The sequence below is a fragment of the Xanthobacter aminoxidans genome, assembly GCF_023571765.1.
GTDB lineage: Bacteria > Pseudomonadota > Alphaproteobacteria > Rhizobiales > Xanthobacteraceae > Xanthobacter > Xanthobacter aminoxidans.
Map to the genome: position 1 here is coordinate 393,442 of NZ_JAMJXC010000002.1, position 113,600 is coordinate 507,041.

Below are 113,600 nucleotides of genomic sequence, written 5' to 3' on the forward strand. Positions count from 1 at the left end.
TGCCCGGCTTTCCCACCTGGCAGCAGTTCCTCGACCGCCGCATGGCGCCGGCCATGCGCACCTGCTTCACGCTGGAGGAGCGGCAGGACAAGATCGCCCAGAAGCTCGCCAACGCCGCCGACCTGCTGCGCACCCGCGTGGACGTGGAGCTGGAGCAGCAGAACCGCGACCTGCTCACCTCCATGAACGACCGCACCCGCCTGCAGCTGCGCCTTCAGCGGACGGTCGAGGGCCTGTCCGTCGCGGCGATTTCCTATTATGTCGTCAGCCTCGTGCACCACCTCGCCGAGGGCATCCACGAGAGCGGCGTCGACGCCAGGATGCTCGGCATCCACATCGACGTGGGGCTGGTGACGGCGGCCGCCGTACCGCTGGCGCTCCTGGGCGTGTGGTCCGTGGTGCGACGCATCCGCAGCGCCCACGGCGACGGGGATTGAACGACGGGGATCCAAAAGAGTTTAGGGGGAGGGCTGATGGACCACGAGGTCGAATACAACAACCGTGCCCGCGTGCCGGACCATCCCGCCATCTTCGAGCGCTGGGCGCACAGCTCGGCCGCCATGCGCGGGGCAGCGGTGGCGGCGGACCTCGGCGTACCCTACGGCTCCGGCCCGCGGCAGATCCTCGACATCATCTGGCCGGGTACCGACCGGCAGGCGCCGGTGGTGCTGTTCCTCCACGGCGGCTACTTCCAGTCCCTGCACCCGCGCGATTTCACCTTTGCCGCGGCCGGGTGCCTCGCCCATGGCGTCGCCATGGCATTCGCCGGCTATGACCTCGCGCCGCTGGTGCCGGTGGGCACCATCCTCGCGCAGGCGCGGGCGGCGGCGATCACGCTCTACCGCCTCGTCGGCCGTCCGCTGGTGGTGTGCGGCCATTCCGCCGGCGGCCACCTTGCCGCAGCGCTGGCCGCCACCTCCTGGCGGGAGATCGATGTGGATACGCCGGACAATCTGATCCCGTCCGGTCTCGGCATCTCCGGCGTCTATGAGCTTGAGCCGCTCGTCCCCACCTCCATGAACAAGGCGCTGCGCCTCGATGCGGAGGAGGCCCGGCGCCTCTCCCCCGCCTCCTGGCCGGTGCCGGCGGGACGCAGCTTCGATGCCTTCGTCGGCGGCGCGGAGAGCGCGGAATTCCTGCGGCAGGCCCATGACCTCGCCGCGAGCTGGCGCGCCAAGGGCGTGGCCGCGCAGGCCTTCGACGTGCCGGGCGCGAACCACTTCACGGTGGTGGATACGCTCGCTGATCCCTCCTCGCACATGGTGCGCCGGCTGGTGGAGATGGCCCGCGCCATCTCCCAGTGACCGGCACACGACACGCCAGAACGGACCTTTCATGCAGCCCATCCAGATTGCCGTCGTACCCGTCACGCCGTTCGAGCAGAACTGCTCCATCCTGTGGTGCACCAAGACCATGAAGGGCGCGGTGATCGACCCCGGTGGCGATCTCGACCGGATCCGCGCCGCCATCGCCGAGACCGGCGTGACCATCGAGAAGATCCTGCTCACCCACGGACATGTGGATCACGCCGCCGGCGCTGCTGAACTGGCGGAAAGCCTCGGCGTGAAGGTGGAAGGCCCGGGCGCGGCGGACCAGTTCATCATCGATGACATCCCGCGCATGGCCGAGAAATACGGCATCGAGGGCGCCCGTTCGGTGACGCCGGATCTCTATCTGAACGAAGGCGACACGGTGAGCGTGGGCGACGTGTCGCTGGAGGTGCTGCACGTGCCGGGGCATACGCCGGGGCACATGGTGTTTGTCCACCGCCCGGTGGGCCTCGCCATCGTCGGCGATACCTTGTTCCGGGGCTCGGTGGGGCGCACGGACTTCCCCTATGGCGATCCCGATCTGCTCATCAAGGGCATCAAGGAAAAGCTGCTGCCCCTCGGCGACAACATGGTCTGCCTTCCCGGTCATGGTCCTGTCACGAGCATCGGCGACGAGAAGGCGCATAATCCCTTCCTGCGCTGACCATCCCAGCGCCCACTCTTCAGGAGACCGCCCGTGACTGCCGCCCGGCGCTACGCCGTCTACCTCGCCCCGCCCTCCGATGGCGCCCTCTGGCGCTTCGGCTCGGCGGCGCTCGGCTATGACGCGGAGACAGGCGCCGCGCTGGCTGCTCCCGACATCGCCGGCTTCGACGCGGCGGCCTGGCATCAGGCGACCGCCGAGCCCCGCCGCTACGGCTTCCACGGCACGCTGAAGGCGCCGTTCCGGCTCGCGGACGGCGCGTCCGAGGACGATCTGGCGCAGCTCATGGCCCGCTGCGCCGCCGGCCATCATGCCTTCGAGATGCCGCCGCTGGAGGTCCGCGCCATCGGGCCGTTCGTGGCGCTGGTGCCGGCGGTTCCATCGCCCAAGCTCGAAGACCTCGCGCGCTCGGCGGTGCTGGAGCTGGATGGCCTGCGCGCCCCGCTCTCGGCCTCGGAGATCGCGCGGCGCAAGCCCGACCGGCTCTCGGCTCGCCAGCTCGGCTATCTGGAAACCTATGGCTACCCTTACGTGCTCGACGAGTTCCGCTTCCACATGACGCTGACCGGTCCGCTGCCGGAGCCGGAGCGGGTTCAGGCGCTGAACGCGCTCACCGCCGCCTTCGCCGCCAGCGGCGCGGACGTGCCCGCGACGATCACGGACATGGCGCTCTACGTGCAGGAGCCCGGGGCGCCGCAGTTCCGGCTCCTGCGGCGGTTTCCGCTGGGAGCCACCCAATGAAGCAGCTCGGCGAGACGCCGCTCATCGATCCCACGGCGCAGGTCCGCGCCTCCACCCTCGGCCGCTACACCGAGGTGGGTCCGCGCACCAAGCTGCTCGAAGTGGAGATGGGCGATTACTCCTACGTGGTGAACGATTCCGACATCGCCTATGCGCGCATCGGCAAGTTCTGCTCCATCGCCGCCATGACCCGCCTCAATCCCGGCAACCACCCGACGTGGCGGGCCTCCCAATCCCATTTCCTCTATCGCGCCTCCGCCTATTTCCCCGGCGAGGAAGACGAGACGGATTTCTTCCAGTGGCGGCGCGACCAGCAGCTGACCATGGGCCATGACGTGTGGATCGGCCACGGCGCGGTGGTGCTGGCCGGCCGCAGCATCGGCACCGGGGCCGTGGTGGCGGCGGGCGCGGTGGTGTCAAAGGACGTGCCCGCTTATGCCATCGTCGCCGGCGTGCCGGCGCGCCTCGTGAAGTGGCGGTTTCCCGAGGAGATCGCCGCGCGCCTCCAGGCGCTCGGCTGGTGGGACTGGACCCACGCGCAGCTCCGCGCGGCCTTGCCGGACTTCCGCAGCCTCCCCATCGAGGCCTTCCTCGAGAAATACGAGGGCTGAAGGCCTCGCCTTCGGCCAACCCGATACCGCCGCCGCCCCACCGCTCCCCTTCGGCGCGGAAGGGTGCTAATCATCGCCGATGATGCGTTCTCCGGTGAACAAGACTCCCGCCGACGGCGATCCCGAGGGTCCCGGCGGTTCCGACATGCCGTCCGTCCCCCATATCCATCCCGCGTCCGTGGTCTCGGCGCTGGCGACCCTCGATGCGGAAAAGGCCGGGCTCGAGGCCCTGGCCAAGGCCATGGCCGGCCCGCTCGGCGCCGCCTTCGACGTGGCGGTGGCGACCATCCAGAACTCCCATGGCCGGGTCATCATCACCGGCATGGGCAAGAGCGGGCACGTGGCGCGCAAGATCGCCGCGACGCTCGCCTCCACCGGCACGCCGGCCCACTATGTTCATCCCGCCGAGGCAAGCCACGGCGACCTCGGCATGATCACCACCGACGACGTGATCGTCGCTTTGTCGTGGTCCGGCGAGACGGTGGAACTGCGCGACCTCGTGGAATATTCGCGCCGCTTCGACGTGCCGCTGATCGCCTTCACCTCCAATCCCACCAGCGCCCTCGCCTCCTCGGCCAGCGTGGTGCTGAACCTGCCGGTGGCGCAGGAGGCTTGCCCGCACGGGCTCGCCCCCACCACCTCCACCCTGATGCAGCTCGCGCTGGGCGATGCGCTGGCGGTGGCGCTGTTGCAGAGCCGCGGCTTCACCGCGCTCGATTTCCGCCAGCTCCATCCCGGCGGCAAGCTGGGCGCCAGCCTGAAGTTCGTGCGCGACGTGATGCGCGCGGGCGAGGCCCTGCCGCTCGTGCAGAGCGGCACCAAGATGGGCGCGGCGCTGGTGGAGATGAGCGCCAAGGGTCTCGGCTGCGTCGGCGTGGTGGCTCAGGACGGGGCGCTCGCCGGCATCGTCACCGACGGCGACCTGCGCCGCCACATGGCCAACGACCTCGCCGCCCGCACGGTGGACGAGATCATGACCCCCGCCCCGCGCACAGTGCGGCCGGACCAGCTCGCCTCCGAGGCGCTGAACATCCTGAACGCGCGCAAGATCACCGCGCTGCTGGTGGTGGAGGACAGGGCGCCCGTGGGCGTGCTGCATATCCACGATCTGCTGCTCACCGGCATCGCCTGACCGAACGGGCACGCGCCCGTTCAAGCCCGCGCGGCGATTGAGCGAAGCGACACGGCACCCCGCATCGTCTCAGGCGACCGGGATCGCCTTGTCCGGCCGGGTGGCGATCAGGTTGCGAAGGGTGAGCAGGGTCGAGGCATCGGCCACCCCATCCACCTGCGAGGGGCGGAAATGGCGCTGGAAGGCGGCCACCACCTCGGCCGTCGCCGCGTCATACGCGTCATCGAGAGCAATGCCGTAGCCATACCACGCCAGCATGGCTTTCAGCGCCGCCACTGGCTCCCCCGCATCGCCCGGCATGAAGAACCGCCCCCCGGTGATGTGCGCCTCCGGCACCAGATGGCCGACGCCCGCCGCGTGGAGGACGCCCCACGGAAACCGCTCGCCGGGATCGCGCTTGCGCGCCGGGGCGATGTCCGAATGGGCGAGCACCCGGTCGGCGCGGATGGCGTGGCGGGCGATGATGTCCTGGGACAGGGCGATCACCCGCGCGATCTGCACGTCCGGGAAGGGCGGCATGCCGAAATCGTGACCGCCATTGACGATCTCGATGCCGATGGAGCGGGAATTGGTATCAGTGATGCCTTCCCACGAGGACAGCCCCGCGTGCCACGCCCGCGCGCCTTCCGCCACCATCTGCACGATGCTGCCATCCTCCCGGATGACATAATGGCAGGAGACCTCGGCCGCTGGCGTGCGCAGCAATTCGATGGCAGCGTCGGCGCTTCCCATGCCGGTGTAGTGCAGGACCAGCATGTCGATGCTTGAGCGGCGCTCGCCGAAGTTCGGGGAGGGAACAAGCCTATCCACCAGCGCCGAATCGGGGGCGGAAAGGGCGGGCGCGTCCATCACAGGCCCCTCTGTCGGGCAATGGTGGAATAGGCGGCATTGAGCGCCGCCACCCGATCGTTGGCGAGCTTGATGGCGGCGGGTGGCAGGCCGCGGCCGGCGAGCCGGTCGGGATGGTGGGTCGAGACCAGCGCGCGCCAGTGCGCCTTCACCTCGTCGTCGCTGGCGCCGGGGTCGAGATCGAGCACGGCATAGGGATCGCCCGGGCGCCGCACATGGCGCGCCTCGATGCGCTCATAGGCCAGCCCCTCGAAGCCGAGGATGCGGGCGACCTCGGCGAGGAAGACGAGCTCTTTCTCGTGCAGGGCATGGTCCGCCTTCGCCACGTGGAACAGCGCGTCCATGAGGTCTTCCCGCGTGTCCGGCGCGTCGGCGAACAGGTCCGCGACCTGATGGGCGTAGGCCTCGAAGCCGGCGGTATCCTGCTTGGCGAGATTGTAGAGGCGCGCCACCGCGTCGAGATCCTCGGGCGGGATGTCGAACACCTCGCGGAAGGCCTCCACCTCGGCCGGCACCACCACGCCGTCGGCCTTAGCCATCTTGGCGGACAGCGCAATGAGGGCGATGGAAAAGGCGGCAGGCTTGGGCGCGGGAGCGAGCAGCACGCGGTCGATCACATGGCCCGCTAATGCCCCGAGCAGGGCGCCGAGCGGCCCCCCCAGCGCAAATCCCACACCTGCCCCGCCGATGAGACCGTAAGCCACCTGATCCTCCGCATCCGCTCCGGCGGAGCTAGAGCAGGGATGCGGCGCCGGCAAGGCGTGGGACGGAATGAGGAGGCGAAGGATGCCCTAAAGCGTCGGGGCTCAGCTCCCGTTGCCCGGGAAGGTCCGGGCGAAGATCTTGCCCTCCGTGTCCTCGGCGCGGACCGAGACGGGGGCTGCGGAGGGGGTGAAACTGAAGCGGAAGGTGGGGTCCTCGCTGATGGAGATGCCGCCCTCCATGGCGAAGATGAGCTTGGCGCCCTGCTTCACCTGAACCTCGCGCACGAACCAGGCCGGCGTGTAGCCGCGCGTCGCCTCGTCCATCTGCAGGCCGGAGAAATTGGGATGGCGGATCTGCACCTGCGCCTCCGCGCGGCCGGAATCGGCGAAGGAGCGGAATCGGATCTCGCCGAGCTTGGCGATGCTCTCCGCCGTGTCCTTGGTCGCCGGCGCGGAGCAGCCGCCCGCCGCCTTCACATAGGCCTTTGTCATGATGAGGGCGCCGTCGCTGGTCTCGGCCACGGCGCGCACCCAGCTGTAGGAATTCACCCGCACCCGCACGGAGAGCGAGAAAGTGCGGATGCCGTCGCCGAAGGCGAATCGGCCGGCCACAGGCGACGGGTTCTCGTCGATGATGAGCGTCACCGCCTTCAGCGTGCGCGGATCGTCCTTGGGCAGTTCGAGCGCGAGGGTGAGGGGCACGAGGGCGGCATCCTCCGCCCGCCCCGGCGCGTCGATCCGCACCGCATTGCCGGCATCGGCGATCTTGGCCGAAGGGAAGATGTCGCCGCGGATGGACGACCATGTGGCTTCCGGTCTGTCCGGGTCGGCCTGCGCGGCCTCGGCGGCGGCGGGGCTAGCCAGCATCCCGGCCAGCGGCATTGCCGAGAGCAGAGCCGCGAGCACGGCCCCCGTGGTGCCGGCGGAACAGCGCAGGGATAAGCGCTTCATGGCATTGCCTCCCAAGAGTCGGTCATGGCCGTGTCGGCCTTATTGTCCGCGCCGCGTCTGCCGGCGACGCACGGGTCGGGTTCCGCCCTAGGGGCGCGGCTGCGCCGCTTCCAGCGGAAGCCCGGCTTCGCCCCAGCCGTCCACGCCGGTGGGAAACCAGGATACGTCCGTGTAGCCATAGGCGAGGGCGCGCTTGGCGGCGTTCCACGACATCCAGCAATCACGCTGGCAGAAAATCACCAGCGGCGCATTCACATCGCCGCTGGTGACGGCGGAAAGGCCGGCGCGGAAATAGCTTTCGGTCTCCGCATTGAGCGCGCCGAAGCCCACATTGGGCAGCCACATGGCACCCGGAATGGTGGAATGGGGCTGGTCCCGCCACAGCGTTCCCGCCGGCAGGCCCGCCGGCTTGGGCGGGCGCGGCAGCACGTCCACGAAGGCGACTCCGCCCTTGCGCCACAGCTCGGCCGCAGCGGAGGCATCGAGCACGCGGGCGCCGTGGAGCGTTGCCGGCACCGGCGCACGATAGGCGTCCAGCCGGTAGCCCTCGGGCTCTGCCGGTGGAGCCGCGGTCGGGGCGGAAGGCGCCGAAGGTGCGGCGACGGGCTGAGCAAGGGTCGGCATCGCCAGCAGGCAGAGCCCGCCCAGCACAGCGATCGCAATGCGGCTGCTCCGGCCCGCTCCCTGCGTCGTCCGGCTCACTGGCCCGGCGTCCCGGCGTGCGGCGCGATGGGCTGGCCGTCCTCGTCCAGAAGCGGGACGTGATAGGCAACGAGCACCTTCTCGATGTCGTCGGCGCGCTTGCGCAGCACCGTGTTCAGCGTCTGCTTCCAGATGTGGTCGGTGGGGCGGACACCCATGGTGATTCGGTAGGCCAGCGCCGGGCGCGGCGCCTCCTTCACCAGCGGGATCACCTTGAGCGGCGTCGCTGACCGCGCCGCGAAATAGCCGGCCGAGGGCCCCCAGAGCAGGCCGCCGTCGATCTCGCCGGCATTGAGGCTCGCGAGCATCTCCTCGGCCGGGGAGGCATAGCGCCGGTCCACGAGGAGCGAATAGGTGCGGGCATTGCCGATGAGCCCGAGTTCGAGAAGGTGGTCGGCCGGCGGGGTCGCGGCGATGACGCCGAGCTTCGCCGTCTTGAGCTTCGGATCGGACAACTGGGTCACGCCGTCGAGCGGACCGCCGGCCTTCACCACCAGCACGAACACCGATTCGTAATAGGGGTTGGTGTGCAGGACGAGGTCGGCACCGGCCACATAGCCGATAATGACGTCGCACAGGCGACGGCCGAGCGAATTGCGCACGAAACCGGGGCCCTGCGGCATCAGATAATAGCGCAGGGGCAGCTTGAGCTCGTCGGCGACGATGGCCGCGATCTTGTTCTCGAATCCCTCACCGGCGGAATTCGAGAACGGCATGTTGGCGGGATCGGCGCACACCCGGAGGGCATCCGCCGAGACCTGGTCTGGAATCTGCTGCCCACCGGCCCCCGAAGGGCTGAGCAGCAGGATGGCGGCGAGGGCTGCCGTCGCGAGCGACGCCAGCAGGGGCGCGAACCGTTCCCTACTCGCCGAGGCAGGCCTTCTCGGCATCGGCAATCTCCTTCGACTTGTCGTCCCGCTTGGCGGGGCGGACGCGGCCCAGAGCGTCGGTGGAGCGTGCGCGCAGATAGACGTAGAGGTCGTCGAGGTAGCACATCACGTTCTTGTTCAGGCCAAACGACGGCATCACCCGGTCGTTGCCGTTGCTCAGGTTCTGGCGGCCGCCGACGACCACTTCGCTGAACTGGTCGAAGTTCATCGTCTTCAGCGAGTCGGCGAGGGCCGGGGCGTAGGTGGAGCCCATGCCGTCCGGGCCGTGGCAGACGTGGCACTCGGCGTGGTAGCGGCGGTAGCCGGAATAGGTCAGCCAGTCCACCTGACCATCGGGCTTGATGTTGTAGGTGGGCGCGCCGTCGACGTCGTAATAGCGGCCGCCTTCCTCCTTCACCGGCTTGGGGTCCGCCGGCTTGGTGGTCTCGGCGCGCGAGGCGGTGCTGCCGAGGGCGAGCGAGAAGGCGGCGAGGAAGAATGCGCCGGCGCGGGTCAGGGTGAGCGAGGAAACCACACGATCTCTCCAAAACGACTGACGAAGGGCGAAGACGGGCCCCGGGGGCTGGGGCGCATCCGTCTCCGGTTTCGCAAGGGGCCGGGCCGCGAAAATCCCGCATCGGCGGGCGCGAGCGCCGGGCGCAGGTGTCCGTTCCGGCTCTGGCCGGCGGGGCATTGCCTGCTGTGAAAAGGATCGGGCCGGCGGGGGTCTCCCCAAGCCGGCCCGACTGCGCATACGAGATGCGCCTGGCCTTAACGCCGCCCGATCATTGCGGGATGGCGAAGACCGTCAGCTGACCGCCGAGGGCGGTGTAGTTGCTGAGGGCCGCATAGCCACCCACCGCGCCGAGGCCGGCGTTCGGGTCGGTCAGTCCGGCCGCGAGGCCGATGCCGGCCCAGCCACCGACACCCGAGAGCACAGCCACGTACTGCTTGCCCTTGTGGGTGTAGGTCATGACGTTGCCGATGATGCCGGACGGGGTCTTGAACTTGTAAAGTTCCTTGCCCGTCTTGGCGTCGACCGCCTTCAGGTAGCCTTCGAGGGTGCCGTAGAACACCACGCCGCCGGCGGTGGAGAGAGCGCCGGACCACACGGAGAACTGCTCCGGGTTGGACCACACGATCTTGCCCTGCTTGGCGTCCCACGCGATGAAGTTGCCCATGCCGCCATGGCTGCCGGGAGCCGGGAACATGGAGAGCGTGGCACCCACATAGGGCTGGCCGGGGGTGTAGCTGACGCGGAACGGCTCGTAGTCCATGCACACATGGTTGGTGGGCACGTAGAACAGGCCGGTGTCAGGCGAGTAGGACGCAGGCTGCTGGTCCTTGGTGCCGAGCGCCGCCGGGCAGATGCCGGTGGAGTTCACATCTTCGCCGTTCTGCTCGGTGGAATACTTGGCCACGACCAGCGGACGACCATAGGTCGGGCTGTTCTTGTCCATGTCCACCTTCGAAGCCCAGTTCACCGCCGGGTCGAACTTCTCGGCCACGAGCAGCTCGCCGGTCTTGCGATCCAGCGTGTAGCCGAAGCCGTTGCGGTCGAAGTGCACCAGCGTCGGGCGGGTCTGTCCGCCGATCTGCTGGTCGGCGAGGATCATCTCGTTGATGCCGTCATAGTCCCACTGGTCGTGGGGCGTCATCTGATAGACCCACTTGGCGACACCGGTGTCGGCGTCACGGGCGAAGATGGTCATGGACCACTTGTTGTCGCCCGGGCGCTGCTTCGGGTTCCAGGTCGAGGGGTTGCCCGAGCCGTAATAGATCAGGTTGAGCTGCGGGTCGTAAGAATACCAGCCCCAGGTGCAGCCGCCGCCGGTCTTCCACTGGTCGCCCTGCCAGGTGGCGAGGGACGAATCCTTGCCCACGGGCTTGCCGAGCGCAGTGGTCTTCTCGTCGAACAGGATCTGGCTGTCCGGGCCGACGGAATAGGCGCGCCACGCCTGCTTGCCGGTGTTGATGTCGTAGGCGGTGACGTGGCACTGCACGCCGAACTCGCCGCCGGAGATGCCCACGAGGACCTTGTCCTTCACCGGCATCACGGTGGCAGTGTTGGTCTCACCCTTCTTGGGATCGCCGTTCACCACCGACCAGGCCACCTTGCCGGTCTTGGCGTCAAGCGCCACGACCTTGGTGTCGGCCTGATGCAGGAACACCTTGCCGTCGGCATAGGCGAGACCGCGGTTCACCGTATCGCAGCACATCACCGGAATGACGGTGGGATCCTGCTTCGGCTCGTACTTCCAGATGATCTTGCCTTCGTTGTTGAGGTCGAGGGCATAGACGATGTTCGGGAAGGGCGTGTGGACATACATGATGTCGCCCACGACCAGCGGAGAGCCCTCATGGCCGCGCAGCACGCCCGTGGAGAAGGTCCAGGAGACCTGGAGCTTGTTCACGTTGTCGGTCGTGATCTGCTTGAGCTTGGAATGGCGGGTGTTGGCGTAGTCGCCGGTCTGGAGAACCCACTGGTTGGGGTCCTGGGTAAGCTTGAGAACACTGTCATTCGCGCTGGCGGGCGCGCCGAAAAATACGGTTGCCGCCGCCGTGGCGGTCAAAACCAAAAGACGTCTCATCCGGGCTTCCTCCGATGGATGCGGGTCCGCCTCCACGCGCATGTGGAGCGGGAAACGCACTGAGCGTTTGTTTTCGCCTTGGGGGACTCCATCTACTTCGGCAGCGTGTCACGACCGGCGTGATGCCCTGAAGCCTTGCGGTGACAAGTGCGTCCCGCAGGCCTGCGAACCAACCCCGCGTTCCCCGCACGGAGCTGTTGAAGCCGAAGCTGTGAGGAACGTAAGCAATGTTTTCGCCCAAGGCAATACGCCAAATGTCCGGTTGACGAGGCGATTTATACTGCAAGCGCGAAGTTGCCCTACGTAATTTTGCAATGCAGCAATATTCGCGTTCGGCAGCGGCTGCGCGGCTCTATTCCCATTCCAGCTCGTGATAGGCCGACGTCGCGTTGCGGGCGTTGAAGTCGTCGAACAGCTTCCAGTCCGGCGCCTCCTCGCGACCAGCCGCGCGGGCCGCCTCGGCCATGGTGCCGCCGGCCTTGACCGTGGCACGCACGCCGGCGACGAGGCGTTTGAGATAGCGCTCGGTGGGCGCCGCAGCGTCCGGCCAGGGGGCGGAGGCGGGCCCGTGGCCCGGCACCACGCGGGCCGCAGGCCGGCGCTTCATCTCCTCCAGGAGGGCGATCCAGCCCAGCGCCTTGCCGTCGAGGGCGGGGACATGCCCCAGGAAGAGAAGATCGCCAAGGAACCAGGTGCTCGTCTTTTCGTCGAATACCGTGAGGTCGGTGGCGGTATGGGCGGTCGGCCACGCCTCGAGACGCAGCGGACGCTCCCCGAGATCGATGCTGCGCACCTTGTCCACGGTCTCGTCGGGCAGAATCACCTGCGTCCCCTCCGCCGCCTCCGGCCCGATGAGGCGCTCGGTGGCGGAAAGGTAGGAAGAGGCGCGGGCGGAGAGCGCCTCCGGCAGGTTGTGATGGCCGATGAAGGTCACGCCCGGCCCCACGAACGCAGCATCGCCGAGCACGTGATCGGGGTGCATGTGGGTGTTGATGACATAGCGGATCGGCAGCGCCGTCCGAGCCCGGATGGCCGCCTTCAGCGCCTCCCCCGCCGCCTTGCTGCCGCCGGTGTCGATCACCGCCACGGCATCCTTGCCGACGACGAAGCCGGCATTGCCGACGAAGCCGAGATTCTTCGGCAATGCAAGGGCATAGGGCGCCTGATGGACAAAGACGCCGGGGGCAATCTCGCTCACCGCGAACGGCTCCGGCTGCGCTTGCGCTGCAGTTGGAATCGCGCCCACCAGCAGCGCCGCGAGCGCCGCGCCTGCGGCCACGCGCGGCACCGTCTGGGGCTTGCAGCCATGGGCTCCGGAACGCTCCATCTCACCCCTCCCGCAGCAGAGGAAAGCGCGCAGCCAGCGCCGCCCGCTCAGCCTCGATCCATGGACCATCGCGCATGGCTCGCGGCAAGGCGAGACACACCTCCTCGACGACGTGGGTGGGCCGTGGCGCCAGCATAACCACGCGGTCGGCCAGTTCCAGCGCCTCGCGCACATTGTGCGTCACCATGAGCACGCTGGTCCCGCCGTCCGCTGCCAGCGCCACGTAGCGGCGCAGGTCTGCGGCGGCCTGGGCATCGAGGGAGACGAAGGGCTCGTCGAGCACCAGAAGGTCCGGCTCCAGCGCCATGGCGCGCGCCAGCGAGACCCGCCGGGCGAGGCCCAGCGACAGTTCGCCGGGATAGCGCGCCGCATGGGCCGAGAGGCCGAAGCGCGCGATCAGCCGAGCGAGGTCCATGGCCCGGCGCGCTTTCGGCAGCACGAGGCGGATGTTCTCCTCCACCGTGCGCCACGGCAGAAGACGCGGTTCCTGGAAGGCGACACCGATGGACAGGGTCGCGGGATCGGGCCTCACCTCGCCCTCGAAGGCGCGGTCGAGCCCGGCGAGGATGCGCAGCGTCGTCGTCTTGCCGCAGCCCGAGGGGCCGATGAGGCAGACGAATTCGCCCCTGCGCAGAGCGAGCGTGATGCCGCGCACAGCCTCCATCCCGGTGCCGTCGGGCCGCCGGTAGGTCTTGGCGCGGATGACCGCCTCAATGAGCGGAGAGGCGCCAGCGTCGGACATGGGCTTCATAGGGCTGCAGCACGCCGTATTCGATGGCCAGCATGACCGCCATGAAGGCCAGCGAATAGCCGAGCACGGCGGTCACGTCGAACAGCTGGAAACAGACCGAGATGGCGTAGCCGACGCCGTTGGGGCGCCCCAGCAACTCCACCACGAGCACGATCTTCCACACCAGCGCGAGACCCGAGCGCGCCGCCCCCGCGAGATGCGGCTGCAACTGCGGGATCAGCACGTGGCGCAGCCGGTCCATGGGCGACAGGCGGAAGGCGCTCGCCATCTCGTCGAGTTCCGGGGAGAGCGCGCGAGTGCCCTCGCGCATCAGCACCGCCACGGTCGGAATCTTGTTGAGCGCCACGGCGAGCACCGCCGCCGCCTCGGTGAGGCCGAGCCAGATGTAGCAGAGCACGGTGATGACGAGGGCGGGCGTGTTGAGCAGCACGATCACCCAGGTGTCGAAGGCCGTGTCGAGCCTGCGCGAGCGGCCGAGCGCGACGCCGATGGCGCAGCCCAGCGCCATGGCCACCACGAAGGAGACGACGACCCGCCCGAGCGTGATGGCGATGTTGGAGACAAGATCGCCCCCCGTCGCCTCCCGCGCGATGAAGGCGAACACCGCATGCGGCGCCGGAAGGGACCGGCTGTGCGCCAGGGTCGCCGTAATCTCCCATGCCAGCAGCAGCAGGACGAGCGAGGCCGCCCGCGCCGCGGTGCCCGAAGAAAGCAGCTTCATCGCGCCGCCGGCGCCTGGAAATAGAGGTCCGCCGGCAGGCGCGTGGCGCTGCCCACCAGCTTCGTTCCGCCGAGCTTCACCAGAACAGCATAAAGCTGCGCGGCAAGCGTCTGCTCCTCGGCAAGCGACAGCCGGGGGATGCCGGCGAGGAAGCCGCGGCGCAAGGCCTCGAAGGTGGCTTCGTCGCCCGCCTGCATCTGCGCCCGCGCCGCCGCCCAGCCGGGCCCGGAGCGGGCGGGATCAGGATCGGCCAGCGCCGTCTTGGTGGCGCGGGACGCGGCGGCGAAGGCGGCGACGGTGGCGGGGTTCGCGCGGGCGAAGGCACCGTCGAACACATAGCCCACCAGCGTCGGCTCATGGGCGAGGCCGAAGCCCTTCACCATCTCCTCCACGGTGAGCATCTGCCGGAAGCCTTTGGGCTCCAGACGCGCGGCGAAAGTCCAGTAGATCAGCGCGGCGTCGAGATGGCCTGCCTCCAGCTCGGCCGCGAGCAGGGGTGGCGCGGCGAACACCGGCTGTGCGGCGGTCTGGAGATCGAGACCGGCCTTCTCCTGCGCCGTCGCCTTGAGCATGAGCCAGCTTTTGTCGAGCGGGCCGCCGGCGACCCCCAGCCTCTTGCCGGCGAGGTCCGCGAGGGAGCGGATGGGGGAGCCCTTGGGCACCATCACCGCCCCTTCCGAGGAGGAGAAGGGGATGTAGACGAGATCGCGCCCGTCCGCCTTTACCCGCGCCGCCCAGAGCAGGTCGCTGACGATGGCATCAGCCGCCCCCGCCATGAAGGCGACGCGGCCGGCGTCATTGTTGGCATAGCGGGTGACATCGAGCGTCACGCCATTGGCCGCATCGAGCCCCAGCGCGCCCATGGCCGCGATTTCCCAGGCGGCCGAGCCGAATTGCAGGATGCCGAGGCGGATGGGCGGCAGCGCGGCACGCGCGGGAGAGAGCGGCCCGCCGGCAAGCGCGACGGCAGCGCCGGACAGCGCGGCGCCCGAGAGCGCCAGCAGGCGGCGGCGCGTGAGCATGGCCTTCCTCCCGAAATCCTCCGGCCGGCGCCGCGCCCGCGACCCCGCCCGATGCGCCGCCACTGTGGCGACGCCGGGAAGAAGTGTCCATAACGATCTGAAACAAAAGGGCTTTTCTGAGAGGAATTTAAGAAAACAGGAGAGGGAAGAGTTCCCGCCTCACACCGGACGACGGTCCTCGATGGTCTTGGCGTCGGCGGGCAGGGTGCCGGGCGAGAGCACGACGAGCCGGCCGCGCAGCTTGGTGGCGGAGCGGATGTCCTCCAGCAATGCATCCTGCGAGAGCGCGGCGACGTCGGCCACCTCGATCTCCAGCGCCATGTCGTCCTGGTCGCCCGCGCGATCCACCACGAGACGGGCCTTCGCCACGGCCGGATGCTTCTTCACCGCCGCCTGAACCTGCACGGGATGCACGAACATGCCGCGGATCTTCGTGGTCTGATCGGCGCGGCCCATCCAGCCTTTCAGGCGGATGTTGGTGCGCCCGCAGGGGCTGGTGCCCGGCATCACGGCGGAGAGGTCGCCGGTGGCGAAGCGCACGAGGGGATAGTCAGGCTCGAACAGGGTGACGACCACCTCGCCCACCTCGCCCACGGCCTCCACCGGATCGCCGGTGCCGGGGCGCAGGATTTCCACGAGGCAGCCCTCGTCGACGATCATGCCGTCCTCGGCCTCGCTCTCATAGGCGACGAGGCCGAGGTCGGCCGTGCCGTAGCACTGGCGGGCGGTGATGCCGGCGGCCTTCAGCTCGGCCCGATGGACCGGCAGGAAGGCCTCGCCCGACACCAATGCCTTGGTGAGGCAGGAGATGTCGGTGCCTGTCTCCCGCGCCTTGTCCACGAGGATCTTCAGGAAGGAGGGTGTACCGCCGTAGCCCTGCGGGCGGATGTCGGCGATGGCGCGCAATTGCAGGTCGGTCTGGCCGACGCCGGCCGGCACCACGGCGCAGCCCAGCGCATTGGCGCCGCTCTCGATCATCGAGCCGGCGGGGGTCAGGTGATAGGAGAAGGAATTGTGCACGATGTCCCCGGCGCGGAAGCCGGCCGCGAACAGGCCGCGGGCGAAGCGCCAGAAATCGGGGCCGTGGCCCTCCACGTCATAGATGGGGCCGGGCGACATGAAGATGCGCGCCAGCCTGCCGGGCGGCGTGGCGTTGAGCCCGCCAAAGGGATAGCTCCGCGGCTGGATCTCAAGCAGGTCCGACTTGCGGGTGACGGGCAATTGCGCCAGCGCGGCCCGCGTGGTGATGGCGGCCGGATCCACATCCTTGAACAGCGCGGCGAAATAGGGCGCCTTCGCCTTGGCGTGGGCGACCTGCGCGGCGAGCGCCTGCATCAGCGCCTGCTCGCGCGCTTCAGGGTCGCGGGTCTCGCTGGCGTCGTAGTGGCGGTTCGGATCGGTCATGGTGTCTTCCTGTCCCGCGCCCTGTCCCTTTTGGTGCCGTCATGGCCGGGCTTGTCCCGGCCATCCACATCGGGCCGCCGGAGAAATGGTTGGTGGTGTTCCCAGCCGCTCCACGTGGATGGCCGGGACAAGCCCGGCCATGACGCCGTGCTGTTCAGATCGCGGCGCCCCCGCTTGCCTCAGAGCCACCTCTTGCGGCGCTTGAAGCTCTTCAGGTTCTTGAAGCTCTTGCGCTCGTCGCCGCCGCCCTGGCCGAGGTAGAATTCCTTCACGTCCTCGTTGGTCGCCAGCATCTCGGCACTGCCATCGAGCACGATCTTGCCCTGCTCCATGATGTAGCCGTAGTCCGCCACGGAGAGCGCCACGCGCGCGTTCTGCTCCACCAGCAGGATGGTGACGCCGAGGTCCTGGTTCAGCTTCTTGATGATGGAGAACACCTCCTTCACCAGAAGCGGCGACAGGCCCATGGAGGGCTCGTCCATGAGGATGAGCTTGGGGCGGGACATGATGGCGCGGCCGATGGCCAGCATCTGCTGCTCGCCGCCGGAGAGATAGCCGGCGAGGCCGGTGCGCTCCTTGAGGCGGGGGAAGTATTCGTAGACGCGCTCGATGTCGCTCTTCACCTCGTTGTCGCGCCGGGTGAAGGCGCCGAGGCGAAGGTTCTCGAGGCAGGTCATGTCGGCGATGATGCGGCGGCCTTCCATCACCTGGAAGATGCCGCGGCGGACGATCCTGTCCGGCTCGATGCCGTTGATGCGCTCGCCCATGAAGGTTACGTCGCCACGGGTGATCTCGCCGTCCTCGGTCTTCAGGAGGCCGGAGATCGCCTTCAGCGTGGTGGACTTGCCGGCGCCGTTGGAGCCGAGCAAAGCGACGATCTGGCCCTTCGGCACCTTCAGGGAAAGGCCGCGCAGGACGAGGATGACGTCGTTGTAGACCACCTCGATGTTGTCCACCGACAGGAGCGGGGGCGCGGTCTCGGCGGCGGGTTCGAACTTCAGTGCGGCCTCGGCCATGGCGGTCTCCGATCTAACCCCTCTCCCCTTGCGGGAGAGGGTGGATCGCGGCGGGGCCGCGAGACGGGTGAGGGGGTGGCGCCGTTCGCGGTGCCTGACCCGGCGACGAGGGCCGGTACCACCCCTCACCCCCGGCCCCTCTCCCGCAAGGGGAGAGGGGAGGAGTGTTCACATCACCAGCCCTGCAGTTCCGTCTTGCGCGGCAGGTCGATGGTGGCGACCTTTTCGAGCTTGATGGTGCCGGCCTTCACGAGGTCGGCCACGGAGGCGTCGGTGGCGCCCGTCACCACGGAGCGGTAGAGGTCCACGCGGGTGGTGGGGCGGTGGTCGGTGGCGGTCCAGGTGGAGGGATTGCACACGCCGTCCATGCCCTTGGGCACCCAGTCCTTCTTCTGGTACATGCCGTCGCGGATCTTCACGCCGGTCACGCCGCCGTTCTTGTCCGCCCACTCCATGGCTTCCTTCATGTAGAGAGCGGTGCAGATGGCCGCGAGATAATGCACCGGGCGATAGGCCGCGCCCGAGGCATCGGACATCTTGGAAATCTCCTTGGCGGTGGCCAGGCCGGGCGCCGAGCCGTTCCAGGTCACGGCGGTGCGCACCGGGAAGACGACGCCGTTGGCAGCTTCGCCCGCGGCCTTCATGGCGTTCTCGTCCATGCCCCACACGTTGCCGAGGAACTGCACGTCCACGCCGGCGGTCTTGCACGCCTTCAGCACCGAGATGTTGGAGCCGGCGGTGTTGCCGAGATACGCGTAGTTGGCGCCAGACTGCTTCAGCGTCAGGCACTGGGGGGTGTAGTCACCCGGCGTGAGGGCGAAGGTGATCGGATCGAGCACCTCGAAGCCGAGCGACTTGGCATATTCCGCCGCTGCTTCCTTGGGCGAGTTCGGATAGGGGTGGTTCGCACCCATGTGCACCCACTTGGGCTTGCCGGGCTTGCCCTTCTTCTTCCAGTCGTCGGCGGCCCACTGCACCATGGCGCGGGCGGCGTCCGAATAGGACGGGCCGTAGAAGAAGTTGAACGGCGCGGCGCGCTCGCTCTTGGCGTTCACCTTGCCCACGGGATCGGTGAGGGAGGCGGAGTAGGAGCCCGAGTAATAGGGGATCTCCTCCTTCGTCACCATACCCACGAGGGCTTCGGTATCGGCGGTGCCCCAGCCCTGGATGGCGACCACCTTGTCGGTGCCCACCCACTTCTTGAAGGCGGCCAGCGCGCGGGGCACCTGGTAGCCGTATTCGTTGAAGTCGGAATTGATCTTCTTGCCGTTGACGCCGCCATTGGCGTTGATCCAGGCGATGGTGTCCTGGATGCCCTGACCGTAGGGCTGGCCCACGTCCGAGGTGCCGCCGGAATAGTCGGCGAGATGGCCGATGTTGATCGACTGCGCGAGCGCGGGCGTCGCTGCGGCAATCGCCAGCGCAGAGACGAGGGAAAGGGTCAGTCGCTTCATCTGTGGCTCCTTGGGTTTCCTCTTGCGCCGGGCGGTCTGCGCCGCCTCGGCTCGGGTTTCGTCGGGACCTGAACGCGTCAATAGGAGAAGGGATAGAGCTTCCAGTAGGCCTTGATAAGGCGCCAGCGGTGGGCGAGGCCGTCCGGCTCGAAGATGAGGAAGAGGATGATGGTGAGGCCGATCAGCATCTCGCGCATGTAGGTGATGCCGTCTTTGAGGTGCAGCGCCTGGTCGATGGCCGAGCCCTGCAGCGCGGATGCGAGCCAGCCGGTGGCCTCGGGCAGCAGCACCATGAACACGGTGCCCATCAGCGAGCCCATGATGGAGCCGAGCCCGCCGATGATGATCATGCCGAGGAACTGGATGGAGAAGAGGATGTCGAGCCCCTCCACCGACATGAAGCCCACATAGTGCGCATAGAGCGCCCCGCCGATGCCGGCGTAGAAGGACGAGATGCCGAACGCCATGGTGCGATACTTGGTGAGGTTCACGCCCATCATCTCGGCGGAGAGATAATGGTCGCGCACCGCGATCAGCGCCCGCCCATCGCGGCTGCGCATGAGGTTGGTGGCACCGATGTATCCGATGACCACGAAGAACAGCACCACGTAGAAATAGCGCGCATCGCCCGACATGTCGTAGCCGAACAGGGTGAAGGGCGCGGCGATGGCGCCGTGGGTGCCGCCGGTGAACCATTCGGCGCGCACGAAGAAGTCCTGCAGGATGAACTGGGCGGCGAGCGTCGCGATGGCGAGGTAGAGCCCCTTCACCCGTGCCGCCGGCAGGCCGAAGATGAGGCCCACCACAGTGGTCCACAGCCCCGCCAGCACGATGGCGAAGAGCACCGGCACGCCCTTGTTGGCAAGATAAGCGGAGGCGAAACCGCCGAAGCCGAAGAACACCGCGTGGCCGATGGAGATCTGCCCGGAAAATCCGACCAGGATGTTCAGCCCCAGCGCGGCGATGCCGAGATAGCCGATCTGGATCATCAGGCTCAGCACGTAGCGCGAGGCGAACAGCGGCGTGCAGCACAGGGCCACGACGGCGAGGATGACGAAGATCAGCGTCAGCCGCGTCTGGAAGATGGTCTGGTCGGCCTTGTAGCTGGTGCGATAGTCGCCGCACGGCCGCAGGGAGGTGAGCGCCATGACCTCAGACCCTCTCGATGTCGCGGGTGCCGAACAGCCCGTAGGGCTTGATCATCAGGATGATGATCAGGGCGTAGAAGGGGATGATCTCGTAGAGGTTGCCCCACTTCAGATACTGGCTGTCCACGTACTGCCCGAGGTTTTCCAGGAGGCCGACGATGAGGCCGCCCACCACCGCGCCGAACACGCTGTCGAGGCCGCCGAGGATCACCGCCGGAAACACCTTGATGCCGAAGTAGGAGAGGGCCGACGACACGCCGTTGACGATGCCCACCACCACGCCGGCCACCGCTGAAACCGCCGCCGAGATACCCCAGGAGAGCGCGAACACCTGGCGCACCGAGATGCCGAGGGACTGTGCCACCTGCTGGGAGAAGGCGGTGGCCCGCATGGCGAGGCCGAGCCGCGAATACTTAAAGAACCAGGCGAAGCCCGCCATGATCGCGAGACTGACGCCCGTGGACATGAGATAGGCCGTCTGCACTTGCAGCCCCAGGATGTTCACCTGTGCCACCGGGAAAATGGGCGGGAACGGCTGCGCGAAGGTGCCGAACATCCACTTCATCAGCGCCTGGAAGAAGATGGAGAGGCCGATCGTCACCATGATGACGGAGATGATCGGCTCGCCGATGAGCGGGCGCAGCACGATCATTTGCACGGCGATGCCGAACACCATCATGAAGCAGACGGCGATGAGGAAGCCCCAGAAGAAGGGGATGTTCCAGGCGGTCAGCAGCCACCAGCAGGTCCAGGCGCCGATGAGCAGGAACTCGCCCTGGGCGAAGTTCACCACCTGCGAGGCCTTGTAGATGAGCACGAAACACATGCCGACCACACCATAGAGCGTGCCGATGATGAGCCCGTTGATGATGAGCTGAAGCAGGAGCTGGGATTGCATCACGCCGCCCTCCTTTTTCCGTCATCCTTCACCGGCGGCGGGGCGCCGAGGTCGATGACGTCTAGCTTGGTCTTGATCCGCTGGCGGGTGCCGTCCTGGAAGGTGATGGTGGTGTCCACGTCGATCACCTTCTGCCCCTCGTACATGGCATCGATGATGGTGCCGTAGCGCTCGTTGATGACGCCGCGGCGCACCTTGCGGGTGCGGGTCAGCTCGCCGTCGTCGGCGTCCAGCTCCTTGTAGAGCAGGAGGAAACGGCCGATGCGCTGCTTCTCGGCGAGCGTCCGGTTCACCCCCTCCACTTCCTTCTTCAGAAGCGCGATGACTTCGGGCCGTGCCGAGAGGTCCGTATAGGTGGTGAACGAGATGCGGTTCTTCTCCGCCCACTTGGAGACGATGGAGAAGCGGATGCAGATGAGCGCCGCCAGGCTGTCGCGCCCGTCGCCCAGCACGACCGCCTCGGCCACGTAGGGCGAGAACTTCAGCTTGTTCTCGATATATTGGGGCGAGAAGCGATCATTGTGCGAGGTCTTCGCCATGTCGCGGATGCGGTCGATGACGACGAGATGGCCCTTGCCGTTGAAGAAGCCGGCATCACCCGTGCGCATCCAGCCTTCCTCGGCGAAGGACTTTTTCGTTTCCTCGTCGTTGCGGAAGTAGCCGGTGAACATGTTGGCGTGCCGCGTGACCACCTCGCCCAGACCGTTGGGATCGGGATCGTCGATGCGGATCTCGACGCCCTCGAACGGCACGCCCACCGTGTCGAAATCCACGTCCTTTTCCTTGTGCAGCGTGTAGGCGCCGAGCAGCTCGGTCTGGCCGTAGAGCTGGCGCATGGGCACGCCCAACGCGAGGAAGAAGCGGAAGGTGTCCGGCCCCAATGCCGCGCCGCCGGTGGCAGCGGATTTCAGGTGCGAGAAGCCGAGCCGGTCCCTGAGCGCGCGGAACAGGATGAAGTCGGCGAGCGGCGAGCGCCGCCCCTCGTCCAGCGCCTTGAGGCCGAGCTTCATGCCGAGGTCAAACATGCCGCGCTTCAGGGCGGAGGAATCCATCATGCGCGAGCGCACGTCGGCGGCGATCTGCTCCCACACGCGGGGGGCGAACAGCACGAAGGAGGGGCCGATCTCCCGCATGTCGGCCATCAGCGTCTCCTGCTCCTCCACGAAGTTCACCTTCATGCGGGAGATGAGCGCCTGACCGAAGGCGTAGATCTGCTCCATGATCCACGGCATCTGCAGAACACTGACATATTCGTCGGTGGGCAGGCGCGGGTCCATGTCCAGATAGGCCCGGCAATGCCTCAGCAGCGCGCCACCGGTGAGCATGGCGAGCTTGGGGTGGGAGGTGGTGCCCGAGGTGGTGCAGAGGATGGCCACATCCTCGCCCTTGCCGGCATCGACGAGGCGGTCGTAGGCGCCGGCATCGCGGGCAGCCACCTCGGCGCCGCGCTTCTCCAGCTCCTTCAGCGAGATGAGGCGTGGATCGTCATATTTGCGGATGCCGCGCGGGTCGGAATAGACAATGTGCCGGACGGTGGGGATCTTCTCGTCGAGCGAGAGCAGCTTGTCGACCTGCTCCTCGTCCTCGGCGAAGACCACCGCAACATCTGCATAGGTGACGAGATAGGCCACCTCGTCGCCCAGCGCATCGCGATAGATGCCGAGGCTCATGCCGCCGATGGCATGGGCGGCGATCTCGCCCATCAGCCATTCCGGTCGGTTGTCGCCGATGAGGCCGATCACGTCACCGCGGGAAACGCCGAGCGTGGTGAGGCCCAGGGTCATGTCGCGCACGCGGGTCGCGACCTCGCCCCAGGTGTAGGAAATCCAGATGCCGAGGTCCTTCTCGCGCAGCCACGTCTCGCCGGCGTGGGCTTTCGCGTTCAGCCGCAGCAGCTTCGGCAGGGTGTCGTGGACCGTGACGTCGGGATAGGCGGGAATGGGAGCCATGGTGCGCCTCAGCCTTGCCGCATCATGCGGACACGGCGGCGGGCGCCGCCTCTTCGATCTCAAGATCCTCCTCGCCGAGGTAGGCCTTGCGAACGTGCGGATCAGCCAGAACGGCGGCGGGCTCGCCCTCCACCAGCTTGCGGCCGAAATCGAGCACCATCACCCGGTGGGAGATGTCCATCACCACGCCCATGTCATGCTCGATCATGATGATCGTCATGCCCCATTCCTCGTTGAGATCGACGATGTAGCGGGCCATGTCCTCCTTCTCCTCGAGGTTCATGCCCGCCATGGGCTCGTCGAGGAGAATGAGCTTGGGCTCCAGCGCCACCGCGCGAGCGAGTTCCACGCGCTTGCGCAGCCCGTAGGAGAGGGTGCCGGCGGTGGCCTTGCGCACATGCTGGATATCGAGGAAGTCGATGACCTCCTCCACCTTGCGGCGATGCTCCAGCTCTTCCTTCTGCGCGCCGCCGATCCAGTAGAGCGCGCCGGTGAAGAAGTTGTTCTTCAGGAGGTGATGACGGCCGACCATGATGTTGTCGAGCACGCTCATGTGGCTGAACAGCGCGAGGTTCTGGAAGGTGCGGCCGATGCCGATCTCGGCGCGGCGATTGGGCTTCAGCTTGGTCACGTCGGCGCCGTCGAACACCACGCGTCCGTCGCTCGGCGTGTAGCGGCCGGAGATGCAGTTCAGCATGGATGTCTTGCCGGCGCCGTTCGGGCCGATGATGGAGAACAGCTCGCCGGGGCGCACATGGAAGCTCACATCGGACAGCGCCTTGAGGCCCCCGAAGCGGAGCGAGATGTTCTGCACATCAAGCAGGGCAGACACGCCCGTGGCAGCCCCGGCCGAAGCGGCAGGTAGCGACATGGTCCCCTCCCTATCCCGCATCGCGGGTTGGCTTCTATGAGCCGCTATCTCATATTATGAGATGCTGATTGATTTCATTATCGAGCGACCGTTTGAATCTTTCAAGCGAGACTTAAGGCGATCGCGAAAAATATTGCGGTCGATTTGAATTCGTCTCACATAATAAGACATGCTTGCGTCTTCCGATCCGGACTCGGGCCCCAAGGGCGCCCAAAGCTTGTCCCGGGCCATTTCGGTCCTGAGGGCCGTGGCCGGTGCGCCGTCCCATGGCGCGCGCCTGGCGGAACTCGTCGAGGGCACCGGGCTTTCCAAGGCCACCGCCCATCGTCTTGCCGCGGCGCTCGTTCACGAGGGCTTGCTGGCCTATGACGCGGCGAGCCGGTTCTATACCTTCGGCGAATTCTTCCTGGAGATGAGCAATCGGGCCGGGAAACCTCCGGCCGCGTCGGACACGCCGCAGCCTGATCCTGCGCCCAATCCGAGCCTGTACCAGAGGCCCGAATACTGCGGAAACGCCATCTCTCTCGCCCACCTGCTCTGCGACCGGCACCTGCCGGGCAAGCGCGCCCTTCCGGCCATGATCCACGAATCGGTGTCGGGCCAGACCTCGGAACTGAGCTTCGGCAGGCTGTCGGACTATTCATCGCGGTTTGCCCGTGTCCTGACGTCGGTCGGGATCAGGAAGGGCGACCGCGTCGCCGTGATGCTGCCCAAGGGCGTTGAACTGATCATTGCGGCCCTCGCAATCTGGCGGGTCGGCGCGGTCTACATGCCGCTCTTTTCCACCTATTCCGCATCGGCGGTGAATGCCCGCCTGGAGGCGGGCGGCGCGAAGGCGATCGTCGCAGATCGCGTGCTGGTCGAACGCGCCCGCAAGTACATCACGCCATCAACTCCGGTCTTTCTCGTGGAGGGAGACCATATCAACCGCATAGAAGGGCGCCTCACCCAGTTCTGGTCGTCGATCTACGAGGCGGAGCCGCTGGCCGAAGCCGCCACCTATGGCGAAAACGACCCGTTCATCATGACCTATTCGGCCAAGGTGGTGGAACCGAGATACGGCATCCTGACCCCCGTCCGCGCCCTGGCCGAAATCGAGCAGTACATGCGCCACGGGCTCGACGTCCGTGACGAGGACGTGTTCTGGAACATGACCGACCAGGGTTGGGAGTACGGCGTTTTCTACGGTCTCGTTGGCCCGCTCCTGATCGGCAAGTCCATCCTGTTCTGCGACGGGCCCTACGATGTCTCGCAGGGCTACCGCGTCCTGTCGAAGTTCCGCGTCACCAACCTCACCGCCGCCCCGTCACAGATCCGGGCCTGGCGCCGCGGCGATCCTGTCGCGGCATCGCATCGCCTCGCGCTGCGCATCGTCACCGTGGGCGGCGAGCCCTTGCCCCAGGACATCATCTCCTGGGTCACGCAGAAGCTCGGCGTGCCGCTGGTGAACCAGTACGGCCACCGCGAAGCGGGCATGATCGTCGGCATGAAGCATGACCCGCATGATCCCCGCTCCCTCGATCGTGTGTCCGTCGGCCGGGTCGCGCCCGGATTTTCCCTCGTCGTCCTCGACGAGACGGGCTCCGAGCTGGGCGTGGGCGCGGAGGGAATACTGGCGATCCACGTTCCGCGCTCGCCGCTTTTCTGGTTTCGCGCCTACAGCCAGGACGAAACGGCGACGGAGGCCAGATTTCGGTTCGGCCGTGACTATTACATCACCGGGGATACCGGCCACGTGGATGCGGACGGCTGCGTCCACTACGCCGGAGAAGCATCCCACGCCATTTCGATGCACAAGGATTGAGAGGTCACGCCCGCAGGGTGGCCATGTCGTCATCTCCCTATCCGGCACCCCGCGCTGTGCGGCGGACCGGGTGCCTTGTCCGATTTCTCGGCCCGGTCGTTTCGCCGGGTTGGTTAAACAATCAAGCGTTCTTTTTTATTGTGGTCAAGCGGCATTTCGTGTCGCAAGATGATCTTGCATCGCGGGGGCTGGGCTCGCACTCTGCCACGCGGATCGCAGCCGGATCGCGCGTTCGCGCAGTCCGCCCGCTCAATGAAGACACCCGGGCCGGACCTTTGAAGGGCCGGGACATCGAACGTTAAAAGGCAATGGCGCGCACCATCGGTTCCAACGGCGCACGCACCGCCGAAGCCATCCGGCAGGCGGGCGTCAAGCTTATCTACAAGCATGGCTACGAGGCCATGAGCCTGCGGCAGCTGGCGGCCGAGGTGGGCCTGCAGTCCGGCTCGCTCTACAAATATTTCGACAACAAGCAGACCCTGCTGTTCGACATCGTGCGCGACCACATGGAGGATCTGCTCGGCAAGGCCGAGGCGGACCTCGCCGGCATCGAAGACCCGCTGGCGCGTCTCAGGGTCTTCTGCGCCTTCCACCTGCGCTATCACATGACGCGGCTCGCCCACGTCTTCATCGCCAACATGGAGATCCGCAGCCTCGACGAGGCGCATCGCGCGGTCGTGGTCGGCCTGCGCCGGCGCTATGAGGGGCTGCTGGAGGGCATCCTGCGCCAAGGTGCGGCGCAAGGCGTGTTCGAGGTGCGCGAGCCCAAGGTCGCCACCTACGCCATCATCTCCATGCTCACCGGCATCTGCATGTGGTACCTGCCGGGCGGCCGATTGAGCCAGGACGAGATCGTGGACACCTACACCGCGCTCGTCATCGGCGGCGTCACCGGAGGGGCCCCGCTTCAGCCCCTCGCAGCCCCCACAGAGCTGCCGGTGCATGAGAAGCCGACGCGCCGACCCGCCTCGGTCCCCAAGGCCGCGCGGACGTGATGGGACGGCACGCCGTTCCTCGAAAATGACCGCGCGAAAGCCCTTGCGCCTCCAATAAAAAAACGTACGATCGTTTCCAAGCCGGCATCGACCGGCGCCGAGGGAGACGCCCGAGCCGCCTTGCGCCCAGCTGCGCGGGCATCGGCGCGCTTTGCCTCCGGCTGCCCCGCTGCCGGTTCGCGAGAGCCGGGCTCCTCGAGGATCGTCGGTCCTTGTGGAGATCGTTTCTCTTGAGGCGAAAGGGCGTGTGCTCCGGCCGATCATCGGTCCGGTCGGCCACGCGCCCGGGCATTGGGGGCGAGAGCGCTCATGGCGATCATCGAGGATGCGGTCGACCGCCGCTCCGACGCATTCCGCCGCAACCGGGAGGCGCTGGAAGCCTCCGTTGCGGAGCTTCGGTCCGTGGTGGAGAAGGTGGCGGAGGGTGGCGGCGCCGTCGCCCGCGAGCGCCACCTGAAGCGCGGCAAGCTGCTGCCGCGGGATCGCATCCGCACGCTGCTGGACACCGGCTCGCCCTTCCTGGAATTCAGCCAGCTCGCCGGCTACGGCATGTATGACGACGAGGTGCCCGCCGCCGGCATCATCACCGGCATCGGCCGCGTCTCGGGCCGCGAATGCGTCATCGTCGCCAACGACGCGACGGTGAAGGGCGGCACCTATTTCCCCATGACGGTGAAGAAGCATCTGCGCGCCCAGCGCGTCGCGCAGGAAAACCACCTGCCGTGCATCTACCTCGTGGATTCCGGCGGCGCCAACCTGCCGAACCAGGACGAGGTCTTCCCCGACCGCGAGCATTTCGGCCGCATCTTCTTCAATCAGGCCAACATGTCCGCCGCCGGCATCCCGCAGATCGCGGTGGTGATGGGATCCTGCACCGCCGGCGGCGCCTATGTGCCGGCCATGGCCGACCAGTCCATCATGGTGAAGAACCAGGCCACCATTTTCCTCGGCGGCCCGCCGCTGGTGAAGGCGGCCACCGGCGAGGTCGTCACCGCCGAGGAGCTGGGCGGTGCGGAGGTCCACACCCGCACCTCCGGCGTCGCCGACCACATGGCGGAGAACGACGCCCATGCGCTGGGCATCGCCCGCTCCATCGTCGCCGACCTCAACACCACGAAGGCCCATTCCCTCGACATCCGCGAGCCGCGCGCGCCGCTCTACGATGCGAAGGAGATTTACGGCGTCGTCTCGGCCGACCCCAAGCAGCCGTTCGACGTGAGGCAGATCATCGCCCGCATCGTGGACGGCTCCGAGTTCGACGAGTTCAAGCCGCTCTATGGGCCGACGCTGGTGACAGGCTTCGCCCGCATCTTCGGCTATCCCGTGGGCATCATCGCCAACAACGGCATCCTCTTCTCCGAAAGCGCGCTGAAGGGCGCGCACTTCGTGGAATTGTGCTGCCAGCGCAATATTCCCCTCGTCTTCCTGCAGAACATCACCGGCTTCATGGTGGGGCGGAAATATGAGGCGGGCGGCATCGCCAAGGATGGCGCGAAATTCGTCACCGCCGTATCCTGCGCATCCGTGCCCAAGTTCACGGTGGTGATCGGCAATTCCTTCGGCGCCGGAAACTACGGCATGTGCGGGCGCGCTTTCGATCCGCGCTTCCTGTGGATGTGGCCCAATGCCCGCATCTCGGTGATGGGCGGCGAGCAGGCGGCGGGGGTGCTGGCGCAGGTGAAGCGCGACGGCATCGAGGGGCGCGGCGGCACGTGGCCGGCGGCGGAGGAGGAAGCCTTCAAGGCGCCCATCCGCCACCAGTACGAGGTGCAGGGCCATCCCTATTATTCCTCGGCCCGGCTGTGGGACGATGGTGTGATCGACCCCGCCGACACCCGCATGGTGCTGGCCCTCGCGCTCTCCGCCGCCCTCAACGCCCCCGAGCAGGAGACACGCTTCGGCGTGTTCCGCATGTGATGGGGCGGATCGCAATTGTCGGGCTGCTCCCCTCTCCCGTCGAAGTCGGCTGTTGCCGACTTCGACCCTCACGAACCGAACTCGGCAACAGTCGAGTTCGGGCGGGAGAGGGTGGATCGCGGCGCAGCCGCGAGACGGGTGAGGGGTATGGCTCGGCCAGAGCCGTTCCTGGTGGCGACACCCCCCTCACCCCCAACCCCTCTCCCGCGAGGGGAGAGGGGAGTGCCGACCTCCTGCATGAGAGGCGGATGTCATGAGCAACAGCACCGGCCTCACCCGCACCCTTGAAGATGGCGTCGCCATCCTCACCCTCGACCGGCCCGAGGTGCGCAACGCCTTCGACGACGCGCTGATTGCCGCGCTGACGCAGGCCTATGAGGCGGCCATCGCGGACCCGTCGGCCGTCGCCATCCTGCTACGCGCCAACGGGCCGGTCTTCTGCTCCGGCGGCGATCTCAACTGGATGCGCCGCATGGCCTCCTATTCGCAGGAGGAGAACCTCGCCGATGCGCTGGGCCTCGCGAAGCTCATGCGCACCATCGATCTCTCGCCGAAGCCCACCCTCGTGCGCATCCACGGTTCGGCCTTCGCCGGGGCCACCGGCCTCATCGCGGCGAGCGACATCGCCGTGGCGGTGCCGGAGGCGGAATTCGCCGTCACGGAAGTGCGCATCGGCCTCATCCCGGCGGTCATCAGCCCCTATCTGGTGCGGGCCATGGGGGCGCGGCAGGCGCGGCGCTATTTCCTCACCGCCGAGCGGTTTTCCGCCGCGACGGCGCTGGGGCTGGGCCTCGTTCATGAGGTGGTGCCGGCGGAGGAGCTGGACGCCGCCATCGCCCGCCATCTGAAAGCGCTGAAGGCGGCGAGCCCCGCCGCGCTTGCCGCCACCAAGGCGCTCGTCGCCGCCGTGGACAAGCCCCTCGACGACCACGTCATCACCGACACCGCCCATCGCATCGCCGACCAGCGCGCCAGCGCCGACGGCCGCGAGGGCGTCACCGCCTTCCTCGAAAAGAGAAAACCCAATTGGGGGGCCGCATGATCAGTCCCATCCGCACCCTGCTCGTCGCCAATCGCGGCGAGATCGCCGTGCGCGTGATGCGCACCGCCAAGGCTCTGGGCCTGCGCACCGTCGCCGTCTATTCGGAGGCGGACGCGGACGCGCTGCATGTGGCGGTGGCGGACGAGGCCTATCCCATCGGCCCGGCGCCGGCGCGCGAGAGCTATCTCAGGATCGACGCCATTCTCGACGCCGCGAAGAAAAGCGGGGCGGATGCCATCCATCCCGGCTACGGCTTCCTCTCCGAAAATGCCGCCTTCGCCGATGCCTGCGAACAGGCCGGCATCGTCTTCGTCGGCCCGCCGGCTTCGGCCATCCGCGCCATGGGCTCCAAGAGCGCCGCCAAGGCGCTGATGGAGAAGGCGGGCGTGCCGCTTGTGCCCGGCTATCACGGTGAGGATCAGGATGCGGGCCTGCTCGCCCGCGAGGCGGAGCGCATCGGCTTCCCGGTGCTCATCAAGGCCTCGGCCGGCGGCGGCGGCAAGGGCATGAAGGTGGTGCGCTCGGCGGAAGACTTCCCCGAAGCTCTCGCCTCCGCCCAGCGCGAGGCGAAGAGCGCCTTCGGCGACGACAAGGTGCTGGTGGAGAAATATCTCACCACCCCGCGCCACATCGAGGTGCAGGTCTTCGCCGACAGCCACGGCAATTGCGTCTATCTCCACGAGCGCGACTGCTCCATCCAGCGTCGCCACCAGAAGGTGGTGGAGGAAGCACCCGCCCCCGGCATGACGCCGGAGCGCCGCGCCGCCATGGGCCAGGCGGCGGTGGATGCGGCCAAGGCGGTGGGCTATCGCGGTGCCGGCACGGTGGAGTTCATCGCCGAGGGCGAGCATTTCTACTTCATGGAGATGAACACCCGCCTTCAGGTGGAGCATCCGGTGACGGAAGCCATCACCGGGCAGGATCTGGTGCAATGGCAGATCCGCGTCGCGCAGGGCGAGACCCTGCCGCTGACGCAGGAGGAAATTCCCCTCGAGGGCCACGCCATCGAGGTGCGGCTCTATGCGGAGGACCCGGCGCGGGACTTCCTGCCCCAGGTGGGCCGGCTCGATCACCTCGTGCTGCCGTCCCACCTCGATCACACGCGGGTGGATACCGGCGTGCGGGCCGGGGATACGGTCTCCATCCATTACGATCCGATGATCGCCAAGATCATCGTCTCCGGCGCCGACCGGCTCGAAGCCGTGCGACGACTGGAAGCGGCGCTTGCGGCCACCGAGGTGGTGGGGCTCGCCACCAACCGGGTGTTCCTGAAGGCCATCGCCGCTCATCCGGCGTTTGCTGCGGCCGAACTCGACACCAATTTCATCGCCCGCCATCAGGACGTGCTGCTGCCCGCCCCGGCGCCGGTGGACGACATGGTGCTGGCCCTCGCCGCCCTCTCCATCCTGAAGGAGGAGGCGCGCCAGTCGGCCGAGACGGTGGATGCGGCCGATCCGTGGTCGCCCTGGGGCCTCGCGCCCGGCTGGCGGCTCAACCGCGACGCCCATGTGGACCTGACCTTTGCCGACCGCGAACGGCGCATCGACATCCGCGCCCATTTCCGCCCCCACGGCTTCATCCTGGCCTTGCCCGGCGGCGACATGGCGGTGGAGGGCGAGGCGGAAGCGGACGGCAGCCTGCGTGCCCGCCTCGACGGGGTGGCCCTTTCGGCGCGGGTGATCCGCACCGGCAACCGCCTCACCGTGTTCGTGCGCGGCGGAGAATATGCGGTGGACTTCATCGATCCCCGCCTCGCCTCGCAGGCCGCCACCGGCACCGCCGGCCGGCTCGTCGCGCCCATGCCCGGCACCATCATCCGCATCGCGGTGGAGGAAGGGCAGGAGGTGACGAAGGGCGCCGCTTTGGTGGTGGTCGAGGCGATGAAGATGGAGCATACCGTCGCCGCGCCGCGCGATGGCAAGGTGAAGGCGCTGAAATTCGCCGTGGGCGACCTCGTGGACGAGGGCGCCGAGCTTCTGGTTCTGGAGGACGCCTGATGGCCCGCCCCGCTTCCGTCCGCATCGTCGAGGTCGGCCCCCGCGACGGGCTGCAGAACGAACCGGGCATCGTGCCTCTCGATGCCAAGGTGGCGCTCATCGACGCCCTCGCCGACGCCGGGCTGAAGATGATCGAGGCCGGTTCGTTCGTTTCGCCGAAATGGGTGCCGCAGATGGCCGACACCGCCGAGGTGCTGGGCGCCATCAATCGCCAGGCCGGCGTGCGCTACACCGTGCTGGCGCCCAACCTGAAAGGGCTGGAGCTGGCGCTCGCCTGCGGCATCGAGGAGGTGGCGGTGTTCACCGCGGCCTCGGAGGCGTTCACGCAGAAAAACATCAACTGCACCATCGCCGAGAGCCTGGAGCGCTTCACCCCGCTCATCGATCTCGCCCGCGCGCGGGGTGTCGCGGTGCGCGGCTATGTGAGCTGCGCGCTCGGCTGCCCCTATCAGGGCGAGGTGCCGGTGGCGAAGGTGGTGGAGGTGTCGGAAGCCCTCACCGCCATGGGCTGCTACGAGGTCTCGGTGAGCGACACCATCGGCGTCGGCACGCCCGACCAGGCGCAGGCGGTGACCGAGGCCGTCGCCGAACGCATCGGCCTTGAGCGCACCGCCATCCATTTCCACGACACCTACGGGCAGGCGCTGGCCAACGTGCTGGCCTGCCTCGATATCGGTGTCGCCAGCGTGGATTCGGCCGTGGCGGGGCTCGGCGGCTGTCCCTATGCCAAGGGCGCGTCCGGCAATCTCGCCACCGAGGATCTCGTCTACATGCTCAACGGCCTCGGCATCGAGACCGGCGTCGATCTCGACCGCCTCGCCGCCGCCGGCCGCGCGATCACCGCAGCGCTCGGCCGCACGCCGGCCTCCAAGGTCGCGCAGGCGCTGGCGGCCAAATGTGCGTGACGCCCGGCTGAGGTGGAGCCGGTGGCGTCGGGCGCCCTTATCCCGTAACCTTAACGGCAGTTGAAGGGGGCGCTCCGTTGCCTTGACGGGATGCAACCCCTAACTGTCGCCAAGTGAAACCGGCGCAGGGTCTGCCGGTCAGTTCGGGATCGCGCTCATGCCCGCGTCCAATGCCGCTTTGACCGTTTCGGGCCGCGCCATGCGGCGGTTCGCGCTGGCGACCTTTGCGCTTGCCGCTCTTGCTGCTCCCGCGGCTGCGCAGGAGCTGACGCGTCTTTATGCGCCGAAGCCGCCCACCGGCTCCGCTTATGTCCGGGTGGTGGACCTTGCCGCGAGCGGCGCGCCCATCTCAATCGGCAGCGCGGCGGCTGCGGCCGTTCCCGCCGGAGACACCGCCACCATCTACCGCATCGTGAAGGGCGGCACCCCGCTCGCCGTCAGCATTGCCGGCAAGCCGGCCGAGGGCGGCATCGTGCCCCCCGCCGATGCCTTCTCCACCGTCATCGTCCCGACCACCGGCCCGGCGGTGGTGATTGCCGACCCCACCGAGGGCCGCAACGACCTCAAGGCGCAGCTGCGCGTCTACAATCTGGTGCCCGGCTGTGCGGCAAGCGTGGCGGTGGCCGATGGCGGCCCCGTCGTGTTCGAGGGCGTTGCCACCAACGACACCCGCCAGCGCGCCATCAACCCCATCGAGGCGGTTCTGGCGGCAAGCTGCGGAACGGCTGTGTCGCAGCCGCTGAAGCTGCCGCAGCTGAAGGCGGGCGACCATTACAGCCTGTTCCTCCTGCCCGGTGCCAACGGGCCGAAGCTGACGGGCCAGCGCGACGAGACGGAGCCCTATCGCGGGCCTGGCAACTGATCCGGCCCCATGGTTTTCGCTTCCGACAGCTTCCTCTTCCTGTTCCTCCCGGTCTTCCTCATCGTCTATGCGCTGACGCCGGGCATGGCGCGCAATGTCGCCATCCTCGCCTTTTCCTGGCTGTTCTACGCATGGTGGCGGGCGGACTTCCTGCCGCTCATCGTCTCCATCGCCATCTGGTCGTGGGCGACGGGCCTGTGGATTTCCCGTGCCGAAGGGCGGGCGCGGGGTTGGGCGTTGTTCATCGGCATCGTCTGGCCGCTCGCGTCGCTGATCTGGTTCAAATACGCCAACATGCTGGTGCATTCGACCGAGGTGCTCACCGCCTCGGTCTGGGGCTGGCCGGACGTGCTGCTGCCCATCGGCCTGTCCTTCTTCGTGTTCGGCGCCATCTCCTATTCCACCGACGTGTTCCGCGGCACGGTGAAGGCCGAGCCCTCGTTCGTGAACTATGCCACCTACCAGTCCATGTTCGGCCACCTCGTGGCGGGCCCGGTGGTGCGCTATGAATGGGTGGCGCAGCGCCTGAAGGAGCGCACCTTCCACCGCGCCGAATTCATGTTCGGCGTCGAGCGCTTCATGCTCGGCTTCGCCCAGAAGGTGCTGATCGCCGATACGCTCGCGCCCATGGTGGATGCCGGCTACGCCATCGCCCATCCCACCACGGCGGATGTGCTGCTCTCCGTCACCGGCTACACGCTCCAGCTCTATTTCGACTTCTCCGGCTACAGCGCCATGGCCATCGGCCTCGGCCTGATGGTGGGGCTGAAATTCCCGGAGAATTTCGACAACCCGTATCTCTCCACCTCGCTGGCCGAATTCTGGCGGCGCTGGCACATCTCCCTGTCGAGCTGGCTGCGGGACTATCTCTACATTCCCCTGGGCGGCAATCGCGGGTCCACGGGCCGCGTGTCCACCAACCTCCTCATCACCATGGGTCTCGGCGGCCTCTGGCACGGGGCGAGCTGGACTTTCCTCGTCTGGGGCCTCTGGCATGGGTTCGGGCTCATGGTCGGACGGGTGTGGAAGAATCTCGGCCTGCCGGGAACGGGGGCGCTTGCGGGGCACGTCCTCACGCTCGCCTTCGTCATGGTCGGCTGGGCGCTGTTCCGCGCGCAGAGCTGGGTCGAGGCGGGGGTGATCTTTTCCGGCCTCGCCGGTACCAACGGCATCCCGCTGAGCCCGGCCATGGGCGCGGCCATTCGGCCGGTGGAGATCGCGACGGTCGTGCTTGGCATCGGCCTCGTCTATTTGCCGAAGCTCATGCGCATCGATCCCTCCGCGCCCAATCCCGGCCATTGGCTGCGCGCCTGGACGGCTCTGCCTTTGTTCCTGTTCGCCGTGCTGGTGCTGCAGGGGCGGATGGTGGTGCCCTTCCTCTATTTCCAGTTCTGAGGGGGGGACGATGCCGCATCTCGCCCGCGCCCTCGCAACCCTCGCCTTCCTGGCGCTGATGCTGACCGGCCTCGGCTTCGTCGCCGTGCACCTGAAAGGCGAGGAGGCGCGCACGGCGCTCGCGGCGGCGGCCACCCCCGAAAACGTCCTGACCGGCCGCTTCACCGCGGTGCTCGACAAGCAGATCACCGCGGCACTGCCCAAGCTGACGGGGCTTGAGGATGTGGTCTCCGGCCTCGGCTACAAGGTGCTGGGAGATGCCGGTGATCTTGTGCGCGCCGGCTGCCCCGGCTGGCTGTTCTACCGCGAGGAAATGATCGAGACGCCGCAGGCGCGGGCCAATTTCGAAACCCGGCTGAAGATCGCGGCGAAGATCCGCGACCAGTTCGCGGCGCGAAACGTCGCCCTCGTGGTGCTCCCCGTTCCGGACAAGGCGCTTCTGGCGGCCGATCATCTGTGCGGCGCCTCGGTCTCCGGCGAGGCGCGCTGGCGGTTTGATGCATGGTGGGCGCAGAGCCGTGCGCTCGGGCTCGATCAAGTGGAGATCGCGCCCGGCTTCCCCGGCGCAGACGGTTTCCTGCGCACCGACACCCATTGGAACGTCGCCGGCGCGAAGCTCGCCGCCGGGCGGGTGGCAGAGGCGGTGCGCAAGCGCATCGGTGCGGGCACGCAGAAGATCACCCTTTCGGAGAGCCCGCCCCAGCCGCGCATGGGCGACCTCATGCGTCTCGCTGGGCTTGAGCGCACCTGGCGCTGGTCCGGCCCCGAGCCAGACCACGAGCCGGAGGTGTCCGCCTCCATCACCCGCACCGGTGGGCTGCTGGATGACGTACCGGGACCGCAGGTGGTGCTCGCCGGCTCATCCTTCTCGCGCAATTCCGGCTTCCTCGACTTTCTCCAGACCGCCTCAGGCTATGAGGCGGCACAGAAGAGCCGCGACGGCTCCGGCTTTGCCGGCCAGCTTCTCCAACTTCTGATGGACGAGCCGCAGATTTTGACTGAAACGCGCCTCGTGGTGTGGGAATTCCCCATGCGGGCGCTCACCCGGCCGCTGACGGATGTCGAGCGCCGCTTTCTGGGAGATGCGAAATGACGAAGGTCGCCGGTGCTGGACGCGCATTCACCCGCCGCCGCTTCCTGGCTGGAACCATGCTGGCGGGCGGCCTGCTGGCGGCGGGCATTGCCGGCCTGCCCACCCCGGCGGCGGCGCAGAACAGCGGCATCATCTCGGGCAAGGACGGCTGGTTGTTTCCCGGCTGGGAGAGCATCACCGTCCTCAACCGCGCCGGCATCACCGCCAACGTCGCGCTGCTGCAGGAGGCAAAGGCGGCGCTTGCGACGCGCAACGTGACGCTGATGGTCATGGTCGTGCCCATGAAGGCGCCCTTCTACAAGGAAAAGCTGCCGGACGGGACGACGGTTTCCGCCGACGTCGCCGGCCAGTACGACTTCATCATCGACCAGCTGAGGAAGGCCGGCATCGACACCGTGGACCTGCGCCCGGCCTTGAAGTCGGTACAGACGGGCAAGCAGACCAGCTTCTACCGCGCCGATTACCACTGGACCTCCTGGGCCTCCGAGGCGGCGGCGGATGCGGTGGCGCAGGCCATCAAGGCGAAGGTCGGCAAGCTCGCCGGCAGCCCGCCCGGCGACAAGCTTGGCGAATGGGTCACGCAGCGCCATCTCGGTGACCTTGCCCAGCGTTTCCTCACACCGGACCAGCAGAAGCAGATCGGGCCGGACCTCTACACTGTGCGCACGCCGGCGCCGGCCAAGACCTCGCTAGTGGATTCGGCTCCCGCGCCGGTGCACATCATCGGCAACAGTTTCGTCCAGCCCTATCTCGGCTTCCCGCAGAAGCTGTCGAACGCCCTCGACCGGCCGGTGTCACTCACCTGGAACCCGGGCAATGTCGGCCCGTGGGCGACCTTCCTGCAATACGTGACCTCGCCCGACTTCGCGAAGAGCCCGCCGCAGGTGCTGCTCTGGCAGTTCAACGAGGGACCGTTCCACAGCGGCCCGCAGGCGACGGACCAGTGGGACGTGCCCTCCATCATGCCGCCCCAGACCTGGCGCGACCGGATGCTGGCAGCGGTTCGCCGATAGAGATTTCGTTAAGGTCTCCTGCCGAAGTGTTAACGGCGCGCGAGGAACGCCTCCTCGCGCGCCGTTTTCGTTTACGCTTTGGCAACAAACGCGCCATCAAAGTAAATGATCCCTTTACGGCATCTGATTATTAACCCTGCCTGTTAAGGTTAACTGCCATTTAAGTAATCGATGCCAAGGTGGCCCCATGACCACCGCCATTCACTTCCGCACCTCCCCTGCGCTCACCCTCGACCGGGATCGGAAGAGGCTCCTGCGCGACATCGCTCTCGGCCACGTGCTGGCGACATCGATCGCGGCGCTGACGCTCGCGGCGGGACCGGCATGGGCGCAGTCGCCCCAGCCGTCGCAAGCACCGCAGACCCAGCAAGCGCCGCAGGCCCAGCCAGTGCCGCAGGCTCAGCAGGCGCCGCAGACCCGGCAAGCCACTCCGGCGCCGCAGCCGCCGGAACTGACCGGAGCGGCGTGGGCGGCAGCGGATCGCGCCTATGCGGCCCAACGCGAGAAGAGATATGCGGACGTTGTGACCAATGCCCGCGAGGCGCTCAAGCTGCGCCCCGACGTGCCGCGGCTCTGGCTGCTGCTGATGGATGCGCTGGATGCCCAGGGCAAGACCGCCGAAGCGGTCGTCGCCGGCAACGCGGCCATCGCCGCCGGCATCACCGACCAGGCGCTCACGGCCCGGGTTCGCGCGCAGAGCCGCGTGCTGGCGCAGGAGCCCTCTGTCGCCGCGAACAAGGCGCTGGAGGCATCCAATCCGAAGGCCGCCATCGAGCAGGCCCGCAAGGCCGTCGCGCTGGTGCCCGACGACCTCAGCTATCGCGTGCTGCTCGTCTACACGCTGCTCGCCGATGGCCAGCTGGAGGCGGCCGACAAGGCGGCGAGCGAAGCCATCCAGGTGGATCCGCAGTCTTTCCTGCCGCGCACGCTGCGCGGCTATGTCCGGCTGCGCCTCGGCAAGGTGGCGGAGGCGGAACAGGATTTCGACACGGCATTGAAGGACGAGGTGCTCACCGGGCCCACCGCCCACGATGCGCGCCTCGTGATGGCGGATGCCGCCATCGCCGCCGGCCACCCCCAGCGGGCGATCAAGCTTCTGGAACCGGTGGAGCCCGATGCGGCGGTGCAGGCGCGCCTGCGTGTCGCCCGCGCGCAGGAGCGCAATCCGAAGATCGTTCCCGCCAACGCCACCCAGACGCTGCCGGTGCCGTTCCAGAAGTGCACCGACACGCCCTATGGCCCGTCCTGCAGCCTCATCCCGGCGACCACGCCGCCCGGGGGCGGGGTCAGCGACACCCCCGGCTACGATGCCGCGCTCGAAGCCTTCGGCGCCTATCGCGAGGGTAATGACAACCTCTCCGAGGCGCGGATCCGGGAAGCGCTGAAGGAAAATCCGGGCAATGCCCAGTGGCGGCGCCTGCTGATCGATTCGCTCGATCGCTCCAAGAAGTACAAGGAGCTGGACGTCGCCATCCGCGACGCCATCAGCCAGGGCGACAACGACCCCTCCCTGATCGCCCTGCGCGCGGCCAACGACAAGCGCCTCGCCGAGCCGATGGCCGTGCAGGCCATCAAGGACATCGGCCGCGGCAAGGCCTCGACCGCCGTCACCTCGGCGCGGCAGGCGGTGGAGCGGGCGCCGGACGCGCTCATCTTCCGCATCGTCCTCATCGATGCGCTGATGGCCGCCGGCCAGTTCAAGGACGCGGAGACGGCGGCCTCGGGCGCCGTCGCGGACAATCCGAACGAGCCACTGCCCCACATCCTGCGCGCGTGGCTGCTGCAGAAGACCGGCCAGCGCGACGAGGCGGCGCGCGAATTCGACACCGTGCTCAACAGCAACCTGCTGACCGACCTCGAGGAGCTGAACTACCGGCTCATCGCCGCGAACGCCGCCATGGCGGCCGGCAAGCCCGAGGAGGCGCTGAAGGCGCTCGAAGCCCTCGACGCCGACAAGAACAAGGAGGTCGGCGTCCTGCGCAAGCAGGCGGAGGCGCAGGTGAAGGCGCCGAACGCGACCAAGCCGTCCCTCCAGCAGCCCGCCGTGCTGTGCCAGCCGACCAGCTACGGCGTCATCTGCTCGGTGTTCGCCAATCCGCAGATGCAGGCGCCGGGCGTCGCCGGCCTCAATCCGGGCTCCCCCGGCTATGCCGCCGCCAGTGCCGCCTATGCCGCGTTCGGCCGCAAGGACTATGCGACCGCCATCGCCGAGGCGCGCCGCGCGGTGAATGCCGAGCCCGGCAACCGCAATTACCAGACCCTGCTCCTCAACGCCCTGTCGTCGGCCGGCCGCTACGGCGAGGCCGAGGCGGTGGCGAGCCGGCTGCTCGCGACAAGCCCGCGCGATGCCACCCTGCTGGTGCAGCGGGCCAACCTGCGCATGCAGGCCAAGGACTTCTCCGGTGCCGTCGCCGACTACAAGGCGGCGCTGGGCTCCCCCAATCTGCCGCCGGCCCAGGTGCGCATCGTGCGCCTCGGCCTCGCCGACGCGGCGCTGTCCGCCAAGCAGCCGGAAATCGCGATCTGGGCGCTTGAGCCCTACGCCAACGAGGACAGCTACGAAGTCCAGGCGCGCATCGGCTTCGCCTCCCTCGCACTCGACGACAAGGAAGGGGCGCTCGCGGCCTTCACCCGGGCCGCGGCCCGGGCGCGCACCCCGCAGGAACGGATGGCGATGCTCTCCGCCCGCATCGGCGTGCTGTCCCAGCTCGGCCGCAAGGACGAGGCGCGCGCGCTGTTCCAGAACGCCTACAACAGCGGTGCCCTGCGCGGCCTGAAGGCGGTGGACCTCGCGGTGCTGGCGAGCCAGGCGGGCGAGGACGAGCTTGCCTACGAATATTTCTCCGAGGCGAACAGCCGCTGGCGGCTGCGCGGCACCAACCTCATCAATGCCGCCTACAATGCCCGCCGCACCTATCACAATGCGGAGGCGGTCGATTACTTCAAGTCGGCCATCGACGAGGCGCGCGAAGGCAAGCTTCAGCTGGACCCGCAATATCTCTTCGGCCTGAGGCGCGAGGTGGCCGAGCTGACGCGCACCTGGGGCGCCTACGCTTCGGTGAGCTACGGCCCGGTGGGCGTGGCGCCCGGTTCCTTTCTCGTTCCGCAGACCTCGAACGGCTCCAACCACACGGTGGGTGCCGGCGGCGAAATCTACTGGCGCCCGCCGGGGATCGGCTATCGCGACGGCTCGATCTTCGAGCTGTTCGTGCGTGGCTTCGGCACGGTCTATGCGGACAATGGGGGGGCCACCGGCTTCGACACCATCCAGGGCTCCGTCGGTGCACGCTGGAAGCCGTTCTCGACCGAGAACCTGGTGTTTGAAATCTCCTATCTCTTCCCGGTCGGCCAGTATTCCCGCAACGATCTGCTGCTCCGCGCCGCCTATTCCAAGGCTGAGGGCACCGATCTTCGGGTCGACGTGGACAATTGGCGGGCCTGGCAGATCTATGCGGACTACAATTACTTCGTGAGCCTGCCGGAGACGGTGGCCACCTTCGAAGGGCGCTACGGCCAGGCCTTCCGGATGGACGCCATCTCCGACCATCTGGTGCTGTGGCCCTACCTCGCCATCGGCGGCGGCTACGACACCGCCTATGCGACGCCGTTCGCCATGGGCATCGGTCCGGGCATCACCGCCCGCTACTGGTTCAACGAGGACGAATACACCGCTCCGCGCTCCTACCTCGACTTCACGCTCCAGTATCGCTGGAAGCTTGCGGGCGACGACCGGGCCCAGGGCATCTTCGCCGGCGCCTTCCTCTCCTACTGAGCGGAGAGACAGAACAAGCGCCTGAGGGAACAAGGGCTTGCGCCACATCAAGGCGCAGGCCGGCAGCCGGCGGCATGGTCGCCGGCATGACCTGCCCCGATATCACCTGCCCCGATACGAACACCCTTCTCGCCCGCTACGGGCAGCCGGTGCCGCGCTACACCAGCTACCCCACCGCGCCGCACTTCTCCCCGGAGGTCGATGCCGCGACCTATGCCCGCTGGCTCAAGGAGCTGCGGCCGGACGGCACGGTCTCGGTCTACATCCACGTTCCGTTCTGCGCCGAGCTTTGCCTCTATTGCGGCTGCCAGACCGCGGTGGCGCGCAGCCGCACGCCGGTGAAGGCCTATGCCGACCGGCTCGTGGACGAGATCGGCCTTGTCGCCCGCCACCTGCCGGGACGGATGAAGCTGAGCCACCTCCATTTCGGCGGCGGCACGCCCACCATGCTGGCGGATGAGGACTTCGCCGCGATCATGCTGGCGCTGCGCGATGTCTTCGCCTTCGCCGACGATGCCGAGATCGCCATCGAGATCGACCCGCGGGTGATGGATGCCGACAAGGTGGCGGTGCTCTCCCGCGAGGGCTTCAACCGGGCCAGCCTCGGCGTGCAGGATTTCGACCCGAAGGTGCAGGAGGCCATCGGCCGCCACCAGTCGCTGGAGGAGACGCGGGCGGTCGCCGACGCGCTCCGGGCGGCGGGCATCTGCGCGCTGAACCTCGATCTCATGTACGGCCTGCCGCATCAGGATCAGGCGTCCGTGCGGCGCACGGTGGAAGCGGCACTGGCGCTCGACGCCGACCGCATCGCCGTGTTCGGCTACGCCCATGTGCCGTGGATGAAGAAGCATCAGGCGCTGATCCCTGAGCACGCCTTGCCCGGCCCCGCCGAGCGCCTCGCACAGGCGGAGCTGGTGGCCGACATCCTCGCGGGCCACGGCTATCGGGCGGTGGGGCTGGACCATTTCGCCAAGGCGAACGACCCCATGGCCCAGCGCGCGGCAGACGGCTCGCTCAAGCGCAACTTCCAGGGCTACACCACGGACGACGCGCCGGTGCTGATCGGCTTCGGCGCGTCGGCCATCGGCGCCCTGCCCCAGGGCTACGTGCAGAATCTCGCCGCCACGCCCCAGTGGCACAAGGGGGTGGAGGCCGGCGCGCTGCCCATCGCCCGCGGCATCGCGGTGAGCGACGAGGACCGGCTGCGGCGCCATGTCATCGAGCGCCTCATGTGCGACCTCGCGGTCGATCTCGACGACGCCTGCAGGAGCTTCGGCTTCCCGCCGGAGACGTTCGCGGACGAGATCGAGGCGCTGAAGCCCCTGATCACCGACGGGCTGGCGGTGCAGCGCGGCGCCGTGGTGGAAGTGCCGGAGGCGGCGCGCCCGTTCACCCGGGTGGTGTGCGCCGTGTTCGACGCGCGCCTGGTGGCGAGCCGGGCGGCGGCGCCGGAAAAGAAGCGGCACGCCGCCGCCGTCTAAGCTGAGCTTCCCGGCCGAGCCAGCTCGGCCGGGCGCACCAAAGGCCAACACACCGAAACGCACGGGCACAAAAGAAAAGGCCCGCCGAGGCCAGGGGCCGGAGCGGGCCTAAGGGGGAACGCTGCTAATCGGAGAGAGCGCAGCGTGCCGGGGGAAGAACTTCAGGAGTTCAGGCGCTTCAGCGTCGCGCCGTCACGCAGCAGCACACGGCGCGAGGACGGCAGGGCGATGGCGGAAATCTCTTCGAGATGGGTCAGGGTGCGCGACACCGTCTCGATGGTGAGGCCGAGGAAGTCTGCGATGTCCTGCCGCGACATGGGCAGCGTCACCTCGATCCCGTTCGGCCCCTGGCCCGCGCCGGCGCGTTCGGCCATGTCGAGCAGGAAGGTGGCGACCCGCTCCTGAGCGGTCTTGCGGCCGAGGACGAGAAGGTGATCCTGGGCGCGGCCAAGCTCGGCCGCGGTCAGCGCCCACAGGGCATGGGCAAGTTCCGCGTCGTCGGAAGCGCGGGAGAACAGGATCGAGCGCTTCACCCGCACGATCTTGCATTCGCTCACCGCCTCGGCGGAGAAGCGATGGCGGCCGGTCATCTCCCAGCCGAACACGTCGCCGGGGAGACAGAAGGTCTCGATCTGGCGCCGGCCGTCGCCGAGCAGCTTGCAGATGCGCACGGCGCCGGACAGAACGATGTAGAGATTTTCGGCCGGCTGATCCTCGCCGAAGATTTCGGCGTTGCGGGCATAGCTCGCAACCACTCCGAGGCGCGCGACCACTTCAGTGGGGGTTCGCGTGTCAGCCTCCTCGGTCCAGCGATGGGCGGGCCGTGCAGAAGACAGGGGCTCGGCGAAAGACTTGCTGTCGTAAGCCCGGGGCTGGGCGTAGGTCTTGTGGGCGATCGCTGCTGCGGGGCTCGGCATCGGTTGACCCTTCCATCGGAGTTGAGAAAGGGATAACCGGCGGAACGCACGGGAAAAATTCGGATCGAACACTTAAGTCGGTCCCCTTAGGTACTATTACGTAGCGGCGGGACGTCGCATAAAGTGGCGGTTGGCATGGCATTGGTGGCGGCGGAGGGGCCGGTGGCGCACGGGAACAAGCAGATGCTCGGCGATGCTGCGCGCGGCTCTGCCGCGGCACTCGTCGCCCTTCTGCTTTGCCGTCTCGCCGGGCTTCAGCCGCTGAGCGGCGAAGCGCTGCTGCTGCAGCTCGCGGTCATCATCCTGGTGTCCGGACGCGGCCTCGTGGCGGGCGGCGCGGCGGTCGCCGTCGCCTTTGTCGGCGGCGTCGCGCTGCGCGGCCTTTCCAGCATCGATGCGCGGCTCGATCTCGCCGCGCCGGCGCTGTTCCTCGCGGTGGGGCTCGGCATCGCGGTGCTCGGCGAGCGCCTGCGCCGCACCCGCCTCGATGCGGCCGCGCGCGACCGCGACCTTTTGGCCCGCGAGGCACACCTCTCCTCCATCCTCGATACCGTGCCCGACGCAATGGTGGTGATCGACGAGCGCGGCATCATGCGCTCCTTCTCCACCGCGGCGGAGCGCCTGTTCGGCTACACCGCGACCGAGGCGGTGGGGCTGAATGTCTCTGTGCTCATGCCCTCGCCCCATCGCGAGGGGCACGATGGCTATATCGCGCGCTATCTTGCCACAGGCGAGCGCAGGATCATCGGTATCGGCCGCGTGGTGGTGGGCGAGCGCAAGGACGGCACCACCTTTCCCATGGAGCTGGCGGTGGGCGAGATGCGCTCCACCTCCGAGCGCTTCTTCACCGGCTTCATCCGCGACCTGACCGAGCGGCAGCAGACCGAGGCCCGCCTCCAGGAGCTTCAGGCCGAGCTGGTCCACATCTCCCGCCTCACCGCCATGGGCGAGATGGCCTCGACGCTGGCCCACGAGCTCAATCAGCCATTGTCCGCAATCGCCAACTACATCAAGGGCTCGCGCCGTCTTCTGGATGCCGGCACGGTCCGGGTCGAGCTGTTGCAGGGCGCGCTCGAGAAGGCCGGCGAGCAGGCCCTGCGGGCCGGCCAGATCATCCGCCGCCTCCGGGATTTCGTCTCCCGCGGCGAGAGCGAGCGGCGGGTGGAGAGCCTCGCCAAGCTGGTGGAGGAGGCCAGCGCCCTGGCCCTGGTGGGGGCGAAGGAGCACGGCATCCAGGTGCGCTTCCTCTACGACCCGAAATGCGACCTCGTCCTCGCCGACAAGGTGCAGGTCCAGCAGGTGCTGCTGAACTTGATGCGCAACGCCCTGGAGGCGATGATGGAGACACCGCGTCGCCAGCTTCTGGTCAGGACGGAGGCGGTAGAGGACGACATGGTGATGATCAGCGTCTCGGATACCGGGCACGGCATCTCAGCGGAGATGGGCGCGCAGCTGTTCACGCCGTTCGTCACCACCAAGCGGCATGGCATGGGCGTGGGGCTTTCCATCTCGCGCACCATCATCGAGGCGCACGGAGGCCGCATCTGGGCCGAGCCCAATCCCGGCGGCGGCGCCGTATTCCGATTCACCCTCCGCGCCGTGGGCGATGCGGAGGCGGTGCATGATTGAGGAGACAGCGGTGATCCACGTCATCGACGACGACGATGCGGTGCGCGAATCCCTCGCCTTCCTGCTCTCGACCGCCGGCCACGTGGTGCACGAGCACGCATCCGCCCGCCTGTTCGTGGAGGCGGGGCTGCCCGCCGCCGACCCGGCCACGAGCTGCATCATCACTGACGTGCGGATGCCGGGCATGACCGGCATCGATCTGCTCCAGCATCTGAAGGACAAGGGGTCCAGCGTCCCGGTCATCGTCATGACCGGCCATGGCGACGTGCCGCTGGCGGTGGAGGCCATGAAGCTCGGCGCCGCCGATTTCCTGGAGAAGCCGTTCGACGACGTCGCCATTCTCGACACCGTGAAGTCGGCGCTCGACCGCCGCCAGAAGACCAGCCAGCACGATGCCCTGCGCGAGCAGGTGGTGGACCGCGTCGGCGGCCTGTCCCAGCGCGAGCGGCAGGTGCTGGAGTGTCTGGTTGCCGGACAGGCCAACAAGACCATCGCCTATGAACTCGGCATCAGCCCCCGCACGGTGGAGGTCTACCGGGCCAACGTGATGACCAAGATGAAGGCGCAGAGCCTGTCGGAGCTGGTGCGCATGGCGCTGCTCGCCGGCATCGCGCCGCGCCCGACCTGAACCGCCCTTCCGGCATCGAACTGCGCTCCTCAGCCCGCTTGATCTAACGCAAGGCCCCGGAGCCCCCTCCCAAAGTAGGTTATGAGCACCGACCACGCGGACCCGCGAACGGGTCGTGGGAGAATCGTTGGGATGATGGCGTTGGAAGAGCCGCCCGCGTTCGTCGTCCATATCGTCGACGATGACCCGGCGGTCTGCAATTCACTGAAATTCGCCCTCGAGGTGGACGGCTTCAACGTGCAGACCTATGCGCGCTCGGAGGACGTGCTTGCGGCCGACCTGTCCTGTGGCGGTTGCATGATTGTGGACTACAATCTCCCCGGGATCAACGGTCTCGACCTGCTGCGGGAGCTCGACCGGCGCCACGTCCATCTGCCGGCTTTCCTCATCACCAGCAACCCGGCCCTGCATGTGCGCCGGCGCGCCACCGACCAGGGGGTCGCGATCATCGAGAAGCCGCTCCTCGGCAATCAGCTGGCCGAGGCGGTGCGCGACAGCTTCGTTCGTTCCCGCCCCTGCTGAGACGATTTCGCCTTTCCCACTTGCCCCATTTTCCCTAGCGTTACCGACGGACCGCCGCGCCGAACCTGAGGCGGGGTCCGAAGCATCGAGGCCGCCATGACCACGCGCAATCTCGACGCCCTCTTCCATCCCCGTGCCATTGCCCTGGTGGGCGCCAGCAACCGCACCGGCACCGTCGGTGCGCTGGCCGCGCGCAACCTGTTCGAGGCTGGGTTCGAGGGGCCCATCCTCTCCGTCAATCCGAAGGAACGGGCCATCCGCTCCTCGCTCAACTACGCCTCGGTGGCGGACCTGCCGATCCCGGTGGACCTCGCCGTCGTCGCAGCGCCGCCCGACGAGGCGCCCCGCGTGATCTCGCAACTCGGCGAGAAGGGCTGCCGCGCCGCCGTGGTACTTCCGGCCGGCTACGGACCGGGCGAGCAGTTCGAGGGGGCGGAACAGCGTCAGGCGCTTCTGGATGCGGCGCGTCCGCACCTCCTGCGCATCATCGGGCCGAACGGTCTCGGCTTCATCTCCACCCGCCCGCACATCAACGCCAGCATTGCCCACCTGATGCCGGCCAAGGGCGACGTCGCCTTCGTCAGCCAGTCCGACACCATGACCGCGGCGGTGCTGGACTGGGCCCACGCCCGCGGCTTCGGCTTTTCCCACGTGGCGGCGCTGGGCGAGAAGGCGGACGTGGATTTCGGCGATTTGCTCGACTATCTCGCCCTCGACAACACCACCCGCGCCATCCTGCTCTATGTCGAGAGCATCGCCGACGCGCGCAAGTTCATGTCGGCCGGGCGCATCGCGGCGCGCGCCAAGCCGGTCATCGTCATCAAGGCCGGACGCAGCGTGGCCGGAGCGCAGGCTGCCCTGTCCCACACCGGCGTGCTCGCCGGCAGCGATCTCGTGTTCGACGCCGCGCTGCGCCGCGCCGGCATGCTGCGCGTGCACGAAATGCGCGAACTGTTCGAGGCGGTGACAACGCTCTCCGCCGGCATCCGCCTCACCGGCGAGCGGCTCGCCATCCTCACCAATGGCGGCGGGGCCGGCGTGGTGGCGGTGGATGCGCTGGAGGGCAGTGCCGGCCGGCTCGGCACCCTCCTGCCGGCGACGGTGGAAGCCCTCGACAAGGTGCTGCCCCGCACGTGGTCGCGCTCCAATCCCGTGGATATCCAGGCGGATGCGGACGGCGCGCGCTACGGCGCCGCCTTGAAGGCGCTTCTGGCCGACAAGGGTTCCGACGCCGTGCTGGTGCTGCACGCGCCCAACGCCCTTTCCGACAGCAGCGCCGCCGCCGACGGGGTGATGGCGGTGCTGGAGGCGCGCCAGCGCGCGCCCGTGCTCACCTGCTGGCTCGGCGAGAGCGCCGCCGCCAACGCCCGCCGCCGCTTCGCCGGCCGCCGCATTCCCACCTACGACACGCCGGACGAGGCGGTGCGCGCCTTCGGCCATCTGGTGGCCTACCAGCGCAACCAGACCCTTCTCATGGAAACCCCGCCCGCGCGCTCCTTCGACGAGCCCGACCGCCCCGCCGCCCGCCGGCTGGTGGAGGGGGTTCTCGCCGCCGGCCGCTCGGCCCTGACCGAGGTGGAGGCGAAGGCGGTGCTCGCCGCCTATGACATCCCGGTGGTGGACACCCGCATCGCCACGAACCCCGAGGAGGCCGGGCGCCTTGCCGAGGCGATTGGCTTCCCGGTGGTGGTGAAGGTGCTGTCCCACGATCTCACCCACAAGTCCGACGTGGGCGGCGTGCGGCTCGACCTGCGCTCCTCCACAGCGGTCGAAGACGCCTGCCGGGCCATCATCACCTCCGTCGCGGAGAAGCGCCCCGGCGCGCGCATCGAGGGCTTCACGGTGCAGGCGATGATCCGCCGGCCCAATGCCCAGGAGCTGATCGCCGGCATCGGCTACGACAAGACCTTCGGCCCGGTGGTGCTGTTCGGCCAGGGCGGCACGGCGGTGGAGGTCATCGGAGACCGGGCGGTGGCGCTGCCGCCGCTCAACGGGGTGCTCGCGCGCGAGATGATCGAGCGCACGCGGGTGGCGAAGCTGCTCGCCGGCTATCGCGACCATCCGCCCGCCGACATGAATGCGGTGGCCGGCACGCTGGTGAAGGTGGCCGAGCTGCTCGCCGACCTGCCGCAGATCGCCGAGCTGGACATCAATCCGCTGCTCGCCGACGAGCACGGCGTCCTCGCCCTCGATGCCCGCATCGTGGTGCATCCGACGCGGGTGGAAGGCACCGACCGCTTCGCCATCAAGCCTTTCCCGTCCGACCTGTCGAAGACGCTGGAGCTGACCGACGGCTCAACCGTGGCGCTGCGGCCGATCCGGCCGGAGGACGAGCCCGGCCTCGTGGACGTGGTGCACCGCTCCGATCCGCAGGACGTGCGAATGCGCTTCCTCGGCTCGGTGAAGGACTTCCCGCACCTGATGGCCGCCCGCCTGTCGCAGATCGACTACGACCGGGAGATGGCCTTCGTGGCGCAGGAGGACAACGGGGACATCTGCGGCGTGGTGCGCATCATCGCGGACCCCGACAACGACGCCGCCGAATACGCGATCATGGTTCGGTCGGATTTCAAGGGCAAAGGCCTCGGCTTCCAGCTGATGAGCGAGATTCTCGCCCACGCCAGGAAGAGAGGACTGCGGCAGGTGTTCGGAGACGTGATGCGCGAGAACGGCCCCATGCTGCGCCTCGCCGAGGATCTCGGCTTCAAGGCGACGCCGGGCAGTGACGACCCCTCGGTGATGCGCGTGGTGCTCAACCTTGACGTGCCGTCCGATGTTGGTGCCCAGATACCAGAGGAAGCTTGACGCTCGTGAACGTTACGGCGATATCCCTATTGCCACCGCTCGGGGGAGGCTCCACGATGCCGTTGGTTTCCGAGCTCGGACAACCGGCGACGACGAGCGCTGGAAGGGTTCGGGGGAGGAAAAGATGCGCCGGAGGCCGCCCGACCACCCCCTTGGTGGCAGGGATCGGGAACGCCGTCGCCATGACCGGCAAGAGTGAATCGTGAGCGATGCCAATGAAGTAGCGCGAGGCCCCTGGCAATCGGAATATCTTGCGCTGCATGATCCCGTAACCAGTCTGCCGAACCGCCTTCTGATGATGGAGTTCCTCGCCGGCGCGCTCAGCTCGCCGCAGGAAGGCCGGCGCACGCTCGCCGTGTTTGCGCTCGACATCGACAATTTCCGCCAGCTCAACGAGATGTACGGGCTCGCCTCCGGTGACCTGATCCTCGCGGAGACCGCGCGACGGTTGCGCCGCTGCGTGCGCGACAACGATCTCGTCGCCCGCGTCGGCGCCGACGAGTTCATTCTGGTCGCCACCGGCCTCGCCGATTCGAAGGCCGTGGACGGGCTCCACCGCCGGTTGCAGGCCGCGCTGAGCGTGCCGGTGGCGCTGCCCTCGGGGGCCGTCGCCTATCCGCAGGCCGACATGGGCATCGCCCTCGCGCCTCTCGATGCCCACGAGCCCGACAGCCTGATCCATTGCGCCGAACTCGCCCTCAACCGGGCGAAGGACGAGGGCCCCGGCGCCTGCTGCTATTTCGCAGCCGACATGAACGACGAGATGGCCGGGCGCCGCACGCTGGAAGGCGACCTGCGGCGCGCCATCGTTTCGGACGAATTCGTCCTGCTGTTCCAGCCGCGCTGCGACGCGCGCACGCTGGAGCTGCTCGGCGTCGAGGCGCTGATCCGCTGGGACCACCCCCAGCTCGGCCGCCTCGCCCCGGAGGAGTTCGTGCCCATCGCCGAGAAAAGCGGGCTGGTGATTCCGCTTGGCGAATGGGTGCTGCGCAAGGCCTGCGACACCATCTCCCGCCTGCCCGAGCTGAACGTCTCGGTGAACGTCTCCGTGGTCCAGTTCCGCAATGGCGAACTGGTGGGCACGGTGGAATCCGCGCTCCGGGCCACCAGCCTGCCGGCCCACCGGCTGGAGCTGGAGATCACCGAGAGCGTGCTGATCGAGAACACCGACAAGGCCCTCGATATCCTCGAAGGGCTGAAGAAGCTCGGCGTCCGCCTGTCCATGGACGATTTCGGCACCGGCTATTCCTCGCTCGGCTATCTCCGCACCTTCCCGTTCGACGCGCTCAAGATTGACCGCCGCTTCGTCGGCGACCTCGACCAGAGCAAGGGCGCGCTCGCTATCGTGCAGGCCATCCTCGGCCTCGGCCGGGCGCTCGGGATGCAGGTGGTGGCAGAAGGGGTGGAGACGGAAAGCCAGCTCGCCGTCCTCAAGGCCGATTCCTGCGACGAGGTGCAGGGCTTCTATCTCGGCCGTCCCATGACGGAAGAAGCGCTGCGCGCCTATATCGCCGAGCGGCGGCTGGCGAGCTGAGCCGCCGCCTTTCACCCCGCCTTCCGCCTCGTCTTTTGCCGCGCTAGGCTCCCGTCGTCGCAACGGAAATCGCCTGCTGCATGTGGTCCCGCCTCTATTGGCTCGCCGTCGGCGGCCCCCTTGCAGCCGGCCTTCTGGTTATGGGGGCAGATCCCGCACCCTTGCAGGATCTGCGCAACGGCCTGTTCGACCTCTACCAGCGCGCCGCCCCTCGCCCGTATGACCCCGACCTGCCGGTGCGGGTGGTGGACGTGGACGACGCCTCCCTCGCCCGCGTGGGCCAATGGCCGTGGCCCCGCACCACCATCGCCGAGCTGACGCAGAAGCTGGCCGCCCTCGGTGCTGCGGCCATCGCCTTCGACATGGTGTTTTCCGAGCCGGACCGGCTCGACCCCGCGAGCGTGGTGAAGCTGCTGCCCGCCGAGGCCCGTGCCCCGGCCGAGGCGGCGCTGGCCGGCCGCGACAGCTCCGACCAGCAGCTCGCCGCGACGCTCAAGGCCAGCCCGTCCGTGCTCGGCGCCATCCTGACCCACGGCAGGGGCGGCGCCTATCCGGAGAAATGGGGCATGGCCAGCGCGGGCGACGATCCGCGCGCCTTCGTGCCGCGCTTCTCCGGCGCCGTCGCGCCCTTGCCCGAGCTGGCCGCCGCCGCCCGCGGCATCGGCGCGCTGAACTGGCTGCCCGACCGCGACCAGGTGGTGCGCCGCGTGCCCATCCTCCTCGGCCTCGACGGAAAGCTGGTGCCGAGCCTGTCGGCGGAAGCGCTGCGCGTGGCGCAGGGCGCATCCACCTATGTGGTGCGCGCCTCCAACGCCAGCGGCGATCAGGCCTTCGGCACCAAGTCCGGCATCACGGCGGTGAAGATCGGCGCGCTCGATGTGGCGACCGATGCCGCGGGCGAGGTGCGGGTGCGCTTCACCGCCACCGACCCCCGCCGCTTCCTGTCGGCCGCCGACGTGCTGGATGGCAAGGTTCCGCCCGCCGAGGTGGAGGGGCGCATCATCCTCGTCGGCTCCAGCGCGCCGGGGCTGATGGATACGCGGGCAACACCCCTCGATGCCGCCGTGCCCGGCGTCGAGATCCAGGCGCAGCTCATGGAGCACATCGTGGCCGGCGCCCGCCTCGTGCGGCCGGACTGGGCCCGCGGCGCGGAGATCGTGCTCACCGGCCTGCTCGGGCTCCTGCTGGCGCTGGCATTGCCCCGCGTGTCCGCGCCCGTCGCCGGGGTGCTCGGCCTTGCCGTCGTGGCGGCGCTCGGCGCGGGGGCCTGGCTGGCCTTCACCCGCTTCGACCTGCTGCTCGATCCCATGGGGCCGGGGGCGGCGGTGCTCGGAATCTACGGCATGGGCGTGCTCGCCCTCTATCGCGACGAGCAGCGGCAGAAGAAATGGGTGCGCTCGGTGTTCGGCCGCTTCGTCTCGCCCAAGGTGGTGGAGCGCCTCGCGGAAAACCCGGAACGGCTCGTGCTCGGCGGCGAGACGCGCGAGATCACCATCCTGTTCTGCGACCTGCGCGACTTCACCTCCCTGTCGGAGACCATGGACGCGCAGGCCCTCACCCGCTTCATGAACGCCTATCTCACGCCCATGACGGAGGTGGTGCTCGCCCACGGCGGCACCATCGACAAGTACATCGGCGACGCCATCATGGCCTTCTGGAACGCACCGGTGGACGATGCCGCCCACGCCCGCAATGCCGCACTCTGCGCCCTCGCCATGTCGGAGCGGCTGGAGGCGCTGAACGCGGAGTGGCGCCGCGCGGCGGAGGCGCAGGGGCGGCCGTGGCATCCCGTGCGCTGCGGCATCGGCCTCGCCACCGGGCCCTGCTGCGTGGGCAATCTCGGCTCGGCGCAGCGGCTCGAATATTCCTGCCTCGGCGACGACGTGAACCTCGCCTCCCGCATCGAGGGCGCCACCAAGTCCATGCGGGTGGACATCCTCGTCTCCGAGGCGACGCGCGAGGCGGCGGGCGACCTCGCCTTCCTCGAAGCCGACCTCCTCATGCTCAAGGGCAAGTCCAAGGCGAGCCAGCTTTATCTCCTCGCCGGCGACCCGGATTTCTCGCGGTCCAATGCCTTCTCCCGACTGGAAGAGCGGCACGGCGCGCTGATGGCCGCCTATGGCGCGGGAAGCTTCGGAGAGGCGGAGGCGCTGGCGGAGGCGCTGGCGGCGAGCGCGCCGGCGCGGCTGGCCCGCTTCTACGGCCTCTACGTGGAGCGGTGCCGGGGTGCGGCGGACCAGACCGATGCGCCGGCGGCCTCGGCCTGAACGCTCCCGCCACCAGTCTTACCCCTTGCCAACACGCTAGACCGCCTGCAGAAAAGTCGTGATGAGCGGCACGGATCGAGCCTCCCCGAACGGTGGAACGACCCCGGCGACGCGGGAAGCGCTCCCGCGCGACGTGCTCACCTATCTCTGGCGCGCCGAGCCGCTGTCCCACATCAAGCTGTTTGCCCTCGTCCTGCTGCTGCTGCCGTTCAACTACGCCTCGCTGGAATTGCCGCGCCTCATCGTCAACGGCGTGACGGATTCCATCGGCGGGACGGTGCCCAAGCTGTTCGACTTCGATCTCGCCTGGCCGGACTTTCTCGGCGGCGGCGTCATTATCGATCTCTCCGGGTTCGAGGTCTCCGCCTTCGGGCTGCTCGCCGGGCTTGCGGCGCTCTTGTTCGCGCTGCAGCTCATCCAGCAGCACATTTCCCGCCTCATCGAGATGGCGAAGGCCCGGCTCGGCGAGCGGATCATCGTCGGGCTGCGCCGCCAGCTATTCGACGTCATCCAGCGCCTGCGCCCCGAGGCGCCGATGAAGAGCAAGGCGATGGAAGTGGGCAACATGCTGCGGTTCGAGGTGGGGCCCATCTCCCCCTTCGCCGGCATGGCCTTCGCCCAGCCGCTGAAGTCCGCCGGCCTCATCGGTTCGGCGACGCTGCTCATCTTCACCCAGAACGCGACGCTGGGCGGCTGCGCCATCGGCATCCTCGCGCTCAACTACGTGCTGCTCGGCATCCAGCGGCGCGACAACGCCCACAAGCTGCAAATCTACCAGCGCGAGGCGGTGGCGCTCGGCAAAAGGGTGATGGCCGGCATCGACCGCCTGCCCCTCGTCCACGGCTTCGCCACCAGTCCCTGGGAACGCGCGGCGGTGGACGGGCGCCTCGCCGTGGTGTCCGAGGCGAGCCTCGATCTCAAGCGGCAGAACTTCACCGACCGGGTGCTGAACCTGCTCATGTCGGACGTGCCGACGCTGGTGTTCTATTTCGTCGGCGGCTGGCTGGCGCTGACCGGCGCCATCAACATCGGCCAGCTCGTGGCGGTGGTCGCGGCCTACGGCCAGATTCCCGAGCCGCTGAAAGAGCTGATCGAGTGGGACGAGAAGCGTGTCGTCGCGCAGGTGCGCTACGATTTCGCCCGCTACTATCTCGAAACACAGGAAGTCTGGCCGAAGGGCTCGCAGGACGACACCGGCTGGGAGGGCGTGCCCTTCGACGGCGCGCTGAAGATCGCCGACCTCGGCGTGGTGGACCCCGCCGGCAGTCTTCTCCTCGATGGCGTGAGCCTCGATGTGCCCGCCGGCACGGCGGTGGCGCTCAAGGGGCCGGATGCCGGCGGCAAGCACGCGGTGGCGCGCGTCTGCGGTCGTGCCATCTCGCTCTACAGCGGCTCGGTGCGCATCGGCGGGCACGACCTCTCAAACGTGCCCGAATCCGTCATCGGCCGGCACGTGGCCTATGCCGGCGGCGATCCCATCGTGCTCAACGCGTCCCTGCGCGAGAACATGCTGTGCGCCCTGGAGCGCCACCCCGGCCGGCCGGCGCCCGGGGCCACCGAGCCCGAACCCTCCGGCCTCGACGATGCGGCCCAGCTCGACCGGGCGATCCTCGCCGCCTTGAGCCTTGCCGGGCTCGGCGATCTCGTGGTGCGGCTCGGCCTCGAACGCCGGCTCGATCCCGAGGCGAGCCCCGCGCTGGCCGAGCGCATCGTGACCGCCCGCGCCGCCGTCACCGACGCTATCGCCCGCCGCCAGCAGGAGACGGGACGCGTGCTGATCGAGCCGTTCCGCTTGGCCGCCTTCAACCGCTTCATGACGCTGGCGGAAAACATCCTGTTCGCGGCGCCGCTGAACGACACGCGCGGCGCCGCCTCGCTGCTCTCCGATCCCGGCCTGATGCCCGAGCTGGAGCGGCTCGGCGTCGCCGACGATCTGACCGCCCTCGGCCTCAGTGCCCTGCGCACCCTCGCCGAGCTCGCCGGCGGACAGGACGCCATCGCGGACATCGACACCAAGGGCCTGCTGCGCGCGGAGGAGATGACCGCCGCGCGTACCCTCCTCGCCCATGCCGGCACCGGCGTCGGTTTGGCGCCGGACGAGCGGGCGCTGCTGCTGCGTGTCGCCGGACGCTATTGCGAGCCGCGCCACCGCTTCGGCCTCATTGATGAGGACTGGCAGCAGCGGGCGCTCGCCACCCGCGCGCAATTGGCCCATCTGAAGGAGGTGTCCGGCACACCCCTCGCCCGCTACCAGCCGGACAGCTACTGCCGGGCGCTGACCGTGCGCGACAATCTGCTGTTCGGCCGCATCGCCGCCGACCGCGCCGGCGCCGCCGCCACGGTGGACGATCTGGTGCGCGAATGCCTGAAACAGGACGGCTTCATCGCCCAGGTGGAGCGCCTGAGCCTCGACGTGGCGCTCGGCGAGGGCGGCCTGCCCCTCTCGGCCGCCGAGCGCGGCAAGCTGACCCTCGCCCGCTGTCTCGTGGCGGAGCCCGATCTGCTCATCATCGACGACGCTCTGGCCCCGCTGGCGCCGTCCGAGCAGAGCCGGCTGATCGAGACCGTGCTCGCCCGCCGCGAAGGGCGCACGACGCTGGTGGTGCTCGATTCCGCCGAGCCGCTCGAACTGTTCGCGCAGGTGATCGTGCTCGCCCACGGGCAGGTGGAGCGCATCGAGGGGGCGGAACTCTCCGCCACCGGGACGTGAGGGGCCGACAAGGATCAGGTCATGAGCATTGAAGACGAGGCCCGCGTCCTCTCCCGCATCCCCATGTTCCGCGATCTGGAGCCGAGCCAGTTGCGGCTGCTCGCCTTCTCCGCGACGCGGCTCGATGTGGCGCCGGGTGACGTGCTGTTCCACCAGGGCGAGGCGCCCGACGCCGCCTATGTCATCCTCGACGGCACTGCCGTCATCGAGGTGACGGCCGGAGGCGCGACCCATGAGATCACCCGCCTCGCCAAGGATACGGTGGTGGGCGAGATGGGCGTGCTCACCGGCGAAGCCCGCAGCGCCACGGTGCGCGCGGGTGAGCCCATGAGCGTGCTGCGCATGGAAACAGACCTGTTCCTCGCGCTGCTGGACAAGACACCCTCCCTCGCCCGCTCCGTGCTGCGCGACCTCGCGCTGCGTCTTCAGGAGACGACGCGCGCGCTGGTGAAGGCGCGGGGCTGACGACGGCTTCGGCCATGCCGGTGGCAGCTCCCAAACCTCTGAGCCGGATCATCTTTTCACCGCCACGCCGGCGCTCTCGCCGCTTGCATCCCGCAAGGTAAGACGCCACCATGGATCACCAATGAAAAGGTCCATGGGGGGGTACACACATGAAGATGGTGAAAGCCGTGGTGGGTCTCGCGCTGGCCCTCAGCCTTGCCGCCTGCTTCGAAGGCAAGCCCGGCCCGGCCGGCCCCGCCGGGACTGCTGGCGCGCAGGGGCCCGCGGGTGTTGCCGGTCCCGCCGGCCCGGCGGGTGCGCCTGGTCCGGCTGGCCCCGCAGGTCCGGCCGGTCCGCAGGGCGCGCAAGGTCCGGTCGGCCCGGCTGGCGCTGCTGGCGCCGCGGCCTCGGCCAACATCACGCTCCGCGCTTCGGCGTGTCCCGAGGCCGGCTGCCTCGCCTCCTGCGAGGCCGGCGAGAGCGTGATCGGCGGCTATTGCGTGAACGTGGACCGCGGCATGCAGCACATCGCCGTCTTCTCGGCACGCGGCGACAAGACCGAGGTGGAATGCCTTCATCCGGTGAAGCAGGTGGTGGCGGTCTGCCTCAAGCCGTGAGGGTGCGACACCGCCCGCTCAGCCCCGGCGTCGCAGGATCTTGAGGCGCCCCAGCAGTTCGGCCACCGCCTCCTGCGGCAGGTGGCCGATCTCGCGGGCGAGCAGGTTGGCCAGCTCGGTGGCCTGCGGCGACAGATCGGCGGTGTCCACCACCACCCGCGGCTGCGACAGCTCGGCGAGGCGCTGGAGATCCTCCGCCTCGTCCCAGATCACGTTGAAATAGGCGATGATGCGCTGGGTGAGCGCCCAGGTGGGCTTGCCGCGCTTTCCGGTCTCCAGCGCCGAGAGATAGGTGGGCGTGACGCCGATGGCCCGCGCCATCTCGGTGAGGGTCACGCCGCGTTGGGCGCGCAGGTCGCGCACCCGGCGTCCGAAGGGCGTCATGCCGGGGTCCTTGTGGTTCCACCCATTTTCGTGGTGCAAGGGCGAGCCGGAAGGCCGCGCCCCACACATCAAACCGGATAGCCCCATCACCCGCGGCTCGTCCATGGGGAAGCATACGGGAAAGCCTGCCGGCAAACGAAAACGGCGGCGCAGAGCGCCGCCGTTCGTTCACCCATCGATCCTGTCGGGACGTCAGGTCCAGCTGCTGTCGTCGCCGCCGCCGTCATCCCAGCCGGCTTCGTCGCCGATGTCGTCATAGCCGGTGTCTTCGGGCCCGGCCTCCTCATAGCCCGCTTCTTGCTGGCTCGAGCCGTTCCAGAAATTGTCGGTGCCGGCATTCTGGCCGCCCAGCGCCGCCTGGGCGTCCTGGCCGAGATTGCCGGTGCCAGGGGTCTCGGGCTTGCCGAGCTCGGCCGCGGCCGCATGGGCCACCGCGCCGCCGCCACCGGTCATCATGTTCTTGATGCCGTCATAGAGCAGCGCACCGCCGGCGACACCCGCCGCCGTGGCGAGTGCTCCCTGCAGGAAGCCACCGCCGCTGCGTTGCGGCTGGGGCGCGGCCTGCTGGGCCCACGGTCCGCCCTGTTGGCCGTAACCACCCTGCTGGGGGTAGCCCTGCTGCGGATACCCGCCCTGCTGGGCATAACCCTGTTGAGAATAACCCTGCTGGCCGTAGCCGGCGGGCAATCCCATGGGCTGGCCCGGCTGCGGCTGGGTCGAAGACTGGCCCCAAGGCTGGCCGGAGGACGGCTGGCCTGCATATTGGCCATTGTCCCGCGCGCCCGCGGACGGAACGGACGAGCGCCCGCCGCCGAACAGGCCGCCAAGGAAGCCACCGGACGACCCGGACGAACGCTGCTGCGCCTCGGCCGCGCGGGCTTCGGCATCGGCGAGCTGGGCCTCCAGATCCTGCACGCGGCCATAGGCCTGCTGCAGGGCGTGCTCCTGCACCAGAACGCTCTGGGCGAGGGCATAGGTGGCGTGGGGTGCCTCGGCGACGCGGCGCGCGATCAGCGCCTCGGCCTCCGCATCGCGCGGCTGGCTGGCAACACTGCGCATGCGATCGAACAGGCCGTCGATCAGGGCACGTTCCTCGGGGGTCATTTCCGCCTCCGGTGAGTGGATGGCGAGGATATGAGCAGACGAGCATGGCCGGGGAAGGGCTCCCCGCATGAAATTTTTGTAACGCCGCGGTAGCGGAGCAGGGTCACTCCGCCGCGTCGGCCGGGGTGCCGCTGTCCGCCGCGCTCGCCCCGCCGCCGAAGCCGAAGCGCTTCTCCACATAGGCTTCCACCATCTGGCGGAACTCTTCCTGGATGTTGGCGCCGCGCAGGGTCGCGACCTTCTTGCCGTCGATGAAGACGGGGGCGGAGGGCGTCTCGCCGGTTCCGGGCAGCGAGATGCCGATGTCGGCGTGCTTGGACTCCCCCGGCCCGTTCACGATGCAGCCCATGACCGCCACATTCAGGGTCTCGACGCCGGGATATTGCGCCTTCCACACCGGCATCCGGGTGCGGATCATGTCCTGCACGCTCTGCGCCAGCTCTTGGAACACGGTGGAAGTGGTGCGGCCGCAGCCCGGGCAGGCGGCCACCAGCGGCACGAAGGTGCGCAGGCCCATGGTCTGCAGGATTTCCTGCGCCACCTGCACCTCGCGGGTGCGGTCGCCGTTGGGTTCGGGGGTCAGCGACACGCGGATGGTGTCGCCGATGCCCTGCTGGAGCACCACGCCCATGGCCGCCGTGGAGGCGACAATGCCCTTCGATCCCATGCCCGCCTCGGTGAGGCCGAGGTGGAGCGCATAGTCCGAGCGGCGCGCCAGCTCGGAATAGACCGCGATCAGGTCCTGCACCGCCGATACCTTGGCGGAGAGGATGATGCGATTGCGGCCTAGGCCGATTTCCTCCGCCAGCGCCGCCGAGAGCAGCGCCGAGCGCACCAGCGCCTCGCGCGTCACCGCCCGCGCTTCCGCAGGCTTGGGCAGGCGGGCGTTCTCGTCCATCAGGCGGGTCAGCAGCTCGCCGTCGAGGGAGCCCCAGTTGGCGCCGATGCGCACCGGCTTGTCGTACTTGATGGCGGTCTCGACGATGGCGGCGAACTGCCGGTCCTTCTTGTCGCCGAAGCCCACATTGCCGGGATTGATGCGGTATTTCGCCAGCGCTTCCGCGCAGGCGGGATGATCGGCCAGCAGCTTGTGGCCGATGTAATGGAAATCGCCCACGAGGGGCACGTCGATGCCCATCGCCAGCAGCTTCTCGTGGATGTGCGGCACTGCGGCCGCCGCCTCGTCACGATCCACCGTGATGCGCACGATCTCGGAACCGGCACGGGCGAGCGCCGCGACCTGACGCACGGTGCCGGCGATGTCGGCCGTATCGGTGTTGGTCATGGACTGGACCACCACCGGCGCCCCGCCGCCCACCATCACCCGGCCGACGGGAACGCCCACCGTCATGTGCCGGCGGGCCGGCCCGGCCTCAAGCAGCTCGACGGGAACCACGGGCGCGGCGCTGGAGAGGGTTTCGGCGCTGGTCATGGGTCTGGTCCTCGAACGACGGGCGATCCGCAGGTGTACGGCGCCGGGGCAGGCGTGGACCGCATTACGGACGTCGATGCGGCCGGGTTTCGAGTAGGCCGGGGGCAGGAAAGAATCAACCGCCGGCGGTTTCCTTGGCCGCGCCCTTGGCCGCCCCCTTGGCCGCAGGCGCAGGAGCGGCGGACGCCGCCTCCCGGCAATCGGCGCACGTGCCGGCGACCTCCAGCACCCGCTGGCGGGGCTCGAAGCCGGCAGCGCGCGCCGCCCAGGCGAGATCACGGCCGATGGCATGGGACGCCACCTCCCGCGTCAGGCCGCAGCGCTCGCAGATGAGGAAGACCACCACGTCGGTATCATCGTGAGGATGGGCGCAGGCAAGAAAGGCATTGCGGCTCTCGATGCGGTGGGCGAGGCCTTCGGCCACCAGGAAATCGAGCACCCGATAGACCGACATGGGCGGCGCCGGGTCTCCGGCGGCGGAGAGCTTCTGCACGATCTCGTAGGCGCCGAGCGGCACATGGCTCTCCGCCAGCGCCTTCATGACGTTGCGCCGCAGCGGCGTCATGCGCAGGCCCTTGCGCGCGCAGCACTCCTCCACGCGCGACATGGCGCCTGCCACGCATTGGCCGTGGTCGTGGTCCTTGGTATGGGCGTCGGTGCGGGTCACCCTGCAAATCTAGTGGATGTCCCCCGTTTCCGCCACGGGTCGGGTGAACGAAGGGAGGACGGGAAGTCTCGCCGGCCGGATTGCACCGCAGCGGACGGCGTTGCAATGTGCCGGCCGCAGGCACGCCTGCGTGTGATGGTCTTGCGAGCCAGCGCGGCGCTCAGGCACCGCGTGACAGCAGCGTCACACCGTTCCGCTACACCGTGCCGCCGGCCCCGCAGGGGCCGTGCCGCCTTTTCGGGGAATAGCCATGCTCAAGGGGAAGGTCGCCGTCGTCACCGGGTCCACCAGCGGAATCGGGCTCGCCTATGCCCGGGCCTTCGCCAAGGAAGGCGCGAATGTCGTCATCAACGGCCTCGGCGACGCCGCCGCCATCGAGAAGGAGCGTTCCGCCATCGAGAGCGAGTTCGGCGTGAAGGCGCTCTATTCGCCGGCCAACATGCTGAAGGCGGACGAGATCGAAGGCATGGTGAAGCTCGCCGAGACCGAGCTGGGCGCCTGCGACATCCTCGTGAACAACGCCGGCATCCAGCACGTGGCGCCGATCGAGGAATTCCCGATCGACACCTGGAACACCATCATCGCCATCAACCTGTCGGCGGCCTTCTTCGCCATGCGCGCGGCCATCCCCGGCATGAAGGCGCGCAAATGGGGCCGCATCATCAGCACGGCCTCGGCCCACGCCCTCGTCGCCTCGCCCTTCAAGTCCGCCTATGTCGCGGCCAAGCACGGCATCGCCGGCCTGACCAAGACCGCGGCGCTCGAGACCGCGACCTTCGGCATCACCGTGAACGCCATCTGCCCCGGCTACGTCTGGACCCCCCTCGTGGAGAAGCAGATTCCGGACACCGCCAAGGCCCGCGGCATCACGGAGGAAGAGGTGAAGAAGAACGTTATTCTCGCCGCCCAGCCCACCAAGGAGTTCGTGACGGTGGAAGAGGTGGCTGCCTATGCCGTCTTCCTCGCCTCGGACAACGCCCGCTCCATCACCGGCTCCATGCAGCAGATCGACGGCGGCTGGGTGGCGGAGTGACGCCGGGTCTCCGGCCGTGACCCGGCGCGACGGCGTCAAGCCGCTCAGCCTCGCGCTCCAGGGGGGAGGCGCCCATGGCGCCTTCACCTGGGGTGTGCTCGATCGCCTGCTGCAGGACGAGCGAATCGCCATCGCCGGCATCACCGGCACCAGCGCTGGCGCCATGAACGCGGTGGTGCTCGCCGCCGGGCTCGCCAAGGGCGACCCGGAGGAGGCGCGCCACGCCCTGTCCCAGTTCTGGAAGGATGTGTCGCGCGACGGGCGGATGTCGCCCATCCAGCGCTCGGCCTTCGACCGGCTCATGGGCAACTGGTCGCTGGCCAAGAACCCGGTCTATCTCGCCTTCGAGGTGGCCTCGCGCTTCCTGTCGCCCTACGATTTCAATCCGCTGAACATCAACCCGCTGCGCGAGATTCTCGAAGCCCATGTGGATTTCGAGGCCATCCGGAAGGCGCAGGTGAAGGTGTTCATCTCCGCCACCAACGTCCACACCGGCCGCGCCCGCATCTTCGGGCACGAGGAGATGACGGCGGACGCGGTGATGGCGTCCGCCTGCCTGCCCTTCCTGTTCCAGGCGGTGGAGATCGATGGCGTGCCCTATTGGGACGGCGGCTACATGGGCAATCCGCCGCTGTTCCCGCTCTACGAGATGGCGGACGCGGACGACATCCTTCTGGTCCAGATCAACCCGGTGGTGCGCGAGACCACGCCCCGCACCGCCAGCGAAATCCAGAACCGGATCAACGAGATCACCTTCAATGCCTCGCTGCTCGCCCAGTTGCGGGCCATCGACAATGCGGCGAAGCTGATCGAACAGGGGCTCATCAGCCGCTGGACCTTGGGTGGCTCGCCCTTCCGTCGGGTGCGGCTGCACCGCATCGGCGGCGAGCACCAACTCGCGGCACTGGACGCCACGTCCAAGCTCAACGCAGAATGGTCCTTCCTCCAGCACCTGCGCGACCTCGGCCGGGCGGCGGCGGACACGTTCCTTGCCGAGCATTTCGATGACCTCGGCCGTCGCTCGACCCTGGATCTGAGGCTGGAACTGGCGGATTGAGACAGGCCCGCCGGAGCGGGCCTGTCGAAAGCGTCCTCAGCCGCGCGGGGCCTTAACCACGCGAATCCTTTTTGGCCTGCGCCACCGCCACGAACTTGGTGACGCGGCCGGCCTCGCCGGAAGCCGAGCCGATGCGCTCAAGGCGTGTGCGCTCCTTCGGGGTCATGCCCGTATTGGGGCGCGGCAGGTTCGCCGGGCGTTTGGCGCGCTTGGAATCGCGCTTCAGCTCCAGTGCCTTGTGCGCATTCTCCACCAGCTCGGCCCGGGCCGCCTGGGTGCGGCGGCGGGTCTGCTCGCGGCGGGCGCGGGTGAGGGCATCGGTGAGGACGGAGGCCTTCTGGCGATTGCCGGAATCGGCCTTGTCGAACGTCACCTCGCCGCGACCGCCCTTGCCGCGCAGGGCACGGCGCTGGTTGTTCGCGATGGTGACGGCGCGATCGCGGCGCTCGCGCAGCTGGGCCACGAGGTCATTCACCTCGCCGTCGCCGAGTGCGCTCACCACGGGCTGGCGGGACTTCTCCACCAGCTCCACTTCCGAATCCGTGAGAAGGCGGCGTTCCGTCTTGCGGGGATGGGCCATGGGGCGGATCTCCTTCTTGTTTTCCGACCCCTATGGCTAGGCCGCCGATTATGTGGATTGTGAGACTGCCGCAGGACCGCCAGCCATGAACGAGACACCCGCCTCTCACCGCACGGAGCCGCGCGGCGCCACGGACTGCGCGGTGATCGTCGCCGACATCACCCGCCTCGCCACTGACGCCATCGTGAACGCCGCCAACGCCTCCCTGCTCGGTGGCGGCGGCGTCGACGGCGCCATCCATCGCGCCGCCGGGCCGGAGCTGTTGGCGCATTGCCGGACGCTGGGCGGCTGCCCCACCGGCGAAGCGCGCCTCACCCCGGGATTCCGGCTGCCCGCGCGCCACATCATCCACACCGTCGGTCCCGTCTGGCGAGGCGGCGGCGCGGATGAGGATGCGCTGCTTGCCTCCTGCTACCGGGAAAGCCTGCGGCGCGCGGACGAGGCCGGCCTCGCCTCCATCGCTTTCCCCGCCATCTCCACGGGAATCTATGGATTTCCGCCCGAGCGGGCCGCCCCACTGGCGGTCGGCGCCGTCCTCGCCCATCTTGGAGGTCCCGGCAGCGTGACCCGCGTGGTCTTCTGCTGCTTCTCGCAAGGCTCCGCCGACCTCCATCATGACGCCCTCCGCGCCCACGGCATCGCACCCCGCCCCTGAGACCGGGCGGGACCTCCCCCTCCTCCACCGCGACGGGCTGATGCTCATCATCGACAAGCCCTACGGCCTGCCCGTCCATGCCGGGCCGAAGGGCGGGGAGACGCTGGCCGATCATCTCGACGCTCTGCGCTTCGGCCTGCCCCGCGCGCCCGAGCTGGCGCACAGGCTGGACAAGGACACCTCCGGCTGCCTCGTGCTCGGCCGCCATACCAAGGCGCTGGCGCAGCTCGGAAAGCTGTTTGCCAGCGGCGCGGTGGGCAAGACCTATGTGGCCGTCACCCTCGGCGCACCGGCGGCGGACGCGGGGCGGATCGACCAGCCCCTGGCCAAGCGCTCGCCGCATCGCGGCTGGTGGATGCAGGCCGTGCCCAAGGGCTCTCCGGGCGCGCAGGAGGCCATCACCGATTTCCAGGTGCTGCACAGGGCGGGTGACCTCGCGGTCATCGCGCTATCCCCGGTGACGGGGCGCACCCACCAGCTGCGCGCGCACCTCTCCCATCTCGGCACGCCCATCCTCGGCGATGCCATCTATGGCGGCGCCTCGCGCCTGCCCGGCGGACCGAAGCTGCACCTGCATTCCCGCCGCGTGGTGGTTCCTCTCAAGGCGGGCGCTCCGCCGGTGGACGTGAGCGCCCCTTTGCCGCCGCATATGTGCGAGACGCTTTCCCATCTCGGCCTCGATCCGGTTGCCGTGGGCACCGCCGCCGATCAGGTCGCCTTCGCCAAGCTCGGGACGGCTGAAAGCAAGGCCTGACCCATTTGTGAAGCGGGTTCCGTTGGGGCAATCTGGCCCGGAACTTGCTCCGTGTTAAGCTGGCTGACGAAGGGCAGGAAAGGGAGAGGGTGTGAGCGTATCTCGCGACGGAAAGCTCCCGCGCAGGCCCCAGGACCGCACGCCGGAAGAGACCGCGCGTGACCTGCTCGAACGCGCCATCGGCCGCGCCCGCCTCACGGTATTCTGGGAACGGGCCTGGCCCGCTTTCGCGCGTGTTGGCGTTCCCCTGGCCCTGTTCCTCGCCGTCTCCTTCGCCGGTGTCTGGGTGTCGGCGCCCGTGTGGCCGCGCATCGCCGGCGTGGTGCTGTTCGCGCTGGCCATCCTCTTCGCCGCCCGCCCGCTGCTCGCCCTGCGCTGGCCGAGCCGGGAGGAGGCGGTGGCGCGCCTCGATGCGAAGAGCGCCCTCGCCCACCGCCCCGCCACCGCCATTTCCGACAGCCTCGCCACCCGCCCGGACGATCCGGTCGGTGCCGCCCTGTGGCGCGCGCACCTCGCCCGCGCGCTGGCGGCCGCCCGTTCGCTGAAGGCCGGCACGCCCTCGCCCGGCCTCGCCCGTCTCGATCCACGCGCCGTTCGCGCGCTGGCGGTGCTGGCGCTGGCGGCCACCGTCTTCATGGCGCCGGGGCAGCATCTCTCCCGCATCGGCGCGGCCTTCGACTGGAAGACCATCGTCCCGCCCCCGCCCTACCGGCTTGATGCCTGGATCGATCCGCCCGCCTATACCGGCCGCCCGCCCGTGGTGCTGCCGGGCCTGCGCTCGGATGATCCCACCTCGCTGAATGCCGCCGCGCTACAGGTTCCGGTGGGCAGCACGCTGGTGGTGCGTGGCTCCGGCATCGACACCGCCGCCCTCAAGCTCGACGGCGGCATCGCCGAGGCGAAGCCCGAGGCCGATGCGCCGACCACCGCCGGCGAAAAGCGCTACGTGATCCGCGAGGATTCCGACGTCACCTTCCTCGGTCCCGACCAGCGCCGCCTTGCATGGCACTTCAAGGTGCTGGCGGACCAGAAGCCCACCATCAGCTTCGCCAAGGACCCGCAGACCGGCCAGCGCAACGCGCTGGTGCTCGCCTACCGGATGGAGGACGATTACGGGGTGAAGGAAGCCGAGGCGCTGTTCACGCCCCTGCCGCCCGAGCCGCCGCTCTTCCCCCGCCCCGGCGCATCCCCGCGCAAGATGGCGCAGCCGCTGGTTCCGCCGCCCGACTTCAAACTGACCTTGCCGGCCGGCGGTCGCACCGGCGCGGCGCAGACCACAAAGGATCTCGTCGCCCATCCGTGGGCCGGCGCCCGCGTGGAGGTCCAGCTCAAGGCTCGCGACGACGCCGGCAACGAAGGCGTCAGCGAGACAAAGACCGTCCGCCTGCCCGCGCGCGCCTTCTCGAAGCCCCTCGCCAAGGCGCTCATCGACGAGCGCCGCCGCCTCGCCTTCGACGCCGGCAACCGCCGCCGGCTGGTCACGGTGCTGGAAGGCCTCACCATCGCCCCCGCCCAGTTCGCCCCTGGCGCCGGCGAATATCTCGGCCTGCGCACCGCGCTGGCCCGCGCCAAGAACGCCCGCAACGACGACGACCTCAGGTCGCTGGTGGATTATCTCTGGGAAGTGGCGGTGCTGATCGAGGACGGCACCCTCTCCGACGCCGAGCGCGAGCTGCGCGCCGCCCAAGAGGCCCTGCGCGAGGCGCTGGAGCGCGGCGCCAGTGACGAGGAGATCAAGCGCCTCACGCAGGATCTGCGCGCGGCCATGGAAAAGATGATGCGGCAGCTCGCCGAGCAGGCGCGCCGCGACAGCGGCACCGATGCCCGCCCGCTCGACCCCAACACCCGCATCGTCCGCCCGCAAGACCTGCAGAAGATGCTGGACCGCATCGAGAATCTCGCCCGTTCCGGCAACAAGGACGCCGCCCGCGAACTGCTCGACCAGCTCCAGGCCATGATGGAGAACATGCGCCCCGGCAGCCGTCAGGCCGGTCGACAGCAGCAGGGACAGCAGCAGCAGAGCGAAATCGGCAAGATGATCCAGGAGCAGCAGCGCCTGCGCGACCGCACCTGGCGCCAGAACCGGGAAGGCCAGCAAGGGCAACAGGGTCAGCAAGGCCAACGCGGGCAGCAGGGACAACAGGGCCAGGGTCAGCAAGGACAGCAGGGTCAGCAGGGTCAGGGCCAACAGCCCGGCGAGAACGGCTTCTCGGACTTACAGCAGGGACAGCAGGAGCTGCGTAAGCGCCTCGGCCGCATGCTCGACCAGATGCGCCGCATGCAAGAGGGACAGGGCCAGCAGGGCCAAGGTCAGCAGGGCCAGAACGGCGAAGGTGGCGAAGGCGACGCCATAGGCCGGGCCGGCGAGGCCATGGGCCGGGCGGAGCAGGCCATGCGCGAGGCGGAGGAAGCCCTCAGCCGCGGCGAGGGCCAGGGCGCGCTCGACGCCGAGGGCCGTGCCCTCCAGTCGCTCCGGCAGGGTGCGCAGGCCATGGCGGAGGCGCAGCGCGGCCAGCAGGAGGGGCAGGGCCCCGGCGGTCCGGGCGAGGAAAGCGCCCAGCGCACCGATCCCCTCGGCCGCCCCCTGCGTAGCCAGGACTATGGCGACGACTTCACCGTGAAGGTGCCGGACGAGGTGGACGCCCAGCGCGCCCGCCGCGTGCTGGAGGAGCTGCGGCGCCGGCTGGAGCAGCCGGAGCGTCCGCAGATCGAGCTCGACTATCTGGAGCGGCTGCTGCGCGGGCTGAACTAGAGCGTTTCAGCGTTTCCGAGCGAACCGGTACCCGCTTCGCTCGGAAACGCTCTGAGGCGGCGCGGAGGCGTCAGGCCTCGACCGGCTCCACCTTCAGCGTCGCGCCATCGGTGCCGGTGACGCGCACGTCGTGGCCAGCGGCGACATCCGGGCCTTCCACGCGCCACACCGTGTCGTCGATACGCACCCGCCCGACTCCGCCGAGGATCGGCGCATCGAGAGTGAACACCCGCCCCACGAAGCCGTCCGGACGGCGGTTCAGGAACGGCCGGTCGGAGGCCTTGCCGGGTGCCGGGCTGACACGCCGGCCAACCAGCACCGCCACCACCGCCAGGGCGGCGAACACCAGCACTTCCACCTGCCACGCGAGCGCCACCGTGTAAGCGACGGCGCCGGTGACCAAGGCCGCGAGCCCGAGCCACAGCAGGAAGGCCCCCGGCGCGGCGATCTCTGCCACCAGCAGCACGCCGCCGAGGACGAACCACGCCCAGGGACCGAGTTGGGAGAGAAGGGGCACGGGCTCAGCCCTCCCGGGGCGGCACGGTCGCGGGGCCCGTCGGCCGCCGGCCGGGCAAACGCGGCGCGGGCGCGCCCTCGGTCCCGAATGCGCCCGATCCAAACGCCCCCTTGGCGATCTCGCCGATGCCGGCGAGGGAGGAGAGCAACGCCGTGCCCTCATAGGGCATCAGCACCACCTTCTGGTTCGGTGCGGCGCCCATGGTCTCGAACGCCTTCACGTACTTCTCGGCGATGTAATAGTTGAGCGCGGCGGGATCGCCGTTCGCCACCGCGACGGACAGCATCTCGGTGGCCTTGGCATCCGCCTGCGCCAGCCGCTCGCGCGCCTCGGCATCACGGAACGCCGCCTCGCGCCGGCCCTCGGCCTGCAGGATCTGGCCCTGCTTCTGGCCCTCCGCCTTGAGGATTTCCGACTGGCGCTGGCCCTCGGCCTCCAGGATCACGGCACGCTTTTCACGCTCCGCCTTCATCTGGCGGCCCATGGCGTTCACGAGGTCGGCGGGCGGCACGATGTCCTTGATCTCGATGCGGGTCATCTTGATGCCCCAGGGCGAGGCCGCCGCATCCACCACCGTCAGCAGGCGCACGTTGATCTCGTCGCGGTGAGAGAGAAGCTGGTCGAGGTCCATGGAGCCCATGACCGTGCGGATGTTGGTCATGGTCAGCGCGAGGATGGCGGTGTCGAGCCGCGCGACCTCGTAGGAGGCGCGGGCGGCGTCGAACACCTGGAAGAACACCACGCCGTCCACCGTCACGGTGGCGTTATCCTTGGTGATGACCTCCTGGCTCGGAACGTCGATCACCTGCTCCATCACGTTCACCCGGTTGCCGATGCGGTCGATGAACGGGACGATGAGGTTGAGGCCGGGCATGAGGGTCTTGGTGTACCGGCGGAAGCGCTCCACCGTGTACTGATAGCCCTGCGGCACCGTCTTCACGCCGGAGAAGACCACCGCCACCGCCAGCACCAGCAGCACCAGCACGAACAGGTTGGGACCGATCTCGATCATGGGGCGCCCCTCAGCCGGCCCCCTGCGGCCGGTGGCGCATATGGCCATGGGGAAGGGGGCGGCGGCAAGGCGGGGGCACGCCGAAGGAACGGAAGGGGAAGATCCGGCGCGGTCCGATTCGCACGTGATTCGTTCGCGTGATGTTCCCGTCGGAGCTGGTGAAGCGTCCCGTTTCGGCACAGCGCGGCCCATGCCGTTTCGTTGACGGCCCATGTCAGCCCATGATAACCCATAAGTACCCATGAACAGGATGGACGGTCTCGGCCGTCACGCGGGCCGCCTTGAACGGCGCCCGTTGCAACACGAGGGCACCCGGGCGCCATGGACCGCTTCGTGTCCACCTACACGATGCGCCTCGACGCCAAGGGCCGGGTCTCCATCCCCGCGCCCTACCGCATGGTGCTGACCAAGGACGGCGCGGACGGCCTCTATTGCCATCCGAGCCTTGCGGAACCGGCGCTGGATGCCGGCGGCAATCGTCTGATCGGCGAGATCGACACGCTGATCGACAGCTACCCGCCCTATTCCGAAGCGCGCGAGGAGCTGGCCGCCGCGCTCTACGGCACCAGCGAGACGTTGCGCATCGATCCGGAGGGCCGGGTGGTGCTGACGGAGAGTTTGAAGGCCCACGCGGCGATCACCGATCAGGTGGCGTTCGTCGGCCTGGGGCACAAGTTCCGGATCTGGGAACCGGAGCGGCTGAAGGCACATCTCGCGGAGGCCACCCGACGGGTGCGCGAGTTGCGCCAGGCCATCGGCTCCCGAGCGGAGACCACGCGGAGCGAACGGACATGACGACGGGCCACGGGGTCGGCCCCGCCGACGCCGCTGGCGGACCGGCCCGTCATCTGCCGGTGATGCTTCGCGAGGTTCTCGCGCACCTCGCGCCGAAGGACGCCGGCCATTATGTGGACGGCACCTTCGGCGCGGGAGGTTATACCTCCGCCATCCTCGCCGCGGCCGACTGCCAGGTGCTCGCCATCGACCGCGATCCCACGGCCATCGCCGCCGGGCAGACGCTGGTGGAAGCCTCGGGCAAGCGCCTCCTCCTCGTGCAGGACCGATTTTCGCGGCTCGACGAGATCGCCGCCGAGCAGGATTTCGGCCCCCTCGACGGGGTGGTGCTGGACATCGGCGTCTCCTCCATGCAGCTCGACGAGGCGGACCGCGGCTTCTCCTTCCGCCGCGACGGGCCGCTCGACATGCGCATGGGCGCAGACGGGCTCTCGGCCGCCGATCTCGTCGCCACGCTGGATGACGTCCGCCTTGCCCACATCATCTGGACTTTCGGCGAGGAGCGGCATTCGCGCGCCATCGCCAAGGCCATCGTGAAGGCGCGGGAAGAGGCGCCCATCACCCGCACCGCGCAGCTCGCCGAGATCGTCTCGCGCGTGGTGTGGGCCAAGCCCGGCGAGATGCATCCCGCCACCCGTACCTTCCAGGCCCTGCGCATCGCCGTGAACGAGGAATTGTCGGAGCTGGTGGAGGCGCTGGCCGCCGCCGAGCGGGCGCTCCGGCCGGGGGGACGGCTGGTGGTCGTCACCTTCCATTCCCTTGAGGACAGGATCGTTAAGACTTTTCTGTCACACCGGTCCAAGGCACCGTCCGCCTCGCGCCACCAGCCGCAAGCGGAAGGGCCGGAGCCCTCCTTCCGCCTCGTGGCGAAGGGAGCCGTAGAGCCCGGTCCCGACGAAGTGGCAGGCAACCCGCGCTCCAGGTCCGCGAAACTTCGCGCGGCCGAGCGCACGGACGCCCCGGCGCATCCGGGCGGTGACCTGATGGGGCTGCTTCCGCCCCCATCACCGCAACGCGCAGGGCGGAGACGCTAGTCGAGATGTTTCGGGTCGCCAATGTCGTGATGGTCGTCGCGCTTCTGGTGACCGCCGCGGTGGTCTACCAGCTCAAGGTCTCGTCCACCGCCGAGGCCGAGCGGCTCGCCACCCTGCGCACCCAGATCCGCAAGGAGCGCGATTCGATCGCGCTGATGCGGGCCGAATGGGCGCGCCGCACTTCGCCCATCTATATCCAGGGCCTCGCCGAGCGTCATCTCGACATGAAGCGGCTCGATGTCGATTCGATTTCCAGCCTCGATGACTTGCCCGCCAAGCCCGCCTCCGGCGGCGACGGCATCGGCGGCATGATCGAGGCGCTGGTGGACGCACCCCTCGTCACCTCCTCGGCCGGCTCCAAGCCCTCGGCCTCGACCACCGCACCCACAAGCTCGGGTGGCGCCACCGTGCCGGCGACCTCGGCGCTTCGCCCGGCCAATGCGCCGGTATCGAAGCCGGCCGCGAGCGCCTCCGCCACGCCTCGTCCCGCCGCGCCGCGCCCCCTGCCCCCCATGCAGCCGGCACCGGCCGCCGCCGCTCCGGCGCCCGCCCCGCCCCCGGAGCCCACCAATCCCCTCGAAAAGCTCTCCGGATTCCTGGCCGGTTTCCGCTGACGAGGTCCGAAATGGCTGATCTGTCTTCCATCTCCGCCCGCCTCGCCCGCCTGTGGGCCGGCTTCGTCGCCGCCGTCGGTCCCGTGCTCCGGGATGCCGACGCCTCGTGCGCGGTGCTGCTCGATCGTCTCGGCGCCGGCAGCAAGGCCGCCGGCCGCGCCACCGCGCGCGGCTCAGCGCGGGCCGCCATCGCCAGCTGGAATGTGCTGTGGCCCTTCACCGTGGGGCTCGGACATCTCGGCTGGCGCGGCGTCCGCCATGTGGTGCGCGGCCTGTTCGGCCTCGACCGCGCCGATCCCGATACCGTGGCGCGCGGCCGCATCAAGCTGGTGATGCTGGCCTTCTGCGGCTTGTTCATCGCCATCGCGGTGCAGCTCTCCCACCTCGCCATGACGGCGGACGGCGGCGGCGGGCGCGGGCGTGGCTCGGACGCGGTTGCCTCCGCGCGGCCGGACATCATCGACCGTAACGGCGACATCGTCGCCATCGACGTGAAGTCCCCGTCCCTGTTCGCCGAGCCGCGCCGCCTCATCGATCCCGACGAAGCGCTGGAAGGCCTGCTCAAGGTACTGCCCGATCTCGATGTCGAGGAAGCCCGCAAGCGCCTCAATTCCGGCAAGGGCTTCGCCTGGCTGAAGCGCGAGATCACGCCGGCGCAGATGCGCGCCATCCACCGCCTCGGCTTTCCCGGCATCGGCTTCCTGAAGGAAAACCGCCGCATCTATCCCGACGGCCCCATCATCTCCCACGTGATGGGCGGGGTGAACGTGGACAACCAGGGCATCTCGGGCATCGAGAAGTGGATCGACAGCCGCGGCCTCGCCGAACTGCATCTCGCCGGCTTTGCCACCGATCGCCAGCAGGAGCCGGTACAGCTCTCCATGGACGTGCGCGTGCAGCACGCCGTGCGCGACGAGCTGGTGAAGGCGAAGAACAAGTTCCAGGCGCTGCACGCCATGGCCGTCGTGACCGAGGTGAACACGGGCGAAATCATCTCGCTGGTGTCGATCCCCGACTTCGACCCCAACATGTCAGGCAACCCCAAGGACGACGCCTATCTCAACCGGCTCACCACCGGCGTCTACGAGATGGGCTCCACCTTCAAGGCGCTGTCCTTCGCCATGGCGCTCGATTCGGGCAAGATCGGCCTGAACTCGACCTTCGATGCGCGCGGCGCGCTGCATTTCGGCAAGTTCGCCATCCACGACTACCACGCCGAGAACCGCGTGCTCACCGTGCCCGAGATCTTCCTCGTCTCGTCCAACGTGGGCACGGCGAAGATGGTGCTCTCCTTGGGGGTGGAGGCGCACAAGGCGTTCCTGAAGAAGATGGGCCAGCTCGACCGGCTCAAGACCGAGCTGCCGGAAAGCTCCGAGCCCATCGTGCCGAGGCGCTGGGGCGAATTGAACTCGGCCACCATCGCCTTCGGCCACGGCCTCTCCGTCGCCCCGCTGCAGGCGGTGATGGCGGTGAATTCCATGGTCAATGGCGGCTTCCTCATCCCGCCCACCTTCATCAAGCGGACGCCGGAAGAGGCGCAGAAGGTGGCGGTGCGCGTGCTGAAGCCCGAGACCTCGGACAAGATGCGCTACATCATGCGCCTCAACGCCGAGAAGGGTACCGCCACCAAGGCCGAGGTGCCCGGCTTCCTCGTCGGCGGCAAGACCGGCACCGCGGAGAAGGTGGTGAACGGGCGCTACGCCCACAACAAGCTGCTCACCTCCTTCACCGCCATCTTCCCCATGGACAAGCCGCGCTACCTCGTCCTCGTGATGTTCGACGAGCCCAAGGCGACCTCCGAGACCTATGGCTTCGCCACCTCGGGCTGGAACGCGGCACCCACCGCCGGCAAGATCGTCGAGCGCATCGCTCCCATGCTCAACATCGCGCCGCGCCAGAACCTGCCCAATGCGGAGCAGCTGCTGCGCATGCCGCTCAAGGTCGCCGACCGTAACTGATGTCACCGCTGCGGGAGCACGTTACCGCCACCGCAGCGGTCGCCCACGCGGGGTGACAACCGGGGCGGGCGAATGCCAAAAAGGGGTCCGATGACCACATATTCTCTCGGACAGCTCCTCGACGGCCACGCCCGCATCCTGACGCCCGACGGCGCCCAGGAGCCGATCACCGGCCTGTCCTCCGACAGCCGCCGCATCACGGCAGGCGATCTCTTTGTCGCCATCCCCGGCACCCATGCGGACGGCACGCGCTTCATCGCCGACGCCATCGCGCGCGGCGCCGCCGCCGTGCTGATGGAGCCGACCGCGCCGGCCCCCCTCCTGCCGCCGCAGGTGGCCCTCGCCTTCACGCTCGATGCCCGGCGCTCCCTGTCGCTGGCCGCCGCGCGCGTCTATCCGCGCCAGCCGAAGACCATCGCCGCCATAACGGGCACCGCGGGCAAGACCTCCGTCGCCTTCTTCCTGCGGCAGATCTGGGAGCGACTCGGCCATCGCGCGGCGTATCTCGGGACCATCGGGCTGGTGAAGCCGGACGGTGCCACCTATGGCAGCCTCACCACGCCCGATCCGGTGGAACTGCACGCCACCCTCGACGCGCTTGCGGGAGAGGGCGTGACCCACATGGCGCTCGAAGCCTCCTCCCACGGCCTCGACCAGAAGCGGCTCGATGGCGTGCGCCTTTCCGCCGGCGGCTTCACCAATCTCGGCCGCGACCATCTCGACTATCACCCGACGATGGACGCCTATTTCCGCGCGAAGCTCCGCCTCTTTACCGAGGTGATGCCGCTGGACGCTGCCGCCGTGGCCGTCACCTCCGCCCCCTTCGCCGCGACCGCGCTCGCCTGGGCGCACACCCGCGGCCTCCGGCTCCTGCCCATCGGCGAGGGACGGGCGGACGGCATCGACATCGCCGCAGCGACGGGTTCGCCCGCAGGGCAGAAGGTGTTGTTCGCGGACGGATCCAGCGCCGTGGTGCCGCTGGTGGGGCGCTTCCAGCTGGACAATGCCTTGCTGGCCGCCGGCCTCGCCATCGCCTGCGGCGCTGATCGCGCCGAGGCGTTCGCCGCGCTCGCCCACCTCAAGGGTGTTCCGGGCCGGCTGGAGCGCATCGGCGACGACCCACGCCGGCCGGTCTTCGTGGACTACGCCCACAAGCCGGAAGCCCTGGCCACCGTGCTCGATACCCTGCGCGCCGCCATCCCCGGCCGGCTCGTGGTGGTGGTCGGCTGTGGCGGCGACCGCGACCGGGGCAAGCGCCCCATCATGGGCGCGATCGCCGCGATGAAGGCGGACGTGGTGATCGTCACTGACGACAACCCGCGCAACGAGGATCCGGCAGCGATTCGCGCAGAGGTATTGGAAGGCGCCCGGGGCGCCGGCCGCGGCGATGTGCGCGAGATCGGCGACCGGGCCGAGGCGATCCGGGCGGGCGTCGCCCTCATCGAAAGCGGGGATGCGCTGATCGTTGCCGGCAAGGGTCACGAAACCGGCCAAATCATCGGCGACCGGACATATCCATTCTCGGATGCGGCGGAAGTCCTCGCCGCCCTCAAGGAGGTCGCGGCATGAATGCGGGTGCGGGTACGGCAGAACAGGACGGCCGGGTGCTCCACACCGTCGCGGAAATGGCGGCGGCCATGGGGGCGGAGGTACGCGGCACGCCGCGCGATGCCACCGGCATCTCCATCGACAGCCGCTCGCTCGCCCCCGGCGACACCTTCTTCGCCATCGCCGGCGAAAACAGCGACGGCCACGCTTATGTGGGCAAGGCGCTGGACGCCGGCGCCTCCGCCTGCGTGGTGGCCCGCGACAAGGCGGACCAGTTCCCCGCCGATGCCCCCCTCCTCGTGGTGGACGACGTGCTCGCCGCCCTGACCGACCTTGCGCGCGCCAGCCGTGCGCGCTCGAAGGCCGGCATCGTCGCGGTGACGGGATCAGTGGGCAAGACCACCACCAAGGAAGCGCTGCGCATCGCGCTCGGCGCCGACGGCGAGACCCACGCGTCCGCCGCCTCCTACAACAACCACTGGGGCGTGCCCCTCTCCCTCGCCCGGCTACCGCGCGAGGCGCGTTACGGCGTGTTCGAGATCGGGATGAACCATCCCGGCGAGATCACGCCGCTGGTGAAGCTGGTGCGCCCGCAGGTCGCCATCATCACCACCGTGGAGCCGGTGCACATCGCCCAGTTCTCAGGGATCGAGGAGATCGCCGACGCCAAGGCGGAGATCTTCCAGGGGCTGGAGCCGGGCGGCGCTGTGGTGCTGAACCTCGACAATCCCCTCTTCCCTCGGCTCAAGGCCGCTGCCGAGGCGCTGGGCATCGACCGCATCGTAACCTTCGGCGAGACCGCCGGTGCCGACGTGCGGCTGAAGGAGGCGGCGCTGCAATCCTACTGCTCGGTGGGGGTGGCGGACGTGATGGGCACGCCCGTGACCTTCAAGGTGGGCATGCCGGGCCGCCACATCGTGCAGAACATGCTGGCGGTGCTCGCCGCGGCGAAGCTCGTCGGTGCCGACCTCGCGCTCGTCGGCCTCGCCCTCTCCCGCATGAAGGCGCCACCCGGCCGCGGTGTCGCGCTGCGCCTGCAGGTGAAGGGCGGGCAGGCGACGCTGCTGGACGAAAGCTACAACGCCAACCCCGCCTCCATGCGCGCCGCCCTCGATGTGCTCAGCCGGACCCCGATAGGCCCACGCGGCCGCCGCATCGCGGTGCTCGGCGACATGCTGGAGCTCGGCCCCGACGGCGAGGCGCACCATGCCGAGCTGGCCGAGGCGATCCGCACGGCGAAGATCGATCTGGTGTTCTGCTGCGGGCCGCAGATGCACGCGCTCTGGCAGGCCCTGCCCTCGGAGCGGCGGGGCGGCTATGCGATCCACGCCTCCCACCTCGAGCCCATGGTGGCGTCCGCCATCCGGGGCGGTGACACGTTGATGGTCAAGGGTTCCAACGGCAGCCGCATGGGACCGCTGGTCAAGAGCCTCGCCGAGCGCTTCCGCGCCGCCGAGGATGCGCTGCTCGAAGGATAGAATTCAGATGCTCCAGTGGCTTGCCGATCTCCACCAGTCCTTCACAGCCTTCAACGTCTTTCGCTACATCACCTTCCGGACCGGTGGTGCCGTGGTGACGGCGCTGCTGTTCGTGTTCCTGTTCGGCCCGGCCATGATCTCCATGCTGCGGCTGAAGCAGGGCAAGGGCCAGCCCATCCGCACCGACGGGCCGCAGTCGCACCTGCTCACCAAGAAGGGCACGCCCACCATGGGCGGGCTGATGATCCTCGCCGGCATCGCGGTGGCGACGCTGTTGTGGGCGAACCTGTTCAACTTCTATGTCTGGGTGGTGCTGCTGGTGATGCTCGGCTTCGGCATGATCGGCTTCTATGACGACTACCTGAAGGTGACGAAGCAGACCCATAACGGGCTCTCGGGCAAGACACGCCTCGCCATCGAGGCGGTGATCTCCGGCGTCGCCGTGGTCATCATCATGACCATGGGCAAGTCCGGCCTGTCCACCTCCGTGGCCTTCCCCTTCTTCAAGGATCTGCTGCTCAACCTCGGCGTCTTCTTCGTGGTGTTCGGCGTGTTCGTCATCGTCGCGGCCGGCAATGCGGTGAACCTCACCGATGGCCTTGACGGCCTCGCCATCGTGCCGGTGATGATCGCGGCCGGCACCTTCGGCCTCATCGCCTATCTCTCCGGCAACGTGCGGTTCGCGGACTATCTGCAGATCCACTACGTCGCCGGCGTCGGCGAGCTGGCGGTGGTCTGCGGCGCGGTGATGGGGGCCGGCCTCGGCTTCCTGTGGTTCAATGCCCCGCCCGCCCAGGTCTTCATGGGCGACACCGGCTCGCTCGCGCTGGGCGGCCTGCTCGGCACGGTCGCGGTGGCCACCAAGCACGAGATCGTGCTCGCGGTGGTCGGCGGCCTGTTCGTGCTGGAGGCGGTCTCGGTGATCGTGCAGGTGGCGTCGTTCAAGCTCACCGGCAAGCGCGTGTTCAAGATGGCGCCCATCCACCACCATTTCGAGCAGCTCGGCTGGACCGAGCCGCAGGTGGTGATCCGCTTCTGGATCGTCGCCGTGGTGCTGGCGCTGGCGGGCCTGGCGACGCTGAAGCTGCGGTGAGGGCGGTATTAACTGATGAAAAGGCCCGCGGGAGCGCCTCCCGCGGGCCTTTTTCACGAGGTTACGCGGAAAGACGTCACCGCCCGCACGTATTGATGCCCAGCAGCGGATAGGCCGGGCAGAAGCGGAAGGCGGCGGTGAGCAGCATCACCACGCCCACGGCGCCGATCAGCCAGGTCCAATGCCCGAGCCCGGCCAGCGCCGGCACGGAGGGGGCCACGAAGGGCACCAGGATCAGCACGACCCCGGCGATGAAGCGCAGCACCCGGTCGATCCCACCCACGTTCGCCACCATCTCGCTCTCCCAATTCCAAGTTCAGCGGGCAAACCCAGCAAGCCTGCCCCGGCGGGGCGGGTCCACGATCCCGTTGACTACATTCAACAGTATGAATGTCGAATCGGGCAAGCGGGGGATTTCCCTTAAGGCCGGGTGCCTGCGAAAGGGGTTCGCACTTTTTCGCATCATGCTCTAGACGGGAGCCCGGAGTGCATTGCCGCAACGGACGATTTTACTGCCATGATCCCCGTCACCGTCTTCAAAGATGCAACCGTCGCCCTTTTCGGGCTGGGTGGCTCAGGCCTTGCCACCGCAGAGGCGCTCAAGGCCGGCGGCGCCACCGTCGTCGCCTATGATGATTCCGAGGCCTCCCGCCGCAAGGCCGGAGAGGCGGGAATCCTCGTGCAGGATCTCCACGACATCGATTGGACCATCGTCCAGGCGCTGGTGCTCGCCCCCGGCGTGCCACTCACCCACCCCGAGCCGCACTGGTCGGTGAAGCTGGCCCAGGCGGCGGGCGTCGAGATCATCGGCGATATCGAGCTGTTCTGCCGCGAGCGGCAGGCCATCGCGCGCCGCTCGCCGTTCGTCGCCATCACCGGCACCAACGGCAAGTCCACCACCACGGCGCTCATCACCCACATTCTGCGCGTCGCCGGCCGGGACGTGCAGATGGGCGGCAATATCGGCACCGCCATCCTGTCGCTTGCCCCGCCGAAGCCCGGCCGGGTGCATGTGGTGGAGTGCTCCTCCTACCAGATCGACCTCGCCCCCGGCCTCGACCCCTCCGTGGGCGTGATGCTCAACATCACCCCCGACCATCTCGACCGGCACGGCACCATCGAGAATTACGCGGCGGTCAAGGAACGCCTCGTCACCGGCGTCGAGCAGACCGGCACCGCCGTCGTGGGCGTGGACGACGATTTCTCCGCCGCCATGGCCGACCGGGCAGAGCACGCCGGCAAGCACGTGGTGCGCATCTCGGTCAGGCGGCCCCTGCCCGACGGCATCTGGCGCGAGGGCGAGACGCTCGTGGTGTCCGAAGGCGGCGCCGAGGTGTTCCGCCTGCCGCTGGGCGGCGTCGGCTCGCTTCGCGGGGCGCACAATGCGCAGAACGCCGCCGCCGCCTACGCCACCTGCCGCGCGCTCGGCGTCGCGCCGGAGGTCATCACTGTGGCGATGAAGCGCTTCCCCGGCCTTGCCCACCGCATGGAAGAGGTGGGCAACAAGGGCAAGGTGCTGTTCGTCAACGATTCCAAGGCGACCAATGCGGATGCCGCCGAGCGCGCGCTGACGAGCTTCACCGACATCTTCTGGATCGCCGGCGGCAAGCCGAAGGCCGGCGGCATCGCCCCGCTCGCCCCCTTCTTCGATCGCGTCGCCAAGGCCTATCTCATCGGCGAGGCCGCGCAGGATTTCGCCGCGACGCTGGCGGACAAGGTGCCCCACGAGATCGTCGGCACCCTCGACAAAGCGGTGGAAGCCGCCGCGCGGGACGCCGAGGCGTCCGGCCGCGGGGATGCGGTGGTGCTGCTGTCGCCGGCTTGCGCCAGCTTCGACCAATATCCCAATTTCGAGGTGCGCGGCGACGCCTTCCGCACGCTGGTGCAGGCGCTGCCGGGCATCCAGGCCCGCACGCAGTCCACCACGCCGGTGGCGCAGAAGGAGCCGCCCAAGGGCGGCGGCCATCCGCACGGCAACCCTCATGGCAACCCCCATGGCGGCGGACACCCCCACGGCGCGGGAGGGCACCCGGGGGGACATCCCGGCAAGGGACACCCCTGAGATCACCGAGGGTTCATCCGCCGACCTGCGCGGAGCGGGTATCCGACGGGCGGCGCACGGCCTTGTGGTTCAAGACCTTCCGTGGCACGTGTGCATTGCACAATGGAGAAGTCGATGGCCGAGACCGGCACCCGCACGCCCCTGCACGCCCCGCCGCTGGTGGAAGGCCTCTCCGCCTTCGCGGGTGACTACGACCTGATCCTCTGCGACGTCTGGGGCGTGCTGCACAACGGCGTCGCGTCCTTCCCCGCCGCCTGCGAGGCGCTGACGAAGGTGCGGGCGGGCGGCGCGACGGTGGTGCTGGTCTCCAACGCACCGCGGCCCAACCGCTTCATCATGGGCATGCTCGACGGCCTTGGTGTACCGCGCACCGCCTATGACGCCATCGTCACCTCGGGCGACGTGACGCGCGACATGCTGGAGGCGCGGCCGGGCGCCCGCGTCTACCACCTCGGCCCCGCGCGGGACGTGGGCACGTTCGACGGTCTGGACCTCACCCTCGCCTCGCTTGAGGACGCGGACCTCGTGGTCTGCACCGGCCTCCTCGACGACGACGTGGAGACGCCGGAGGATTACGCCGACGCCCTCGCCACCATGAAGGCGCGGGAGCTGCCGTTCATCTGCGCAAATCCCGACCTCGTGGTGGAGCGCGGCGACAAGCTGATCTTCTGCGCCGGGGCCATCGCCCAGGCCTATGAGCAGATCGGCGGCAAGGCCTATTGGTGCGGCAAGCCCTACCGGCCCATCTACGACACCGCCTTCGCCCGCGCCGAGGTGATCCGTGGCGAGGCGGTGGAGCGCGCCCGCGTGCTCGGCATCGGCGATGCGCTGCGCACCGACATCGCCGGCGCAAACGACGCCGGGTTCGACAGCCTGTTCATCTCCGGCGGCATCCATGCGCAGGAGCTGAAGTCCATCGACGGCGCCGTTCCCGACACCGAATCTCTCGCCGACCTCTTCACCGGCCACGCCCATCCGCGCGGCGTCATGCCCCGCCTCGCTTGGTAGCCGCGCCCGGGCGACATTCGGTTCCTTGAATTTGCCCGTGGTTTGACCGATCTCGAAGGCCGAATATCCTGTCCCGGTGCCGTCGAGGTTCCGGGCGTCCCGCCGAACACCAAGGCAAGGCTTGCGCCCGCCGATGACCGTGTCCCTTCCTCCTGACTTCGTGCTCGTCCACGGCCCCGAGCCCCTGCCGCCGGCGCTCAAGCGCCCCGTCATCGCCATCGGCAATTTCGACGGCGTGCATCGCGGCCATCAGGTGGTGTTCGCTGCGGCGCGGACCATGGCGGCCGAAGCGGAAGGGCCGGCGCTGGCGCTCACCTTCGAGCCGCACCCGCGCACCTTCTTCAATCCCGCCACCGCGCCCTTCCGCCTGACTCCGGCGGCCGAGAAACTGCGCCGCATCGCCGAGAGCGGCCTTCAGGGCGCCATCGTGCTCGACTTCGACGCCGCCCTCGCCGCCATGGAGGCGGAGGACTTCGTGCGCGAGGTTCTGGTCGGCCGCTACGGCGTCGCCGGCGTGGCGGTCGGCTTCGATTTCCATTTCGGCCGCCAGCGCGCCGGATCACCCGCCTTCCTCAAGAAAGCGGGAGAACGGCACGGCTTCGCCGTGACCGTGGTGGAGCCCATGCGCGATGAGAACGACGCGATTTCCTCCACCGCCGTGCGCCGGGCGCTGGCTTCGGGACAGGTGGGCCATGCTGCCCACATGCTGGGGCGCCCTTTTGCAGTGACGGCGGAGGTGATCCACGGCGACAAGCGCGGCCGCACCATCGGTTTTCCCACCGCCAATCTCGCCTTGCCGCAGGATCTGGAACTGGCCTTCGGCATCTATGCGGTGCGCGCCATGACGCCCGCCGGCCGGTTCGACGGCGTGGCCAACTATGGCCGGCGCCCCACCTTCGACAATGGCCGGGCGCTGCTGGAAGTGCACTTGTTCGATTTTTCCGGCGATCTCTATGGCCAGCCCATCGAGGTGGAATTCCACGCCTATATCCGGCCCGAGCTGAAGTTCGACGGCATCGACGCGCTCGTCGCGCAGATCAGGGCCGATGCGCAGCAGGCGCGCGAGGTGCTGGCGCGGGAAGTCTGACGGATCGCCGGGTTAAGTTAGCCACACCTTAACCGGCTGGTCCCATTCTGGGGCGGATGACGAAAGCCGCCAGAAAAGACCGCAAAGCCGTGCCACCCGCACCTGCCGCTCCCCTTGCCGCTCCCCCGGAAGACCGCCGCTCGCCCTTCATCCGGCTGGCCGACCTCCTCGCGGGGATCGAGCCGGGGCGACAGCCGCTGAGCGCCGCCGTGGGCGAGCCGCAGCACGCCATGCCGGATTTCGTCGGCCCGGTTCTCACCAGTAATCTCGCCGGTTTCGGCCGCTACCCCCGCGCCGAGGGCACGCCCACCTTCCGCGCCGCCGCCGCCCGCTGGCTGGCGCAGCGCTACAAGCTGGCGAAGCCCTTGGATGCCGACCGCGAAGTGCTGGCGCTGAACGGCTCCCGCGAGGGCCTGTTCTCCGCCGCCATCGTCGCGCAACGCCTCACCGATCCGGCGAAGGGCGCCAACGGCAAGCCGGCCATGCTGCTGCCCAATCCCTTCTACGCCGCCTATGCCGCGGGCGCGGAGGCCGCCGGCTGCGAGGCGGTCGTGATGCCGACCACGAAGGAAAGCGGCTGGCTGCCGGACCTCGACGCGCTCGATTCGGACCTGCTGAAGCGGACGGTGGCCATCTACATCGCCTCCCCCGCCAATCCGCAGGGCGCCATCGCCTCCGCCGACTATCTCGGCAAGGCGCTGGAGCTGGCGCGGCGCAACGGCGCGTTCCTGTTCTCGGACGAGTGCTATTCGGAAATCTATCTCGGCGCGGAAAAGCCGGCCGGCATCCTTGAGGTGGCCGGCACCGACCTCACCCGCGTCGTGGCGTTCAATTCCCTGTCCAAGCGCTCATCCCTGCCCGGCCTGCGCTGTGGCTTCTGTGCCGGCGATCCCGCCTTCCTGAAGGACTTTCTCGCCTTCCGCTGGGTGGCCGCGCCGCAGGTGCCGGAGCCCCTGCAGGCGGTGGCCGTCGCAGCGCTGGAGGACGAGGCCCACGTCACCCGCTCCCGTGACCTCTATGCCGCGAAGTTCGACCTCGCCGACCGCATGCTTGCCGGCCGGTTCGGCTATGAGCGGCCCGGCGGCGGCTTCTTCCTGTGGCTCGACGTGTCCCACCTTGCCGACGACCACCTCACCGGCGGCGAGGCGGCGGCGGTGAAGCTGTGGCGCGAGCAGGGCCTGCGCACGGTGCCGGGGGGCTATCTCGCCCGCCGCGACCTCACCGGGGCCAACCCCTCCGCCGGATTCCTGCGCGTCGCGCTGGTCCAGGATCTGCCCACCTGCGAGGAGGTGCTGAAGCGCCTCGTCGCTGCCCTCTGAAGGGAGCCGCGCCGATGCCCATGGCCCGCCGACGCCCGAAGGCAGCCGCCTCCGCCGATGCCGTCATCAACAGCCGGATGGACGCGCCCCACCACCATATGCCCCGGCTCGAACTGATCCCCGAGAGCATCCGGCTGGTGGTGCGCCGGCGCGGGCGGGAGATCGTCGGGACCGGACTGATCCTCGCGACGCTGATCTCCTTCGTCGCGCTCGGCACCTGGTCCGCGGCCGACCCGAGCCTGTCCAACGCCACCCATGCGCCGGTCACGAACCTCCTGGGCCGACCCGGCGCGATCATCGCCGATCTGCTGATCCAGTTGTTCGGGCTCGCGGCGCTGGCCGTGCTGCTGCCGCCGCTCTATGCCGGCTGGCGGCTCGTCACCCACCGCCCGTTCGCGCGCGAACGCCTGCGCATCACCTGCTGGCTCATCGGGGTGCTCGGCACCACGGCGTTCCTCGGCGCCATTCCGCAACCGGACCACTGGCCGGGCCTCACCGGCCTCGGCGGCGCCTTGGGCGATCTCTTTCCCCGCGCCTTCGGCGTCATGCGCGGCGGCGCGCTTGCGGCCCTTGATTCCATGCTGATCGGCACCGCCGGCCTCGCGATCGGGGCGGCAGGCCTGTTCTTTGCCTTGAGCGGCGGCCGGCGCACGCCCCTGAAGCTTGCCCCCGCCTCCGAACTGCCGGGCGAGGTGGGCGACGAGGACGAGGAGGACGACGGCACCGCCGTTTCCCTCGGTGCCCTCACCCACACCTTCCTCTCGTGGAAGGCGCGCCTCTCCGGTGCCGGGCTCACCCGCCGCGCCGTGCCCGCCCCTGCCGCGTCAGCCGGCCGGGCGGAAGGCGCAGGCGAGCGTCAGGAGCCGCGTCTGGAGGGGGCCGGCGCCCCCGCGCCCCACGACGTTCCCGATGCCCCGCTGGATGCTGCCACCGAGAGCCCCGCCGCCCGCCGCCGCGCGGCCCGGCGCGGTGGCCGCCGCGCCGGCTACCAGCACCCCTCCCTCGACCTGCTGACGCCCGCGCCCCCCGCCAAGGCCCCGGCCATGAGCCCGGAGGCACTGTCCGAGACCGCGCGCGAGCTGGAGACGACCCTGCAGGATTTCGGCGTGCGCGGCGAGATCGGCCAGATGCGCCCCGGTCCGGTGGTGACTCTTTACGAGCTGGAGCCTGCGCCGGGCATCAAATCCTCCCGCGTCATCGGCCTCGCCGACGACATCGCCCGCTCCATGAGCGCCATCTCCGCCCGCGTCGCCGTGGTGCCGGGCCGCAATGCCATCGGCATCGAGCTGCCGAACCAGAAGCGCGAGAAGGTGCTGCTGCGCGAGCTGATCGCCACCAAGGATTTCGGCGACACCGGGCACAAGCTCGCCATCGCGCTGGGCAAGACCATCGGCGGCGATCCGGTGATCGTCGACCTCGCCCGCATGCCGCATCTGCTCGTGGCCGGCACCACCGGCTCGGGCAAGTCAGTGGCCATCAATACGATGATCCTGTCCCTGCTTTACCGGCTGAAGCCGGAACAGTGCCGGCTCATCATGGTCGATCCCAAGATGCTGGAGCTCTCCGTCTATGACGGCATCCCCCATCTTCTTGCCCCCGTCGTCACCGATCCGAAGAAAGCGGTGGTGGCGCTGAAGTGGGCGGTGAAGGAGATGGAAGACCGCTACAAGAAGATGTCGAAGCTCGGCGTGCGCAACATCGACGGCTTCAACGCCCGGGTGAGGGACGCCAGCGAGAAGGGCGAATCCATCGCCCGCACGGTCCAGACCGGCTTCGACCACGAGACCGGCGAAGCCATCTACGAGCGCGAGGAGATGAACCTCGAGCCCCTGCCCTACATCGTCGTCATCGTCGACGAGATGGCAGACCTGATGCTCGTCGCCGGCAAGGACATCGAGGGCGCCATCCAGCGCCTCGCCCAGATGGCCCGCGCCGCCGGCATCCATCTGGTGATGGCCACGCAGCGCCCCTCCGTGGACGTCATCACCGGTACCATCAAGGCGAACTTCCCCACCCGCATCTCCTTCCAGGTGACCTCGAAGATCGACAGCCGCACCATCCTCGGCGAGATGGGCGCCGAGCAGCTGCTGGGCCAGGGCGACATGCTCTACATGGCCGGCGGCGGCCGCATCAGTCGCGTCCACGGCCCCTTCGTCTCCGACGAGGAGGTGGAGAGCGTGGTGAAGCACCTCAAGGCCCAGGGCGCCCCCGCCTATGTGGAGGCAGTGACTGCCGAGGATGCGGAGGACGAGGACGGCGACGGCGCCGTGTTCGACAAGGGCGGCATGGGCGACGAGGGCATGGACCTCTATTCCCAGGCGGTGGCGGTGGTGATGCGCGACCGCAAATGCTCCACCTCCTATATCCAGCGCCGGCTCCAGATCGGCTATAATCGCGCGGCTTCGCTGGTCGAGCGCATGGAGAACGAGGGCCTCGTCGGCTCGCCCAACCACGCCGGCAAGCGCGAGATCCTGCTGCCCGAGCAGGCAGCCGAATGAGCGTGCCGCGTCGTTTTCCCGCCTGAGCGGTTCCCGGTTCCGGTTGAAGCTTCGGCCCAACCGGAACAGAAGCGGCGCTGGGCGGTTTCTCCGGGCGTCGGCAAGGCCACAGGTTCGCCATAGCCCGGCCGCAAGTTGCGTATTAGACCCCTGTTCATCCGATCAGCCCGCGCGGGGCGGGATCGGAGCGTCGGGAATGACCTTCCTGCCAGCGACACGCCCTGCGCCAGAGATGCTCATGATGCTCATCCGCTCCGCCGCCACCCGATTTGCCCGCAGCCCGAAGCGCGACACCCGCGCCCCGTCGGAGAAGGCGCGCCGCGCCGCCGCCGCCGGCCTGCTGCTGGCGCTGGGACTGGCCGCGGCCGGCCCGGCCGGCGCCCAGACGGTGCAGCCCCCGGGCGACCTCATGCGGCCCCAGGGTCAGATGAAGGGCGCCGCCCCCGTGGCTGCGGCGCAGCCGGCCGATGGCCGCGCGCCGAAGGCGACGGTGGACCGCGTCACCAACTACTTCAATTCGGTGCAGTCCATGACCGGCACCTTCACCCAGATCGATCCGGACGGCTCCAAGCGCACCGGCGACTTCTACATGCAGAAGCCCGGCCGCGTGCGCTTCGAATACGATGCGCCGAGCCCGGTGGAGCTGATCTCCAACGGCCAGTCGGTGGCCGTGCGCGACCGCAATCTCAACACCCAGGACATCACGCCCCTGTCGCAGACGCCGCTGCGTTTCCTGCTCGCGGAACGCATCGACCTCGGGACCGAACCGCACGTGACCGGCATCTTCCAGGACGACCGCTTCGTGACGGTGGTGATGCAGGAGACCGTGCCCATGTTCGGCACCTACCGGCTCCTGATCCTGTTCGATGCCAAGACCTCGGCCCTCAAGCAGTGGGTCGTTACCGACCCGCAGGGCTATGACACGCAGGTGTCCCTGTCGAACATCCAGGTGAACAAGCGCCCCGACCCGAAGCTCTTCGTCATCAATTTCGAGCGGATGCTGCAGTGAAAGCTGGGGACGACTGCCCGCTCGCCGATCACATCTGCGTGCGTGCGCGGATGGCGGCGGAGAGTGTTCCCTCGTCGAGATAATCGAGTTCGCCGCCCACGGGCACACCCTGGGCAAGGCGCGTGACACGGGCTCCGGTGTCGCGCAGCACATCGGTCAGGTAGTGGGCGGTCGTCTGCCCGTCCACCGTGGCGCCCAGCGCCAGGATGACTTCCGTGACGTCCTGATCGTGCACGCGGGTGACGAGGCTCGCGATGTTGAGGTCGTCCGGCCCCACCCCGTCCAGCGGCGACAGAACGCCTCCCAGCACATGATAGCGAGCGTTGAGGACGCCGGCGCGCTCCAGTGCCCAGAGGTCGCCCACGTCAGCCACCACCACCAGCATGCGTGCGTCCCGTGTGGGATCGGTGCAGACCGTGCAGGGGTCGGTCACGTCCACATTCCCGCAGGTGTGGCAGGTGACGATCTTGCTGATCGCGTCGCCCAGGGCGGTCGCCAGCGGCGCCATCAGCGCCTCGCGCTTCTTGATGAGATGCAGCGCCACCCGGCGCGCCGAACGCGGGCCGAGGCCGGGCAGCCGGGCCAGAAGCTGGATCAGACGCTCGATCTCGGGGCCGGCGACGGCGCGTGGCATGGCATCCTCGTCCCCATCTCGCGGGAGACCCTGGGGCGTTCGGCGCCGCTCCGGAGAACCGTGCCGAACCGCAGACCTGAAGCCGCCCCTTGGCCGGAGCGGACCCGCCCCACCTAACGCGGTTCGCCCCGCCGCGCCAGCGTAAACGGCAGGATGCCGAGCCCCGCGCTAGCGACAAGCTCAAGACCGCGGTTCGTTTCGCCAAAGCAGTCGGGGCAGGGGGCCGACGTGGGGGAAACCTCGGCTTCCATCGCAGCCGATAGTTGTACAAATCGACGCATGTACTTGTCGCGGACGCCGTAGAAGAACACGGCGTGGCGACCTCCCCCTAGTATCTCCCCGGCTATGGACGCACGGCCTTGAGCGCCGGCGAACCAGGAACACTTCCAGGGTCCGTTGTTTTCATCTGTCGGCCCATCGATTCGCTGATCTGACAAGGATCATCTCGTCGCGATGAACGCGCGACGGCGCCTCCTCGACAGCCGCAAACCCGCTCTATTGCTGGTTTTTGAAGAACTTTTTGGACCCGATTGTATTTATAAGACGAGGTGCTATAGATTAACCGTGAAACTTAGTCAGCCGATGCGGCGTCAGCCCCGGCGGAGCATGTGTCCGAGGCTCATCCTGAACCGGTCGCATTCCAGCCGCTTCCCGCATTGTCCGCGCGCCATAGCGAAGAACAGAAAGGGACTCCCGTGAGCGACTCCGCGTCCAATACTCCGTCGCCGAGCTTCATCGACTTCACCGCGGACATCGTCGCCGCGTATGTGAGCAACAACAGCGTCGCGGCCACCGAGCTTCCCGGTCTCATCGAGTCCGTCTATCGCGCCCTCGGCCAGCTCGGCACCCCGGCCGCGCCGCAGGTGGAAGAGCAGAAGCCGGCCGTCCCGCTGAAGAAGTCGGTGACGCCGGAATACATCATCTGCCTGGAAGACGGGAAGAAGTTCAAGTCTCTGAAGCGGCACCTGCGCACCAGCTACGGCATGACCCCCGAAGCTTACCGCGAGAAGTGGGGCCTGCCGAAGGATTATCCCATGGTCGCCCCGGCCTATGCTGCGGCCCGCTCCGAACTCGCCAAGAACATGGGCCTCGGCCAGACCCGCAAGAAGGCGCCCGTCGCCCCTGCGAAGAAGACCACCCGTCGCAAGGCTGCTGCCTGATTTTTTCAGATTTGGCCGCGTCCTCACAAGAAAATGCGGCCGGGATCTCAACGAAGCAAGGCCGGGCAGATGCCCGGCCTTTTTCTTTGTCCAATCCTGTAAACGTCAATCCAGGCCGAGCTTGCGGCAGATCTCATCGAGCTGGTCGAGGCTCGCATAGCGGATGCGCAGCTCGCCCGCCTCGCCCTTGCCCTCAAGACTGACGGCCAACCCCAGGGCATCGGCCAGCCGCTTCTCCAGCGCGCGGGTGTCCGCGCTCTTGCGCTCGGTGACAGGGGCGGGCGAACTGCGTCCCGTGACCGGGGCAGGGGGCGTCTTCGCCTTGGACAGGGCCTCCACATCGCGCACCGTCAGGCCCTTGGCGATGACCTCACGAGCCACCTTCTCTGGATCGGAAACGGCGAGGAGGGCCCGCGCATGGCCGGCACTGAGCCGCCCCTCCGCCAGATGCCCCTTCACAGCTTCCGGCAGCTTCAGCAGCCGCAGCGTGTTGGCGATGTGGCTGCGGCTTTTCCCGATGACCTTGGAAAGCTCGTTCTGGTTGTATTCGAACTCGTCCATCAGGGCTTCGTAGCCCTGCGCCTCTTCCACCGGATTGAGGTCGGCGCGCTGGACGTTCTCGATGATCGCGATTTCGAGCGCCTCGCGATCGCTGAGGTCCAGCACCACCACGGGCACCTCGTGCAGGCTCGCCCGCTGGGCGGCCCGCCAGCGGCGTTCGCCGGCGACGATCTCGAAGGCGTCCGATCCCTTCAGCGGTCGCACCACGATGGGCTGGATGATGCCCTTCTCGCGGATGGAGGCGGTGAGATCCTCCAGACCCTCCTCCAGGAAGGCGCGGCGCGGGTTGCGGGGGTTCGCCTTCACCTGCTCGATGGGCACGCGGCGCGGGCCGCCACGCGTGCCCGAGCTGCGCGTCGGTGCCGCCTGCGGCTCCCCCATCTCGCCGATCAGCGCGGCAAGCCCCCGCCCCAGCCGGGAGCGCTGTTCATCCGCCATCTTCGTCCGGTCCCTCTGGTCTTCCCTCAGGCCGCTGCCGCCGCCCGTGCCGCCCGTTCGCGCTGGATCACCTCCGACGCGAGCCGCAAATAAGCCTGTGACCCCAAGCACTTGAGATCGTATAGCAGAACCGGCTTGCCATAGGACGGCGCTTCCGAGACGCGCACGTTCCGGGGAATGATGGTCTCATAGACCTTGTCACCCATGAACTGCCGCACGTCCTGCACCACCTGCTCCGACAGGTTGTTGCGCCCGTCATACATGGTCAGCACGATGCCGTGGATGGTGAGGCTGGGGTTCAGCCCCACCCGCACCTGCTCCACCGTCTTCATCAGCTGGGAGAGGCCTTCCAGCGCGAAGAACTCGCACTGCAACGGCACCACGATCGCGTCCGCCGCCGCCATGGCGTTGACGGTGAGGAGCGACAGGGACGGGGGGCAGTCCACCAGCACATAGGAAAAGCGCGGCGCCTCGGGATCGGCCGCGAGCGCCCGGAGTGCGTCCCGCAGGCGATAGGCGCGATCGCGTTCGGCGGCGATCTCCAGCTCCAGCCCGGACAGATCGAGGGTGGAGGGCGCCACATAAAGCTGCGGGACCCCGGTCGGCATCACCGTCTCGCGCATGGTGGCTTCGCCCACCAGCACGTCGTAGGTGGAGACGTTGCGGGAGCGGCGATCGATGCCGAGGCCCGTGGAGGCGTTGCCCTGGGGGTCAAGGTCCACAACCAGCACGGTCTCACCGATGGCCGCCAGCGCGGTGCCGAGATTGATCGCTGTCGTGGTCTTGCCCACGCCACCCTTCTGATTGGCGAGCGCCAGCACGCGCGGCGCGCCGGCCGGCAGGGAAAGATCGGCTCCCGAGGAATAATCAGCCTGGCTCATGGCCCGTGGTCCCCTTGGATCTGGTTCCGCAGGGCGCGACCCCGCGGATGAGAACGTCCACCTGGCGGCGCCGGCCTTATCGGCGCGCCTTCCCGGCGGGGTGGCTATTTGCTGCTGCGCCTGGCGCTCCTCACGAGAAGAACCTGCGCCTCTCGGTCGCTGACGCTGGCGCGAAGATCGCAATCGAGTGTCCAGCCTTTGCGGGCTTCGGTCAATTCGCGTTCAGCGTCGCGGCCCTTGGGAAACACCCCGAGCGCACCGGCGGAGAGGAAGGGCTCCGCCAGCTCCAGAAGCTTGGGAAGAGGCGCCAGCGCACGCGCGGACACCACCTGCGTTTCCGGCGCAAGTGCCTGCGCGACCTGCTCGATTCGCTGGGCGTGGACCCGCACCGGCAACTCCGCCACCCGCGCCGCCTCCCGCAGGAAGGCGGACTTGCGGGTGTCGCTCTCCACCAGATGGACATCCGCGCCCGGCCGCTCCGCCAGAATGGCGGCAACCACGAGACCGGGGAATCCGCCACCCGATCCCAAATCCACCCACCTGATCGCGTCCGCCGGAACATGGTTAATCAATTGCAACGAATCAGCGATGTGCCGGCTCCACACCTCCGGCACGGTCGCAGGGGCAACGAGATTGATGGTCTTCTGCCACTTGCGGAGCAGCTCGGCGATGAGGTCGAGGCGGTGGAATGTTTCACGTGAAACCAGCCCCTCGACAGCAGCGCGCGCCGCGTCGTCGCCTCCCGCGCCAGCCCCCTTCATCGGCGCGCCTCCATCCCCGTGATCCACAGCCCGAACGAACCGATCATGCGGAGCGTCCGCCCGCCCGACGCGCATGGGTGGCGATGAGCGCAAGCGCGGCCGGGGTCATTCCCTCCATGCGCCCCGCCTGTCCCACAGTGCGCGGGCGCACCCGCTCCAGCTTCTGCTTCAGCTCGTTCGAGAGACCCGGCAGATCGGCATAGGAGAGCTCTTCCGGCAGCGCGAGCGCCTCGTCCTTCCGCAGCGTGTGGATGTCCGCGGCCTGCCGCTCCAGATAGACCGCATACTTCGCGTCGATCTCGACCTGCTCGGCGATTGTCGACGGCAGCGCGGAGAGCTCCGGCCAGATCATCGCGAGCCGTGCTATGTCGATGTCGGGGTAGGCGAGAAGGTCGAAGGCGCTCCGGCGCTGGCCGTCGCGGTTCAAGGCAAGGCCGTGTCGCGCGCCTTCCGTCGGCGTGAGGGACAGGTCGCGGGTGAGGGCGCGCGCCGCCTCCAGCGCGTGCGTGCGCGCGTTGAAATGCGCCAGCCGCTCGGCGCCGACCAGCCCCAGCGCAGCACCGCGGGCGGTCAGGCGCTGGTCGGCATTGTCGGCCCGCAGGGTCAGCCGATATTCGGCGCGGGAGGTGAACATGCGATAGGGCTCGCTGACACCGCGCGTTACGAGGTCATCCACCATCACGCCCAGATAGGCCTCGGCCCGGTCGAGCACGACGCCGTCCGACCCGCCGGCGCGGCGGGCCGCGTTAAGCCCGGCGAGCAGGCCCTGCGCGGCGGCCTCCTCATACCCCGTGGTCCCGTTGATTTGGCCCGCGAGGAAGAGGCCCGCCACGCGCTTCGTCTCCAGCGTCGGCGCAAGCTCGCGCGGGTCCACATGATCGTACTCGATGGCATAGCCGGGGCGCAGCACCGCCACCTGCTCCAGACCGGGAATGGTGCGCAGGAACGCGATCTGCACATCGGCCGGCAGGGAGGTGGACAGGCCATTGGGATAGACGGTGGGATCGTCCAACCCCTCCGGCTCCAGGAAGATCTGGTGGCCGTCGCGATCACCGAAGCGGACGATCTTATCCTCGATGGACGGGCAGTAGCGTGGCCCGGTGCTGCCGATGCGCCCGGAATACATGGCCGAGCGGGAGAGATTCTGCCGGATCAGCTCATGGGTCGCGTCGGTGGTGCGGGTGATGCCGCATTCCACCTGCGGGTTGGGGAGGCGCGTGGTCAGCGCGGAGAAGGGCTCGGGCGGATCATCGCCGGCCTGCATCTCCAGGCTCGCCCAATCGATGGTCCGGCCATCGAGCCGTGCCGGCGTGCCGGTCTTGAGGCGGCCGAGCGCGAAGCCGAGGCGCGAGAGGGCAGGGGAGAGGCCGAGCGCCGGCTTTTCGCCCATGCGCCCGGCGGGGTAGCTGTCCTCGCCGAGATGGATCAAGCCGTTGAGGAAGGTGCCCGTTGTGAGCACCACTGCGCCGCAGGCGAGCTCCCGCCCGTCTGCGAGGCGCAGCCCCGCCACGCGACCATCCTTCACGAGGAGGTCGTCGGCCTCGCCTTCCACCACGTCCAGTCTCGGCTGTTCGGCCAGAGCCTGCTGCATGGCGCGGGCATAGAGCTTGCGGTCCGCCTGCGCGCGCGGCCCCCGCACGGCCGGGCCCTTGCGGCGATTGAGAACGCGAAACTGGATGCCGCCCTGGTCCGCGACCCGGCCCATCAATCCGTCGAGCGCATCGATCTCGCGCACCAGATGGCCCTTGCCCAGGCCGCCGATGGCGGGGTTGCAGGACATGGCGCCGATGGTGGCCTGCGCGTGGGTGACAAGCGCAGTGCGCGCGCCGACCCGCGCCGCGGCGGCTGCGGCTTCGCATCCGGCATGTCCGCCGCCCACGACGATGACATCGAAGGCGAGCGGGTGGGGCGTTCCGTTCATGGTGGTCCGGGACAGAGGGATATTGCCCCTCTGGAAACGCCCCTTCTTGGGCGCCGTCAAGGCTGGGCGGAATGTTTCACGTGAAACACGCCGGCCCGGCGCTCATTTGCCGATGCAGAAGGTGCTGAAGAGGCGATCGAGCACGTCCTCCACATCCACCCGGCCGATGGTCTGGTCGAGCGCCCGCACCGCGAGGCGGACATCCTCGGCCCGCAGCTCCTCATGCCCGCCATGCGCGCCCATGGCCCGCTCCAGATGGCGGGCCGCTTCTTCCAGGGCGAGACGCTGGCGCTCCCGCGTCACCAGCGCCGGCTCTCGGCCGCACAGCGCCTCGGCCCGCGCCGCAATGGCCGCAACGACATCCTCGACCCCGTCTCCGTTGACGGTGGAGAGGCCGATGAAGCCGTGTGGCACAGGCCCGCCCCGGTCGATCTTCGTCCGCACGCATATGGCGGTAGCGAAGGCGGCGGGCGGCGAAATCCCCTCGTCGCTGAGCCAGAGCACCGCGTCCGCGACCTCCGCACGGGCGAGCGCCCGGCGCACGCCCTCGGCTTCCACAGCGTCTACCGTCTCGCGCAGGCCGGCCGTGTCGAGCAGCGTCACCGCCTGGCCCGCGAGTTCCAGATGCACCTCCAGAACGTCGCGCGTCGTCCCGGCGATGGGGGAGACGATGGCGGCATCCCGCCCGGCGAGGCGGTTCAGCAGAGAGGATTTTCCCGCATTGGGCGGGCCGGCGATGGCCACCACGAGTCCATCCCGCACCCGCTCGCCCCGCGCCGCATCCGCCAGCGCGGCAAGCAATTCGCGATGGAGGCCGCCGATGAGGTCCAGGGCCGGCCGGGCCACATCCTCCGCCACGTCCGCTTCGTCGGAAAAATCGATGCCCGCTTCCAGAAGGGCGAGGGCGGAGACCAGCCCCTCCCGCCAGCCCATCACGCGGCGGGAGAGAGCGCCCGAGGCGAGCGCCATGGCCTGCCGGCGCTGGGCCTCGGTCTCGGCAGCGATGAGATCGGCGAGGCCTTCCACCTCGGCGAGGTCCAGCTTGCCGTTAGCGTGGGCGCGCCGAGTGAATCCGCCGGCCTCGGCCGGGCGAAGGCCCGGAAGCGAGCCGAGGGCGCGCAGCACTGCCGCCACCACCGCGCGCCCGCCATGAAGATGCAGCTCCACCACATCCTCCCCCGTGGCGCTCGCCGGGCCGGGGAAGAAGAGCACCAGTCCGCGATCCAGCTCCTCGCCCGTCGCGGGATGATGAAGGGCGGAATAGCGGGCCACGCGCGGCGGGGGCAGGGTGCCCGAGAGCGCCAGCGCCGCGGCGCCGGCCTCCGGCCCCGAAAGGCGGAGCACGGCGACGCCGGCAGGCAGTCGGCCCGAAGACAAGGCGAAGATGGTGTCGCTGGCGGTTTCACCGGACATGGCCTGATCCTCCAGACGAGTGGCTGCGGATTTGCACGGCGTCTGAACCAGATGCCCCGCACCCCGTTTCTTCGCCCGAACCTTTATCCTGCGATCACGTTGCCTTCAAAGCCGGCCGAAGCCGAAGGATTTCCGACATGAGCCTCAATCGCCTGTCCCGCGAGACGAGCCCCTATCTGCTCCAGCACAAGGACAACCCTGTGCATTGGTGGCCCTGGGGGGAGGCGGCGTTCGCCGAGGCGCGCTCGACCGGCAAACCTATCCTCCTGTCGGTCGGCTATGCGGCCTGCCACTGGTGCCATGTGATGGCCCACGAGAGCTTCGAGAATCCCGAGATCGCGGCGCTGATGAACGCGCTGTTCGTGAACATCAAGGTGGACCGGGAGGAGCGGCCGGACGTGGACCAGATCTACATGTCCGCGCTCCAGCAGCTGGGACAGAGCGGGGGGTGGCCGCTCACCATGTTCCTCGATCCCGAAGGCCGGCCGTTCTGGGGCGGCACCTATTTTCCGCCCAAGGCGAGCTATGGCCGGCCCGGCTTCACCGAGGTGTTGCAGCAGGTCTCCTCCGTCTTCTCCGAGAGCCCGGAGAAGGTGGAGAAGAACACGCAGGCGATCCTCGCCCGGCTGAAAAAGGCGGCCCAGCCGACGGAAGGCGTCGCCATCGGCATCGACGATCTCGACGATGCCGCCCGGCGCCTCGTGTCGCTCATCGATCCGGTGCACGGCGGCCTGAAGGGCGCGCCGAAATTCCCCCAGTCGGGCCTGCTCGAACTGCTCTGGCGCGCCGGCACCCGCAACCGCGACGATGCCATGAAGGTGCTGGTCGCGCTCACGCTCAACCGCATGTGCGAGGGCGGCATCTACGATCATCTCGGCGGCGGCTTCGCCCGCTATTCGGTGGATGAGATCTGGTTCGTCCCGCACTTCGAGAAGATGCTCTACGACAACGCGCTGCTGCTGGAGCTGCTGGCACTGGCCTATGCCGACACCGGCGACCCTCTCTTCCTCCAGCGCGCCCGCGAGACGGTCGGATGGCTGAAGCGGGAGATGCTGGCTCGCTCCGGCGCCTTCACGGCGAGTCTCGATGCCGATTCGGAGGGGCATGAGGGTCGCTTCTATGTGTGGTCGCTGGCGGAGATCGAGGAAGTGCTGGGGGCGACGGACGCCGCCTTCTTCGCCCGCATCTACGACGTGACGAAGGCCGGCAACTGGGAGGAAGGAAACATCCTCAACCGCACCGATGCCGGCGTGATTTCCCCCGAGGACGAGGCGCGGCTCGTGCCCCTGCGTGAAAAGCTGCTCGCGCGACGGGCGGGACGGGTGCGGCCGGGGCGGGACGACAAGGTGCTGACCGACTGGAACGGCCTGATGATCGCCGCTCTCGCCCGCGCCGGTGCCTTCCTGGGCGAGGAGGAATGGATCGGTCTCGCGCGCACGGCCTTCGGCGCGGTGACGGCGCACATGGTGAAGGACGGGCGGCTCGCGCATTCCTGGTGCGGGGACAAGATGGTGATGCCGGGCCTTGCCTCCGACCTCGCGGCCATGGCCCGTGCCGGCATCGCGCTGGCCGAGGCGACGGGGGACAAGGCGCCATTCCGGCTGGCGGCCGGGTTCCTCGATGCGCTGGAACAGCACCACCTGGACCCCGCCACGGGGTCCTACTTCCTCACCGCGGACGACGGGGACAGCCTCATCGTGCGGCCTTCCGCGACCCATGACGAGGCGGTGCCGAACTACAATGCGGTCGCCGCCGATGCCCTCATCCGGCTTGCGGCCCTCACCGGCGATGACAGCCTGCGCACGCGCGCCGACCGCATTCTCACCGGCCTGTCGGGCGCGGCCGCTCGCAACGTGCTCGCCCATGGCGCCACCCTGAACGCCATTGCCACGCGTCTCGGCCTCGCCGAGATCGTCACCACCGGTGCGAAAGGGGAGGCGCTGGCCCAGGCTGCGCTCAAGGTCCCGTTCCCGCTCCGGGTCGTGGTGCGCGCCGAAGGGGTGGCGGCGCCCGTCGGAAGCGTCACGGCAGCCCGGATCGCGTCCGCCCCGGAGGGGGGAGCGGCCTTCGTGTGCGTCGGAGAGCGCTGTTCACTGCCCGTGACCGAGCCGGACGGGATAAAGGCGGCAGTGGCGGCGATTTTAGGCTGAAAGCCCCATTGCGAGTCGCCACCGGAAGACACCACCCTCTAAAATCGCTTGGGAGATTCACCAGCGGGTGGGGAAAACCGGATGACCAATGAGCCGGACCGAAGGCGATTTCGCCGCCAGCGGCCCTCCTAATCGATCAACTTTTGATTGAAATTCGGTTGTAAAAAACATCTTTGATTGCAGTCGTCACCGACTCAGCTCGCCGTCTTCTCCGCCTCGGGCGTATCGGCATATTTCAGCCAGATCGCCTTCTCACCCAGTGCCGCGACGAAGGCGGCATGGGCCTCCGATTCGGCCGCACTGATTCGCGCGGGCAGCGGAACGGGGCGGGGGTGTGCGGCGCGCGCCTCGACCACCAGGCGCGGCGCCTCGGTGCTTTCCTCCACGAGGCCGATGAGGGTCGCCTGCCGGCCGCCGAGCAGTTCGCTATAGACCTCGGCCAGAAGCTCGGCATCGAGCAGCGCGCCGTGCTTCACCCGACGCGACGAATCGATGCCGTAGCGGTTCATCAGGTCGTCGAGACGATTGCCGCCGCCGGGATGCTTGCGGCGGGCCAACGCCAGCGTGTCGATCACCCGGTCGCGGGCGATGGACGGGCGGCCGAGGCGCTCCAGCTCGGCATTCAGGAAGCCGATGTCGAACGCCGCGTTGTGGATGACCAAAGTATCTTCCTGGATGAACTCCAGGAATTCATCAGCAACTTGCGAGAAGATCGGCTTGTCGGACAGAAATTCCGCCGACAGGCCGTGCACGTTGAACGCCTCCTGCGGCATGTCCCGCTGGGGGTTGATATAGACGTGGAAGACGTTGCCGGTGAGGATGCGATTGACCATCTCGACGCAGCCGATTTCCACCAGCCGATCGCCGCCATAGGCTTCGAGGCCCGTGGTCTCGGTGTCGAGCACGATCTCGCGCATGGCTTCCCCTCACCCCTTCCGCCGACCCGGCCCCGACAAAGCGCGCACGATGCCGGCCACCTGATGTTCGGCGGCGGCAAACCCGCGCCCGGTATCGATGACGAAATGGGCGCGGCGGCGCTTCTCGCCGTCCGGCATCTGCTTGGCGAGAATGGTCGCGAATTTCTCGTCCGTCATGCCCGCGCGGGCGAGCACGCGCTCGCGTTGCACAGCTTTCGACGCGCTGACCACAGCTACGGCATCCACCCGCCTGTCTCCGCCCGTCTCGAACAAAAGCGGGATGTCCAGAACAGCGAGACGCGCTCCACTCGCCCGCGCCTTGGTGAGAAAAGCCGTCTCGGCTTCACGCACCAAAGGATGAACGATGGCCTCCAGCCGCTTCATCGCCTCCGCGTCACCGAGCACCCGGGCGCCCAGCGCCGCACGATCAATGACACCGTCCCGGGCCACGCCGGGAAAAGCCGCCTCGACCGGTGCCACCGCTGCACCCCGATAGAGCGCGTGGACCGATGCGTCGGCATCATGCACCGGCACGCCCAGCGCCCGGAACATCTGAGCGGTGGCCGACTTTCCCATGCCGATGGAGCCGGTGAGGCCGAGCACCCACATCTTTCAGGCCTCTAGCTGCCCCTTGGCGCGAAGGTCTTCCACCAGAACCGCCCGCAGCTCCGGCGTGACCTCGGGCGTCACGCCGAACCAGCGACGGAAACCGGGTACGCCCTGGTGCAGCAGCATGCCCAACCCATCGACCGTACGGAAGCCGGCGGCGGACGCAGCTTTGAGCAAAGGCGTCATGAGCGGCACATAGACAATGTCGCTCACCACCGCCTCGGGGCGCAGCCGGCCAAGATCGAGCGTCAGCGGGTCCGATCCCTTCATCCCGAGCGACGTGCAATTCACGAGGATATCCGCCTCGCCCATCACCTCGACGATGCGGTCGAAGGCGAGCGGGCGCACGCGCGGCCCGAAGAGGGATGCCACCGTCTCGGCCCGCTCCAGCGTACGATTGGCCAGCACCACCCGGTCGAAGCCTCGGCCGACCAGCGCGTGGACCACCGCGCGCGAAGCCCCGCCGGCGCCGATCACCAGCGCGCAGTTGCGGGCGCCGTCCCAGCCCGGCGCAGAGGCGTCGAGATTGGCGATGAAGCCATAGCCGTCCGTGCTCGCCCCATGGAGCTTGCCGCCCTCCAGCCAGAGGGTATTGGCCGCACCCAAGGCGGCGGCGCTCTCATCCGCCTCGTCGAGGACGGAAAAGGCGATCTCCTTGTTGGGCAGCGTGACGTTGCAGCCGGCATAGCCGCGCGCGGCGAGGCTCCGGTAGAAATCCGCCGCCGTCTCCGGCGGCACCTCCTCGCGCTCGTAGGCGCCATCGATGCCATAGGCCTTCAGCCAATAGCCGTGCAGCAGCGGCGAACGGGAATAGGTGACGGGCTGGCCGGTGACACAGGCCCGAAGCGTCATGGCAGCAGCCCCTGCTCGCGGAAGAAGGGCAGAAGCTGCAACAGCGGCAGGCCGAGAATGGTGAAGTGATCTCCATCCACCCGGGTGAAGAGATGCACCCCCACCGATTCCAGCTGATAGGCGCCGACCGAGGTCAGAACCCGGGGACCGGCCGCCGCGAAATAGGCGCTCAAGGTCTCTTCGGTGAGCGGGCGCATGGTGAGAAAAGCGCTCACCACCGTATCGAACAGCACCTCCCCGTCGCACGCCACCGCGACCGCCGAATGCAGCGCATGGGTCTGGCCGGCAAGTTCCAGCAGTTGCTTGCGGGCAGCCTCGACCGAGACCGGCTTGTGGTAGATTTTCGGCCCTAGCGCCAAGGTCTGGTCGGCACCCAGCACGAGCCGCCCCGGCGCGGCCTTCGATCCCGACAACGCTTTCGCCCGTGCGAGCAGAAGGGCGATGCCGGCCGGATCCATTTCACCGGCGGCGTCCTGGAGGGCGCGTTCGTCCACTTCGGCAGCCACGGTTTCCACGGGCAAGCCCGCGTGCACGAGAAGGGTCAACCGGGTCGCGCTTTTGGACGCGAGCACGAGCGGCTGTTCGCCACGCCACACGATCGTCTCTCCTCTGTTGCGCTGCCGTCAAAAAATGACGCACTGCGCTGATCTCACGCCTGCGTCCGCGATGCAAACCAAAGCGCAGCCCGATCGGGTGCCACGCCTCAGCTTCGGCGGCCTCAGGTTTCAGCGATGGAGCGGCGCCGGTGATCGCTGTAGAGGCTGAGGATGTTGGCCGCGGTTTCCTCGATGGAGCGACGCGTGACATCGATCAGCGGCCATCCGTTGCGCGCGCACAAGCGGCGGGAGAAGGCCAGCTCCTCGGAAACCGCCTCGCGATCCGTATAGGTCGATGATCCCGTCTCCACGGCATTGAGCCCCAGCAACCGGTTCTGGCGGATCTCGACGATGCGTTCCGGGCTGGCGACGAGGCCCACCACCAGCGGCTTCTTCAGCTTCTCGATGTTCGGAGGCAGCGGGACGTTGGGCACGAGGGGGATATTCGCCGCCTTGATCCCCCGGTTCGCGAGATAGATGGAGGTCGGCGTCTTGGAGGTGCGGGAGACGCCGAGCAGCACCACGTCGGCATGCTCGAGGTCTTCGGTGAGATGCCCGTCGTCATGCATGACGGTGAAGTTGAGGGCGTCGATGCGCTTGAAATAGCTGGCATCCAGCGCGTGCTGGCCACCCACCCGCGGCGTTGGCTCACCACCGAGATAGGACTGGAACAGCCGCACCACCGGCGCCATCACCGAGAGATGCGGCAGGCCCAGCTCTTCGCAGCGCGAGCGCAGGCGGCTGCGGATGTCCTTGTCCACCAGAGTGAAGAGGACGATGCCGGGATTGGACTCCACCTCGATCAGCACCCGCTCCAGCTGCTTCATGGAACGAACCAGCGGGTAGACGTGTTCGATGGGCAGCACGTTCGCATATTGCGCGCTGGCCGCCCGGCCAACGTTGATCAGGGTTTCGCCCGTGGCGTCCGACACGAGGTGGAGGTGGAAATAGGCCTCGCCAGGCTTCGACTGAGTCACTTTGTCCACCGCTCCTGTGGAAGGCTGTTGAGGAAGGCACGCGTTCTGGCCCCTTGCAAGGGCGGCCTCTGGATAAGTCCGAAATCCATCCACACGATCACCCTGCGGGAGAGATTCCCGTCCCGCCCTGTGCGTCGATGTGGACGGGTTTCCGCAGGGGGTGCGTTAATCCTTTGTTAACCTGCCTTTCGCCGGCTTCGCATCCGCGGCAAGTCGCGTGTCGGCTATGGGTTCCGCTGTGGATCGGTTGTCGACGAGCCGGCAACTGGTTAATCAACCGTTAAGACAACAAAGACTCTCTCTTTTAAAAATATCTCTCTTTGATTGAAGGAACGGGATGGACCGCTCTCCAGCCACGCGATCGCGCTTCCTTTCGGTTCTCGACGGCACGATCCAGGACCCGCCTCCGCTCTGGATGATGCGTCAGGCCGGACGCTATCTGCCGGAGTACCGTGCCGTGCGGGCGAAGGCCGGCGACTTCCTGACCCTGTGCTACACGCCGCGCCTCGCCGCCGAGGTGACGCTCCAGCCCATCCGCCGCTACGGCTTCGATGCGGCCATCATCTTCTCGGACATCCTGGTCATCCCCCATGCGCTCGGCACGGGATTGCGTTTCGAGGCCGGCGAAGGTCCGCGCCTGACGCCGGTTGCGGATCGCGCCGCGCTGTCTGCACTGTCGGATACGCTCGATCCGGCCAAGGTGGGGCCGGTCTATGAGGCCATCGCCGACGTGCGGGCCCAGCTTTCCACTGAGACGGCGCTGATCGGCTTCTGTGGCGCGCCATGGACCGTGGCCACCTACATGGTCGCCGGCCAGGGCACGGACGATCAGGCGCCGGCGCGCCTCCTCGCCTTGCGTGAGCCGGAGCTGTTCCAGGAGCTGATCGACCGGCTGGTTGAGACCTCCATCGCCCATCTGTCCGGTCAGGTGGAAGCTGGTGCCGACGCGGTGCAGATTTTCGACACCTGGGCGGGCGTGCTCGACCCGGCCTCTTTCGAGCGCTGGTGCGCTGAACCCCTGCGCCGCATCGTCGCGGGGCTCAAGGCGAAGCATCCCTATGTCCGGATCATCGCCTTTCCCAAGGGGGCGACCCTTGAGGCGCTGGAGGCGCTCGCCGACGTGGGCATCGACGGCATCGGTCTCGACTGGTCGGCCGATCGCCGTGCGGCACGCCAGCGGCTTTCCGACGACGTGGCGCTCCAGGGCAATCTCGATCCGCTGCGGCTGATCGCCGGCGGTGCGGCACTGGAGGAGGAGGTGGAGCGCATCCGCGCCGATTTCGACGGGGTGCGCCACATCTTCAACCTCGGCCACGGTATCCGTCCGGAGACGCCGCTGGAGCATGTGGAAAAGTTCGTCGAGCTGGTGCGCCGCGCCCGCTGACCGGGACAGATAAGGCTTTTGTTTCAATGCTCTATGAGTGGATCAAGGCGCTGCATATCATCGCCGTCATCGCGTGGATGGCGGGGATGCTCTATCTGCCGCGCCTCATGGTCTACCACTGCGCCGCCGAGATCGGCTCGGTGCAGTCGGAGACCTTCAAGGTCATGGAGCGCCGGCTGCTCAAGGCCATCATCAACCCGGCGATGATCGTTACCTGGCTCGCCGGCCTGTGGCTTGCGTACGAGGGCGGCTGGTACAAGGCGGGCTGGTTTCACGCCAAGTTCGCGCTGGTGCTGGCCATGTCCGCCATGCACGGTTTCCTCGTGCGCTGGGTGCGCGAATTCGCCGAGGACAGGAACATCCGGCCGGCGCGCTTCTACCGCATCGCCAACGAGGTGCCGACGCTGCTGATGATCGCCATCGTCATTCTGGTGGTGGTCAAACCGTTTTGATCCGACCCACGCCTTTAGGGGGGACTTGCGCACCCCTGAAGGCACGCCTATCTTGCGCGTGCTTTCCCAAACGCAGGCGAACGCGCTTCCTTTCGGTCCGGCATCTGCTCGTGGCGTCGTCTTGAAGACGCTGTCCTGGTGGAGCCGTCTTGGTCCGGCCGGCGCGTCAGGCGGCGAGCTGCGTGCCCCCGGCTTCCCCTGAAGACCTGCGATCCCGTCCTTCCCCCCACGAGCCGACCCCGATCCTGACCGATCGGCCCCCGGCCCCCCAATACCCATCGAGGCTTTCCCTTATGCGGGAAGTGAAACTTCAAGACCTCAAGTCCAAGACCCCCGTCGAGCTCCTCGCCTTCGCCGAGGAGAATGAGGTGGAAAACGCCAGCACGCTCCGCAAGCAGGAGCTGATGTTCGCGATCCTCAAGCAGCTGGCCGCCACCGAGACGGAGATCATCGGCGAGGGCGTCGTCGAGGTGCTGCAGGATGGATTTGCCTTCCTGCGCTCTCCCGAGGCCAATTATCTGCCCGGTCCGGACGACATCTACGTCTCCCCCTCCCAGATCCGCCGCTTTGGCCTGCGCACCGGCGACACGGTCGAGGGTCAGATCCGGAGCCCCAAGGAGGGCGAACGGTATTTCGCGCTGCTCAAGGTCAACACGATCAATTTCGAGGACCCTGAGAAGTCGCGGCACAAGATCAATTTCGACAATCTGACGCCGCTCTATCCCGACGAGAGGCTGAAGCTTGAGCACGATGAGCCGACTGGCAGCAAGAAAGACTTCTCGCCGCGCATCATCGACATCGTGGCGCCCATCGGCAAAGGCCAGCGCGGCCTGATCGTGGCGCCGCCCCGTACCGGCAAGACGGTGCTCCTGCAGAACATCGCCAAGTCCATCACCGCCAACCATCCGGAATGCTTCCTGATCGTGCTGCTCATCGACGAGCGGCCCGAGGAAGTCACCGACATGCAGCGCTCGGTGAAGGGCGAGGTGGTCTCCTCCACCTTCGACGAACCGGCCGTGCGCCACGTGCAGGTGGCCGAGATGGTCATCGAGAAGGCCAAGCGCCTGGTCGAGCATGGCCGCGATGTGGTGATCCTGCTGGATTCCATCACCCGCCTCGGCCGCGCCTACAACACCGTGGTGCCGTCCTCCGGCAAGGTGCTGACCGGCGGCGTGGACGCCAACGCCCTCCAGCGGCCCAAGCGCTTCTTCGGCGCGGCGCGCAACATCGAGGAAGGTGGCTCCCTCACCATCATCGCGACCGCCCTCATCGAGACCGGCTCGCGCATGGACGAGGTGATCTTCGAAGAGTTCAAGGGCACCGGCAATTCGGAAGTCATCCTGGACCGCAAGGTCTCCGACAAGCGCGTGTTCCCGGCCATCGACATCACCCGGTCCGGCACCCGCAAGGAAGAGCTGCTGGTTCCCGCCGACACGCTCAAGAAGATGTATGTCCTGCGCCGCATCCTGAATCCGATGGGCACCGTGGACGCCATCGAGTTCCTGCTCGACAAGCTGCGGCAGACGAAGACCAACCAGGACTTCTTCGACTCCATGAATACCTGAGCGGAACACCTGAGCGCTCGTTCACGAGCGTTCATTCCCTCAAAAGGGGCCGGGTCAGCCCGGCCCTGTCCCCGCGGAACAAATGGCCAACCGAGCCCGGCGCGTGATTCGCGCGCCTTTCGTTCCGCCCCTGTTCGGTGAAGCTGGAGGGGAGCGTGTCAATTCGGGACGATCCCGGATAGCTCCCTTCCCGTTTCGCGGCGTCCTCCCTATCTTGAGAGAAACCGGCGGGTTTTCCCCGCACCGTTTCTTTTGAGGATTGGCCATGTTCATCCAGACGGAAACCACGCCGAACCCGGCGACACTGAAGTTCCTGCCCGGCCGTTCGGTGCTGGGGGAGGGCGTTCTCGATCTGCGCTCGGCCGAGGATGCCGATCTTTCCCCGCTCGCCCAACGCCTGTTCGACGTGCGCGGCGTGTCGGCGGTGATGCTCGGCTCGGACTTCGTGACCGTGACCAAGGCCGACAGCGAGTGGCCGCAGATCAAGCCGGCCATTCTCGGCGCCATCATGGAGCACTTCATGTCCGGCGCCCCGGTCCTGTCCGAGGGCGTGAAGCCGGATGTCAGCGACGGCGACGAGTTCTTCGACGCGAAGGACGGCGAGATCGTCGCCACTATCAAGGAGCTGCTGGAGACGCGCGTGCGTCCGGCGGTCGCCAATGACGGCGGCGACATCACCTTCCGCGGCTTCGAGAACGGTGTGGTTTTCCTCAACATGAAGGGCTCCTGCTCGGGCTGCCCCTCTTCGACGGCCACGCTCAAGAACGGCATCGAGAACCTGTTGAAGCATTTCGTGCCGGAAGTGGCGGAAGTCCGGGCTGTCTGACGACGCGGACCCGGTTTGACGGTATTCGGGAACGGTCCCATTAACCTTTCCCGAAAGTGAGCGTGCCGGGTCGCTTCCCCCCGCCACGGTTTCGGTTGATCGTGGCGGCGATCGGGGTGCCCGCGTTCATGTATGTCCTCGCCATAGACACGGCGCTTGCCGCCTGCTCCGCCGCGGTGCTCGACACCGAGACGGACAGCATCGTCTCGGGCGATTCGCTGCTCATGGAGCGGGGACATGCGGAGACGCTGATCCCCCTGGTGGAGCAGGTGATGAGCTCCGCCGGCATCGATTTCGAGCATCTCGCCCGCATTGCCGTCACGGTGGGTCCCGGCAGCTTCACCGGGCTTCGGGTGGGCCTGTCCGCCGCCCGCGGCTTCGGCCTCACCTCTAATCGGCCGGTGGTGGGCGTGACGACGCTGGCGGCCCTCGCCGCACCCTATCTTGCCCATGACGATGCCGTGCCGGTGGTGTCCGCCATCGATGCCCGCCACGGCCATGTGTTCCTCCAGATGTTCGGTGTCGGCGGACGCACGTTGATCGCCCCGCGCATCACCAGCGTGCGGGAGGCGGCGCGCTCCGTGGCCATCGGCGCGGTGCGGATCGTTGGCTCCGGGGCCAATCTCGTGGCCGATGCCTGGCCGCCGTCTGAAAAACTGCCGGAGCTGGTCGACGATACGCCGGCCCCCGACGTGGCATGGGTTGCCCGTCTCGGTTCCGTCGCCGATCCCGAAGCGGCCGAGCCGCGCCCGCTCTACCTGCGGCCCCCTGATGCCAAGCCGCAGGACAAGGCCCGCATCGCCCGCCGATGAAACGCCTGCTCGACCGTCTGTTCCCGCCCCGCCCGCCACTGCTGCGGGCCGCGACGGCGGCGGATATTCCCCATCTTGCGGCCATCCACGCCCGCGCCTTCGCGCGCGGCTGGGACGCTGACGAGTTCGAGCGGCTGCTTGCCGACCGCGCCGTGCGCGCCCATGTGGCGACGCTTGGCCCCCGCAAGCCTCCGGTGGGCTTCGTCCTGTCCCACTGCGTGACGCCCGAATCGGAAATCCTGACCATCGCCGTCGTCACCGACCGCCGCCGGCGGGGGGTTGGCCGGGCTCTGGTCTCCTTCCACCTGGCCCGCCTCGCCGCCGAAGGCGTCTCGACCTCCTTTCTGGAGGTGGAGGAAGGCAATGCCGCCGCCCGCACGCTTTATGCACGTCTTGGCTATGGCGAGGTGGGCCGGCGCAGGGGCTATTATGCGGGCGGTGCCGACGCGCTGCTGCTGCGCCGCGACTTTTGAGCTTCAGCAAGCCTTTGTCCGCCCCCTTGCGGCGCGGAAGCGGCGGCGCGATAAGGCAGAGGAATGTCCCTGGGTCGTCGCGGAGGTCCCGCTTGAGCGGAAAGATCAGCCTCATTGAGGAAGCCTGCCTCGCCAAGGGCATGCGGATGACCGAGCAGCGCCGGGTCATCGCCCGCGTGCTGTCCGGCGCGCAGGATCATCCCGACGTGGAAGAGCTGCACCGCCGCGCCGTGGCCATCGACGACAACATCTCCATCTCCACGGTCTATCGCACCGTGAAGATGCTGGAGGACGCTGGCATCATCGAGCGGCACGATTTCGGCGACGGCCGGGCCCGCTATGAGCAGATGCCCGACGAGCACCATGACCACCTGATCGATCTCAGGTCTGGTCAGGTCATCGAATTCCGCTCCGAGCAGATCGAGGCGCTGCAGGAGCAGATCGCTCGCGAACTCGGCTTCAAGCTCCGTGGCCACCGCCTCGAGCTCTATGCGGTGCCGCTCGACGAGGACGAGAAGCAGTGACGCCTCCCGGCGGGCGACCGTCGGCGCCCGCTTCCAGCGACGGTCATTTGTTGCCGCCCCTCGGGCCGGAGCAGCCCGCCCTTTCGCGCCTGATGGACCGCCTGCGGCTTGCCGGCGTGCTCAGCGTGGTCGGGGGGGTGACGCTGGTCGGCATTCCCCTTCAGTGGATCTCGCTGAAGCTCGGTCTCGATGCCCGCCGCCACATTCCGCGGCTCTATCACCGCATCCTGCTGCGGCTCATCGGCGTGCGGGTCCATGTCCGCGGCACGCCGGCTGCGGACCGCCCGCTGCTGATCCTTGCCAACCACGCCTCCTGGCTCGACATCCCCGTGGTGGGCTCGCTCACGCCCTTGTTCTTCGTGGCCAAGAGCGAGGTGTCCGGCTGGCCGCTCATCGGCCTTCTCGCCAAGTTCCAGCGCACCGTCTTCGTGGATCGCCAGCGCCGCCATGCCACCGGCGCGGTGAACCGGGAGATTGCCGATCGCCTCGCTGATGGTGATCCCGTGGTGCTGTTCGCCGAGGGCACGTCGAGCGATGGCAACCGCGTGCTCCCGTTCCGCACCGCTTTGGTGGGCGCCGCGCGCGAGGCCTTCGCCGCCGGGGCGGAGGTGGTGGTGCAGCCCCTCGCCGTGTCCTATGTCCGGCTTCAGGGCTTGCCCATGGGCCGCAGCCATCGGCCCGTGGCCGCCTGGTTCGGCGATATGGAGTTGGCCCCGCATCTGATGGACGTGCTGCGCCACGGCGCCATCGACGTGGAAGTCACCTTCGGCGTGCCGGTGCGGCTCGATGCCGCCCATGACCGCAAAAGCGTGACGCGCGAGAGCGAGGCGACGGTGCGCCGGCTGTGCTCCAGCGCCCTCGCCGGCCGGGCGGCAGATGCTGACGCGTCGGGCCCCTTGCCGGACGCCCGCACCTCCGGCATCAACCGGTCATGATCTCGCTCGCCGCCATCGGCTTCGGCTATTGCGCCCGGCACCTGTTGGCCGAGGACCGCGCGGCGTTTGGCCGCGTCATCGGCACAGCACGGGACACGGCCCGCCTCTCCACCTTTCCGCCCGACGTGGAGGCTTTCGCCTTCGATGGCAGGACGCTTGGGGATGGTCTCGCGGCGGCTCTGGGCGATGTCCAGATTCTGCTGGCGTCCGCTCCACCGGACGATCGGGGCGACCCTATCCTGTGTTGCGCCGCGGAAACTCTGGCCGCCGGCCGCCTGCGGCAGGTGGTCTATCTCACCACGCTCGGGGTCTATGGGAACCACGACGGGGCCTGGGTGGACGAGGCGACCCCGCCGCGCGCGGGCAGCGCGCGCCTCGAACGGCGGCTGAAAGCGGAAGCGGATTGGCAGGCCTTCGGCCGCAGGCACGGCGTCCGGGTCGCGGTGCTGCGCCTAGCCGGCATATACGGACCCGGGCGCAACGCGCTGGTTCAGCTGCGCGCGGGCGAGGCCCGGCGCATCGACAAGCCCGGGCAGGTGTTCAACCGCATCCATGTGGACGATATCGTCTGCACCATCCGGGCGGCGATCGCGCACCGTTACGACGGCATCATCAACGTCACAGATGACCTGCCCGCCCCGCCCGGCGATCCCATTGCCTATGCTGCGGAGCTGCTGGGGATGGACCCACCGCCGGCGATTCCCTTCGATGAGGCGGCGCGGGAGATGAGCCCCATGGCTCTCTCCTTCTGGTCCGGCAACAAGCGTGTCGGCAATGCCCGGCTCAAGGAAGAGCTGGGGGTGACGCTACGCTATCCGACCTACCGCGAGGGGCTATTCGCGCTCCACGCGGCGGGCGCGTGAACACGGATTCTAGCGCCGCACGAAGGTGAGGTAGGTGGGCACGCGGCCCTGCGTGATGGCCTTGGCCTCGTAGCGCGTGCCCGGCCAGAACGGATAGGGCTTGCGCCAGTCGTCGGCCCGCTGCGCCGTCCATGTGAAGGCGCCGTGCGCACGTAAGTGGGCGAGGGTCCAGCCCACATAATGCGGCACGTCGGACGCGAAGCGGAACACGCCGCCGGGGCGGATGACACGGGCCAGCCGGTCGAGATTGTCGGGACGCACGAAGCGCCGCTTCCAATGCCGCTTCTTCGGCCACGGATCGGGATAGAAAAGATCGACGCCATCGAGGCTTGCCGTGGGCAGCCGGTCGAGCAGCAGCGCCGCGTCGAGGTCGAAGACCCGCACGTTGGCGAGACTGCGGGCGTCGAGATCCACCAGCATCCGCGCAAGGCCGTTGAGGAAGGGCTCGGCCCCGATGAAGCCCATCTCGGGCCGTCGGGCCGCGTGGTCGATCAGGTGTTCGCCGCAGCCGCAGCCGATTTCCAGCCAGTATCCCTGCCTCGGTTCGGGAAAGAGGCTGGCGGGAACGGACGCCGCGTCGAGATCGACCTTGTAGCGCGGCAGCAGATGCGTGAGGGCGTCCTGCTGCAGCCCACGCAGCGTCTTGCCGATACGCCGGCCATAGAAGGCGCCACGCGCCTCGAAGTCCGTGGCGGCGGAGGGGAGGGGCGCGGACTGGCTTGGGGGTTCGCTCGGCTGCTGGCTCATGGGGTCATGCTGAAAAAGGCACCGGCCGGACTGCAGGGCAATCCGGCCGGTGGGTCAACACAGATGGGTCAAGATGCGACGGTGGCAGCCCCCGAGGGCTCAGGCCACCGCAGCCTTGAGCGCGTCCACGAGATCGGTCTTCTCCCAGGAGAAGCCGCCGTCCGCTTCCGGCGCGCGGCCGAAATGGCCATAGGCAGAGGTGCGGGCGTAGATGGGCTTGGTGAGGCCGAGATGCTCGCGGATGCCGCGGGGGCGCAGGTTCATTACCTCGCGCAGCACCTTTTCAAGCTTCGCCTCGTCCACCTTTCCGGTGCCGTGCAGGTCCACATAGACCGCCAGCGGATCGGACACGCCGATGGCGTAGGCAAGCTGGATGGTGGCGCGGTCGGCGAGATCAGCGGCGACCACGTTCTTCGCGAGGTAGCGCGCGGCATAGGCGGCCGAGCGGTCCACCTTGGTCGGGTCCTTGCCGGAGAAGGCACCGCCGCCGTGGGGGGCCGCGCCGCCGTAGGTGTCCACGATGATCTTGCGGCCGGTGAGGCCGCAGTCGCCATCGGGGCCGCCGATGACGAACTTGCCGGTGGGGTTGACGTGCCAGACGGTGGCGTCGGTCACCCAGCCATCCGGCAGGGTCTTCTTGATGTAGGGCTCGACGATGGACTTCACGTCATGGGACGTGAGGTGCTCATCCAGGTGCTGGGTCGACAGCACGATCTGGGTGACGCCGACCGGCTTGCCGTTCTCGTACTGGACGGTGACCTGGCTCTTGGCATCGGGGCCGAGCGCGTGGGTCTCGCCGGAGTGGCGGGCTTCCGCCAGCACCTTCAGGATCTTGTGGGCATAATAGATGGGAGCGGGCATCAGCTCCGGGGTCTCGCGCACGGCATAGCCGAACATGATGCCCTGGTCGCCGGCGCCCTCGTCCTTGTTGCCGGCGATATCCACGCCCTGCGCGATGTCCGCCGACTGGGCGTGCAGCAGCACGTCGATGTCGGCCGTCTCCCAGTGGAAGCCGGCCTGCTCGTAGCCGATGTCCTTGATGGCAAGGCGCGCGACGTGGGACAGGAGGTCCCGGGTGATCGAGGACGGACCACGGGTCTCGCCAGCGATCACCACCTTGTTGGTGGTGGCGAGCGTCTCGCACGCGACGCGGATCTGGCTCGGGTCCCAGCCCTCGGTTTCCGCAGTGCGGAAGAAAGTGTCCACCACTTCGTCCGAAATCCGGTCGCAGACCTTGTCCGGATGCCCTTCGGAAACCGATTCACTCGTGAACAGATACGATTGACGCGCCATGTGACGGCCCCTTTTGCGCCCGCGCCGCGGTGCGGCCGCCCTTTGTGGCAACGCAGCGGCGGGCGGTCAAGGTCGTCAGCGCGAAAACGTTCGCCAAAACGAACGCTTCACGCCTCGGTTTCACCGGCGATGGCGATCACCAGATCGACGATGCGCCGACGCACGCGGGCGTCGGAAATCCGCATGAAGTTCCGGGTGAGCGTCAGTCCGTCGGACGTGGCGAGGAAGTCGGAGATGTAGGCCGGGGACTGCTCCTCGGAGAAACCTTCGCCCTCGGGTCCAACGGTGGGGGCACCTTCGAAGAAGAAGGCGACGGGAACACCAAGGGTGGTCGAAATCTGCTGAAGCCGGCTCGCGCCGATGCGATTCGTACCCTTCTCGTACTTCTGAATCTGCTGAAACGTGATGCCCAGATGCTCGCCCAGCTTCTCCTGGCTCATTCCCACCATCATCCGCCTCATGCGGACACGCGAGCCAACGTGCTTATCAATAGGGTTCGGCGCCTTCTTGACCATGGTCTCTCCGGCTATGTCGGAAAAGATTACTCAATACTTCGCTGTGCGAAGGCTGCCCTGATTGCCGGCGAACATAGGCATACAATCGGAACGCGTCGATCAACCGCTGCGTGTATTGCAACCGCAAAGCGGTACGGAAGCTAGCGCCAGAGCAGCTGCCAGAAGCCCGGGGACCAATATACGGTCAAGCTTGGCTGCAACGGAAACCGTTTGCAGCGGCTTTGGCAGGGGACCATCCACCAGACCCTCCTGCCCGAGGTCACGTGATGCGACAATACGTCCCATAGGATCAACGATTGCAGAAATCCCCGTGTTCGCCGCGCGGACCAGCGGAAGCCCTTCCTCTACAGCGCGCATGCGGGCCTGCGCGAAATGCTGGTAGGGACCGGGGGTCAGGCCAAACCACGCGTCATTCGTGAGATTGAGCAACCAGGCCGGGCGTGGACCCTGGGGAACTACCTTTCCAGGAAAGATAATTTCGTAACATACAAGCGGAGAGGCGAGCGGCAGTCCGGGGATCTGGAGCGCGCGGAGTTCCGCGCCGGAAGAGAAACCACCCCGTACACGCGTAAGTTGTTCCAGGCCAAGGGCCTCAAGCTCCGCCTGGAACGGCAGATACTCTCCGAATGGCACCAGATGAACCTTGTCGGTGTTGGTCAGCACCCGCCCGCGATGGTCCATCACCCTGATCGAGTTGAAGAACGGCGACCGCTGGCCGGGCGGAGGGAAGTCGTAGCGGACGGCGCCCGTCACCAGCGTCACGTTGGGCGGCAGGGCCGCAGCAATGGCCTCGGCTGCCCAGGGTTCACGCTCATAGATGAAGGGAAAGGAGGATTCCGGCCAGATCAGCACCGTGACGTCAGCGAGCCCGCCCGGATAGGTCTCGCTCTTCCCTGCACTCAGCGCGAGATAGTCTTTCAGGATCTGCTCGCGCCGGTCATAGGCGAACTTCTTGTCCTGCGAGAGGTTCGGCTGCATCACCCGGAGCGCCACGCCGGGCACGGTCTCAAGCGGCGTCACGGACAGGCGATAGCCACCCCACAGCGCCGTCCCAGCGATGACCAGCGCCGCCGCGCTGACGGCGGCAAGACCCCGGCGGCCGGGGTTCAGGAGCAGGACCGGCGTGGACAGCAGGAGCACGCAGAAGAAGGTGAGGCCCCAGACGCCGACCACGGATGCCGCCTGCATCAGCAGCAGATCGTCGGAGACCGCATAGCCATAGGTGTTCCAGGGAAAGCCGGTGAGCACATGGCCGCGCAGCCATTCCGCCAGCGTCAGACCGAAGGTGAGCGCGAACAGCCTGAGGCCGCCCTTCGACCACAGGAGCCGCGCCACCACCGTTCCGAACGCCGTGAACAGCGCCAGCCCCGCCGGCATGGAGACCACCGCAAACGGCAGCAGCCAGCCGAACACGTCCGCCTCCACGAGGAAGGCCGCGCCGATCCACCAGAGGGAGGCGAGGAAATAGCCGAAGCCGAACCACCAGCCGACCCCCGCGGCCGCCACGAGACGAGTCTTGAGATCGCCACGGCAGCCGTCGAGGAGCAGCACGAGGACCGGAAAGCTGAGCGCCAGCACCGGCCACAGATCGAAGGGCGGCATGGCGAGGGCGCCGACCGCCCCCGCCGTCCACGCGACGAAGCGCCGGCGCCAGCCGGTGAGGAAGCGCAGCATCAGGATGCGCCCGCGCCACGACAGGCCTGTCGTGGGCGCGCCGCGGCGGGGGGCGACCTTGGAGGGAAAAGCCACGCGGAAGGTCAGGCGTCGGACGCGGCGTGCCCGGCGGCGGAGCCGTCGAGATCCCGGGGCGGGATGATGCGCAGCTTCTTCAGCCTGCGGGGATCGGCATCCACCACGTCCACGTCGAAGCCGCCCGGCAGGGAAATCACCTCGCCGGCCTTGGGCACACGGGAGGCGATGCGCACCACGAGGCCGCCGACGCTGTCCACCTCCTCCATCGCCTCTTCCGAAGCGAACCCGGTGCCGAGCACTTCCACCGCGGCCTCCAGCGGCGTGCGGGCATCGGCGAGATAGCTGCCGTCGGGCTGGCGTGTGAGCAGCGTCTCGGCCGCCTCGTCGTGCTCGTCCTCGATCTCGCCGACGATCTCCTCCACCACGTCCTCGATGGAGACGAGGCCGTCGGTGCCGCCATATTCGTCGATGACGAGGGCGAGGTGGGTGCGCGCCGCCTGCATGGAGACGAGCAGGTCCACCGCCGGCATGGAGGGAGGCACATAGAGAATGCGGCGGATGAGGCCGGCGGTCTCCAGCGTCGCGTCGAGATTGACCTTGCCGAGGTCGATCTTGCCCGATTCGGAGGCGAGGTCGCCGGCGAGGAAGGCGATGAGGTCGCGGATGTGGACCATGCCGACGGGGTCATCCAGCGTGTCGTCGTAGACGACGAGCCGGGAATGACCGACGGTCACGAACAGCTTCAGCAGCTCGCCCAGCGGCGCGTCCTTGCGCACGGCGACGATCTCGGCGCGGGGCACCATGATGTCGCCGATGCCCACCTCCCGCAGGTGCAGGATGTTGCGCAGCATCTTGCGCTCGGATGGGGTGAACTCCCCCTCCTCCTCGGGTGTCTCCGCCGCGGCGAGCACCTCCACGAGGTCGGTGCGCAGGGAGCCGTGCGGGCGGAACGTGCCGAGGAGGGCACGCAATCGATCGAGAAAACTTTGCGGCTCCGAAGAGCTGGTCTCGGTCGGCTGGTCGATGTTGGACATGGTCGTTATCAAGCCGCCTTCACGTCAGTCCTGGGGCAGGCCATAGGGATCGGCGATCCCAAGGCCCGCGAGGATGTCGCGCTCAAGCGCCTCCATTTCCTCTGCTTCGTTGTCTTCGAGATGGTCGTAGCCCATGAGGTGCAACGTTCCGTGCACCACCAGATGGGCGAGATGGTCGGCCGGCGCCTTGTCCTCCGCCTCGGCCTCGCGGCTGAGCGTTTCCAGCGCGACGATGATGTCGCCGAGGGGCTGGGGGGCGTCGATGTCGTCCGGCAGGTCCGGCTGGGGGAAGGACAGGACGTTGGTCGCCTTGTCCATGTCACGCCAGTCGCGATTGAGCACGCGGATGCGCGCGTCGTCGGTGAGGGTGATGGCCACCTCACACGGCTCGGGCACGTCCTCGGCGCAGGCGGCCAGCGCCGCCCGGCAGGCCCGGATGGCCACGGCCTCGGCGTCCGCGATGACGGACCAGCCTTCGGCCTCCATCGCGACGTCGATGTCCGCGTCGATCTCAGCAACCTGCGCGACGGGGGCGGGCGCGGCCATGGCTCAGCTCCCCGCCTTGCCGGCGAGGCGGGCGGAGGCGGCCTCGATCTTGGCCGCGTCGAGCTTTTCGTAGGCCGAGACGATGCGTTGCACCAGTTCGTGGCGCACCACGTCCTCGGCCTTGAAATGGCAGATGCCGACGCCCTCGACGCCCTCCAGCAGCCGCACCGCCTCGGCGAGACCGGAGATCTGCCCGCCGGGCAGGTCGGTCTGGCTCGGGTCGCCGGTGACGATCATGTGGGAGTTCTCGCCGAGGCGCGTGAGGAACATCTTCATCTGCATGGACGTGGCATTCTGCGCCTCGTCCAGGATCACCGCGGCGTTGGAGAGGGTGCGGCCACGCATGAAGGCGAGCGGGGCGATCTCGATCTCGCCGGACTGCAGCGCCCGCTCCACGAAGGGGCGGTCCATCAGGTCATACAGCGCGTCGTAGATGGGTCGCAGGTACGGGTCCACCTTCTCCTTCATGTCACCAGGCAGGAAGCCGAGGCGCTCGCCGGCCTCCACGGCCGGACGGGAGAGAATGATCTTGTCCACCATCCGCCGCTCCAGCAGATGGACGGCATAGGCCACCGCAATCCAGGT

General features: G+C 68.3%; 101 protein-coding genes (2 of these 101 only partly in view). 56 read left to right on the top strand and 45 right to left on the bottom strand.

From position 1 onward, the window contains the following. The 6 genes from EJ105_RS04605 to EJ105_RS04630 form a co-directional block, all read left to right on the top strand. Window positions 1-437, top strand: partial view of a DUF3422 family protein gene (locus EJ105_RS04605; protein WP_250165449.1) — the final stretch only. It extends 907 nt beyond the left edge of the window; the window shows 437 of its 1,344 coding nt (coding positions 908-1,344); the start codon falls outside the window, past its left edge; its stop codon occupies window positions 435-437. A 36-nt stretch (window positions 438-473) separates the two neighbouring features. Beyond that, window positions 474-1,304 carry an alpha/beta hydrolase gene (locus EJ105_RS04610; protein ID WP_029556260.1) on the top strand — a complete coding sequence of 277 codons (831 nt, stop codon included), beginning with the start codon at window positions 474-476 and terminating at the stop codon, window positions 1,302-1,304. 31 nt (window positions 1,305-1,335) lie between these two features. After that, the gene (locus EJ105_RS04615) at window positions 1,336-1,974 is read left to right on the top strand and encodes an MBL fold metallo-hydrolase (RefSeq protein WP_284145295.1); all 639 of its coding nucleotides are present in this window, start codon (window positions 1,336-1,338) and stop codon (window positions 1,972-1,974) included. Between the two features lie 33 nt (window positions 1,975-2,007). After that, window positions 2,008-2,715, top strand: coding sequence for a DUF1045 domain-containing protein (locus EJ105_RS04620; RefSeq protein WP_250165450.1), 708 nt, complete (start codon window positions 2,008-2,010; stop codon window positions 2,713-2,715). Next, window positions 2,712-3,326 (top strand): LbetaH domain-containing protein, encoded by a 615-nt coding sequence (locus EJ105_RS04625; protein ID WP_029556263.1) that lies wholly within the window; start codon window positions 2,712-2,714, stop codon window positions 3,324-3,326. The genes EJ105_RS04620 and EJ105_RS04625 overlap by 4 nt, the downstream gene beginning before the upstream one ends. Before the next feature lie 145 nt (window positions 3,327-3,471). Continuing rightward, window positions 3,472-4,458: a KpsF/GutQ family sugar-phosphate isomerase gene (locus EJ105_RS04630; RefSeq protein WP_250165561.1), complete on the top strand. Its 987-nt coding sequence runs from the start codon at window positions 3,472-3,474 to the stop codon at window positions 4,456-4,458. Between the two features lie 69 nt (window positions 4,459-4,527). On the opposite strand, the gene EJ105_RS04635 is transcribed toward EJ105_RS04630, so the two are convergent. The 18 genes from EJ105_RS04635 to EJ105_RS04720 all read right to left on the bottom strand — a co-directional run bounded on the left by EJ105_RS04635 (window position 4,528) and on the right by EJ105_RS04720 (window position 23,685). After that, complete coding sequence (locus EJ105_RS04635) at window positions 4,528-5,307, bottom strand: N-acetylmuramoyl-L-alanine amidase (RefSeq protein ID WP_250165451.1); 780 nt, start codon at window positions 5,305-5,307, stop codon at window positions 4,528-4,530. Next, entirely contained in the window at window positions 5,307-6,011 is a 705-nt protein-coding gene (locus EJ105_RS04640; protein ID WP_029556266.1) for a molecular chaperone DjiA, read from the bottom strand. Before EJ105_RS04640 ends, EJ105_RS04635 begins: the two co-directional genes overlap by 1 nt. A 102-nt stretch (window positions 6,012-6,113) precedes the next feature. Next, the gene (locus EJ105_RS04645) at window positions 6,114-6,962 is read right to left on the bottom strand and encodes a quinoprotein dehydrogenase-associated SoxYZ-like carrier (protein WP_250165452.1); all 849 of its coding nucleotides are present in this window, start codon (window positions 6,960-6,962) and stop codon (window positions 6,114-6,116) included. An 87-nt stretch (window positions 6,963-7,049) separates the two neighbouring features. Beyond that, window positions 7,050-7,586, bottom strand: a complete 537-nt coding sequence (locus tag EJ105_RS04650; RefSeq protein ID WP_250165562.1) for a PQQ-dependent catabolism-associated CXXCW motif protein — start codon at window positions 7,584-7,586, stop codon at window positions 7,050-7,052. A 74-nt stretch (window positions 7,587-7,660) separates the two neighbouring features. Continuing rightward, window positions 7,661-8,554, bottom strand: a complete 894-nt coding sequence (locus EJ105_RS04655) for a substrate-binding domain-containing protein (RefSeq protein ID WP_051678893.1) — start codon at window positions 8,552-8,554, stop codon at window positions 7,661-7,663. Then, window positions 8,526-9,068 (bottom strand): c-type cytochrome, methanol metabolism-related, encoded by a 543-nt coding sequence (locus EJ105_RS04660; RefSeq protein ID WP_029556270.1) that lies wholly within the window; start codon window positions 9,066-9,068, stop codon window positions 8,526-8,528. The genes EJ105_RS04655 and EJ105_RS04660 overlap by 29 nt, the downstream gene beginning before the upstream one ends. Before the next feature lie 250 nt (window positions 9,069-9,318). After that, window positions 9,319-11,124 carry a lanthanide-dependent methanol dehydrogenase XoxF5 gene (gene xoxF5 / locus EJ105_RS04665; protein WP_029556271.1) on the bottom strand — a complete coding sequence of 602 codons (1,806 nt, stop codon included), beginning with the start codon at window positions 11,122-11,124 and terminating at the stop codon, window positions 9,319-9,321. 352 nt (window positions 11,125-11,476) lie between these two features. Beyond that, window positions 11,477-12,451 (bottom strand): quinoprotein relay system zinc metallohydrolase 2, encoded by a 975-nt coding sequence (locus EJ105_RS04670; RefSeq protein WP_250165453.1) that lies wholly within the window; start codon window positions 12,449-12,451, stop codon window positions 11,477-11,479. Window position 12,452: 1 nt separating this feature from the next. Further along, entirely contained in the window at window positions 12,453-13,193 is a 741-nt protein-coding gene (locus EJ105_RS04675; protein ID WP_250165454.1) for an ABC transporter ATP-binding protein, read from the bottom strand. Beyond that, window positions 13,162-13,923, bottom strand: a complete 762-nt coding sequence (locus EJ105_RS04680) for an ABC transporter permease (protein WP_250165455.1) — start codon at window positions 13,921-13,923, stop codon at window positions 13,162-13,164. Before EJ105_RS04680 ends, EJ105_RS04675 begins: the two co-directional genes overlap by 32 nt. After that, complete coding sequence (locus EJ105_RS04685) at window positions 13,920-14,945, bottom strand: ABC transporter substrate-binding protein (protein ID WP_250165456.1); 1,026 nt, start codon at window positions 14,943-14,945, stop codon at window positions 13,920-13,922. Before EJ105_RS04685 ends, EJ105_RS04680 begins: the two co-directional genes overlap by 4 nt. Before the next feature lie 159 nt (window positions 14,946-15,104). After that, window positions 15,105-16,349 carry a phenylacetate--CoA ligase family protein gene (locus EJ105_RS04690; protein WP_250165457.1) on the bottom strand — a complete coding sequence of 415 codons (1,245 nt, stop codon included), beginning with the start codon at window positions 16,347-16,349 and terminating at the stop codon, window positions 15,105-15,107. Window positions 16,350-16,528: 179 nt separating this feature from the next. Next, a complete protein-coding gene (locus EJ105_RS04695; protein WP_250165458.1) occupies window positions 16,529-17,365 on the bottom strand; it encodes an ABC transporter ATP-binding protein in 837 nt (278 codons plus the stop codon). A gap of 173 nt (window positions 17,366-17,538) precedes the next feature. Then, window positions 17,539-18,819 carry an ABC transporter substrate-binding protein gene (locus EJ105_RS04700; RefSeq protein ID WP_024276588.1) on the bottom strand — a complete coding sequence of 427 codons (1,281 nt, stop codon included), beginning with the start codon at window positions 18,817-18,819 and terminating at the stop codon, window positions 17,539-17,541. Window positions 18,820-18,896: 77 nt separating this feature from the next. Further along, complete coding sequence (locus EJ105_RS04705; protein WP_250165459.1) at window positions 18,897-19,967, bottom strand: branched-chain amino acid ABC transporter permease; 1,071 nt, start codon at window positions 19,965-19,967, stop codon at window positions 18,897-18,899. A gap of 4 nt (window positions 19,968-19,971) precedes the next feature. Beyond that, complete coding sequence (locus EJ105_RS04710; protein WP_024276586.1) at window positions 19,972-20,865, bottom strand: branched-chain amino acid ABC transporter permease; 894 nt, start codon at window positions 20,863-20,865, stop codon at window positions 19,972-19,974. Further along, window positions 20,865-22,814 (bottom strand): long-chain fatty acid--CoA ligase, encoded by a 1,950-nt coding sequence (locus EJ105_RS04715; RefSeq protein ID WP_250165460.1) that lies wholly within the window; start codon window positions 22,812-22,814, stop codon window positions 20,865-20,867. Before EJ105_RS04715 ends, EJ105_RS04710 begins: the two co-directional genes overlap by 1 nt. Window positions 22,815-22,836: 22 nt before the next feature. Further along, window positions 22,837-23,685, bottom strand: coding sequence for an ABC transporter ATP-binding protein (locus EJ105_RS04720; RefSeq protein ID WP_245279297.1), 849 nt, complete (start codon window positions 23,683-23,685; stop codon window positions 22,837-22,839). Between the two features lie 217 nt (window positions 23,686-23,902). Between EJ105_RS04720 and EJ105_RS04725 the strand changes: the two genes are divergently transcribed. The 12 genes from EJ105_RS04725 (at window position 23,903) to hemN (ending at window position 41,961) form a co-directional block, all read left to right on the top strand. Further along, window positions 23,903-25,489, top strand: a complete 1,587-nt coding sequence (locus EJ105_RS04725; RefSeq protein WP_250165461.1) for an AMP-binding protein — start codon at window positions 23,903-23,905, stop codon at window positions 25,487-25,489. Between the two features lie 308 nt (window positions 25,490-25,797). Continuing rightward, a complete protein-coding gene (locus EJ105_RS04730; RefSeq protein ID WP_250165462.1) occupies window positions 25,798-26,484 on the top strand; it encodes a TetR/AcrR family transcriptional regulator in 687 nt (228 codons plus the stop codon). 309 nt (window positions 26,485-26,793) lie between these two features. Beyond that, window positions 26,794-28,401: a carboxyl transferase domain-containing protein gene (locus EJ105_RS04735; protein ID WP_250165463.1), complete on the top strand. Its 1,608-nt coding sequence runs from the start codon at window positions 26,794-26,796 to the stop codon at window positions 28,399-28,401. Between the two features lie 253 nt (window positions 28,402-28,654). Further along, the gene (locus EJ105_RS04740; RefSeq protein ID WP_250165464.1) at window positions 28,655-29,443 is read left to right on the top strand and encodes an enoyl-CoA hydratase-related protein; all 789 of its coding nucleotides are present in this window, start codon (window positions 28,655-28,657) and stop codon (window positions 29,441-29,443) included. Continuing rightward, window positions 29,440-31,440: an acetyl/propionyl/methylcrotonyl-CoA carboxylase subunit alpha gene (locus tag EJ105_RS04745; RefSeq protein ID WP_250165465.1), complete on the top strand. Its 2,001-nt coding sequence runs from the start codon at window positions 29,440-29,442 to the stop codon at window positions 31,438-31,440. The genes EJ105_RS04740 and EJ105_RS04745 overlap by 4 nt, the downstream gene beginning before the upstream one ends. Further along, complete coding sequence (locus EJ105_RS04750) at window positions 31,440-32,345, top strand: hydroxymethylglutaryl-CoA lyase (RefSeq protein ID WP_250165466.1); 906 nt, start codon at window positions 31,440-31,442, stop codon at window positions 32,343-32,345. Before EJ105_RS04745 ends, EJ105_RS04750 begins: the two co-directional genes overlap by 1 nt. Before the next feature lie 157 nt (window positions 32,346-32,502). Then, window positions 32,503-33,207: an alginate O-acetyltransferase AlgF gene (locus EJ105_RS04755; protein ID WP_250165467.1), complete on the top strand. Its 705-nt coding sequence runs from the start codon at window positions 32,503-32,505 to the stop codon at window positions 33,205-33,207. Between the two features lie 9 nt (window positions 33,208-33,216). Then, window positions 33,217-34,602 carry an MBOAT family O-acyltransferase gene (locus EJ105_RS04760; protein WP_250165468.1) on the top strand — a complete coding sequence of 462 codons (1,386 nt, stop codon included), beginning with the start codon at window positions 33,217-33,219 and terminating at the stop codon, window positions 34,600-34,602. A 10-nt stretch (window positions 34,603-34,612) separates the two neighbouring features. Then, window positions 34,613-35,695, top strand: a complete 1,083-nt coding sequence (locus tag EJ105_RS04765; protein WP_250165469.1) for an alginate O-acetyltransferase AlgX-related protein — start codon at window positions 34,613-34,615, stop codon at window positions 35,693-35,695. Next, window positions 35,692-36,708 carry an alginate O-acetyltransferase AlgX-related protein gene (locus EJ105_RS04770; RefSeq protein ID WP_029556290.1) on the top strand — a complete coding sequence of 339 codons (1,017 nt, stop codon included), beginning with the start codon at window positions 35,692-35,694 and terminating at the stop codon, window positions 36,706-36,708. The genes EJ105_RS04765 and EJ105_RS04770 overlap by 4 nt, the downstream gene beginning before the upstream one ends. 187 nt (window positions 36,709-36,895) lie before the next feature. Then, window positions 36,896-40,480 carry a bacteriophage N4 adsorption protein A gene (locus tag EJ105_RS04775; RefSeq protein WP_250165470.1) on the top strand — a complete coding sequence of 1,195 codons (3,585 nt, stop codon included), beginning with the start codon at window positions 36,896-36,898 and terminating at the stop codon, window positions 40,478-40,480. Between the two features lie 86 nt (window positions 40,481-40,566). Then, entirely contained in the window at window positions 40,567-41,961 is a 1,395-nt protein-coding gene (hemN, locus tag EJ105_RS04780) for an oxygen-independent coproporphyrinogen III oxidase (RefSeq protein WP_250165471.1), read from the top strand. 161 nt (window positions 41,962-42,122) lie between these two features. On the opposite strand, the gene EJ105_RS04785 is transcribed toward hemN, so the two are convergent. Further along, window positions 42,123-42,878 (bottom strand): helix-turn-helix domain-containing protein, encoded by a 756-nt coding sequence (locus tag EJ105_RS04785; protein WP_024276571.1) that lies wholly within the window; start codon window positions 42,876-42,878, stop codon window positions 42,123-42,125. 183 nt (window positions 42,879-43,061) lie between these two features. Between EJ105_RS04785 and EJ105_RS04790 the strand changes: the two genes are divergently transcribed. The 9 genes from EJ105_RS04790 to EJ105_RS04830 all read left to right on the top strand — a co-directional run bounded on the left by EJ105_RS04790 (window position 43,062) and on the right by EJ105_RS04830 (window position 56,034). Beyond that, complete coding sequence (locus tag EJ105_RS04790; RefSeq protein WP_250165563.1) at window positions 43,062-44,507, top strand: sensor histidine kinase; 1,446 nt, start codon at window positions 43,062-43,064, stop codon at window positions 44,505-44,507. Continuing rightward, on the top strand, window positions 44,500-45,135 hold the full coding sequence (gene fixJ / locus EJ105_RS04795; protein WP_250165472.1) for a response regulator FixJ: 636 nt from the start codon (window positions 44,500-44,502) through the stop codon (window positions 45,133-45,135). Before EJ105_RS04790 ends, fixJ begins: the two co-directional genes overlap by 8 nt. Before the next feature lie 132 nt (window positions 45,136-45,267). Continuing rightward, on the top strand, window positions 45,268-45,657 hold the full coding sequence (locus tag EJ105_RS04800) for a response regulator transcription factor (RefSeq protein WP_024276568.1): 390 nt from the start codon (window positions 45,268-45,270) through the stop codon (window positions 45,655-45,657). Between the two features lie 96 nt (window positions 45,658-45,753). Continuing rightward, the gene (locus EJ105_RS04805; RefSeq protein WP_250165473.1) at window positions 45,754-48,462 is read left to right on the top strand and encodes a bifunctional acetate--CoA ligase family protein/GNAT family N-acetyltransferase; all 2,709 of its coding nucleotides are present in this window, start codon (window positions 45,754-45,756) and stop codon (window positions 48,460-48,462) included. 202 nt (window positions 48,463-48,664) lie between these two features. Next, window positions 48,665-49,996: a putative bifunctional diguanylate cyclase/phosphodiesterase gene (locus tag EJ105_RS04810; RefSeq protein ID WP_250165474.1), complete on the top strand. Its 1,332-nt coding sequence runs from the start codon at window positions 48,665-48,667 to the stop codon at window positions 49,994-49,996. Between the two features lie 80 nt (window positions 49,997-50,076). After that, entirely contained in the window at window positions 50,077-52,263 is a 2,187-nt protein-coding gene (locus EJ105_RS04815) for a CHASE2 domain-containing protein (protein ID WP_250165475.1), read from the top strand. A 61-nt stretch (window positions 52,264-52,324) separates the two neighbouring features. Further along, window positions 52,325-54,973 (top strand): ABC transporter ATP-binding protein, encoded by a 2,649-nt coding sequence (locus EJ105_RS04820; protein WP_250165476.1) that lies wholly within the window; start codon window positions 52,325-52,327, stop codon window positions 54,971-54,973. A 21-nt stretch (window positions 54,974-54,994) separates the two neighbouring features. Further along, a complete protein-coding gene (locus tag EJ105_RS04825; protein ID WP_029556300.1) occupies window positions 54,995-55,438 on the top strand; it encodes a Crp/Fnr family transcriptional regulator in 444 nt (147 codons plus the stop codon). A 149-nt stretch (window positions 55,439-55,587) separates the two neighbouring features. After that, window positions 55,588-56,034 carry a hypothetical protein gene (locus EJ105_RS04830; RefSeq protein ID WP_250165477.1) on the top strand — a complete coding sequence of 149 codons (447 nt, stop codon included), beginning with the start codon at window positions 55,588-55,590 and terminating at the stop codon, window positions 56,032-56,034. An 18-nt stretch (window positions 56,035-56,052) separates the two neighbouring features. Here the strand turns inward: EJ105_RS04830 and EJ105_RS04835 are convergent, their stop codons facing one another. The 4 genes from EJ105_RS04835 to EJ105_RS04850 form a co-directional block, all read right to left on the bottom strand. Continuing rightward, window positions 56,053-56,418 (bottom strand): helix-turn-helix domain-containing protein, encoded by a 366-nt coding sequence (locus tag EJ105_RS04835; protein WP_024276561.1) that lies wholly within the window; start codon window positions 56,416-56,418, stop codon window positions 56,053-56,055. 192 nt (window positions 56,419-56,610) lie between these two features. Beyond that, window positions 56,611-57,522 (bottom strand): DUF2076 domain-containing protein, encoded by a 912-nt coding sequence (locus EJ105_RS04840; RefSeq protein WP_250165478.1) that lies wholly within the window; start codon window positions 57,520-57,522, stop codon window positions 56,611-56,613. 103 nt (window positions 57,523-57,625) lie between these two features. Further along, a complete protein-coding gene (gene ispG, locus EJ105_RS04845; protein WP_250165564.1) occupies window positions 57,626-58,873 on the bottom strand; it encodes a flavodoxin-dependent (E)-4-hydroxy-3-methylbut-2-enyl-diphosphate synthase in 1,248 nt (415 codons plus the stop codon). Window positions 58,874-59,069: 196 nt separating this feature from the next. After that, window positions 59,070-59,561 (bottom strand): Fur family transcriptional regulator, encoded by a 492-nt coding sequence (locus EJ105_RS04850; RefSeq protein WP_081837798.1) that lies wholly within the window; start codon window positions 59,559-59,561, stop codon window positions 59,070-59,072. A gap of 310 nt (window positions 59,562-59,871) precedes the next feature. Here EJ105_RS04850 and EJ105_RS04855 point away from each other — a divergent pair, with 310 nt between their 5' ends. Both EJ105_RS04855 and EJ105_RS04860 read left to right on the top strand, forming a co-directional pair. Continuing rightward, entirely contained in the window at window positions 59,872-60,654 is a 783-nt protein-coding gene (locus tag EJ105_RS04855; RefSeq protein WP_024276557.1) for a 3-hydroxybutyrate dehydrogenase, read from the top strand. A gap of 16 nt (window positions 60,655-60,670) precedes the next feature. After that, window positions 60,671-61,711 carry a patatin-like phospholipase family protein gene (locus tag EJ105_RS04860; RefSeq protein WP_029556304.1) on the top strand — a complete coding sequence of 347 codons (1,041 nt, stop codon included), beginning with the start codon at window positions 60,671-60,673 and terminating at the stop codon, window positions 61,709-61,711. Between the two features lie 52 nt (window positions 61,712-61,763). Here EJ105_RS04860 and EJ105_RS04865 read toward each other — a convergent pair whose 3' ends face one another. Next, the gene (locus EJ105_RS04865) at window positions 61,764-62,291 is read right to left on the bottom strand and encodes a hypothetical protein (protein WP_250165479.1); all 528 of its coding nucleotides are present in this window, start codon (window positions 62,289-62,291) and stop codon (window positions 61,764-61,766) included. Between the two features lie 85 nt (window positions 62,292-62,376). On the opposite strand from EJ105_RS04865, the gene EJ105_RS04870 reads away from it, so the two are divergent. The 3 genes from EJ105_RS04870 to EJ105_RS04880 all read left to right on the top strand — a co-directional run bounded on the left by EJ105_RS04870 (window position 62,377) and on the right by EJ105_RS04880 (window position 66,452). Beyond that, window positions 62,377-62,946 carry an O-acetyl-ADP-ribose deacetylase gene (locus tag EJ105_RS04870; protein WP_250165480.1) on the top strand — a complete coding sequence of 190 codons (570 nt, stop codon included), beginning with the start codon at window positions 62,377-62,379 and terminating at the stop codon, window positions 62,944-62,946. Then, window positions 62,906-63,700 (top strand): RluA family pseudouridine synthase, encoded by a 795-nt coding sequence (locus EJ105_RS04875; protein ID WP_029556307.1) that lies wholly within the window; start codon window positions 62,906-62,908, stop codon window positions 63,698-63,700. Before EJ105_RS04870 ends, EJ105_RS04875 begins: the two co-directional genes overlap by 41 nt. A 91-nt stretch (window positions 63,701-63,791) precedes the next feature. After that, window positions 63,792-66,452: a TIGR02302 family protein gene (locus tag EJ105_RS04880; protein ID WP_250165481.1), complete on the top strand. Its 2,661-nt coding sequence runs from the start codon at window positions 63,792-63,794 to the stop codon at window positions 66,450-66,452. Window positions 66,453-66,522: 70 nt separating this feature from the next. On the opposite strand, the gene EJ105_RS04885 is transcribed toward EJ105_RS04880, so the two are convergent. Together EJ105_RS04885 and EJ105_RS04890 are read right to left on the bottom strand one after the other, a co-directional pair. Then, window positions 66,523-66,969 carry an NfeD family protein gene (locus tag EJ105_RS04885; RefSeq protein ID WP_250165482.1) on the bottom strand — a complete coding sequence of 149 codons (447 nt, stop codon included), beginning with the start codon at window positions 66,967-66,969 and terminating at the stop codon, window positions 66,523-66,525. A gap of 4 nt (window positions 66,970-66,973) precedes the next feature. Next, on the bottom strand, window positions 66,974-67,981 hold the full coding sequence (locus EJ105_RS04890) for an SPFH domain-containing protein (protein ID WP_250165483.1): 1,008 nt from the start codon (window positions 67,979-67,981) through the stop codon (window positions 66,974-66,976). A 321-nt stretch (window positions 67,982-68,302) separates the two neighbouring features. Between EJ105_RS04890 and EJ105_RS04895 the strand changes: the two genes are divergently transcribed. The 7 genes from EJ105_RS04895 (at window position 68,303) to mraY (ending at window position 76,501) form a co-directional block, all read left to right on the top strand. Next, window positions 68,303-68,776 (top strand): division/cell wall cluster transcriptional repressor MraZ, encoded by a 474-nt coding sequence (locus EJ105_RS04895; protein ID WP_024276549.1) that lies wholly within the window; start codon window positions 68,303-68,305, stop codon window positions 68,774-68,776. Next, on the top strand, window positions 68,773-69,810 hold the full coding sequence (gene rsmH, locus EJ105_RS04900; protein WP_024276548.1) for a 16S rRNA (cytosine(1402)-N(4))-methyltransferase RsmH: 1,038 nt from the start codon (window positions 68,773-68,775) through the stop codon (window positions 69,808-69,810). The genes EJ105_RS04895 and rsmH overlap by 4 nt, the downstream gene beginning before the upstream one ends. 5 nt (window positions 69,811-69,815) lie before the next feature. After that, window positions 69,816-70,424, top strand: a complete 609-nt coding sequence (gene ftsL, locus EJ105_RS04905; RefSeq protein WP_051678897.1) for a cell division protein FtsL — start codon at window positions 69,816-69,818, stop codon at window positions 70,422-70,424. An 11-nt stretch (window positions 70,425-70,435) separates the two neighbouring features. Next, entirely contained in the window at window positions 70,436-72,382 is a 1,947-nt protein-coding gene (locus tag EJ105_RS04910; RefSeq protein WP_250165484.1) for a peptidoglycan D,D-transpeptidase FtsI family protein, read from the top strand. Window positions 72,383-72,472: 90 nt separating this feature from the next. Continuing rightward, a complete protein-coding gene (locus EJ105_RS04915) occupies window positions 72,473-73,951 on the top strand; it encodes a UDP-N-acetylmuramoyl-L-alanyl-D-glutamate--2,6-diaminopimelate ligase (RefSeq protein ID WP_250165485.1) in 1,479 nt (492 codons plus the stop codon). Further along, entirely contained in the window at window positions 73,948-75,408 is a 1,461-nt protein-coding gene (locus EJ105_RS04920) for a UDP-N-acetylmuramoylalanyl-D-glutamyl-2,6-diaminopimelate--D-alanyl-D-alanine ligase (protein ID WP_394041478.1), read from the top strand. Before EJ105_RS04915 ends, EJ105_RS04920 begins: the two co-directional genes overlap by 4 nt. A gap of 7 nt (window positions 75,409-75,415) precedes the next feature. Continuing rightward, window positions 75,416-76,501, top strand: a complete 1,086-nt coding sequence (mraY, locus tag EJ105_RS04925) for a phospho-N-acetylmuramoyl-pentapeptide-transferase (protein ID WP_024276543.1) — start codon at window positions 75,416-75,418, stop codon at window positions 76,499-76,501. A 76-nt stretch (window positions 76,502-76,577) separates the two neighbouring features. On the opposite strand, the gene EJ105_RS04930 is transcribed toward mraY, so the two are convergent. Then, complete coding sequence (locus tag EJ105_RS04930; RefSeq protein ID WP_024276542.1) at window positions 76,578-76,796, bottom strand: YgaP family membrane protein; 219 nt, start codon at window positions 76,794-76,796, stop codon at window positions 76,578-76,580. Window positions 76,797-77,018: 222 nt separating this feature from the next. Between EJ105_RS04930 and murD the strand changes: the two genes are divergently transcribed. From murD to EJ105_RS04960, 6 genes are all read left to right on the top strand, one after another. After that, a complete protein-coding gene (gene murD, locus EJ105_RS04935; RefSeq protein ID WP_250165486.1) occupies window positions 77,019-78,563 on the top strand; it encodes a UDP-N-acetylmuramoyl-L-alanine--D-glutamate ligase in 1,545 nt (514 codons plus the stop codon). A 114-nt stretch (window positions 78,564-78,677) separates the two neighbouring features. Next, window positions 78,678-79,571 carry a TIGR01459 family HAD-type hydrolase gene (locus EJ105_RS04940; RefSeq protein WP_250165487.1) on the top strand — a complete coding sequence of 298 codons (894 nt, stop codon included), beginning with the start codon at window positions 78,678-78,680 and terminating at the stop codon, window positions 79,569-79,571. A 133-nt stretch (window positions 79,572-79,704) separates the two neighbouring features. Next, the gene (locus EJ105_RS04945; protein WP_250165488.1) at window positions 79,705-80,658 is read left to right on the top strand and encodes a bifunctional riboflavin kinase/FAD synthetase; all 954 of its coding nucleotides are present in this window, start codon (window positions 79,705-79,707) and stop codon (window positions 80,656-80,658) included. 56 nt (window positions 80,659-80,714) lie between these two features. Beyond that, window positions 80,715-81,977 (top strand): aminotransferase class I/II-fold pyridoxal phosphate-dependent enzyme, encoded by a 1,263-nt coding sequence (locus tag EJ105_RS04950; RefSeq protein ID WP_284145299.1) that lies wholly within the window; start codon window positions 80,715-80,717, stop codon window positions 81,975-81,977. A 14-nt stretch (window positions 81,978-81,991) separates the two neighbouring features. Continuing rightward, a complete protein-coding gene (locus EJ105_RS04955) occupies window positions 81,992-84,475 on the top strand; it encodes a DNA translocase FtsK (protein ID WP_431192957.1) in 2,484 nt (827 codons plus the stop codon). A 196-nt stretch (window positions 84,476-84,671) separates the two neighbouring features. Next, window positions 84,672-85,484, top strand: a complete 813-nt coding sequence (locus EJ105_RS04960) for an outer-membrane lipoprotein carrier protein LolA (RefSeq protein ID WP_250165490.1) — start codon at window positions 84,672-84,674, stop codon at window positions 85,482-85,484. A gap of 28 nt (window positions 85,485-85,512) precedes the next feature. On the opposite strand, the gene recR is transcribed toward EJ105_RS04960, so the two are convergent. Beyond that, the gene (recR, locus tag EJ105_RS04965; protein WP_029556322.1) at window positions 85,513-86,118 is read right to left on the bottom strand and encodes a recombination mediator RecR; all 606 of its coding nucleotides are present in this window, start codon (window positions 86,116-86,118) and stop codon (window positions 85,513-85,515) included. A 695-nt stretch (window positions 86,119-86,813) separates the two neighbouring features. Between recR and EJ105_RS04970 the strand changes: the two genes are divergently transcribed. Continuing rightward, on the top strand, window positions 86,814-87,278 hold the full coding sequence (locus tag EJ105_RS04970; protein ID WP_024281441.1) for a Ros/MucR family transcriptional regulator: 465 nt from the start codon (window positions 86,814-86,816) through the stop codon (window positions 87,276-87,278). Window positions 87,279-87,383: 105 nt separating this feature from the next. Here the strand turns inward: EJ105_RS04970 and EJ105_RS04975 are convergent, their stop codons facing one another. The 5 genes from EJ105_RS04975 to mnmE all read right to left on the bottom strand — a co-directional run bounded on the left by EJ105_RS04975 (window position 87,384) and on the right by mnmE (window position 93,253). Next, entirely contained in the window at window positions 87,384-88,277 is an 894-nt protein-coding gene (locus tag EJ105_RS04975; RefSeq protein WP_250165491.1) for a ParB/RepB/Spo0J family partition protein, read from the bottom strand. A gap of 26 nt (window positions 88,278-88,303) precedes the next feature. Beyond that, the gene (locus EJ105_RS04980; protein WP_024281439.1) at window positions 88,304-89,158 is read right to left on the bottom strand and encodes a ParA family protein; all 855 of its coding nucleotides are present in this window, start codon (window positions 89,156-89,158) and stop codon (window positions 88,304-88,306) included. A 104-nt stretch (window positions 89,159-89,262) separates the two neighbouring features. Beyond that, the gene (rsmG, locus tag EJ105_RS04985) at window positions 89,263-89,919 is read right to left on the bottom strand and encodes a 16S rRNA (guanine(527)-N(7))-methyltransferase RsmG (protein WP_250165492.1); all 657 of its coding nucleotides are present in this window, start codon (window positions 89,917-89,919) and stop codon (window positions 89,263-89,265) included. Between the two features lie 43 nt (window positions 89,920-89,962). After that, the gene (mnmG, locus tag EJ105_RS04990) at window positions 89,963-91,840 is read right to left on the bottom strand and encodes a tRNA uridine-5-carboxymethylaminomethyl(34) synthesis enzyme MnmG (protein WP_250165493.1); all 1,878 of its coding nucleotides are present in this window, start codon (window positions 91,838-91,840) and stop codon (window positions 89,963-89,965) included. 102 nt (window positions 91,841-91,942) lie between these two features. Continuing rightward, window positions 91,943-93,253 (bottom strand): tRNA uridine-5-carboxymethylaminomethyl(34) synthesis GTPase MnmE, encoded by a 1,311-nt coding sequence (gene mnmE / locus EJ105_RS04995; protein WP_250165494.1) that lies wholly within the window; start codon window positions 93,251-93,253, stop codon window positions 91,943-91,945. 137 nt (window positions 93,254-93,390) lie between these two features. On the opposite strand from mnmE, the gene EJ105_RS05000 reads away from it, so the two are divergent. Next, window positions 93,391-95,403 (top strand): thioredoxin domain-containing protein, encoded by a 2,013-nt coding sequence (locus tag EJ105_RS05000; RefSeq protein ID WP_250165495.1) that lies wholly within the window; start codon window positions 93,391-93,393, stop codon window positions 95,401-95,403. Between the two features lie 194 nt (window positions 95,404-95,597). On the opposite strand, the gene dnaQ is transcribed toward EJ105_RS05000, so the two are convergent. The 5 genes from dnaQ to EJ105_RS05025 form a co-directional block, all read right to left on the bottom strand. Continuing rightward, window positions 95,598-96,320 carry a DNA polymerase III subunit epsilon gene (gene dnaQ / locus EJ105_RS05005; RefSeq protein WP_029556329.1) on the bottom strand — a complete coding sequence of 241 codons (723 nt, stop codon included), beginning with the start codon at window positions 96,318-96,320 and terminating at the stop codon, window positions 95,598-95,600. Between the two features lie 9 nt (window positions 96,321-96,329). Continuing rightward, window positions 96,330-96,929 carry a dephospho-CoA kinase gene (coaE, locus tag EJ105_RS05010; protein WP_250165496.1) on the bottom strand — a complete coding sequence of 200 codons (600 nt, stop codon included), beginning with the start codon at window positions 96,927-96,929 and terminating at the stop codon, window positions 96,330-96,332. A gap of 3 nt (window positions 96,930-96,932) precedes the next feature. After that, window positions 96,933-97,781, bottom strand: coding sequence for a shikimate dehydrogenase (locus EJ105_RS05015; protein WP_250165497.1), 849 nt, complete (start codon window positions 97,779-97,781; stop codon window positions 96,933-96,935). Beyond that, window positions 97,778-98,377, bottom strand: coding sequence for a Maf family protein (locus tag EJ105_RS05020; protein ID WP_250165498.1), 600 nt, complete (start codon window positions 98,375-98,377; stop codon window positions 97,778-97,780). Before EJ105_RS05020 ends, EJ105_RS05015 begins: the two co-directional genes overlap by 4 nt. A 122-nt stretch (window positions 98,378-98,499) precedes the next feature. Next, window positions 98,500-99,354 (bottom strand): pyruvate, water dikinase regulatory protein, encoded by an 855-nt coding sequence (locus tag EJ105_RS05025; RefSeq protein ID WP_250165499.1) that lies wholly within the window; start codon window positions 99,352-99,354, stop codon window positions 98,500-98,502. Window positions 99,355-99,691: 337 nt separating this feature from the next. Here EJ105_RS05025 and hemE point away from each other — a divergent pair, with 337 nt between their 5' ends. From hemE to EJ105_RS05070, 9 genes are all read left to right on the top strand, one after another. Then, the gene (gene hemE / locus EJ105_RS05030; RefSeq protein WP_250165500.1) at window positions 99,692-100,738 is read left to right on the top strand and encodes a uroporphyrinogen decarboxylase; all 1,047 of its coding nucleotides are present in this window, start codon (window positions 99,692-99,694) and stop codon (window positions 100,736-100,738) included. A 26-nt stretch (window positions 100,739-100,764) separates the two neighbouring features. Further along, window positions 100,765-101,190: a protoporphyrinogen oxidase HemJ gene (gene hemJ / locus EJ105_RS05035; RefSeq protein ID WP_250165501.1), complete on the top strand. Its 426-nt coding sequence runs from the start codon at window positions 100,765-100,767 to the stop codon at window positions 101,188-101,190. A gap of 293 nt (window positions 101,191-101,483) precedes the next feature. Further along, complete coding sequence (gene rho, locus EJ105_RS05040) at window positions 101,484-102,755, top strand: transcription termination factor Rho (protein WP_024281427.1); 1,272 nt, start codon at window positions 101,484-101,486, stop codon at window positions 102,753-102,755. Window positions 102,756-103,020: 265 nt separating this feature from the next. After that, entirely contained in the window at window positions 103,021-103,581 is a 561-nt protein-coding gene (locus EJ105_RS05045) for a NifU family protein (protein WP_024281426.1), read from the top strand. Between the two features lie 128 nt (window positions 103,582-103,709). Next, entirely contained in the window at window positions 103,710-104,393 is a 684-nt protein-coding gene (gene tsaB, locus EJ105_RS05050) for a tRNA (adenosine(37)-N6)-threonylcarbamoyltransferase complex dimerization subunit type 1 TsaB (protein ID WP_024281425.1), read from the top strand. Further along, window positions 104,390-104,866, top strand: a complete 477-nt coding sequence (locus tag EJ105_RS05055; protein WP_250165502.1) for a GNAT family N-acetyltransferase — start codon at window positions 104,390-104,392, stop codon at window positions 104,864-104,866. Before tsaB ends, EJ105_RS05055 begins: the two co-directional genes overlap by 4 nt. A gap of 140 nt (window positions 104,867-105,006) precedes the next feature. After that, on the top strand, window positions 105,007-105,390 hold the full coding sequence (locus EJ105_RS05060) for a Fur family transcriptional regulator (protein WP_374254922.1): 384 nt from the start codon (window positions 105,007-105,009) through the stop codon (window positions 105,388-105,390). A gap of 47 nt (window positions 105,391-105,437) precedes the next feature. Next, window positions 105,438-106,325, top strand: a complete 888-nt coding sequence (olsA, locus tag EJ105_RS05065; protein WP_250165503.1) for a lyso-ornithine lipid O-acyltransferase — start codon at window positions 105,438-105,440, stop codon at window positions 106,323-106,325. Then, a complete protein-coding gene (locus tag EJ105_RS05070; protein ID WP_250165504.1) occupies window positions 106,322-107,188 on the top strand; it encodes an NAD-dependent epimerase/dehydratase family protein in 867 nt (288 codons plus the stop codon). Before olsA ends, EJ105_RS05070 begins: the two co-directional genes overlap by 4 nt. Before the next feature lie 9 nt (window positions 107,189-107,197). Here EJ105_RS05070 and trmB read toward each other — a convergent pair whose 3' ends face one another. The 7 genes from trmB to EJ105_RS05105 form a co-directional block, all read right to left on the bottom strand. After that, window positions 107,198-107,935, bottom strand: coding sequence for a tRNA (guanine(46)-N(7))-methyltransferase TrmB (gene trmB, locus EJ105_RS05075; RefSeq protein WP_250165505.1), 738 nt, complete (start codon window positions 107,933-107,935; stop codon window positions 107,198-107,200). Window positions 107,936-108,034: 99 nt separating this feature from the next. Continuing rightward, window positions 108,035-109,228, bottom strand: a complete 1,194-nt coding sequence (metK, locus tag EJ105_RS05080) for a methionine adenosyltransferase (protein ID WP_250165506.1) — start codon at window positions 109,226-109,228, stop codon at window positions 108,035-108,037. Window positions 109,229-109,335: 107 nt separating this feature from the next. Then, window positions 109,336-109,743: a helix-turn-helix domain-containing protein gene (locus tag EJ105_RS05085; RefSeq protein WP_250165507.1), complete on the bottom strand. Its 408-nt coding sequence runs from the start codon at window positions 109,741-109,743 to the stop codon at window positions 109,336-109,338. A gap of 99 nt (window positions 109,744-109,842) precedes the next feature. Next, window positions 109,843-111,417: an apolipoprotein N-acyltransferase gene (lnt, locus tag EJ105_RS05090; protein ID WP_284145322.1), complete on the bottom strand. Its 1,575-nt coding sequence runs from the start codon at window positions 111,415-111,417 to the stop codon at window positions 109,843-109,845. An 83-nt stretch (window positions 111,418-111,500) separates the two neighbouring features. Beyond that, on the bottom strand, window positions 111,501-112,469 hold the full coding sequence (locus EJ105_RS05095) for a hemolysin family protein (RefSeq protein ID WP_024281416.1): 969 nt from the start codon (window positions 112,467-112,469) through the stop codon (window positions 111,501-111,503). 24 nt (window positions 112,470-112,493) lie between these two features. Next, window positions 112,494-113,015 (bottom strand): rRNA maturation RNase YbeY, encoded by a 522-nt coding sequence (gene ybeY / locus EJ105_RS05100; RefSeq protein ID WP_250165509.1) that lies wholly within the window; start codon window positions 113,013-113,015, stop codon window positions 112,494-112,496. A gap of 3 nt (window positions 113,016-113,018) precedes the next feature. Beyond that, a protein-coding gene (locus EJ105_RS05105; protein WP_245279435.1) for a PhoH family protein crosses the window boundary here: on the bottom strand, window positions 113,019-113,600 show its 3' portion. 417 nt of this gene lie beyond the right edge of the window; the window shows 582 of its 999 coding nt (coding positions 418-999); its start codon lies off the right edge, out of view — the gene reads right to left on this strand; the stop codon is at window positions 113,019-113,021.

Excerpts from the sequence above, each read along its gene's own strand:
- EJ105_RS04735 (WP_250165463.1), top strand. The coding sequence starts at position 26,794 with ATGGCGATCATCGAGGATGCGGTCGACCGCCGCTCCGACGCATTCCGC.
- EJ105_RS04825 (WP_029556300.1), top strand. The coding sequence starts at position 54,995 with ATGAGCATTGAAGACGAGGCCCGCGTCCTCTCCCGCATCCCCATGTTC.
- EJ105_RS04815 (WP_250165475.1), top strand. The coding sequence starts at position 50,077 with ATGTGGTCCCGCCTCTATTGGCTCGCCGTCGGCGGCCCCCTTGCAGCC.
- EJ105_RS04680 (WP_250165455.1), bottom strand. The coding sequence starts at position 13,923 with ATGAAGCTGCTTTCTTCGGGCACCGCGGCGCGGGCGGCCTCGCTCGTC.
- EJ105_RS04785 (WP_024276571.1), bottom strand. The coding sequence starts at position 42,878 with ATGCCGAGCCCCGCAGCAGCGATCGCCCACAAGACCTACGCCCAGCCC.
- EJ105_RS04835 (WP_024276561.1), bottom strand. The coding sequence starts at position 56,418 with ATGACGCCCTTCGGACGCCGGGTGCGCGACCTGCGCGCCCAACGCGGC.
- EJ105_RS04855 (WP_024276557.1), top strand. The coding sequence starts at position 59,872 with ATGCTCAAGGGGAAGGTCGCCGTCGTCACCGGGTCCACCAGCGGAATC.
- EJ105_RS04715 (WP_250165460.1), bottom strand. The coding sequence starts at position 22,814 with ATGGCTCCCATTCCCGCCTATCCCGACGTCACGGTCCACGACACCCTG.
- EJ105_RS04610 (WP_029556260.1), top strand. The coding sequence starts at position 474 with ATGGACCACGAGGTCGAATACAACAACCGTGCCCGCGTGCCGGACCAT.
- ftsL (WP_051678897.1), top strand. The coding sequence starts at position 69,816 with ATGTTTCGGGTCGCCAATGTCGTGATGGTCGTCGCGCTTCTGGTGACC.
- rsmH (WP_024276548.1), top strand. The coding sequence starts at position 68,773 with ATGACGACGGGCCACGGGGTCGGCCCCGCCGACGCCGCTGGCGGACCG.
- hemJ (WP_250165501.1), top strand. The coding sequence starts at position 100,765 with ATGCTCTATGAGTGGATCAAGGCGCTGCATATCATCGCCGTCATCGCG.
- EJ105_RS04945 (WP_250165488.1), top strand. The coding sequence starts at position 79,705 with ATGACCGTGTCCCTTCCTCCTGACTTCGTGCTCGTCCACGGCCCCGAG.
- EJ105_RS04750 (WP_250165466.1), top strand. The coding sequence starts at position 31,440 with ATGGCCCGCCCCGCTTCCGTCCGCATCGTCGAGGTCGGCCCCCGCGAC.
- EJ105_RS04740 (WP_250165464.1), top strand. The coding sequence starts at position 28,655 with ATGAGCAACAGCACCGGCCTCACCCGCACCCTTGAAGATGGCGTCGCC.
- EJ105_RS04865 (WP_250165479.1), bottom strand. The coding sequence starts at position 62,291 with ATGGCCCATCCCCGCAAGACGGAACGCCGCCTTCTCACGGATTCGGAA.
- EJ105_RS04705 (WP_250165459.1), bottom strand. The coding sequence starts at position 19,967 with ATGGCGCTCACCTCCCTGCGGCCGTGCGGCGACTATCGCACCAGCTAC.
- EJ105_RS05000 (WP_250165495.1), top strand. The coding sequence starts at position 93,391 with ATGAGCCTCAATCGCCTGTCCCGCGAGACGAGCCCCTATCTGCTCCAG.
- EJ105_RS04690 (WP_250165457.1), bottom strand. The coding sequence starts at position 16,349 with ATGACCGATCCGAACCGCCACTACGACGCCAGCGAGACCCGCGACCCT.
- EJ105_RS04830 (WP_250165477.1), top strand. The coding sequence starts at position 55,588 with ATGAAGATGGTGAAAGCCGTGGTGGGTCTCGCGCTGGCCCTCAGCCTT.
- EJ105_RS04840 (WP_250165478.1), bottom strand. The coding sequence starts at position 57,522 with ATGACCCCCGAGGAACGTGCCCTGATCGACGGCCTGTTCGATCGCATG.
- EJ105_RS04670 (WP_250165453.1), bottom strand. The coding sequence starts at position 12,451 with ATGGAGCGTTCCGGAGCCCATGGCTGCAAGCCCCAGACGGTGCCGCGC.
- EJ105_RS04895 (WP_024276549.1), top strand. The coding sequence starts at position 68,303 with ATGGACCGCTTCGTGTCCACCTACACGATGCGCCTCGACGCCAAGGGC.
- EJ105_RS04950 (WP_284145299.1), top strand. The coding sequence starts at position 80,715 with ATGACGAAAGCCGCCAGAAAAGACCGCAAAGCCGTGCCACCCGCACCT.
- EJ105_RS04695 (WP_250165458.1), bottom strand. The coding sequence starts at position 17,365 with ATGGCCGAGGCCGCACTGAAGTTCGAACCCGCCGCCGAGACCGCGCCC.
- EJ105_RS05045 (WP_024281426.1), top strand. The coding sequence starts at position 103,021 with ATGTTCATCCAGACGGAAACCACGCCGAACCCGGCGACACTGAAGTTC.
- recR (WP_029556322.1), bottom strand. The coding sequence starts at position 86,118 with ATGCCACGCGCCGTCGCCGGCCCCGAGATCGAGCGTCTGATCCAGCTT.
- EJ105_RS04805 (WP_250165473.1), top strand. The coding sequence starts at position 45,754 with ATGACCACGCGCAATCTCGACGCCCTCTTCCATCCCCGTGCCATTGCC.
- trmB (WP_250165505.1), bottom strand. The coding sequence starts at position 107,935 with ATGAGCCAGCAGCCGAGCGAACCCCCAAGCCAGTCCGCGCCCCTCCCC.
- EJ105_RS04975 (WP_250165491.1), bottom strand. The coding sequence starts at position 88,277 with ATGGCGGATGAACAGCGCTCCCGGCTGGGGCGGGGGCTTGCCGCGCTG.
- EJ105_RS04635 (WP_250165451.1), bottom strand. The coding sequence starts at position 5,307 with ATGGACGCGCCCGCCCTTTCCGCCCCCGATTCGGCGCTGGTGGATAGG.
- rho (WP_024281427.1), top strand. The coding sequence starts at position 101,484 with ATGCGGGAAGTGAAACTTCAAGACCTCAAGTCCAAGACCCCCGTCGAG.
- EJ105_RS04870 (WP_250165480.1), top strand. The coding sequence starts at position 62,377 with ATGAACGAGACACCCGCCTCTCACCGCACGGAGCCGCGCGGCGCCACG.
- mnmG (WP_250165493.1), bottom strand. The coding sequence starts at position 91,840 with ATGAACGGAACGCCCCACCCGCTCGCCTTCGATGTCATCGTCGTGGGC.
- fixJ (WP_250165472.1), top strand. The coding sequence starts at position 44,500 with ATGATTGAGGAGACAGCGGTGATCCACGTCATCGACGACGACGATGCG.
- mnmE (WP_250165494.1), bottom strand. The coding sequence starts at position 93,253 with ATGTCCGGTGAAACCGCCAGCGACACCATCTTCGCCTTGTCTTCGGGC.
- EJ105_RS04980 (WP_024281439.1), bottom strand. The coding sequence starts at position 89,158 with ATGAGCCAGGCTGATTATTCCTCGGGAGCCGATCTTTCCCTGCCGGCC.
- EJ105_RS04930 (WP_024276542.1), bottom strand. The coding sequence starts at position 76,796 with ATGGTGGCGAACGTGGGTGGGATCGACCGGGTGCTGCGCTTCATCGCC.
- EJ105_RS04760 (WP_250165468.1), top strand. The coding sequence starts at position 33,217 with ATGGTTTTCGCTTCCGACAGCTTCCTCTTCCTGTTCCTCCCGGTCTTC.
- EJ105_RS04915 (WP_250165485.1), top strand. The coding sequence starts at position 72,473 with ATGACCACATATTCTCTCGGACAGCTCCTCGACGGCCACGCCCGCATC.
- EJ105_RS04850 (WP_081837798.1), bottom strand. The coding sequence starts at position 59,561 with ATGTCGCGCGTGGAGGAGTGCTGCGCGCGCAAGGGCCTGCGCATGACG.
- mraY (WP_024276543.1), top strand. The coding sequence starts at position 75,416 with ATGCTCCAGTGGCTTGCCGATCTCCACCAGTCCTTCACAGCCTTCAAC.
- EJ105_RS04920 (WP_394041478.1), top strand. The coding sequence starts at position 73,948 with ATGAATGCGGGTGCGGGTACGGCAGAACAGGACGGCCGGGTGCTCCAC.
- EJ105_RS04655 (WP_051678893.1), bottom strand. The coding sequence starts at position 8,554 with ATGCCGAGAAGGCCTGCCTCGGCGAGTAGGGAACGGTTCGCGCCCCTG.
- EJ105_RS04645 (WP_250165452.1), bottom strand. The coding sequence starts at position 6,962 with ATGAAGCGCTTATCCCTGCGCTGTTCCGCCGGCACCACGGGGGCCGTG.
- EJ105_RS05060 (WP_374254922.1), top strand. The coding sequence starts at position 105,007 with ATGCGGATGACCGAGCAGCGCCGGGTCATCGCCCGCGTGCTGTCCGGC.
- EJ105_RS05095 (WP_024281416.1), bottom strand. The coding sequence starts at position 112,469 with ATGTCCAACATCGACCAGCCGACCGAGACCAGCTCTTCGGAGCCGCAA.
- EJ105_RS04765 (WP_250165469.1), top strand. The coding sequence starts at position 34,613 with ATGCCGCATCTCGCCCGCGCCCTCGCAACCCTCGCCTTCCTGGCGCTG.
- EJ105_RS04770 (WP_029556290.1), top strand. The coding sequence starts at position 35,692 with ATGACGAAGGTCGCCGGTGCTGGACGCGCATTCACCCGCCGCCGCTTC.
- EJ105_RS04790 (WP_250165563.1), top strand. The coding sequence starts at position 43,062 with ATGCTCGGCGATGCTGCGCGCGGCTCTGCCGCGGCACTCGTCGCCCTT.
- EJ105_RS04730 (WP_250165462.1), top strand. The coding sequence starts at position 25,798 with ATGGCGCGCACCATCGGTTCCAACGGCGCACGCACCGCCGAAGCCATC.
- tsaB (WP_024281425.1), top strand. The coding sequence starts at position 103,710 with ATGTATGTCCTCGCCATAGACACGGCGCTTGCCGCCTGCTCCGCCGCG.
- EJ105_RS04685 (WP_250165456.1), bottom strand. The coding sequence starts at position 14,945 with ATGCTCACGCGCCGCCGCCTGCTGGCGCTCTCGGGCGCCGCGCTGTCC.
- EJ105_RS04615 (WP_284145295.1), top strand. The coding sequence starts at position 1,336 with ATGCAGCCCATCCAGATTGCCGTCGTACCCGTCACGCCGTTCGAGCAG.
- EJ105_RS04890 (WP_250165483.1), bottom strand. The coding sequence starts at position 67,981 with ATGATCGAGATCGGTCCCAACCTGTTCGTGCTGGTGCTGCTGGTGCTG.
- coaE (WP_250165496.1), bottom strand. The coding sequence starts at position 96,929 with ATGTGGGTGCTCGGCCTCACCGGCTCCATCGGCATGGGAAAGTCGGCC.
- EJ105_RS04875 (WP_029556307.1), top strand. The coding sequence starts at position 62,906 with ATGACGCCCTCCGCGCCCACGGCATCGCACCCCGCCCCTGAGACCGGG.
- EJ105_RS04960 (WP_250165490.1), top strand. The coding sequence starts at position 84,672 with ATGACCTTCCTGCCAGCGACACGCCCTGCGCCAGAGATGCTCATGATG.
- EJ105_RS04710 (WP_024276586.1), bottom strand. The coding sequence starts at position 20,865 with ATGCAATCCCAGCTCCTGCTTCAGCTCATCATCAACGGGCTCATCATC.
- lnt (WP_284145322.1), bottom strand. The coding sequence starts at position 111,417 with ATGCTGCGCTTCCTCACCGGCTGGCGCCGGCGCTTCGTCGCGTGGACG.
- EJ105_RS04625 (WP_029556263.1), top strand. The coding sequence starts at position 2,712 with ATGAAGCAGCTCGGCGAGACGCCGCTCATCGATCCCACGGCGCAGGTC.
- hemN (WP_250165471.1), top strand. The coding sequence starts at position 40,567 with ATGACCTGCCCCGATATCACCTGCCCCGATACGAACACCCTTCTCGCC.
- EJ105_RS04955 (WP_431192957.1), top strand. The coding sequence starts at position 81,992 with ATGCCCATGGCCCGCCGACGCCCGAAGGCAGCCGCCTCCGCCGATGCC.
- EJ105_RS04820 (WP_250165476.1), top strand. The coding sequence starts at position 52,325 with ATGAGCGGCACGGATCGAGCCTCCCCGAACGGTGGAACGACCCCGGCG.
- EJ105_RS04650 (WP_250165562.1), bottom strand. The coding sequence starts at position 7,586 with ATGCCGACCCTTGCTCAGCCCGTCGCCGCACCTTCGGCGCCTTCCGCC.
- EJ105_RS05015 (WP_250165497.1), bottom strand. The coding sequence starts at position 97,781 with ATGACGCTTCGGGCCTGTGTCACCGGCCAGCCCGTCACCTATTCCCGT.
- EJ105_RS05055 (WP_250165502.1), top strand. The coding sequence starts at position 104,390 with ATGAAACGCCTGCTCGACCGTCTGTTCCCGCCCCGCCCGCCACTGCTG.
- EJ105_RS04755 (WP_250165467.1), top strand. The coding sequence starts at position 32,503 with ATGCCCGCGTCCAATGCCGCTTTGACCGTTTCGGGCCGCGCCATGCGG.
- EJ105_RS04675 (WP_250165454.1), bottom strand. The coding sequence starts at position 13,193 with ATGTCCGACGCTGGCGCCTCTCCGCTCATTGAGGCGGTCATCCGCGCC.
- EJ105_RS04745 (WP_250165465.1), top strand. The coding sequence starts at position 29,440 with ATGATCAGTCCCATCCGCACCCTGCTCGTCGCCAATCGCGGCGAGATC.
- ybeY (WP_250165509.1), bottom strand. The coding sequence starts at position 113,015 with ATGGCCGCGCCCGCCCCCGTCGCGCAGGTTGCTGAGATCGACGCGGAC.
- hemE (WP_250165500.1), top strand. The coding sequence starts at position 99,692 with ATGGACCGCTCTCCAGCCACGCGATCGCGCTTCCTTTCGGTTCTCGAC.
- ispG (WP_250165564.1), bottom strand. The coding sequence starts at position 58,873 with ATGACGGTGGGCGTTCCCGTCGGCCGGGTGATGGTGGGCGGCGGGGCG.
- EJ105_RS04720 (WP_245279297.1), bottom strand. The coding sequence starts at position 23,685 with ATGTCGCTACCTGCCGCTTCGGCCGGGGCTGCCACGGGCGTGTCTGCC.
- EJ105_RS04700 (WP_024276588.1), bottom strand. The coding sequence starts at position 18,819 with ATGAAGCGACTGACCCTTTCCCTCGTCTCTGCGCTGGCGATTGCCGCA.
- dnaQ (WP_029556329.1), bottom strand. The coding sequence starts at position 96,320 with ATGCGCGAGATCGTGCTCGACACCGAGACCACGGGCCTCGAAGCCTAT.
- EJ105_RS04940 (WP_250165487.1), top strand. The coding sequence starts at position 78,678 with ATGGCCGAGACCGGCACCCGCACGCCCCTGCACGCCCCGCCGCTGGTG.
- EJ105_RS05070 (WP_250165504.1), top strand. The coding sequence starts at position 106,322 with ATGATCTCGCTCGCCGCCATCGGCTTCGGCTATTGCGCCCGGCACCTG.
- murD (WP_250165486.1), top strand. The coding sequence starts at position 77,019 with ATGATCCCCGTCACCGTCTTCAAAGATGCAACCGTCGCCCTTTTCGGG.
- EJ105_RS04630 (WP_250165561.1), top strand. The coding sequence starts at position 3,472 with ATGCCGTCCGTCCCCCATATCCATCCCGCGTCCGTGGTCTCGGCGCTG.
- rsmG (WP_250165492.1), bottom strand. The coding sequence starts at position 89,919 with ATGAAGGGGGCTGGCGCGGGAGGCGACGACGCGGCGCGCGCTGCTGTC.
- EJ105_RS04910 (WP_250165484.1), top strand. The coding sequence starts at position 70,436 with ATGGCTGATCTGTCTTCCATCTCCGCCCGCCTCGCCCGCCTGTGGGCC.
- xoxF5 (WP_029556271.1), bottom strand. The coding sequence starts at position 11,124 with ATGAGACGTCTTTTGGTTTTGACCGCCACGGCGGCGGCAACCGTATTT.
- EJ105_RS05085 (WP_250165507.1), bottom strand. The coding sequence starts at position 109,743 with ATGGTCAAGAAGGCGCCGAACCCTATTGATAAGCACGTTGGCTCGCGT.
- EJ105_RS04775 (WP_250165470.1), top strand. The coding sequence starts at position 36,896 with ATGACCACCGCCATTCACTTCCGCACCTCCCCTGCGCTCACCCTCGAC.
- EJ105_RS04800 (WP_024276568.1), top strand. The coding sequence starts at position 45,268 with ATGATGGCGTTGGAAGAGCCGCCCGCGTTCGTCGTCCATATCGTCGAC.
- metK (WP_250165506.1), bottom strand. The coding sequence starts at position 109,228 with ATGGCGCGTCAATCGTATCTGTTCACGAGTGAATCGGTTTCCGAAGGG.